We start from the raw sequence: 114,988 nt of genomic DNA, 5'->3' as shown, positions 1-114,988 counted from the left end.
CGGCACGGACGCGGTGGCGATCGCCCGCGAGGGCACCGTGCACGCCGAGGACGGCGAACGCGGGCAGCTCGTGATCGTGCGGGACGTCCGGTTCCGGTCGGTGTGCGAGCACCACCTCCTGCCGTTCACCGGGGTCGCCCACCTGGCGTACGCACCGGGCGACCGCCTGATCGGCCTCGGGACCCTGTCGCGCGTGCTCGACGCCGTCGCCTCGCGCCCGCAGTTGCAGGAGCGTCTCGGCGAGCAGGTCGCGGCGACCATCGCGGAAGGGCTCGGCGCTGCCGGGGTCCTCGTGGTGCTCGACGCGCAGCACCAGTGCGTGACCACCCGGGGTGAACGGCAGTCGAGCTCGACGACGGTGACCGTCGCGGCGACCGGCAGCCTCGCGGACGCCGCCGGGCGGGCCGAGGCGATCGCGCTGATCGGCGCCGGAGCCGGAGCCGGTGCGGGTACTGGAGCCGACCCCGAGGCGGACGCATGACGACCGCCCGAGCCGGGTCGAGCCTCCCGGCCGCCGCACCCGGCTGGGTGGTGCCCGACCTGCGCGAGCCCGTCCGCACCATCGGGCGTCGCACGTTCGACTTCGACCACCGCATCGCCGTCATGGCGATCGTCAACCGCACGCCGGACTCGTTCCACGACCGCGGCGCGACCTTCGCGCTCGACCGCGCCGTCGAGGCCGCGGTCCGTGCCGCCGAGCAGGGCGCCGACTGGGTCGACATCGGCGGCGTGAAGTTCGCCCCGGGGCCGGAACTCCCCGCCGCGGACGAGATCGACCGCGTCGTCCCCGTCGTCCGGCAGCTCGCCCAGCAGTCGGACGTGACCATCAGCGTCGACACCTTCCGACCCGAGGTCGCCGCCGCCGCGATCGAGGCCGGTGCGAGCGTCGTCAACGACACCACCGGGCTGTCCGACCCGCGGATGGCGAAGGTCGTGGCGGACTCCGACGCGACGATCGTCATCACCCACTCGCTCGCCGAACCCCGCCGCCCGCTGCCCGAGCCGCCGCGGTACGACGACGTCACGGGCTCGGTCGTCGCGTTCCTCCGGGAGCGCGTGGACCGGGCGCTCGCCGCGGGCATCCCCGACTCCCGGATCGTCGTCGACCCCGGGCACGACCTCAACAAGAACACCGTGCACACCCTCGAGCTCACCCGCCGGCTGCCCGAGGTCGTCGCGCTCGGGTACCCGGTGCTCGCGGCGGTGTCGAACAAGGACTTCGTGGGGGAGTCGCTCGGGCGTCCACGAGGGGAGCGCCTGGCCGGGTCGCTCGCGGTGGCCACGGTCAGCGCGATGCTCGGCGCGCGGATCGTCCGGATGCACGACGTGGTCGAGAGCGTCGACGCGATGCGGATGGTGGAGACGACCCTCGGGTGGCGCGAACCGGTCGAGGCGAGGCACAACACGTGAACCTCCTGCCGCCCGCGGTCGCGGAGCTGTCCGACGACGAGCTGCTCGCGCTCTACTCCGAGGGTGCGGGGTCGCCGTGGCTGCGCGTGAACTTCGTGGCGACGATCGACGGTGCTGCCTCAGCCGGGGGACTCTCCGGGTCGCTCGGCGGGCCGGACGACCTCCGCGTCTTCGACCTGCTGCGCCGGATGGCCGACGTGGTGCTCGTCGCCGCCGGGACCGTGCGTGACGAGGGCTACGGGCCGATGGTCCTGCGCGACGCCGACGTGGCCTGGCGCCGAGCACACGGGATGCCCGACCACCCGGTGTTCGCGATCGTGTCCGGGTCGCTGTCGCTCGACACGGACTCCCGGGTGTTCACGGCGGCGCCCGTCCGGCCGGTCGTGCTGACGTCGGTCACGGCTGCGCGGTCGGACCGTGGGCGGGCGCTCGCCGCGGTCGCGGACGTCGTCCCGTGCGGTGGCGTCGGTGCGCCGGACACCGTGGACCCCGTCGCGCTCCGGGACGCCCTGGTGGCGCGCGGACTCCGGACGATCCACTGCGAGGGCGGTCCGTCGTTCCTCGGCTCGCTCGTGGCGGCGGACCTCGTCGACGAGCTCACCCTGACGATCGACCCGACGCTCGAGGGTGGCGCCGCCCCCCGGATCATCCGCGGATCGTCACCGTCGCTCCGCCGCCTGCAGCCCGCGCACGTCCTCCGCGGGGCCGGCGACGTGCTCCTCACCCGGTACCTCCGCGCCCGCATCGGTTAGGGTCGGGCCCGTGATCGACATCGTGGCGTCCGGGGTCCTCTTCGACATGGACGGGACGCTCGTCGACTCGACCGCGGTGGTCGAGGCCGCCTGGACCGGGTTCGGCCGGCGGCACGACATCGACCCGCGGACGATCCTCGCGTTCTCGCACGGCCGCCAGACGATCGACACCGTGCGGCACTTCCTGCCGGACCTCGCCGAGGCCGAGCAGCACCGCATCGTCGACGAGATGATCGCGGCCGAGGTGGACAACGTCGACGGGATCCTCGAGGTCCCTGGTGCCGCCGCGTTCGTGTCCCGCCTGGTCGACGCCGGGGTGCCGGTCGCCCTCGTCACGAGTGCACCGCGGGACCTCGCCGTGAACCGCATGCGGGCTGCCGGGGTGCACGTGCCCGAGGCGCTCGTCGCCTCCGAGGACGTCGATCACGGCAAGCCGCACCCCGACGGGTACCTCCGCGGTGCCGCCCTGCTCGGGGTGGACCCGGCGGAGTGCGTCGCCTTCGAGGATGCCCCCGCCGGGCTCGAGGCCGCGATCGCCTCCGGTGCCACCACGGTGGTCGTCGGTGCGCTCGAGGCCGACGTCACCGCGGGGCTCTACCGGGTCGCGGGGTACGACGGCATCACCGTCGACGCCGAAGGAGCCGCTTTCCGCATCCGCGGCTGAGCACCGGCTCCGTCCTGCGGACACGTCCAGCGTCGCCCGGCCACCGTGGACGGTGCGGCCGGAACGACCGGGCCGCGGAAGGAGCGACCATGGCAGCCCTCGACGGCAAGAAGATCCTCGTCATCGCGACGAACTACGGGGTCGAGCAGGACGAGATCGTCGTCCCGGTCGACCAGCTGCGTGAGCGCGGTGCGACCGTGACGGTGGCGGCGCAGGAGACCGGTTCGATCCAGACCCTCGTCGGCGACAAGGACCCGGGGAAGACGGTCGATCCGGACACCACCATCGCCGGTGTCAACGCGGGGTCGTTCGACGCGCTCGTCGTCCCCGGCGGCACGATCAACGCCGACACCCTGCGCACCGACCAGCAGGCGGTCTCGCTCGTCTCGGCCTTCGTCGAGGCCGGGGCGCCCGTCGCGGCGATCTGCCACGGCCCGTGGACCCTCATCGAAGCCGGGGTCGTCTCGGGAAAGACGATCACCTCGTTCCCGTCCCTGCAGAGCGACCTGCGGAACGCGGGCGCCGAGTGGGTCGACCGAGAGGTCCAGGTCGACGGCGGGCTCATCACGTCCCGGAACCCCGACGACCTGCCGGCGTTCGTCGACGCCATCGAGTCGGCGCTCACCGCCTAGCGAGCACTCAGCCGAGCGCGACCGGGCGGGCCGTGCGGAGCACCGCGGGGCCGAGGGCGAGCACGCCGTCGGACTCCGGGTCGCACCGCACCCCCGCCCGCCCCCGCATCGCCCGGAACGCCCCCGGCGCGACCTCGTGGTCCATCCACGCGCACGGGTTCGCCGGCCGGTACCCGCGGAACCGGACGGGTTCGCCGCCGGGGCTCTGCAGGGAGAACGGTTCGCCCCGGAGCGCCTCCACGTCCGCGCCACGGAGGAAGACGTTCCGCCGGGTCGCCACCGGGTCGACGTCGACGCCCAGCTCGGCCCCGACGGCCTCGAGTGACTCGAGACCGATCACCGTCACCGAGGCGTGCACGTGCGCCCGGGACGCGAAGTAGCGGTCCCCGACGATGCCGAGCCCCGCGCGGAGTTCGACGCGGTCGCGCAGTTCGTCCGGGTCGTCCGCACGGACCGGCAGGGCGCCGTCGGCCGGCCGCCCCTCGTACCGGTGCCGCCGGGACACCAGCAGCAGCGCGATCTCGACGTCGGTCCGGTACGGCAGGTCGCCGGGGCCGGCCACGTCGTCCAGGGAGGTCACGGCACCAACGCTAGCCGTGCCTCCAGGCCGCTCGTCTCGCCCTGACGAGACCCCGTGCGCTGCGCGAGACACCGCACGTTCCCCGAGACGGCGCGTAATCCTGCGGTGTCTCGGGCGCGCGGCGGCGTCTCGCGGACTCGGCGGCGTCCGAGGCGCGACAGCACCCGCTGCCCCGTCCGATTTCCGCCAGTCGATGTCGGCGACCCGTGTCAGGCTGGACCCATGTCCACCCCCGGAACCGACGCGCTGCACGCCGAGCGCTACCGGGTCGTCGCCTCGCGCGACGCCCGGTTCGACGGCCAGTTCGTCACCGCCGTGCACTCCACCGGCATCTACTGCCGCCCGTCCTGCCCCGCCAGGACCCCCAGGGAGTCCGGCGTCACCTTCTACCGGACCAGCGCGGCGGCGCACCTGGCGGGCTTCCGTGCGTGCAAGCGCTGCCTGCCCGAGGCGACGCCGGGCAGCCCCGAGTGGGACCTGCGCGAGGACGTCGCCGGGCGGGCCATGCGCCTCGTGCTCGACGGCGTCGTCGAACGCGACGGTGTCCCGGGGCTCGCCGCCCGCGTCGGGTACTCGGAGCGACAGCTGAACCGCATCATGACCGCCGAGCTCGGCGCCGGACCGAAGGCGCTCAGCCGGGCGCACCGTGCGCAGACCGCTCGCAGTCTGCTGACGTCGTCGGACCTGCCGATCGCCGACGTCGCGTTCGCCGCGGGGTTCGCCAGCGTCCGCCAGTTCAACGACACCGTCCGCGAGGTCTTCGCCGTCACCCCGACCGAGCTCCGCGCCCGACGGGTGGTCCGGCCGTCGGAGGACGGCGCACTGCACGTGCACCTTCCGGCCCGGGCGCCGTTCGACGCGCAGGGTCTGCTCGACTGGCACGCGCTGCACGCCCTGCCGGGCCTGGAGCAGGTGGGCACGGACACCTCCGGGCGCGTCACGTCCTACGGGCGGGCGCTGGACCTGCCTGGAGGCCCGGCCTGGTTCAGCGCGTCGGCTGCGGACACGGGGACGGCCGGCTCCAGAGCCGCGGGTCGCGGCACCGGGGTCGACCTGCGGGTGCGGGTCACCGACCTCTCCGACCTGCCGACACTGGTCGCGCGGGTGCGGTCGTACTTCGACCTCGACGCCGACCCCGCCGCCGTCGACGCGGTGCTCGGGGCGGTGCCCGCACTGGCCGGCGCCGTCGAGCGCGTCCCCGGCATCCGGCTCCCGGGCGCCGTCGACCCGCACGAGATCGTGTTCCGCACCCTCATCGGCCAGCAGGTCTCCGTCGCGGCCGCCCGGACCGCGCAGAGCCGACTCGTCGCGGCGCTCGGGACGCCCGTGCCCGCAGCGGTGCTCGACGGCGGACTGCTCTTCCCTCGCGCTGCGACGATCGCCGAACGGGGGCACGAGGTCCTGCGCGGCCCGGCAGCCCGGGTCGACACCATCATCCGGGTCGCCGGTGCGCTCGCCGACGGGTCACTCGTCGTCGACGGCGGGCAGTCCCTCGACGAGCTGCGTGCCGGGCTCCTGGCGGTGAAGGGCATCGGGCCCTGGACGGCCGACTACGTGGCACTCCGGGTCCGCCACCACCCGGACGTGTTCCTCCACAGCGACCTCGCCGTGCGCAACGGTGCACAGGAACTCGGGCTGCCCGGGACGGCGCGCGAGCTCTCCCTATGGTCGGAGCAGGTGGCGCCGTGGCGGAGCTACCTGACGATGCACTGCTGGCGACCGATCATCGACCGCGCGATCGCGACGGCCGGTGCGGCACACACGACGACCGCGGCACAGTCCGCTCGGAAGGACGAACGATGACCGACGCAACGATCCAGACGCTGGACACCCCGGACGGGCCCTTCACCGTGCTCGAGGACGCACAGGGCCGGGTGCTCGCCTCGGGGTGGACCGACTCCGTGGACCGCATCCTCGGCCGACTCGCCGACAGGTACCGGCCCGAGCACATCACCGACGGCCGGGTGGCCTCTGCCGAGGCGGTCGACGCCTTCTACGGGGGTGAGGTCGAGCACGCCATGCAGGTGCCGGTGCGGCAGTTCGGCACCGAACTCTTCGCCGAGGGCTGGCGGCAGTTGCGGTTGATCCCGGCCGGGGCGGTCCTGACGTACACCGAGTTCGCGGCGGCGATGGGCCGGCCCGACGCCGTGCGGGCCGCCGCGAGCGTGTGCGCCCGGAACGCCCCGGCGTTGTTCGTGCCGTGCCACCGCGTGCTCCGGACGGACGGCACGCTCGGCGGCTTCGCGTGGGGGCTCGACGTCAAGCGGGCGCTGCTCGAACGGGAGGCGGTGGGGACGACGGCGCTGGTCTGACCCGTCGTTCTCCCCCTGGTTGCGGGTGTCGACGGGAGCGCTCCAGGCTGTCATGCTCGACACAACCGACCCGCCAGGACCAGACCCGAAGGACCCGACGCCTGCGATGCAACGCGGTCGAACCACCTTCGAGGAACCCATGGACCAGCACGTCGACCGCACGGTCGTCTCCGCCGACGGAACGGTGATCGCCGTGTCCGACGCCGGCACGGGTCCCGCGCTCGTCGTGGTGGGCGGTGCCTTCGACCACCACGGCACGCCGTACCTCACCGGCCTCGCCGACACCCTGCGCGACCGCTACCGGGTCGTCACGTACGACCGACGCGGTCGCGGGGCGAGTGGGGACACCGAACCGTGGTCGATCGACCGCGAGGTCGAGGACCTCGCCGCCGTCGTCGCCAGCGTGGACGGGCCTGTCTCGGCGCTCGGCCTGTGCGTCGGCGCGGGCGTCGTCCTGCACGGCCTCGCCGGCGGGGTCCCGCTCGACGCCGCCGTGCTCTGGGAGCCGCCGTACCGCGCGACCGTCGATCCGCACGCCGACGACGTCGTGTTCGCCGACCTCCTCGACGAGCACGTGGCGGTCGGCCGTCGCGCGCAGGCCGTCCGCGCGTTCCTCGCCCACGTCCTCGGCGTGCCGATGGGGCAGATCACCGCGCTCCGCCTGAAGGGCGCCCTCTGGCGATCACTCGTCGTCGATGCGCACGTGCTCAGTCGAGACGTCCGGGTGCTGAACGGCCTCGCGATCCCGGAGCGGGTCGCGGCAGCGGTCGGCGTCCCCGTGCTCGTCGGTGCCGGCGGCGACGGCCCGGAGTGGATGCGGCAGGCGGCCCGAGCGGTCGTGGACGCCGTCCCCGGGTCGGAGTACACCGAGGTCCCCGGACAGGGACACGTGCCCGAGCCCGAGGCGATCGGCCAGGTGCTCGACCGGTTCCTCGCCCGGACCGCGGCACGCGGCTGATCCCCGGGGCTGCGAGGATGGACGTCGTGAACGCACCACGTCTCGGACTCCTGCTCGACGTCGACGGGCCCATCGCCAGCCCCGTCTCCCGCACCATCGCGATCCCGAGCATCGTGGAGGACCTCGTGGCGCTCGCCGCGGAGGGCATCCCCGTCGTGTTCAACACCGGCCGGAGCGACGCGTTCATCCGGCAGGAGGTCGTGGGGCCGCTCCTCGCCGGGGGACTCGCGGCGGGCGGCCGGGTGCACGCCGTGTGCGAGAAGGGCGCCGTGTGGTGCTCGATCGGCCCGCAGTACGAGGGCGGCATGGGCGAAGTCACCGTCGCCGAGGACCTCGCGCTGCCCCGCGACTACGCCGACGAGATGCGCGAGCTCGTGCGCGACGAGTACGCCGACCTGGTGTTCTTCGACGAGACGAAGCGCGCGATGGTCTCGATCGAGCAGCGCGTCGAGGTGCCGAACGCGACGTACCTCGCCCGCCAGCCGGAGTTCGACGAGCGGGCGATGGCCGCGCTCCAGCGCCGGGGGCTCGGTGTCCGTCGGCTCGACGACGTCCGGCCCGACGCCGACGGCGCCGTGCAGTGGCGCATCGACCCGACGATCATCTCGACCGACGTGGAGTCGGACCGCAGCGGCAAGGACATGGGGGCCGAGCGCTCCCTCGAACTCCTCGCGCAGGACGGCGAGCTGCCGCTGGCGTGGCGCACGATGGGCGACTCCCGGAGCGACTACGCGATGGCGGACTGGCTGCACGCGCAGGGGCACGAGGTGGCGCACGTCGACGTCCGCCCGTCCGACGGGGTCCCGGCGACGCCGTACCCGGTGCTCACCGCACCCGACGGCGTGATCCACGACGACGCCGGAGCGCGGTTCCTGTCGGACTGGCGCCGGACCGCCTGAGCCGAGCCGCGCCTCCAGGCGGTCACCGGACGCGCACCCGCGCCGCAGCGTCGGACCGCACCCATCCGCGGTATTTGCGTGACGGGTTGGTACACCAGTACTCTCGCGGGGTCCGCCGCCAGCCGATGACGGGAACCACCCCATGGCACCGAAGCTCCGCATCAAGTCGATCGAGGCCTCCCTCGCTGACTCCGAGGAGAAGGGGCGCTCCCTCAAACGGTCGCTGAAGACCTTCGACATCGCGGCGATGGGCATCGCCGTCGCGGTCGGTGCCGGCATCTTCTCGGTGGGCGCGAACGCGGCCGCGAACTTCGCCGGCCCCGGCGTCATCATCTCGTTCCTGCTCGCCGCCGTCACGTGCGGCCTCGCGATCATGTGCTACGCCGAGTTCGCCTCGACGATCCCGGTCGCGGGCTCCGCGTACACGTTCACCTACGCCACCATGGGCGAGCTGCTCGCGTGGATCGTCGGCTGGGACCTCATCCTCGAGACCCTGACCGCCAGCGCCGTCATCGCGAAGTACTGGGGCATCTACCTCAGCACCGCGTTCGGCGTGTTCGGCGTCGACCTGCCCGACACGATCAAGCTCGGCCCGATCGGCTTCACGTGGGGTCCGGTGCTCATCGTCGGCATCTTCACGGTGCTGCTCGCCTTCGGCACCCGCCTGTCCAGCCGGGTGTCGGCCGTCATCACGATCATCAAGGTCGCGATCGTGGTGTTCGTCATCGTCGCCGGAGCGTTCTTCGTCAAGGCAGCGAACTTCACCCCGTTCATCCCGCCGGCGCAGCCCACGAAGGGCGCGGAGGGCAGCGTCTGGACCCAGTCGCTCGTGTCCTGGTTCACCGGGTCCGAGCCCGCGCAGTACGGCGTCTTCGGCCTGCTCGCCGCTGCGTCGCTCGTGTTCTTCGCGTTCATCGGCTTCGACGTCGTCGCGACGAGCGCCGAGGAGACCGAGAACCCGCAGAAGACCCTTCCGCGGGGCATCTTCATCGGCCTCGGCATCGTGACCCTGCTCTACGTCGGCGTGAGCGTCGTCATCACCGGCATGGTGTCGTACCAGCGCCTCGCGCAGGAGGACGCGCCGTCCCTCGCCTCGGCCTTCGACATCGTCGGTCTGCCCTGGGCGGCCGGCATCATCGCCATCGGCTCGCTCATCGGCCTGACGACGGTCGTCATGGTGCTGCTGCTCGGCCTGTCCCGCATCGTGTTCTCGATGAGCCGCGACGGGCTGCTGCCGCGCTGGTTCTCGAAGACCAACCCGAAGACGCAGACGCCCGTTCGGGTGCAGGTCGTCGCGGGTGTCGTCGTGGCGCTGCTCGCCGGCTTCACGGCGGTGGACAAGCTCGAGGGCATGATCAACATCGGCACGCTGTCGGCGTTCGTCCTGGTGTCGATCGGCATCATCGTGCTCCGTCGTTCGCGGCCGGACGCGCCACGGTCGTTCCGGGTGCCGTGGTCGCCCGTGCTGCCGATCGTGTCGGCGGTGCTGTGCTTCTGGCTGATGCTGAACCTCGAGGTCGAGACCTGGCTCCGGTTCGTCATCTGGCTCGTGGTCGGCTTCGCCATCTACTTCGGCTACAGCCGCCGGAACAGCCGGGTGGGCAAGGGCCTGCAGTAGCGGTCTGCCGCCGGCGTTCGCGTCCGGGCATTCGCGTCCGCACAACCAGAGTCGGCTCGAACCAGGGTTTCCCGCGGTTCGAGCCGACTTCGGTTGTGCGGCGGCAGAACGCGCCACGCGCCGCCACCTCGCCGGCCTACGCGCCGAGGGCGAGCGCAGCTCCGAAGCCGAGCATCACGACCGCCACGAGGCCGTCGAACACCCGCCAGGTGAGCGGCCTCGCGAACAGCGGTCTGAGCAGTCGGCCGCCGAAGCCGAGCGCGCCGAACCAGAGGCAGCTCGCGAGCACGGCGCCGATGGTCCACGGCCAGCGGTCGTCCACGCCCTGCTGGTTCGCGACGGAGCCGAGGAACACGAGCGTGTCCAGGTAGACGTGCGGGTTCGCCCACGTGAAGACGAGCATGGTCAGGACCGCCGCGCGCATGGTCGGGACGATGCCGGGAGGCGCGGTGCGGGTCCGTCCCGCCGCCGTCGTCGGGTGGGCGGTCATCGCCACTCCCGCGCTCGCTCCGGCGGGCATGCCGACGGCGGGTGCACCGTCGTCGTGCGCGTCCTGCTCGACACGCATGGCGTCGCCAGACGGCCGGAGCGCCCGCCGAGCGGCCAGCACCCCGTAGGTGAGCAGGAACGCCGCCCCGACGAACCGGATCACGACGATCGCGACCGGGAACCGCTCGACGACGACCCCGACCCCGAGCACGCCGGCGAGGATGAGCACGCCGTCGGAGACCGCGCACACCACGACCGCGGCGGTCACGACCCGGAGCCGGGCGCTGACCGCGAGCCGGAGCAGGTACGTGTTCTGCACCCCGATCGCGACGATCAGGGCGAGCCCGGTGCCGAGGCCGGAGAGCAGGGGGAGGAATGCGGTCACGGTCCGACGCTAGGCGGCAGGCGGGATGCAGTACAGCTCATGTTCCTGATGCTGCGTAAGCTGCGCTGCATGCTCCGACTCCAGCGCGAACACCTCGAGACCCTCCTCGCTGCGGTCGACCACGGCACGCTCGACGCCGCTGCCCGCGCCCTCGCGATCACCCCGTCGGCGGTGTCCCAGCGCATCAAGTCGATGGAGCAGCAGCTCGGTCGGGTCCTGCTCCAGCGGACGACCCCGGTGCGTCCCACCCCGGACGGCGAGGTCGTCCTCCGGCACGCGCGGCAGGCACAACTGCTCGACGAGGAGACCGCCCGAGCGCTCGGCGGCGGTGACTCGGTCGTGCCGACGATCCCCCTCGCGGTGAACGCGGACTCGCTCGGCACCTGGTTCCTCGACGCCCTCGCCTTGGTCCGGGCGGACACGGAGGTGGTCTTCGACCTGCACCGCGAGGACCAGGACCGCACGGCCGAGCTCCTGCGTGCCGGCACGGTGATGGGCGCCGTGACGGCCGAGGCTGACCCGGTCCAGGGCTGCTCGTCCGTGCCGCTCGGCATCGACCGCTACCGGGCGGTGGCGTCGCCCGCCTTCGTGGACCGCTACCTGGCCGGTGCCCGCACCGGGGCTGCCTCCGAACGTGGCCTGCTCGACCGGATGGACCGGGTGCCGCTCGTGGACTACGACCGGGCGGACGACCTGCAGCAGGGGTACCTGCGTCGGGTCCTCGGTCACGCACCGTCGGGTCCGCGGCACTTCGTCCCGACCTCGGCGGACTTCGCGCGGGCGGTGTCGCTCGGCTTCGGTTGGGGGATGCTGCCCGAGGCGCAGTGCCTCGACGCCCTGGCGCGGGGCGAACTCGTCGAGCTCACCCCCGGGCGGCGGGCGGACGTCGCCCTCTGGTGGCAGCGCTGGAACCTGGCGTCACCGCTGCTCGAGCGGGTGACCGACGCCGTGCGGGCCACCGCGGCCGAGCGGCTGCACCCGGTCGGTCAGGCCGTTGCGCGGTAGCGGAGGCCGTCCACGAGCAACCCCACCATGAGCTGACTCTGCGCCGGGTCCGGAGCGCCGTGGCACAGGTCGGCCACCGCGCGGAGCAGGACGGGGGCGTCCACATCGGGGCGGATGGTCCCCGCGGCGGCGGCGGAGTTGAGCAGGCCACCGAGGGCTCCGCCCAGACGGCCGATGAAGTACGCCGGGAGCGCTTCGAACGCCGGGTCGCCGGACTGGAGCGCGGCGGCCAGCCCGCGCTTCGTGGCGACGAACCCGGTGAAGCGCTGGAGCCACCGGGAGAGCGCTTCGTCCGGGGCGGACGTGGCGGCGAACTCGTCCGCGGCGTCCGCGCAGTCCTCGACCGCCTGCTGGAACACCGCCACCACGAGGTCGGACCGCTGCGGGAAGTGCCGGTACAGCGTGCCGACCCCCACCCCGGCCCGGTCGGCGATCACCTTCGCGGGCGTGTCCACACCGTCTGTCGCGAACACCGCCGTGGCGGCCTCGATCAAGGCGTCGGCGTTGCGTCGGGCGTCGGCGCGCACGGGTCCTCCTGGCAACTTGCTCTTGCGTAAACGGAAAGCCGTTCCGTATAGTTCCGGAAGGGCGTTCCACTTCGGTCCACGATACGGCACCGGGGTGCAGCACGCCATCGACAGCAGGAGGAACCGCACATGCAGTACCGCACCCTCGGCAAGACCGGCATCCAGGTCAGCCCCTTCGCGCTCGGCGCCATGATGATCGGCACCGACGGCCGCATCGGCAACGGCGACGAGCAGGACTCGATCCGCATCGTCCACCGCGCTCTCGACACCGGCATCAACCTCATCGACACCGCCGACCGCTACTCGCAGGGCGGATCGGAGACCCTCGTCGGCAAGGCCATCAAGGACCGCCGCGACGACGTCGTCCTCGCCACCAAGTTCAACGGCCCGATGGGCGACGATCCGAACCGCCGCGGGAACTCCCGGCGGTGGATCATGCGCGCGGTCGAGGACTCGCTCCGTCGCCTGCAGACCGACCACATCGACCTGTACCAGGCGCACCGCCCCGACGACACGGTCGACCTCGAGGAGACGCTGTCCGCCCTGACCGACCTCGTCCGCAGCGGCAAGGTCCGGGCGATCGGCAGCTCGGACTTCCCGGCGTCGATGCAGGTCGAGGCGCAGTGGACGTCCGAACGCCGCGGCCTCGAACGCTTCCGCACCGAGCAGCCCACCTACTCGATCCTCAACCGCGGCATCGAGCGTGAGGTCCTGCCGGTCGCACAGCGGTACGGCATGGGCACCCTCGTGTGGAGTCCGCTTGCCGGCGGCATGCTGACCGGACGCTTCCGGAAGGGGCAGGACACCGACCTGGCGCGGGCCACGATGTTCCGGCACAACCAGGACGAGCGGCGCATCGACGCCGTGGAACAGGTCGCCGTGCTGTCCGAGGAGACCGGCATCCCGATGACGCACCTCGCCATGGCGTTCGCGATCGCCCATCCCGGCGTGACCAGCGCGCTGATCGGCCCGCGGTCCATGGAGCAGCTCGACGACCTGCTCGCGGGCGCCGACGTGAGCCTGACGGACGAGGTCCTCGACCGCATCGACGCGATCGTCCCGCCGGGCACCGACGTGGGGCGGCTCGACCAGCAGTACAACCCGCCGGCGGTCCTCGACGCCACGCTCCGCCGCCGTCCCGCGGCCCAGCGTTCCGCGGCAGGGCCGTCCGACTGACCTGCCGTTCCTGCGTCCCGCGGACGTCCTGGATCCTCGTCCACCCGCCGCCGTCTAGCGTCCCTGGCATGTCCAAGCGAGCCACCACCGCCTCGGCGCTGCTCGGCGCCGTCACCATCAGCCTGCTGCTCACCGCCTGCGACCCGGGCGGCGCCCAGAACCCGAACCCGGTGGGCAAGGTGCCCGGATCCGAGGAGAAGTCGCAGTCGGCGCAGTGCGACGTGGCGTCCAGCGCGGCGGTCGACATGATCGACAAGGCGGTCGGCAGCCACGACACTGCCGAGTTCGCGAACATCCAGAAGGGCGACGGTGGCTGGTACCTCGGTGCCACCATCGTCCCCGCGGACAGCAACGACGCGAACGACGACGAGGTCACGATCTGGGCGACCACCGACGACCCGACCTCGGACGACTTCGACGGTCCGCTCTACGCCGTGAACCAGACCGCGAAGGACGCCACCGCCGACGAGTCGACCTCGGTGTCCGAAGCGCCGAGCTCGTTCAGCGCGGACTCGAAGCTCGCGAAGCAGGTCGAGAGCTGCGTCGTGGAGGCCTCCGACCGCTGACCCGGCGGCGCGTGGCGTGCTGCGGGTCGCAGTGTGCGAGGTTCCGCGCACGGTGGGACCGCGGCGGCCCCGCACGGTGTCCGGGACCTCGCACACTGCGCAGGCGCAGGCGCAGGCGCCGGCGCCGTCGCACGGTGCGAGGTCAGGTCTGGCAGCGCGGGCACCAGTAGGTGTCGCGCAGGGTGAGCTCGGAGTCGCCGAGCTCCCCGTGCCGGACCGGCGTCCCGCACCGCAGGCACGGCTTCCCCGCCCGCCCGTAGACCCAGAACCGCCGTCCGGGGCGGTCGACCCCGGTCGTCACACGGGCACTGCGGTCCCGGTTGGCCAGGATGAGCCGGCTGGCCAGGGCGATCACCCGCGCCGGGTCGTGCACCTCGGCGACCGGCCGGGTCGGCAGCACGCCCCGGAGGAAGCAGAGTTCGTTCCGGTACACGTTGCCGAGGCCGGCGAGCACCCGCTGGTCGAGGAGCGCCAGACCGATCGGGCGCTCCGGCTCCCTGGTCAGGTTCTGCAGCGCGAGGTCGGGATCCCAGTCCGGCCCGAGCAGGTCCGGGCCGAGGTACCCGACGATCTCGGACTCCTGGTCGCGTGGGACGACCTCGAGGATGCCCAGCGCGAAGCCGACCGTCGACACCCCCTCGGCGTCGAGGATCGCCCGCGCCTGGTACGCCGGTCGTCGCCACCGGTCGCCGGGGGCGTAGACGTCCCACCGCCCCTCCATCTTGAGGTGCGAGTGCACGGTCAGGTCGCCGATCCGGTGCAGGAGGTGCTTGCCACGGGGGACGACCTCGTCGACGGTGCGGCCGACGAGGTCGAGCGTCGCGAACGCCGGCACCCGGAAGTCGCTGCGGGTGAGGACCTTCCCCGCGAGCGCCGTGTGCAGCCGTCGAGCAGCGCGGAAGACGGTGTCACCCTCAGGCACGTTCGTCCTCAGGCACGGAGCCGGACCCCCTGCGGTGTCGCGGTGAACCCGGCTTCCCGAAGCGCAGCGCCGAGCGGCGACTCGAGCACGAAGGCGCCGTCCACGCGCTCGACCGAGAGCTTGCCGAGCCCGCTCCGGACCGACGCCGCGATGGAGGCAGCGGCGACCGAGAGGTCCGCCGGGTCGTCGGTGAACGTCAGCACGGACTTGCCGCCGCGCTCGACGTACACCGCGAGCTTCCCGTCGACCGTCGTCACGAGGGCGCCGGCCTTCCGACCCGGGCGGTGCCCGCGGGACTTCGTGGCGGTGTCGTCCGCCGGCTCGTCGGCACCGGACCCGTCGGCCGCGGTATCGCTCGGCCAGGGCAGTGATGCTCCGTACGGGTTCGCCGGGTCGGTCGCGGCCAGGGTGAGGGCCTCGCGCTTGCGGTCCGGGTCGGCGCGCTCGTCCTCGTCGAGGTCCCGGGCGTAGGTGCGGAGTCGGTCCACGGTCGGCCCGGTGGCGAACTGCGCCGCACCGAGCCCCTCGACGAAGTACCCGCGCCGGGCACGGCCGGATTCCTCGAACCGGGAGAGCACGCGGTAGACGCCCGCGAACCCGCCGCGGACGCCCTCGACCTGCACGGCACCGCGGGTCACGACCCCGTACCGCTCGAGCAGCTGTTCGGCGGTCGCGGCGGCGCGCACGGTGGCGTCCGACTCGGCCAGGGGCAGCAGGGACCAGCGGCCGCCGACGGACGGCGGTCCGGACTGCGTCGGCATCGTCGGGCGACGACGACCGCGGTACGCCCGGGCCCGCGGGGCGCTCGTGCTCTTCGCCTTGCCGCCGAGCATCGACCGCAGCGGGGCGAAGGTGTCGTTGGTGATCTGGCCGGCCCACACCAGGTCCCAGAGCGCGGTCGAGAGCGCCTGGTCGTCGGTGCTCCCCACGGCCTGCCCGAGCTGCCGGAAGAAGTAGGCGCCGCCGCCCGCGAGTGCGCCGAGCACGTCACGCTGGAGTTCGGTGGTCTCGTCGCCCGAGGGCTCGGCGAGGGTCGTCGCCGCCGTGTCGGCGAGGTGCAGCCGCACCCAGCCGTCGTTGCCGGGCAGGGTGCCGCCGCCGGACCAGAGGACCTCGCCCGTGGCGGTCAGTTCGTCGAGCATGCTCGGGGCGTAGTCCGTGACGCGAGCGGGCAGCACGAGGGTCTCCCACGCGCTGGCCGGCAGGGCGACCCCGGCGAGCTGGTCGATGACCTGCAGCACGCCGTCGACGCCGCGCAGTCCCCCGCGGGTACCGGGCGTGTGCACGTGCTGCCACGCCGGCAGGAACCGCGCGAGGGTGTCCGGCGACACCGGTTCGACCTCGTGCCGGAGCGCCGCGAGCGACTTCGTGCGGATGCGGCGGAGCACCTCGGCGTCGCACCACTCCGCGCCCTGGCGATCGGGACGGAACTCGCCCTCGACCACCCGCCGGTCGGCCACGAGCCGACGGAGGGTGTCCTGCACGACGGCGATGCCGAGTCCGAGGCGTGCGGCGGCGTCCTGCGCCGAGAACGGGCCGTGCGACCGGGCGTACCGGCCGATCAGGTCGCCGAGGGGATCGGCGACCGGTTCGACGAACGCCGTCGGGACGCCGATCGGCAGCGGCACCCCGAGAGCGTCCCGGAGGCGGGAGGCGTCCTCGATCACGGCCCACCGGGTGGCCCCCGCGTGCGAGAACGACAGCACGCGGCGGTCCCGCTCGAGTGCCGTGAGTGCACCCTGCACGGTCGTGGTCGCAGCCGAGCGGTCCGCATCGGCATCTGCTGGAGCCAGCCAGCTCCGGTCCACGACCTCGTCGAGGTCGAGCGCGCCGACGAGCCGGAGCACGTCGACGATCCCCTCGGCATCGCGGGCGCGGCGGTCGGGCGAGAGTCGCTGCAGGTCGCGTTCGACGGACGCGATCACCGCGGGGTCGAGCAGTTCGCGGAGCTCAGCCCGCCCGAGCAGCTCCCCGAGCAGGGTCGAGTCGAGTGACAGTGCTGCTGCCCGGCGTTCGGCGAGCGGGGTGTCGCCCTCGTACATGAACGCCGCGACGTACCCGAACAGCAGGGAGCGCGCGAACGGCGACGGCTGTTCCGTCTCGGTCTCGACCAGGCGGATGCGACGTCCGGCGATGTCGTCCGCGATGCCGAGCAGGGACGGCACGTCGTACACGTCCTGCAGGACCTCGCGCACGGTCTCGAGCACGATCGGGAACGACGGGTACTTCTGCGCGACCTCGAGCAGTTGCGATGCTCGCTGCCGCTGCTGCCAGAGCGGCGATCGCTGCCCGGGGTTCCGCCGGGGCAGCAGCAGCGCCCGGGCCGCGCACTCGCGGAACCGTGCGGCGAACAGCGCGGACGCGCCGACCTCGTCCGTCACCAGGGCCTCGAGGTCGTCGCGTTCGAACACGAACAGGTCGGCACCAGGGGGTTCGGCGTCGGTCTCGGGGATCCGGACCACGATGCCGTCGTCGGCCGCCATCGCGTCGCCGTCGATGCCGTGGCGTTCCCGGAGTCGCGCACCGACCGCCAGTGCCCACGGCGCGTGCACCTGCATGCCGTAGGGGGAGTGCAGGATGAGCCGCCAGTCGCCGAGTTCGTCGCGGAACCGTTCGATCACGAGCGTGGTGTCGTTCGGCACGTGCCCGGTCGCCGCGCGCTGGTCGCGCAGGAAGGTCAGCAGGTTGGTGACGGCGCGTTCGTCGAGCCCGCCGGCGGCGACGCGGGCACGGGCGTCCTCGTCGGATGCCCCCTCGACCTCGCGCACGAAGGCGCCGGTGGCACGACCGAGCTCGGCGGGGCGGCCGATGCCGTCGCCCTTCCAGAACGGCACCCGGCCGGGCTGGCCGAACGCCGGGCTGACGACGACCCGGTCGTGGGTGATCTCCTCGATGCGCCAGCTCGTCGCGCCGAGGGCGAAGACGTCGCCGACGCGGGACTCGTAGACCATCTCCTCGTCGAGCTCGCCGACGCGGGAGGCCTTCTCGCCGACCATGAACACGCCGAACATGCCGCGGTCGGGGATCGTGCCGCCGCTCGTGACCGCGAGCCGCTGGGCACCCGGCCGCCCGGTGAGGGTGCCGTGGACGCGGTCCCAGACCAGGCGCGGGCGGAGCTCGGCGAACTCGTCGCTCGGGTAGCGCCCGGTCACGAGGTCGAGTGTCGCCTCGAACGCGGAGCGGGGCAGGCCGCTGAACGGTGCGCTCCGCCGGACGAGTTCGAACCAGTGCTCCACGTCGACGGTGTCGATCGCGCCGGCCGCGACGGTGTGCTGGGCGAGGACGTCGAGCGGGTTCGCCGGCACCGAGATCGCCTCGATCTGTCCGGACACCATCCGTTCGACGGTGACGGCGCTGTTCACCAGGTCGGCGCGGTGCTTCGGGAACAGGACCCCGCGGGAGATCTCGCCCACCTGGTGTCCGGCGCGACCGACGCGCTGCAGGCCGCTCGCGACCGACGGCGGCGCCTCGACCTGCACGACGAGGTCGACCTCGCCCATGTCGATGCCGAGCTCGAGCGAACTCGTGGCCACCACGCAGCGCAGCCGGCCGGACTTCAGGTCGTCCTCGATGATGGCGCGTTGGTCCTTCGACACGGAGCCGTGGTGGGCGCGGGCGAGCACCGGCACGGAGGCGTCCGAACCGCCGCCACCGGTCTGTCCGGATGCGCCGATCACCTGCGCCGGCGGCCGGGCGTGTGCCGAGAGCCTGGCCGGGGACTGGGCACGCGGACCGGCGGCCGGCAGCCCGTCGTCCGCCGGGGACACCCCGGCCGGCACCAGTGCACCGTCGCCGACGGATCCGGCGGCAGCGAGGACCCGTTCCTCGTGGATCTCGTTGAGGCGCGCGGTCAGTCGTTCGGCCAACCGCCGCGAGTTCGCGAACACGATCGTCGACCGGTGCTCCTCGATGAGGTCGACCACCCGTTCCTCGACGTGGGGCCAGATCGACCCGTTCGTCGGGGACTCGGTGGCGTCGGCACCGACCGGGGGCGCTCCGAGCTCGGCCATGTCGTCGACGGGCACGACCACGCGCAGGTCGAAGGTCTTCTGGGCGGGCGGCGCGATGATCGTCACCGGTGCACGGCCCCCGAGGAACCGCGCGACTTCCTCAGCCGGACGCACCGTGGCCGACAGCCCGATGCGCTGGACGGGCTTCTCGAGCAGGTCGTCGAGTCGTTCGAGCGACACGGCGAGGTGTGCGCCGCGCTTCGTCGACGCGACCGCGTGGACCTCGTCCACGATGACGGTGTCGACGTTGACCAGGGTCTCCCGCGCCTGCGACGTGAGCATGAGGTAGAGCGACTCGGGCGTCGTGATGAGGATGTCCGGTGGCTGTCGCAGGAGCCGCTGCCGGTCGGACGACGGGGTGTCACCGCTCCGGACGCCCACCGTGACGTCCGGCGGTTCGAGCCCGAGGCGCCTGGCGGTCTGGGTGATCCCGACGAGCGGGCTGCGGAGGTTCCGCTCGACGTCGACGCCGAGTGCCTTGAGCGGGGAGACGTAGAGCACCCGGGTCCGCTGCTTGGCGGGCGGGCGGTCCGACGCGCTGATGAGCCGGTCGATGGACCACAGGAACGAGGCCAGCGTCTTGCCGGAGCCCGTCGGCGCGATCACGAGTGCGTGCTGCCCGGTGGAGATCGCGTCCCACGCCCCGGCCTGCGCTGCCGTCGGTGCGTCGAAGGCACCCCGGAACCACTCTGCGGTGGCGGGGGAGAAGCGCTCGAGCACGTCCGTCATGGTCCGTCCCATCCTGCCCGCGACCGCCGACAACCAGCCCAGTTCATGAACACGGTTGACAGAGCGATAGTTACCGATCTATCGTTAACACATCGCGATAGGAACAACACCGATCGCGAGCCAACTTCGAACACTGACCAGGAAGGACGCACCATGCGCCCCATCTCCGACAACGACGACAACCACCAGCACCCGCGCGGCCCCCGTTTCGGCGGCGCGCGGCAGCACCACGGCGCCGGCTTCCCCGGCCGCGACCGCGGTGACCACGACCACGGCGGACGCGGTGGCTTCGGCCCCGGGTTCGGTCGCGGCTTCGGCGCCGGTTTCGGTGGCCCGGGCTTCGGCGGTCCCGGATTCGGTGGGCCCGGCTTCGGCCGTGAGCGCCGCCGTCGCGGCGACGTCCGCCTCGCGATCCTCGGCCTGCTGGCCGAAGGCCCGCAGAACGGCTACGCCGTGATCAAGACCATCGCCGAGCGCACCGGCGGCGCCTGGAAGCCGAGCCCCGGCTCGGTCTACCCGACGCTCCAGCAGCTCGTCGACGAAGAACTCGTGGTCTCCACGGGCGACGGTCGCACGACCCTCTTCGAGCTCACCGACGCCGGCAAGGCCGAGGCCGAGGCGAAGGCGGACGAGATCGCAGCGGCCTTCGACGCGCCGGGTCTCCCGGACTCGTCGCGCGAGTTCATCGAGGCGCTCCGCAAGACCATGGGCGTCCTGCACATGTACCGCACCAGTGCGACGGAGGAGCAGGCGAAGGCGGCCACCGCCAAGATCGACCAGCTCCGCAAGGACCTCCTGCAGATCCTCGCCGACTGACGTCGGAAACGGCGAACGGGAGGCACGGTGCCAGCTGGCACCGTGCCTCCCGTCTGTCGCCTGGTGGCGTCGAGAGCCGTCAGTCGCCGATGAACGCGGCCACGTCCGCCAGCTCCGCCGCGGACACCGCGTGCGGCAGCCCCTCGTAGGTGCGGTCCGTCACGGCGGTGTGCGCGGCGGCCCACGCCTGCGTCCGGGCGGTGGCCTCGGCCGGGATCACCGGGTCGAGGTCGCCGTGCCCGAGGAACACCCGCGGCCGGACCTGCTCGACGGCGGTGTCGCGATCATCGGTGACGCCCGGCACGACGAACCCCGACAGGGACACCGCGAACGCGAAGCCGTCCGGTCGTGCGCGCAGCAGCTGTAACGCCATCGAGCCACCCTGCGAGAACCCGAGCAGCCCGATCCGCGGGTGGTCGGCGGCGACGGAGTCGATCCAGTCGAGCACCCCGGACACCGACTCGTCGACCGGTTCGAGCGCGGGGGAGCCCGGGGTCCCGAGCGGGTACCAGCTGAACCCCTGCCCCCACGGCATCGGCGCACGCAGCGACGCCAGGGTCCACGACGACGGCAGCGCCGGGGCGAGTCCGAGCAGGTCGCGCTCGTTCGACCCCACCCCGTGCATGGTCACGAGGAGCGGCGTGCCCGGCCGCTCGGAGGGGCCACGGGTCCACTGCACGACGTCGCGATCGATCATGTGCACGACATTAGTTGACGCATCAACCATCCCCAACCCCCGCGCCTTCCGCCGAACTCGCCGGGGCGACTGGTAGACACGGTGCATGGCCTCGCTGCGCACCCCCGACCCCGACTCCGGCTGGCTGTCCGACGAGGAGCTCGCGAACGTCCGCCGTCGACTGCCCATCTGCTACGTCGAGGCGGTCCCCGTCCGCACCGACGGCCTCGGTGTCGTCACCGAGGTGGGCGTGCTGCTCCGGGTGTCCCCGAGCGGCTCGATCGCCCGCACCCTCGTGTCCGGCCGGGTGATGTACGGGGAGTCGATCCGCACGGCGCTGTTCCGGCACCTCGAGAAGGACCTCGGCCCGATGGCGTTCCCGCAGCTGCCCTCGAGCCCGACGCCGTTCACCGTCGCGGAGTACTTCCCCCTGCCCGGCGCCTCGGTGTACACGGACGAACGGCAGCACGCGATCTCCCTGGCGTACGTCGTGCCCGTGACCGGCACGTGCGAGCCCCGGCAGGACGCCCTCGAACTGACGTGGATGAGCCCGATGGAAGCGGCGTCCGACGCCGTCGCCGACGAGATGGAGGGCGGTCGCGGGGCACTCCTGCGCGCGGGCCTCGCGTCCGTCGGTGCTCTCATGTAGCCATCTGTCGACCCGCCTCGCGCACGACGAAGCCCCCGGATCCGAATCGGACCCGGGGGCTTCGCAGCACGGTGCTGGACCGGCTTACTTGTTCTCGTTCTTGAGGCTGTCGGCCACGCCTGAAGCGGCGTCCTTGACGTTCGTGCCTGCCTGCTTGGTGTCGGCCTTGACCTGATCGGTCTTGCCTTCAGCCTTGAGGCGGTCGTTGTCCGTCACGTTCCCGACGGCTTCCTTGGCCTTGCCTGCTGCCTTCGCAGCGGCGTTCTTGACGTCTTCGATCCCAGCCATAGGCTCTCCTTCCGACAGCGGACAGTTCCCCGTCGGCCGCTTGCGCGGCATCCGGTGAAGGAGAACCTACGCGCCGGGGATCCGTCCGTGCCCAGGAGGCGTGGAGGTTGTCCCCCTGCGGGGATCAGCGCGCGGAACCGGCGGGACGGGAGGCGCGGCGCGACCCACCACGACGGTTGCCGCCCGACTCGGAACCGGCACCACGGCCGGCGGCGTAGCCGCCCTCCGAGGACCAGACCGGAGCGGACCCGCCACGGACGGTGTCGCTCGACGCGCGACGGCTGCCGCCGCTGCGGCGACCGCCGGATGCGGCAGCGGAACGCTGCCCACCGGCGGAGCCGGCCGACGCGCCGGCGCCGGCCTCGGCGGGACGACCGCCGCGACGCCCTGCACCGGAGGACCCGGAAGCCGAGCCGGTGCGCGCGGGCTGCGCCGCGCCTCCCGACCGACCACCGCGACCACGGCGACGACCGCCGCCCGCGCTGTCGGACTCGTTCGTCCGCTGCTTGGGCTGACGCTGCTGCTGTGCCGGCTGCTCCGGCGCGACGTGGCGGACCGGAGCGATCTCGCCGACGAGCTCCGCGACGGCGGGGGAGTTCGCCGTGACCTGCTGCGGCGTGACCTTGATCGCGGCCGCACGCATCATCTGCGCGACGTCGCGACGCTCGGCCGGCATCGTGACCGTCACGACGTCACCGGACGAACCGGCACGGGCGGTGCGGCCCGAACGGTGCAGGTACGCCTTGTGCTCGGTCGGCGGGTCGACGTGCACGACGAGCTCGACGTGGTCGACGTGCACACCACGGGCGGCGACGTCGGTGGCGACGAGCACGAGGGCCTCGCCGGAGGAGAACTTCGCGAGGTTCCGCTCACGGGCGCCCTGCGACAGGTTGCCCTGCAGGTCGACGGCCGGGATGCCCTGGCTGCTGAGCTGCTTCGCGAGACGCTTGGCGTGGTGCTTCGTGCGCATGAAGAGGATGCGACGACCGGTACCGCTCGCGAGCGTCCGGACGAGGTCCTTCTTCGCGTCGGCGTCGGCGACCTCGAAGAGGTGGTGGGTCATGGCCTCGACCGGGCTGGTCTCGTCGTCGACCGAGTGCATGACCGGGTTGTGCAGGAACTTCTTCACGAGCTTGTCCACGCCGTTGTCGAGCGTGGCGGAGAACAGTAGACGCTGCCCCTGCTCGGGCGTCGCCTGCATGATCTTCGTCACGCCGGGCAGGAAGCCCATGTCGGCCATGTGGTCGGCCTCGTCGAGGACGGTGACCTCGATGGCGTCGAGCTGCACGTGGCCCTGCTGCATGAGGTCGGCGAGGCGACCCGGGCAGGCGACGACCACGTCGACGCCGCCGCGGAGCGCGTCGACCTGACGGCCTTGCGAGACACCGCCGAAGATCGTCGTGGTGTTCAGGCCCATCGCCTTGGCGAGGGGTGCGAGCGTCGCGTCGATCTGCGTCGCGAGCTCACGGGTCGGGGCGAGCACCAGGGCGCGGGGGCGACCGGCGCGGCGCTTGCGGGGGTTCGCGGCGAGCCGGGCGGCGAGGGGGATCGCGAAGGCGATCGTCTTGCCGGAACCGGTGCGACCGCGACCGAGCACGTCCTTGCCCGTGAGCGAGTCGGGGAGCGTGTCGGCCTGGATCGGGAACGCGGTCTCCTTGCCCTGCTGGGCGAGGACGTCGACCATCGGCGCGGGGACGCCGAGGTCGGAGAAACGGATGTCTTCGGTGGTCATGGTGACCTTTCGAGCCGGAGGGTTCCGGCTGTGGGCGCACTTTCTCGCGAGGCAGCGCGCGGGCGGGATGCGCGCCAACGGGTGTGGCTGGCGCAGTCGCCGCAGCAGAGAAGCCTGGCACCTTCGGGAGGTGCTCGATCATCGGTCCGTGGACCGGGAGTTCGGGGGCGTCCGTACGACGCACGAGGCGATCGGCGCCTCGAGTACGTCCATCATAGCGTGCGAGGATCTGGGCGTGCGAGAACGGACGATCCTGGGCGCCGCTGCGATGGCCGTGGTGGCGGTGATCGGGCTGGCCGGGTGCGCGGCCGGGTCTGCGTCGGGGTCGTCGTCGTACGAGAACCTGCCGACCTCTGGGATCCCGGACTACCAGCTCGGCGGGGGCTACGCGCCGCCGGCCGGGGTGACGATCGTCGAGCGGGACAGCACGGACCGCCCCGCCTCCGGGAGGTACTCGATCTGCTACGTGAACGGCTTCCAGACCCAGCCCGGGGACGCCGATGCATGGCTCGACGACCACCCGTCGGCGATCCTGCGCGACGACGACGGGAAGCCGGTGTCCGACCCCGGGTGGCCGGACGAGATGCTCCTCGACACGACCACGGCGGCGGCTCGGTCCACGATCACCAAGGTCCTGACGACGTCGATCGCCCGTTGCGCCGACCGCGGGTTCGACGCGGTGGAGTTCGACAACCTCGACTCCTGGACCCGGTCGCACGGTGCGCTCACCCGTGTGGGCAACCTGGCGCTCGCTCGTGCCCTCGTGGACGTCGGGCACGCCCACGGCCTGGCGGTCGGGCAGAAGAACACCCCGCAGCTCGGGGCGTCGGGCCGGAAGAGCACGGGGTTCGACTTCGTCGTCGCCGAGGAGTGCGTGGAGTACCAGGAGTGCTCGGCCTACACGAACGCCTACGGCGGGCACGTCATCGACGTCGAGTACTCGGACAACACCGGCCGGTCGTGGTCGTCGGTGTGCGCGGACGACGACCGTCCGGCGATGACCATCCTGCGCGACCGGGACCTCGTGACGCCGTCCCACTCGGACTACGTCTTCGAGCACTGCTGACGGGCGTCCGCGGGGCCGAGTCTCGGCCGCTCGGCAGGTGTCAGGCGGGCCAGGCGTCCCGCAGGGCCGTCGCTGCCTGGTCGGCGGAGAGCCCCGCGGCGCGGGCAGCGGCGGCGAGTGCCCGCGCGGCATCGGTGACCGGTTCCGGCACGGCCGCCGGGCGGATCACCCGGGTGCCGGCACCGCGTGCGGTGTGCACGAGCCCGGACTCCTCGAGCAGCTGGTAGGCCTTCGCGACCGTCCCCGCCGCGAGACCGAGCTCGTCGGCCAGCCCCCGGACGCTCGGCAGGCGTTCCCCGTCGACGAGGTAGCCCGCAGTGATCTGCGCGGCGATCTGCGACCGCACCTGTTCGAACGGGGGGACACGCCCTCCGGCGTCGATCGCGACGAGACCCGACATGCGCTCCACCCTAGAAGTCGTACTGCTCGCCGACGGGGACCGGCACCGCGACGGTGTTGCCCGGAGGCGCGAGCGGGCACGCCCACGCCGGGTCGTACGCGCACGACGGGTTGTACGCGAAGTTGAAGTCGAGCACGAGCTCGCCGTCGTCGCCTCCGAGGTCGGCGCCCTTGATCGTGTCCAGCAGGTAGCGGCCGCCACCGTACGTCCCGCGGGCCTTGCCGGCGCTGGCGTCCTTGACCGGGACGAAGACGCCGCCCGCGTAGCCGCCGTGCGACCACACGTCGAGCGTGCCGACGCCCGGCAGGACCACGACGCCGAGGCGGTCGAAGTGCACGATGCCGTCCGTTCCGGTCTCGACGTCCATCGTCAGTGGCTCGGCCGACTCGACGCGGGCGCGGAAGCGCCAGGCGGGGTCGTAGTCCGGGACGGGCAGGGACTCGAAGTCGCGGGCGTCCTCGTCGAGGAGCGGGCTCGCGGGGTGCTCACCGAACATCGCGTCACGGGTCTCGCGCCACATCGCGTGCGCGGTCTCCGGATCGGCGGTCGCCCGGACACGGCGGTACAGGTCGAAGGTCATCCGCCGCCAGTCCACGGTGGCGAGCGTGCTGTGCACGCGGTCGTCGGTTGCCGGCTCATGCGTCTGGCTCACGGTGCGAGCGTACGCCCGTTGCGCGTCGGCCGGGAGGCGCGTGGTGCGCCCGACGGTCAGGCCGCGGCCCGACGGGGTCGCCGCCACTGCGGTGCGAGCTGCCGCATCCGGAGCGCGCGCCACTGCCAGATGACCCACATCCCCGGCCAGAGCAGGAGGCCGAGCACGCTCGGGCGCATCCGGTAGGTGAGCCGATCGACCAGCATCGTCCTGCCGTCGGGCGTCGGTCGGACGGCCATCCGGTGCTGCATGGTCATGCGTCCGAAGAGGCCGCTCGTACCGCCACCGTTGTCGCGTTGCACGGGCACGCCCTCGACCTCGTACAGGTCGATGTCCACGTGCGTGTCGCCGCTCGGCACGAGTCCGAACGCGCTCGCGGTGATCGGGTGCGGCTGACCGGGGGCCCATCGGACGGGGAAGCCCTGCGGGTCGCGGGACCGGTAGACGAGGAACGGCTTCGTGACCGCCACCATCACCGCCGGGGAGAGCAGGGCGTCGCGTACGGCCTCGACCGGCGCGTCGAGGATGATCCGGAGGCCCACGTGCATGAGCCGACGCTACCGACGCGGCCCTGAGCGCGCCGCAGACATCTGCAGCGTTCTACATGTGAAATGCCACGTGCGAAGATGGGGATCATGCGAACGAACCGAACCGTGGTGCCCCTGCTCGTCCTGCCCCTCACCCTCGCCGTCCTGGTCGGCTGCGCCGCGGCGAGTCCACCGGAGACGACCGCACACGACGCCGGTGCTGCGTGGGCGTACGAGGGTGAGGGTGCCCCGGAGCACTGGGGCGACCTCGTGGGCGAGTACCGAGCCTGTGCCTCCGGGGAACAGCAGTCGCCGATCGACCTGCCGGAACCGCGGGGTGGCGCGGCGCTCGACCTCGTCGGGTCCGGACCGGTGCGTGGCATCACCGCCGACAACGGCCACACCGTGCAGTTCACGGCGGACGACGGTGCGACGACGGCCATCGCGGGCGCGGACCTCGACCTCGTGCAGGTGCACTTCCACGCCGGGTCCGAGCACACCACGGCGGGGGAGGCCTCAGCCGCCGAGTTCCACTTCGTGCACGTCGACGAGCGCGGTGCCCTCACCGTCGTCGGCGTCCTCGCCGAGCGCGGCGCGCACAACCCGGCGTTCGACGACCTGGTTGCCGGTGCGACGGCGGGCGCCGGCCGGGCGAGCACCGTCGACGTCGAGGCGATGCTCCCGGCAGAGCGGTCCTTCGCGACCTACCAGGGCTCCCTCACGACACCGCCCTGCACCGAGGGGGTGCGCTGGATCGTCCTCGAGCGTGCGGTCGAACTCGGCGCGGACCAGGTCGCCGACCTCGAGGCCGCGCACATCGGGAACGCCCGCCCGGTCCAGCCACTGGGCGACCGCACCGTCCGCCACGCACTCTGACCGCGCGGTCCGGCCGCCGTCGGGTCAGGCGTGCCGGGCCGAACGGCGGCGGGAGCCCTCGGCGCGGTCGTGCTGCCGCAGGCGCTCGGCCAGCGAGAGCCGCACGGTCGGCCACTCGGACGCGATGATCGAGAACACCACGGTGTCGCGGAGGGTGCCGTCCCGACCGACCGAGTGGTTCCGCAGCACGCCGTCCTGCTTGGCGCCGAGTGCTGCGATCGCCGTGCGGGACTGCGTGTTGTGCCAGTGCGTCCGGAACTCGACCGCGATGCACTGCCAGACGTCGAACGCGTGCGAGAGCATGAGCAGCTTCGCCTCGGTGTTGATGCCCGATCGCTGCGAGGACTTCGACAGGAAGGTCGCCCCGATCTCCACGCGCCGGTTCGCGGTGTCCGGGTGCAGGAAGGTCGTCGAACCCACCACCCGGCCGGTCGGGCGGTCGCGCACCGCGAACGGCACCATCCGCCCGGCGGCCTGCTCGGCGAGACGACGGTCGATCTCGTCGTCGACCTGCGCCGGGGCGGGGATCGAGGTGTACCAGGTGCGCCAGAGATCGCCGTCCGCGACCGCCGCCCGCAGGTCGTCCGCGTGCTCGGACCCGAGGGGCTCGAGCGTCACACGGTCGCCGGTCAGGGTGGGTGCGGGGGCGATCTCCATGGCATGGAATCCTACGGTCGCCGACCACGGCGAAGTCCCGACGAAGGTCCACCTGTGGAAAAGGTCAGGGTGCTCCCGGCGGCTATCGTGGCTCGGGTGGCAGCACGCACGCAGCAGCGGTACCAGGTCCGTTTCGCATGGGGGAGCGGTGGCGCGGCGCGCATCGCGACCGACGTCCACCTGATCGTCTGGATCGACGTCCTGCCGGCGACGGCAGCGGGGGCGGTGCACGGCGACCGCGAGCGCCAGCGGGCGCTCCGCGCCGTCACCGCGCAGCTGCCGGACGGTCCGGAGGTGGTGCTCGGCCACCTCGGCAACGCGAGCGCGATCGCGGAACGGGTGACGCGCCTCCAGGCCGAACGCGGTGACCGCTGTGTCGTCGCGATCGTCGCCGCCGGACGCCACCACGCACCCGGCGACGACGCGGCGGAGGCCGCGGGTGAAGCGGCCGACGTGCCGGACGCACCCGACTTCGCGGTCGAGGACCTCCTGGCTGCCGGCGCGGTCGTCGACGCGCTCGCCGCGGTCGGCATCGACCACACCTCGCCAGAGGCGGCGGCGGCCTGTGCCGCGTACACGGGACTGCGTCGGGCGGTGAAGCACCTCGTCAGCGCCTCCGAGGCCGCCGCGGCGCTCGGGCCCGAAGCGGTCCACGCGGCGCTCGCCGACGGTGGCGAACTCGTCACCCTGCGGGAATCGACCGGGCGCGCGTAGCGTTCCGGTCGTCACCCGCAGAGCGAAGGAGCACGCCATGAAGGCAGTCGTCGGAGACACCGTGATCGCCGAGGCCCCGCAGGAGGACCTCATCCAGATCGAGGGCAACTGGTACTTCCCGCCGTCGAGCGTGAAGTCCGAGCTGTTCACCGAGAGCCCCACCCAGTACCACTGCCCGTGGAAGGGCGACACCCAGTACTTCACGGTGAACGTCGACGGGCAGGCGCTCCAGGACCGTGCGTGGTCGTACCCGACGCCGATCCCCTCGTCGTTCGACCGCGTCGGCAAGGACTACTCGGGCTACGTCGCGTTCTGGAAGGACGTCAAGGTCGTCGAGTAGTCGGCGCGCGGCCCGCGGCCCGTCAGGTCGTCGCGCCGCTGCACAACCAAAGTCGGCTCGAACCGCGGAATCGCGTGGTTCGAGCCGACTTCGGTTGTGCGCCGGCAAAGCGCACCGCGTCGCGGCGCCGCGCGCGCCGCGCCGAGCCCCGCTCAGCCGGCCAGCGTCAGCGCGATGAGCGCGACGTTGAGCGCGACGATCACCAGCGCGATGACCCCCGCCACCACGCGGGTGGTCATCGCGTTGACGTCCGCCCCCATCACGCTCCGGCGTGAGGTGTAGACGACGAGCGGCACGATCGCGAACGCGATCCCGAAGCTCAGCACGACCTGGCTCACCACGAGCAGCATCGTCGCGTCGGCGTTGACCGCGAGCAGGACGATCGCCGGCACCAGCGTGACGAGCCGCCGCAGGATCAGGGGCACCCGCACGTGCAGGAGTCCGTGCATGATCTCCGCGCCGGCCATGCACCCGACCGAGGTGGAGGCGAGCCCAGACGCCAGGAGCCCCACCGCGAACAGCACGCCGACGACCGGCCCCACGTTGGCCGCGATCGCCTGCTGCGCCCCCGGGATCGAGTCCGTGCCGGAGACCCCGGGCAGCGTCGCGGCGGCGAGCACGAGCATGCAGATGTTCACGCCTCCGGCCACGACGAGCGCGAGCCCGACGTCCCACCGGGTCGCGACGAGCACCCTGCGGCGTTCCGGTCCGGCCGGGACGTCGCCGTGGCGGTCCCGGGCGAGCGCCGAGTGCAGGTAGACGGCGTGCGGCATGACGGTCGCGCCGAGCATCGACGCCGCGAGCATCACCGACTCGGAGCCCTGGAAGCGCGGGACGAGCCCGGCGACGAGTTCGCCCGGGGACACCTGCGCGAACAGCAGCCCGGCGCAGAACCCGATGGTCAGGATCGCCAGCATCGCGGTGACGACGGCCTCGAACGTCCTGGTGCTCCGTCGGCTGTGCAGGGCGAGGATGAGCATCGACACGACACCCGTGATGACGCCCCCGGCGACGAGCGGTACCCCGAACAGCAGGTGCAGGGCGAGTGCGCCGCCGATGACCTCGGCGACGTCGGTCGCCGCCGCCACGATCTCGGCCTGGGCCCAGAACAGCAACCGCGGTGTGCGCCGCATCCGCAGCCCGAGGTGCTCCGGCAGGGACTTCCCGGTGACGACGCCGAGCTTCGCGGAGAGGTACTGCACGACGACGGCGCTGGCGTTCGCGGCGACGAGGACCCAGAGCAGCAGGTAGCCGTACTTCGCCCCGGCCGTGAGGTTCGCGGCGACGTTGCCCGGGTCGACGTAGGCGATCGCGGCGACGAACGCGGGACCGAGCAGCGTGAGGCTCGCACCACGCCGGCGCGGGGTCGCGGGGTCGCGGGTGGTGGGCGGGGTCGCCGTGTCGGTCATGCCGTCCAGCATGCCAGAGAATTCGGCGTGCCGAATCCTTGAGTTCGGTGGTTGAAATCAGGCCGATGCGCGACGTGCCCGGTGCGCCCGCACCTTCGCCCGGTTCCCGCAGCGCTGCATCGAGCACCACCGGCGCGTGCCACCGCGTGAGGAGTCGTAGAACACCAGTCCGCAGTCCTCCGCCGAGCAGCGGCTCAGGCGGGTGGGCTGCCCGTCCGCAGCGACGTCGTCGAAGCCGACCTCGGTGAACAGGGACACCGCGTCACGCGCGACGCTCGACAGCGCCTGCGCGAGCCGCACCCGGTTCGCCCCCGCACGACGCCGGCCACCGGGCAGGCTCGGCGGCACGTCCGGCAGTGCGGCGAACAGGTTGACGGTGTCGATGTCGTCGGGTGCGGGGCGGGTGCGCCCGGTGCCGGCACGCAGTCCCGCCGCCACCGCGGTGCGCTCGGCAGCGGTGGACGCCGGACCGGGTGCGGCGGCGACGGCCAGCCGGGCGATCGCGGCGCGGAGGGCGCGGGCGTCCTGCAGCTCCCGCGCGGTGGCACCGACGTCGATCGGCTCGGTGTGGTCGGTCAGCCACTCGTCCAGGTCGGCCGGGGTCATCAGCAGCTCCCCGAGCTGGGCACGTGGCCGTCGTCCGTCCGGGTCGTCGGCGAACCCGCCGGTGTGCGCGAAGTCGAGGGCGATCCGTCCCGCGTCGAAGAACCAGGTGGAACCGGCGTCAGTCCGGATGTGCTGCCCCGTGTGCATCCGCCCAGGCTAACGGGTTACCGGCGCGCCTCCGAGCGGTCCGGCCGTCATGCGGTAGCTCGACGCTCCGTCTCGTCGCGTCGGCGCCACGTGATCAGGTTGCGAGCGTCGAACCGTCTCGAACACGCGGCGCACGCCAACGGCCGCGTCGGCGTGCGGTAGCGGAAGTGTTCGTGACCGGCCGGGCAGGTGCCGATCCACGGCGCGAGTTCGCTCGCCACCGGGCCGTCGTACAGCCGCGAACCGGTGTACCCGAGCGCCGCCGCCGTCCGTCGCCAGCGCTGCCCGTGCCCCGCGCGGGGACCCGCCAGCGCGTGCGCGATCTCGTGCAGCAGCACCTGGTCGACGTCGTCCTCGGAGAACCGCACGGCCAGGTGCCGGCTCACCGTGATGCGCCTCCGGGCGAAGTCGCACTGCCCGGCGCGGGTCTTGGCGTGGTCGAAGGCGAACGACCAGCTCCCGGCCCCGAGGTGCGCCGCCATGAGGTGTTCGGCCCGGGCCCGGACCGCCTCGAGCGTCGTCACCGCAGGTCGTCGTCGGGGTCGCCCCGTCCGGCCTGGCCCTTCTGCGCGGCCCGTGCGGCGATGCGACCCCAGAGGTCGTCGGCCTCCGTCCGGGCTGCGTCCGGGGCGCCGAGCACGCGGCGGCGGATCGGCGGGACCTGCTTCACCGGTTCGGCGACGCGGGTCTGCGGCTCGTCCTCCTCGGACCGACGGGCAGCGACCTCACGAGCGGTGCGGGGCTTGTCCTCCGACGGTGCGGGCTGCGCCACGGAGGCGCGGAGGGCGGCCTCCACCGCGGTCCGCAGTGCCTCGGTGCGCTCCGACGGAGCACCGGCCTGGCGGAACGCCTGGTAGGCACGGGAGAGGGCCGAGCGGGCTTCCTCGAACCGGGACAGCTCGAACAACGACCAGCCCTCGAGCTCGGCGGCGGCGCCCTCGAGCTCCGGCCACTCCTCGGTCCGTGCCGTGTCGCGCGCCATGGCGGACTCGGTGGCGGCCCGCTCGTACCGGCCGAGGTCGTGCAGCACGTGCGCCCGACGGATGCGCGCGGAGACCTTGTCCGAGCGCTCGCCGGTGAACATCGTCAACCGGAAGACCTCCTCCGCGATCACGAGCGACTCGTCCAGTCGCCCCAGCAGGCGGAGGAGTTCGGCACGTTCGGCGAGGGCCTCGGTGCTGCGGCTCTGCCCGAGGTCGCGCAGGCGCTGCTGGATCGCGTCGGCGTCGACGGCGGGGCGCAGGCTGATCGGGGCGAAGGTGCTGCCCGGGCTCACACCGGCCGTCACGGGCGCCGCATGACGCGGTTCCCGGGCGCGGTCGAGGCGGTCGGGCTGCTGACGGTCGTCGGGCGGGAGGGACATCGGTTCGAGGGTAACCACGCCGACCCGAGAGTGCGCGGTGCCACGCGTGCCGGACGCGGAACGGCCCGCCGTGCTGGTGCACGACGGGCCGTTCGGATCTGCTCGGTCGTCAGCTCGCGCCGCTCACCGCTGCGGCTGCGGCGACACCGATGTAGGTGCCGAACGTGGCGATCGTCGCGACTACCGCGAGGATGATCGCGAACACGCCCCACCCGCGCCCACGCTTCGTGGCGATGGCGATGATGCCCTGAACGAGTGCCCAGAGGCCGAGGATGGCGGCGATACCGGCGATCACACCACCGACGCCGATCTGCGACACCACGTTCGGGTCGTTCATGAGCTGCTGCTGGAGCTGACCCTGGTCCGGCGTGGAGCCGTCGGTCGGGACGAGGTCGGAGAGCGCACTGCTGTTCGCCAGCGCGGAGCCCATCACGTAGCCGCCAATGACACCGATCACCAGGGATGCGAGTCCGAGGATGAACGCCACGACCCCGACCGTCTTCTTCTTGCGCTTCGGCTCCTCGTAGCCCTGCCACGAGGGCGCCCCGGCACTCGCCGGCGCAGCCGCCGCCGCGTACGGCTGCTGGCCGTACTGCTGCTGCTGCTGCCCGTACTGCGGCTGCGCGTCGTCCGGTCGGCCGTACTGGCCCTGCTGCTCGGAGTACTCGGTCGAGCCGTACCGCGGGGCCTCGCCCTGCGCGGCCTGCTCGCCGTACTGCGGCGTCGAGGTCGGCGCCGGGTCCACCCGCTCGCCGTACCGCGGTGCGTCGCTCGCGGGCGCTGCGCCGGCGGCGGGCTGCTGCGGGGCGTCGCCCCAGCTCGGCACCTGGCCGTCGCCGGTCCGGTCCTCGTTGCTCCGGTCGTCGTTCGTCATCGGGTGTCCCCTCGCTCGGTCGCGCACCTGCGCGGTCGTTCAGGACCATCCTGGCAGTCACGTCCTCAGCGTGCCCACCGAACATCGGCCTGGAGGCACGGCGCACGGCCGCCACGCGCCTCCCCTCCGCCAGGTGGTTGCGTCCGCAACGGGCGACAACGCCGATGTCGGACGACATCGCGCCTGTCGTCGCCCAGCGCGCGCAACTGTTGCGCACGCGCGGTTGCGACGAGTCCGGTGTCGTACGACGCCGGGATTGTCGTTCCGAGTCGGAGCCCCACCCGCTGCCGTCAGCCGCCGAAGACGCTCCGGTTCGGCTCCGGCGACGCCACCGCCGTCTGGTCCGTCACGATCGGCGCCCCGGCGATGAACGACCGCAGCTCGGCCCCGTGCACGACCTTCGCCGGCATCGGGTCCGACGAGTACCGCCGAGGCATGTCCGCCACGGGCAGGTCCGTGGGGGACCCGAGCAGCACGATGTTCCCGAACCGTCGCCCCTTGAGCATCCCGGTGTCCGCGACCGCCGCCACCGACGGCAGCACGGCCTGGAGCGTCGAGGCCTGCCCGCGCGCGAACGCCAACCCGGCGCCGTCGGCCACGTTCACGGCGACGATCCCGGTCGGCGACAGGAACTCTGCCACCTCGCGGTAGAACTCGATGCTCGTCACGTGCGCCGGGATCTGCGAGCCGCCGAACACGTCGACGACGGCGAGGTCGACGGTGCCGCGGAGCCCGGCGGGGAGCTTCCCCAGGACCTCCCGCGCGTCGCCGTACCGCACCCGGATCGAGGCACCCCGCGGGAACGGCAGCGCATCGCGCACGTGGTCGACGAGGTCCCGCTCGAGCTCGATCACCTGCTGCCGCGAACCCGGACGGGTCACCGCGACGTACCGGGGGAGCGTGAGGGCTCCCGCACCGAGGTGCAGCGCCGTGACCGGCCCGTCCGGCAGCAGGTCGATGGCGTGCCCGATCCGCCGGATGTACTCGAACGCCAGGTGCGTCGGGTCGTCCAGGTCGACGTGCGACTGCGGGGTGCCGTCCACCACGAGCGTGAACGAGCCCGGTCGGTGCCGGTCCGGCTCGACGACCGCGTACCCCGCACCGATCCGGAACCCGTCGAACGCATCAGCCATGGCACCAATCGAACACCACCGCGATCACCACCCGCGTCCCCACCCCTGGTTGGTGTGCCCACGGAAGCCGTCGAACGAGGCTGGTGTCACCGGTCGGGACAGCCCCGCCGGACCTCGTCGAAAGGCACACACCATGTCGGTCCAGCTCGTCGCGAACATCCTCATCGGGGTCGCGCTCGTCGTGTTCCTCGGCTACCGCCAGGCGACCTGGCAGTACCTCGACCCGACCCGGATCTGGCGGACGCCGCTCGTCATGGCGATCGTCGGTGTCGTCATCCTCGCCCAGACGAAGGCCACGGTGACCACCACCGACGTCGTGTTCCTCGGCATCGAGGCGCTCATCACCGTCGGGGTCGGCCTGACCATGGGTCGCATCACGCGCTTCCGCACGGTCGCCACCCCGGACAGCAAGGGCCGCACGATCCAGTCCCGTACCGGCTGGCTCGGTGCCGCCCTGTGGATCGTCCTCCTCCTCGTCCGCATCGGCCTCGACGTGCTCGGCGGCCACCTCGGCGCCCACCTGCTCACCTCGACCGGCACGATCCTGCTCGTCCTCGCGCTGAACCGCGCAGCCCGCGCACTCGTCATCGACCAGCGCATCCCCGTGGCGACCGGCAGACGCGCGGCATGATGGTCCGGTGACCCTGCTGTCCAGCCGTGACGAGGCCGACATCCCCGGAGGTCGGCCTCGTTCGAGCGCCGCCTGGGGGCTCAACGCGCTCGGCATCGCGATCGTGGCGTTCTTCTTCGTCCGGAACGGCGTCCTGCTGGGCCTGCCGGTCTGGGTGTGGGTGCTCGGCTCGGTGGCGCTCGCCGGCTGGGTGCTGCGGGAGTTCGGTCGGTCGCCGCGCCTCGTCGCGACGGCGGGTGTCGTGATGGTCGCCGCCGGGTCCGTCACCGTGGTGCCGACGGACTCGCTGATGATCGTCCCCGTGATCGTCGGCATCGTCCTGATCGGGGCGCACCTGCGCGTGCCGGTCTGGGCCGCCTCGGTCACGGCGCTCGCCGCGATCGTGGTGGTCGCCGTCACCGCGACGGTGGAGCACGCGTCGCTCCAGTTCGTCCTCGGCACCAGCGGCGGCATGCTGCTCGGCGTCCTCATCGGCTTCAGCCGCCGGCAGTTCCGGGTCGCCGCCGAGCGGGCGCGCGAGGCCGAGCGGGAGCAGCAGCGCGCGCAGCTCCTCGCCGATCGTTCCCGGGCGGCGCGGGACATCCACGACGTCCTCGCACACTCCCTCGGCGGCCTCGTGCTGCAGCTCGACGCGGTGGAGGCCCTCCTCGAAGCGGGCAGGGTCGAGGACGCGACGACGCGTGCCGGCGAGGCCCGCACCCTCGCGGCGGACGGGCTCGCCGAGGCGCGGCGTGCGGTCCGCGCGCTCCGCGAGGACGCGGACACGGACGCCGAACCGGCCACGTCGACGACCGCACCCGACACGACCGAGCCGAGCCGTGCCTCCAGGCCGACCACCGACCCCGGGGCGGGCCTGACGGCCCTCGTCGACGCGCACCGCTCGTTCGGCGGCGAGGTCGTGACGCAGGGTGACGAGACGCTCGCCGACCTGGACGCGGCCCACCGTGCCGCCGTGGTGCAGGTCGTCCGGGAGGCACTGAGCAACGCGCGCAGGCACGCTCCCGGCCGCCCCGTGTCCCTGTCCGTCATCCGGGACGGCGACGCCGTGGACGTCGTCATCGCGAACCCGCTCGCCCGCGGCGGCCACGGCCTGCTCGGGATGCGCGAACGCTTCCAGGAACTCGGCAGCAGCGCCACCGTCGAGGCGGAGCGTTCGGACGACGAGTTCGTCGTGGCGATGCACCTGCCCGTCGACCCCGTCGCCGCGGACGGGGAACAGTCGTGACCATCCGCGTGCTCGTCGTCGACGACCAGGCCATCGTGCGCGACGGCCTGGTGACGGTGCTGTCCCTCATGCCGGACCTCGAGGTCGTCGGCGAGGCCGCTGACGGCGCCGCGGCCGTCACGGCCGTCGACCGCGACGTGCCGGACGTGGTGCTGATGGACCTCCGGATGCCCGTGGTGGACGGGCCGACCGCGACCGCGCAGATCACCGCGGCGCACCCGCACGTGGCCGTCCTGGTGCTGACGACCTACGCCGACGACGAATCGATCGTCACCGCGCTCCGTGCGGGCGCCCGGGGCTACCTGACGAAGGACGCCGGTCGCGCGGAGATCGCGACGGCGATCCGTGCCGTGGCCTCCGGGCAGTCCACCTTCGACGCGACCGTCGGTGCTCGGCTCGTGGCGCAGCTCGCGGGTGGTACGGCACCAGCACCCGCAGCACCGGTCGGGCTCCGGACGCGGTTCCCGGACCTCACCCCGCGCGAGTCCGACGTCCTCGAGCGCATCGCCGAGGGCCGGTCGAACCCGGAGATCGCCGCCGAGCTGTTCCTGACGGTGCCGACCGTGAAGTCGTACGTGAACCAGGTCTTCACGAAGCTCGGTGTCCGGACCCGGGCCGAGGCGGTCGCCCTCGTCCTGCGCTCGTAGCGGGGCGTCACCGGCTGCGCGGTGTGCGCGGTCGAACACGCGCAGTTGAATGCGTACACATGTACGGCCAGCGGACGCCAAGGCTCACCCCCTATCGTTCACCGGGTCGTCACCTCGGTGCGTCGAACCGCGCAGTGCCCCACACCTCGCGGTTCCGCACCTCGACCGTGACCGCGGCGCGCCCGTCCGGCACCCCCCACTGCCGGCTCCGTGCGCGTGCCGTCGGCGTGCGCCGGGCCTCCCCGCTCTCCTGCGCGCCGCCCGTGGCCCCGCCCTGCGCGCCGGCCATTGAGAACATTGTGTGCGCTATGTAAAATACGAGTGCAGCACACGCACCGGACCACGAATCCGCAGGAGCCCGTAGCCATGACCGACACCATGAGCGTCCCGACGTACCGACTCGTCACCGCGACCCGCACCGCCCGGCCGACGTCGGCGCCCGCGCAGACCGACCACGACAATGCGCCCACCTGGATGCGCGCGGTCGGCGGAGTCCTGCTGGTCGGCGGCCTCGCACTCGTGGCAGCGGTCCTCGGGTGGCCGGGCGAGGCACCAGAAGCGGCGCTCGTCGTACCCGGGCTCGTCGGCGTCGCGGTCGGCTTCCTGCTCCTGCTCGCCCGCACCGGCTTCACCGTGACGGACACCCACGTCGTCCTGCACTTCCGGCCGTTGCCCGCGCGACGGATCGCCCGCCGGCGCATCGTCGACGTGCGGCTCGCCGAGGCGGATGCCTCAACGTACGGCGGGATCGGGCTCCGGCTCGGTCGTGGCGTGCGGGCGCTCATCCTCACGCCGGGGCGCGGGATCGAGATCACCGACGACCGCGGGCGCGTGACGTTCGTGCGGGTCCGGCGGCCCGAGAAGGCGCTCGGAGCGCTGCGCTGACGGACGCCACGGGCGGTGCCGACGGCCGCGCTTCGTGCCGCCGGTGCAGGGAATACCGGGTCGGTCCACGGGCTTATACACGGCACTGACGAATTCGGTCAAGCCAGGACTGGACATCGCGCACGGACGCGACCTATGATGACAGTTCGCGCTCCCTGGCATCCGTGTCGTCATATTGCGGTCGACGCCCGCCCTGGTGAAGCCGGACCCGTATATGTCGGCGGGTACCGCTCACCCAGATCATCGCACATGTGTCCTCGCTCACGCGGCGGCCCGTGATCGCGTGTCTTCGAGGGGTGCGCTCAAGCGTCAATCCACTCACCTACGTGCTGCTCGTCAGTACCGGCCCGACGGGGCCTACCGGAGGTCAAACCCTTGGCTGCTGCGCCCAACGCATCCACCAACCCCAAGAACGGTCGCAACCACTCGCGACTCTCGTTCGCCAAGATCACGGACACCCTCACGGTTCCTGATCTGCTCGCACTCCAGACGGAGAGCTTCGACTGGCTCGTCGGCAACGACGTCTGGAAGGCCCGCCTCGCCGAAGGGCAGGAGCAGGGTCGCACCGACCTCGCACTGCACTCCGGGCTCGAGGAGATCTTCGAGGAGATCTCCCCGATCGAGGACCTCGGCGAGACCATGCAGCTCGGCTTCACGTCGCCCGAGCTCGAGGACCCGAAGTACTCGATCGACGAGTGCAAGGAGCGTGGCAAGACCTACGCCGCTCCGCTCTACGTCAACGCCGAGTTCATGAACCACATGACCGGTGAGATCAAGACGCAGACCGTGTTCATGGGCGACTTCCCGCTCATGACCGAGCGCGGCACGTTCATCATCAACGGCACCGAGCGTGTCGTGGTCTCGCAGCTCGTCCGCTCCCCGGGCGTGTACTTCGAGCGTCAGCAGGAGAAGACGTCCGACAAGGACATCTACTCCGCTCGCGTGATCCCGTCGCGTGGTGCCTGGCTCGAGTTCGAGATCGACAAGCGCGACCAGGTGGGCGTGCGCATCGACCGCAAGCGCAAGCAGTCGGTCACCGTGTTCCTCAAGGCGCTCGGCATGACGAGCGAAGAGATCATGGACGAGTTCCAGGGCTTCGCCTCGATCGAGTCGACCCTCGAGAAGGACGCCATCCTCACCAAGGAAGAGGCGCTCAAGGACATCTACCGCAAGCTGCGTCCGGGCGAGCAGGTCGCTGCCGAGGCCGCGCGTGCGCTCCTCGACAACTTCTACTTCAACCCGAAGCGCTACGACCTCGCGAAGGTCGGCCGCTACAAGGTCAACCGCAAGCTCGGCATCGACGCGCCGCTCAGCGACTCGGTCCTGACCGTGCAGGACATCGTCCGCACGATCAAGTACCTGGTCTCGCTGCACGCCGAGAAGACCACCCTCGACGGCGTCCGCGACGGCGAGCCGGTGCAGCTGCGCCTCGACGTGGACGACATCGACCACTTCGGCAACCGTCGCATCCGCGCCGTCGGCGAGCTCATCCAGAACCAGGTCCGCACGGGTCTGTCCCGCATGGAGCGCGTCGTCCGCGAGCGCATGACCACGCAGGACATCGAGGCGATCACGCCGCAGACGCTCATCAACGTGCGTCCGGTCGTCGCCGCGATCAAGGAGTTCTTCGGAACGTCCCAGCTGTCGCAGTTCATGGACCAGAACAACCCGCTCGCGGGCCTGACGCACAAGCGTCGTCTCTCGGCCCTCGGCCCGGGTGGTCTGTCCCGTGAGCGCGCCGGCGTCGAGGTCCGTGACGTCCACCCGTCGCACTACGGCCGCATGTGCCCGATCGAGACCCCGGAAGGCCCGAACATCGGCCTGATCGGTTCGCTCGCGTCGTTCGGTCGGATCAACTCCTTCGGCTTCATCGAGACGCCGTACCGCCGCGTCGTGAACGGTCAGGTCACCACGACCATCGACTACCTCACGGCTTCGGAAGAGGACGACTTCGTCGTCGCGCAGGCGAACGCCCCGCTCACCGACTCCTTCCACTTCCAGGACGACAAGGTGCTCGTCCGGAAGAAGGGCGGCGAGGTCGAGCTCGTCGGCAAGGACGAGGTCGACTACATGGACGTCTCCCCGCGCCAGATGGTGTCGGTCGCGACGTCGCTCATCCCGTTCCTCGAGCACGACGACGCGAACCGCGCCCTCATGGGTGCGAACATGCAGCGTCAGGCAGTGCCGCTGCTCCGTTCCGAGTCGCCGCTCGTCGGTACCGGTATGGAGGGCTACACCGCCATCGACGCCGGCGACGTCGTCACCGCCGACAAGGCCGGTGTCGTCTCCGAGGTCTCGGCCGACGCCGTGACCCTGCAGCTCGACGAGGGCGGCACGCAGACCTACTACCTGCGCAAGTTCGACCGCTCGAACCAGGGCACGAGCTACAACCACCGCGTGGTCGTCTCGGCCGGTGAGCGCGTGGAGCAGGGCGAGGTCATCGCCGACGGCCCCGCGACGGAGAACGGCGAGCTCGCGCTCGGCAAGAACCTCCTCGTCGCGTTCATGCCGTGGGAGGGCTACAACTACGAGGACGCGATGATCCTGTCGCAGAACCTCGTGAAGGACGACACCCTCTCCTCGATCCACATCGAGGAGTACGAGGTCGACGCCCGCGACACGAAGCTCGGCAAGGAGGAGATCACCCGCGACCTCCCGAACGTCAGCCCGGACCTCCTGGCCGACCTCGACGAGCGCGGCATCATCCGCATCGGTGCCGAGGTCCGCCCCGGCGACATCCTGGTCGGCAAGGTCACGCCGAAGGGCGAGACCGAGCTCTCCGCTGAAGAGCGCCTCCTCCGTGCCATCTTCAACGAGAAGTCGCGCGAAGTCCGCGACACCTCGCTCAAGGTGCCCCACGGTGAAGAGGGCACGATCATCGGCGTCAAGGTGTTCGACTCGCAGGACGGCGACGACGAGCTCGGCTCGGGCGTCAACCAGCGCGTGGTCGTCTACATCGCCCAGAAGCGCAAGATCACCGCGGGTGACAAGCTCGCCGGTCGTCACGGCAACAAGGGCGTCATCTCGACGATCCTGCCGGTGGAGGACATGCCGTTCCTCGCCGACGGCACCCCGGTCGACATCGTGCTCAACCCGCTCGGCGTCCCCGGCCGCATGAACTTCGGCCAGGTCCTCGAGATCCACCTCGGGTGGCTCGCGAAGCAGGGCTGGAACGTCGAGGGCATCCAGGAGTGGGCTTCGGCTCTCCCCGAGGCCGCCCACAGCGCGGAGCCCGGCACGAAGGTCGCCACCCCGGTGTTCGACGGTGCGTACGAGCGTGAGATCGAGGGCCTCCTCGACAGCACCCTCCCGAACCGCGACGGCGAGCGCCTGATCGGTTCGTCCGGCAAGGCGCAGCTCTTCGACGGTCGCTCCGGCGAGCCGTTCCCGGAGCCCGTCTCGGTCGGCTACATGTACATCCTCAAGCTGCACCACCTGGTCGACGACAAGATCCACGCCCGTTCGACCGGTCCTTACTCGATGATCACGCAGCAGCCGCTGGGTGGTAAGGCGCAGTTCGGTGGACAGCGGTTCGGTGAGATGGAGGTGTGGGCACTCGAGGCGTACGGCGCCGCCTACGCCCTCCAGGAGCTCCTGACGATCAAGTCCGACGACATCCTCGGCCGCGTGAAGGTCTACGAGGCGATCGTCAAGGGCGAGAACATCCAGGAGCCGGGTATCCCGGAGTCGTTCAAGGTCCTCATGAAGGAGATGCAGTCGCTCTGCCTGAACGTCGAGGTCCTCTCGGCCGACGGCCAGGCGGTCAGCCTCCGCGACACGGACGACGAGGTCTTCCGTGCCGCTGAAGAGCTCGGCATCAACATCTCCTCGCGGTTCGAGTCGTCGTCCGTCGACGACATCTGATCCCGCCCGTACTCGTAACGAATCCAGCTAGAGAGAAGAACATTGCTCGAAGCAACTTCATTTGACGCACTGCGGATCGGCCTCGCCACGGCCGAGGACATCCGCCAGTGGTCGTACGGCGAGGTCAAGAAGCCGGAGACCATCAACTACCGCACCCTCAAGCCCGAAAAGGACGGTCTGTTCGGCGAGCAGATCTTCGGTCCGTCCCGCGACTGGGAGTGCGCCTGCGGCAAGTACAAGCGTGTCCGGTTCAAGGGCATCGTCTGCGAGCGCTGCGGCGTCGAGGTCACCAAGTCCTCGGTCCGTCGTGAGCGCATGGGCCACATCGAGCTCGCCGCGCCCGTCACGCACATCTGGTACTTCAAGGGCGTCCCGTCGCGCCTCGGGTACCTCCTCGACATGGCGCCGAAGGACCTCGAGAAGGTCATCTACTTCGCGGCGTACATGATCATCGACATCGATGAAGAGGGCCGCCACGCGGACATGCCGGGTCTCGAGAACGAGATGCGCCTCGAGATCAAGAACCTCGAGGGTCAGCGCGACTCGATCATCGCCGACCGCCTCAAGAAGCTCGAGGACGACCTCGCAGCGCTCGAGGAAGAGGGCGCCAAGGCCGACGTCAAGCGCCGCACCAAGGACACCGCCGAGAAGGAGATGTCCCAGGTCCGCAAGTCGTTCGACGAGGACATCACCCGCCTCGAGCGCGTGTGGGAGGACTTCCGCAACCTCAAGGTGGGCGACCTCAAGCCCGAGGACGCCGTCTTCCACGAGCTCCAGGACCGCTTCGGGATCTACTTCGACGCCTACATGGGCGCCGAGGCGATCAAGCTGCGGCTCGAGGCGTTCGACCTGGCCGCCGAGGCCGAGGCGCTGCGCCTGCAGATCGCCGAGGGCAAGGGCCAGAAGAAGATCCGCGCGATCAAGCGTCTGCGCGTCGTCAGCTCCTTCCTCGCCACCGGCAACTCGCCGGCCGCGATGGTGCTCGACGTCGTGCCGGTCATCCCGCCGGAGCTCCGCCCGATGGTGCAGCTCGACGGTGGCCGCTTCGCCACGTCGGACCTCAACGACCTCTACCGTCGTGTGATCAACCGCAACAACCGTCTCCGCCGCCTGCTCGACCTCGGTGCCCCCGAGATCATCGTGAACAACGAGAAGCGCATGCTGCAGGAAGCGGTCGACGCGCTGTTCGACAACGGTCGTCGTGGACGTCCGGTCACGGGTACCGGCAACCGCGCCCTGAAGTCCCTGAGCGACATGCTCAAGGGCAAGCAGGGTCGTTTCCGCCAGAACCTGCTCGGCAAGCGCGTCGACTACTCGGGCCGTTCGGTCATCATCGTCGGCCCGCAGCTGAAGCTGCACCAGTGCGGTCTGCCCAAGCAGATGGCGCTGGAGCTCTTCAAGCCGTTCGTCATCAAGCGCCTCATCGACCTGTCGCACGCGCAGAACATCAAGTCGGCGAAGCGCATGGTCGAGCGTTCGCGTCCGCAGGTGTGGGACGTGCTCGAGGAGATCATCCGCGAGCGCCCCGTGCTGCTGAACCGTGCGCCGACGCTGCACCGTCTGGGCATCCAGGCGTTCGAGCCGCAGCTCGTCGAGGGCAAGGCCATCCAGCTCCACCCGCTCGTGTGTGCTGCGTTCAACGCGGACTTCGACGGTGACCAGATGGCCGTGCACCTGCCGCTGTCGGTGGAGGCCCAGGCCGAGGCCCGCATCCTGATGCTCGCCTCGAACAACATCCTGAAGCCGTCCGACGGCCGCCCGGTGACCCTGCCCGCACAGGACATGATCATCGGTCTGCACCACCTCACGACCGTCCGCGAGGGCGCCGTGGGTGAGGGCCGTGCGTTCTCCTCCGTCGCCGAGGCGATCCTCGCGAAGGACCAGGGCACGCTGCACCTCAACGCGCTGGTGAAGATCCGCATGTCCGACGTGTGGTTCGCCGAGGGCGAGGCACCGGAGGGCTACGTGCAGGGCGAGCCCGTCCTGCTCGAGACGACCCTCGGTCGTGCGCTCTTCAACGAGACCCTCCCGGCGAACTACCCGTTCGTCCAGAAGGTCACCGACAAGGGCGTGCTCTCCGCGATCGTCAACGACCTCGCCGAGCGCTACTCCAAGACCGAGACGGCCGCCGCGCTGGACCGGATCAAGGACGCCGGCTTCTACTGGGGCACGCGCTCCGGTGTGACCGTCGCCCTCTCGGACGTCGTGACGCCTCCTCGCAAGAAGGAGATCATCGCGGGCTACGAGGTCCAGGCGGCCAAGGTGCAGGGCGAGTTCGACAAGGGTCTGATCACCGACGCCGAGCGTCGCGCCGACCTGATCAAGATCTGGACGGAAGCCACGAACGAGATCGCGCAGGAGATGCGCGACAACTTCCCCGTCGACAACACCATCAACCGCATGGTGTCGTCGGGTGCTCGTGGTAACTGGCTCCAGGTCCGCAACATCGCCGGTATGCGTGGTCTGGTGAACAACCCGAAGGGCGAGATCATCGCCCGCCCGATCATCAACTCGTACCGCGAGGGCCTGACCGTGGCGGAGTACTTCATCGCCACGCACGGTGCTCGCAAGGGTCTTGCCGACACCGCGCTCCGGACCGCGGACTCCGGGTACCTCACCCGTCGTCTGGTGGACGTCTCGCAGGACGTCATCATCCGCGAGGACGACTGCGGCACGACGCGGGGCCTCGAGCTCCCGATCGCGACCGTGGGTGCCGACGGCAAGCTGGTCCGCGACCCGCGCGTCGAGAACACCGTGTACTCCCGCACCCTGGCCACCCCGGCCGTGGACGCGAAGGGCACGGTCGTCGCCGAGGCCGGTGAGGACGTCGGTGACGTCCTGATCGACAAGCTGCTGGCAGCCGGTGTCGAGAGCATCAAGGTGCGCTCGGTCCTGACCTGCGAGTCGGCCGTCGGTGTCTGCGCGAAGTGCTACGGCCGTTCGCTCGCCACGGGCAACCTCGTCGACATCGGCGAGGCGGTCGGCATCATCGCCGCCCAGTCCATCGGTGAGCCGGGTACCCAGCTGACGATGCGTACCTTCCACACGGGTGGTTCGGCCTCGGCCGACGACATCACCCAGGGTCTGCCGCGTGTCACCGAGCTGTTCGAGGCGCGTACCCCCAAGGGCGCGTCCCCGATCGCCGAGGCCCCCGGCCGCGCGACGATCGAGGACACCGACAAGGGCCGTCGCATCATCCTGACGCCGGACAACGGCGACGAGCCGTTCATCTACCCGGTGCTCAAGCGTGCGACGCTCCTCATCGAGGACGGCCAGCACGTCGAGCTCGGCGAGCAGTTCATCGCCGGCACCGTCGACCCGAAGGAAGTCCTTCGCGTCAAGGGTGTCCGTGAGGTCCAGAAGCACCTCGTCAACGGTGTGCAGGACGTGTACGGCTCGCAGGGCGTGCCGATCCACGACAAGCACATCGAGGTCATCGTGCGGCAGATGCTCCGCAAGGTCACCGTCGTCGACCACGGCGACACCGACCTGCTCCCGGGTGAGCTCGTTGACCGTTCGCGGTACAACATGCTCAACCGTGCGGCGCTGCAGGAGGGTCGCAAGACCGCTTCCGCTCGCCAGGAGGTCATGGGCATCACCAAGGCGTCCCTCGCGACCGAGTCGTGGCTGTCCGCCGCTTCCTTCCAGGAGACCACCCGCGTGCTCACGCAGGCGGCCATGGAGGGCAAGCAGGACCACCTCGTCGGCCTCAAGGAGAACGTCATCATCGGTAAGCTCATCCCCGCCGGGACGGGCCTCAGCCGGTACCGCGACGTGGACGTGAACGCGACGGAGGAAGCGAAGGCGGAGCGGTACCCGAACCGCATCTTCGCGGACGACTCGTCGTTCTCGGACGCCGACCTGAGCTTCGTCGACTTCGACAGCTTCTCGTCGGACGACTTCACGCCGGGCACCTACAACTGAGCCTGAGCTCCACCGGAACGGCCCCCGCATCCTCGGATGCGGGGGCCGTTCCCGTTGCGGCTCGCGTTCGCGACCGACAGGCGGCCTGGAGGCACGGTGCGGGCCGGCACCGTGCCTCCAGGCCGTCTGCGGGTGCGTCTAGAGCGCGCGGTCCGCGCCGTTGTCGCGGCCGGATCCTCGACCGGTCTCGTCGACCAGGGAGAACAGGCTGAGGACGTTCCCGTCAGGGTCGCGGACGTCGAACCAGTCGACGGCGCCGTCGACGCACTCGACGGGGCCGATGTCGATACCGAGCGCACCGATCCGGGCGTGCTGGGCGGTGACGTCGTCGACGCCGAAGCGGACGCTGACCGGGTTCTCCTCGGCGTTCTCGTCCTCGTAGAGCTGGATCCAGATGCCGCCGACCTCGTACTCGGCGATGCCGTCGTCGGGCTCGAGGTCCGGTTCGGCGCGTTCGAACACGGCGCCGTACCAGAGGCAGGACGCTTCGATGTCGGTGACGGGCAGCCCCACGGTCACGCTCGTGATGTCCATGACTCATCATGTCCCGCGGTGGGCGTGCACGTCGAGCAGTTTCTGCCCTGGCAGGCTGGGGGCATGGCGACGCTGCGCGAACGGATCACGGCCCCTGCCCACCTCGAGCACCCGGTGCCGGTCGGCGGGTTGACGTTCCGGGCCGGGTCACGGGACGACCTCGCCGCGGTGCACGCCCTCGCGGTGGCGGCCGCGGCGGTGGACGACCCGCACGCTCGTCCCTCCACAGCCGACTTCGAGCGGACGTTGTCCACCGAGGGGCTCGACGTCGCCCGGGACACCCTCGTCGGCGTCGATGCTGAGGGGCATGTGCAGGCGTACGGCATCGTCATCGACGTCCCCTCCCGGGTCACCGCCGCGCGGGTGGTGCTCGACGGGACCGTGCACCCCGGGTTCCGCGGGCGGGGGATCGGCCGACGGGTGCTCGCGTGGCAGGTCGGCCGCGCACGCCAGCGGCTCGCGGCGCTCGACGTCGACCTGCCCGCCACGATCGAGATCGGTGCCCCGCAGGGGGCCGGGTCGCTCCGGCTCGCGGCGCGGTCCGGGTTCGAACCGACCCGGAACTGGATCGACATGCAGGTCGTCCTCGGCGAGAGCGACGGCGACGCCACGGACGTGCCGGCGCTGCCGGACGGCCACGTCGTCCGGGCAGCGACCCCGGACGACATCGAGCCGCTGCGGCACGCCAAGAACGACTCCTTCCGCGACCACTGGGGCTCGCAGCCGATGGTCGAGTCCGACTGGCACGGCTTCCTCACCGCGAGCAAGAGTCGGCTCGACCTGTCGCGCGTGGTGCTCGACGCCGACCGGGCGATCGTGGCGTTCGCGATCGTCGAGGTGGACCCGGACGGCTTCGCGGCGCGCGGTCGCTCGTACGGGTACGTGCACTGGGTCGGGGTCGTCCGTGCTGCCCGGGGCCGGGGCCTCGCGCCCATCGTTCTCGACGCCTCGTTGCGGGCGATCCGGGCGGACGGCCTGTCCGCCGCGGTGCTGCACGTCGACGCCGAGAACCCGAGCGGTGCCGGGCGCATCTACGAGCGCCTCGGCTTCGTCGCGGGCGACGTGCACGTCACCGCGTCGACGGCCCTCTGACGAGGGTCGATACCCGCGGGTACCCCTGCACTGGGGCCACGGAACACCCCCTCGCCCCCTCGTTGTGGGACTGCGGTGGCCGTTCGGCGCGGACGTAGCGTGGTCGGGCGTCGAACCCCTGCGGCGCTCGTCCCCACGTCCAGCGCGCGACCCGAAGGAGGCTCGGAGGCACATGGCCACACTGTCCGAGATCCTCATCCTCAACGGAGCCCTGCCGATCGAGCACCTCGACTCGATGACCGGCGACGAGGAGATCGACGACCGCTCGATCCGGTCGCTGGTCGACCAGGGGCTGGTGAGCGAGGCGCAGTACATCACCGCCCGCGCCGCGTCGAACAACTCCAAGACCGTCCCGCTGACCGACTACCCGGTCGACGGCACCGCGGTGTCGATGCTGCCCGCGGCGCTCTGCCGTCGCCACGGCGTGCTCGGCGTCGGGTTCGAGGGCGAGACCCTCGTCCTCGCGATGGTGAACCCGACGAACGTCCTCGCGATCGACGACGCACGCACCGCCTCCGGTCGCCCGGTGAAGCCCCTGCAGGTCGACGAACGCGACCTCGCCGCGGCGCTCGACCGCTACCTCCGTGCCGACGACGAACTGAACGACCTCACGTCGTCCCTCGAGGAAGAGGCGTCGGCCCAGGCGCAGCAGCAGGTCGACCTGACCGACGGCGCCCTCGACGACGTCCCGATCGTCCGCTTCGTGAACCTGCTCGTGTCGCAGGCGATCCAGGACCACGCGTCGGACATCCACATCGAGCCCGGTGAGCACGAGGTCCGCGTCCGCTACCGCATCGACGGCGTGCTGCACGAGATGGCCCCGGCGCCCAAGAACATCCAGAACGGTGTCATCAGCCGCCTGAAGATCATGAGCGACATCGACATCGCCGAGCGTCGGAAGCCGCAGGACGGCCGCATGTCGGTGCGCCACGGCGGTCGGCAGATCGACCTCCGCGTCGCGACCCTCCCCACCGTGTGGGGCGAGAAGGTCGTCATGCGGATCCTCGACAACACGAACACGTCGATGTCCCTGAAGGACCTCAACCTGCTCGAGCAGAACTTCCAGGCGTACCAGCGCTCCTACTCGAAGCCGTACGGGATGATCCTCGTCACCGGCCCGACCGGCTCCGGCAAGTCGACGACCCTGTACACGACGCTCAACGCGGTCGCCCGCCCGGAGATCAACGTCATCACGGTGGAGGACCCGGTCGAGTACCGGATGGCCGGCATCAACCAGGTGCAGGTCAACCCGAAGGCCGGTCTGACCTTCGCGTCCGCCCTCCGCTCGATCCTCCGCTCCGACCCCGACGTCGTGCTCCTCGGCGAGATCCGCGACCACGAGACCGCGCAGATCGCGATCGAGGCCTCCCTCACCGGCCACCTGGTGCTCTCGACCCTGCACACGAACGACGCCCCCTCGGCGATCACCCGCCTGACGGAGATGGACATCGAGCCGTTCCTCGTCGGGTCCGCGCTCGACTCCGTCGTCGCCCAGCGGCTCGCCCGCCGGCTCTGCGACCGCTGCAAGGCCCCGGCGCAGTACACGCCCGCGCAGCTCGTCGCGCTCGGCTTCGTCGCCACCGAGGACACCGCCGTCCCCGAGTTCTTCGGCCCCGTCGGATGCGCGGTCTGCTCGAACACCGGGTACCGCGGCCGCATCGCCCTGCACGAGGTCATGACCGTGACCGAGGAGATCGAGCGCCTCGCCGTCTCCCGTGCGTCCAGCGCCGAGATCAGCCGCGTCGCCCAGGCGCAGGGCATGCTCACCCTCCGTCAGGACGGGTGGGAGAAGGTCAAGCTCGGCATGACGAGCATCGACGAGATCCTGCGCGTGGTCGCGTAGGCGTGGGAGTGGAACGATGACTGACTCCGTCTACGACATCTCCGTGCCCGGGGACGAACCCGTCGCCGGCTGGCACCCCGGACGCCCCGGCACCGAGGTCGGCGGCCGTCGTGCCGCGCGGCTCGCGGCAGCCGCCGCGCAGCAGCCCACCTCACCCGACCTGGAGGCACGGGTCGCGCCCGCCCCGTCGGTCCCGGTCCACGACCTGTCCAGTGACACGGCCGCGTGGCCGGCCCCGACCGGTGAGATCGCGTCGTGGCCGGCGCCCGCGGGCGACCCCGTCGCCGTGCCGGTGGCGCAGCCGCACGCCGCGCCCGCCACACCACCCGCAGCCGTCCCGCCGTCGACCGCGTCCTACGGGTACGCCGACGCCGTGACCCAGCACCTGCCGGTCGTGCCCGCGGAACCGACCACGGTCCTCCAGGCAGTCCACGCCCCGACCACCTACGCGCCCGCACCCGACGGGCAGGCCGAGATCAACTTCACCCGGCACGCGCGCGAGGTCGCCGACCCCGACCTCATCACCGCGCTCGCGCAGGTCGTCTACCAGGGCGCCTCCGACCTCCACCTCACCGCGGACGCCGCACCCACGGTGCGCGTCGACGGGTCGCTCCGGCCCGCCGTCCCCGGCGGCCCGTGGGCACGCAACAAGGTGATCGCCGCCCTGAAGACCCTGCTGTCCGTCGAGCAGGCCGGTCAGTTCGACCACGAGCAGGAACTCGACTTCGCGTACTCGCTGTCGCCCGAGTACCGCTTCCGCGTGAACTACTACCAGCAGCGCGGCAACTGGGGCGCGGCGTTCCGCATCATCCCCACGAAGATCAAGACCCTCAAGCAGCTCGGCATCCCCGACCACGTGGGGGAGTTCGCCAAGCTGCCGCGCGGGCTCGTGCTCGTCACCGGGCCCACCGGCTCCGGCAAGTCGACCACCCTCGCCGCACTCATCGACCTCGTCAACGAGACCCGGGCGGACCACATCGTGACGGTCGAGGACCCGATCGAGTTCATGCACGACCACAAGAAGGCGATCATCAACCAGCGCGAGGTCGGGGCGGACACGCACTCCTTCGCCGCCGCCCTCAAGCACGTGCTCCGCCAGGACCCCGACGTCATCCTCATCGGCGAGCTCCGCGACCTCGAGACCATCTCCGTCGCCCTCACCGCCGCCGAGACCGGTCACCTCGTGTTCGCCACCCTGCACACGCAGAGCGCCCCCGGCACCATCGACCGCGTCATCGACGTCTTCCCGCCGCACCAGCAGGGACAGATCCGGACGCAGCTCGCCTCCACCCTCGAAGGCGTCGTCTGCCAGACCCTCGTGCCGAAGGCCAACGGCTCCGGCCGCGTCGTCGCCACCGAGATCATGAAGACCACCCCGGCCATCGGGAACCTCGTACGCGAGGGCAAGACCTACCAGATCACCTCCGCCATGCAGGCCGGGCGTGACATGGGCATGCACACGATGGACCAGGACCTCGCCGAACTCGTCAACGTCGGCACCATCACGCGGAAGGCCGCGATGGAGAAGGTGCACGACCTCGAGGGCTTCGACCGGCTCGTGCAGCGCGTCGAGTCCCCGTCGGACTCCTCCGCCGCCGCCATCGCCGCATCCGAGATCGACTTCGGCGACAAGTACTCAGGAGGCCACTGATGTCGCTCGCCTACGACTACCGGGGGCGCGACGGCGCCGGCAAGCTCGTGAAGGGGCGCCTCGACGCGTCCTCCGAGGGTGCGGTCGTCCAGCGGCTCCGGGGGATGGGTGTCTCGCCGATCGCCATCACCGAGGCGAAGGCCGGTACGGGGCTGCAGCGCGACATCGTGGTTCCGGGGTTCGCGCCCTCGGTCAAGTTGAAGGACCTGGCGATCATGTCCCGGCAGGCTTCCACGATGCTCGCTTCGGGGCTGTCCCTCCTCCGGGCGCTCTCGATCCTCGCGGACCAGACCGAGTCGAAGCTCCTCAGGGAAATCCTCGGCAAGGTGCGCGACGACGTGGAGCGCGGTGTGTCCTTCTCCGACGCGGTCGCCAAGTACCCCGTCGAGTTCCCCCCGATCATGATCAACATGATCCGGGCCGGCGAGACGGGCGGGTTCCTGGACCAGGCGATGGACTCGATCGCCACGAACTTCGAGAAGGAGCACAAGCTCCGGACGACGATCAAGTCAGCGATGACCTACCCCGTGGTCGTGCTCGTCATGTCACTCGTGAGCGTGCTCGTGATGCTCGTGTTCATCGTCCCGATCTTCCAGGACATGTTCGAGAGCCTCGGCGGGAAGTTGCCCTTGCCGACGATGATCCTCGTCTACATGTCCCACTCGATGGTGTTCGTCCTCCCCGCGCTCGCTATCGGGGCGATCGCGTTCAGTGTCTGGTGGCGGACGAACAAGAACTCGGATCGAGTACGCGGCGCACTCGACCCGATCAAGCTGCGGCTGCCAGTGTTCGGTCAGCTGAACAAGAAGATCGTCATCGCGCGGTTCGCCCGCAACTTCGCCAACATGATCGGCGCTGGCGTCCCGATTCTCCAGGCGTTGAAGATCGTCGGTGAGGTATCGAACAACTTCGTCGTTGAAAAGGCAGTCGATCGCGTCGCTGAATCAGTGCGAAAAGGATCGTCTATTGCGGAACCGCTCGCGACCGAGTCGGTCTTCCCACAAATGGTCTCCCAGATGATCGCAGTCGGCGAAGATGCTGGATCGATGGAATTGATGTTGGAGAAGATCGCAATCTTCTACGACAATGAGGTCGAGGCGACGACCGAATCCCTCACTTCGCTGATCGAGCCGTTGCTCATTGCCTTCCTCGGTGTCGTGGTGGGTGGGATGATCATCGCCCTCTACCTGCCGATCTTCCAGATCACCTCCCTGATCCACTGAGCCGAGCTTCCCGAGACGAACACCCCCGCCGTCCCTCTCGCGGGGGTGTTTTCGGCTTTCGTGCCCCCGTTAATGGGGGCATTTTGCTCCCCGCTCACCCCCCGTTCTCGGGATTATGCCGAGAATCTGCCCTCAATACTCTTGTCCACGGCGGCAGAGCACAGCCCCGAAACAATCTCCATCGACATTCCCGAAAGAGTGGAAAATCATGTACGCAGCTCTCATGGGCAAGCTGAACGCTCGCCGCAAGGGTCTCCTCGAAGAGGACGAGAAGGGCTTCACGCTCATCGAGCTCCTCGTTGTCGTGATCATCATCGGCATCCTTGCCGCGATCGCGATCCCGGTGTACCTCAACGTCCAGAACAACGCGAAGGACTCGGCCGTCCAGTCCGACGTCACGAACGCGAAGACCGCGGCCGTGTCGGCGCTGACCTCGCTCGGGACGTTCGACGCGGCCGGCACGATCACCCTGTCGACCGCATCGGTCCTCGCCGGGCCGATCAGCTCCACGTCGTCGCAGACCTGGACGCAGGCCGGCGCAACCGTGTCGGGCAACACGAACACCCTGACGGTCAAGGTTGCCTCCGACAAGACGTCCTTCTGCGTCTCTGGTACCCGTACGGGTGGCGCCACTTTCTTCGCCACGGACAACGGTTCGGGCACCACGAAGGTCGACTCCACCCACCCGCTGCCCAGCACCTGCTGACCATCGCTGACCTGACGACGCCTGCAGCGGCTCCTCGCTGCAGGCGTCGTCCCGCATACCGCTCCCGAGCGTGGGAGGAGGAACCGTGATCTGCATCAGCCGCAAGCTGCGCGAGCGTCTCGCCGGCGACGAGGGCCTCAGCATCGTCGAGGTCATGGTCGCGATGGTCGTCTTCGCGATCATCGCCGTCGGCATCGCCGGCGGGATCACGAGTTCCCTCGTCCTCTCCGGCGTCAGCAAGTCCCGTGTCGCCGCCACGAATCTCGCCCAACAGGCGATCGACACCGCGCGGACGACCAAGGACGTCTTCTCGCTGCGCAACGCGACGAACGCGCCGGTCTCGGTCGGGGGCGTCGCGTACACGGTCAGTCGGACCGCGAACTGGATCTCGGCGACCGGCGAAGACGTCACCTGCGGCGCCGGCACCGGTGCCCTCGCCTACAAGCGTGTCACCGTCAAGGTCGCTTGGACGGACGGCAAGCGCGCTGCGCAGTCAGTGTCGATGGACACCCTGGTCGCGCCGACGTCGACGGTCAGCGACGAGGACAACGGCACCGTCGTGGTCGTCGTGTCCAACGCGCTCGGGATCGGTAACCCGGGAGTGACGGTGACCGTGACACCCGGCACCACCCCCAACGGGGCAACGACACTCTCCGCGCAACCAGGCGTCACCGACTCCGACGGGTGTGCGTACGCGACGAACGTCACGCCGGGGAACTACACCGTCAAGGTCGTGTCGTCCGACGGACGCGACCCGGTGCAGGCCACGTCCACGACCAAGTCCCTCACCGTCGTGCAGGGTCAGACGGCAAGCCAGACCTTCACGTACGACACGGCGGCCACGTACAACCTGCAGTTCCCGTCGGACACCACGAACCCGATCACGCTGCCCCGCTCGCTCTCCGCAGTCCTCCGGCACACCGGCACACCGGACGTGTCGATGGGGACCGCCACGTCGATGAAGGCCTTCCCTTTCAAGGAGGGGTACTGGGCGGTGCCGGGTACCTACAGCGCGACGTGCACGAACGGCGATCCGGGCGCGTGGTCGACCCCGAACGGCACGGCTGTCTCCGCGCCGCAGATCCCGGTCCAGGTGCTCGCCGGCGCGTCGCAACCGGCCGTGCCGGTCCCCATGGGCGTCTTCGCGGTGAAGTTGTCGAGTGCGCTGGACAACGCCGTCGTCGCGACCACGGTGACCGCCGGCGGAAACGGTGACCCGGGATGTGCGACGACGACGACGTACGTGTTCGCCGGACTGAGCAATACCGCGCGTCTCGCGCTCCCGTACGGCACGTACACCCTCACGGAGGGCATCGGTGTCGGGAGTGCGGTCACACTGACGCTGGGGGCGACACCAACGGTGACCGCGACGACGGGCGTCGTGCCGAACGGCAACCGCGTCATGCTCGACCCTCGACGGGTGCCGAGCTCGTGAGCGCCGTCCGCAGGTTCGTCCGGGACGATCGAGGCATGACGCTCGTCGAGCTCATGGTCGCGATGATCCTCACCGCCATCGTGCTCGCCGCCGCTGCGGGGTTCATGGTCTCCGCGCAGAAGGCATCAGTCCTGTCCCGGGCGGTGAACTCGAACTCGCGTGAAGCATCGAACGCCATGGACGAGATGGGCCGGATGCTCCGTGCGGCGACGAACAACCCGCTGTCCAGCTCCGCTGCGGGCGCCACCGGCTCAGCTGCTGCGACCTACCAGGTCGGCGTGCAGTACGCGAGCTCGACGTCGGTCCGCTTCTTCGCCTACGTGCACCTCTCCTACGTCGCGGGGACTTCTCTCCCTGAGCAGCCGGTCGAGGTGCAGTTCACCGTGGACTCCGCCGGTCGGCTCGTCGAGCAGAAATGGGCGGGTGTCGCGGACTCCACGGGTAACTACTGGACGTTCCCGATCAGCGCTTCAGCAAGTCTTCCCACTGCTCCCTCAGCCACGCGCACGATGACGACGAGCGCAGTGAACCAGGTGACGTTCACCTACCTCGACGCCCTCGGCAACACGGTGTCCACAGCTTCGGGAGCTGCATCGGACGCAGACCTCGCGAAGATCACCAGCGTCCGTGTCACCCTCCTCGTCGGCACCGGTAGCGGCGCTCGAGCGGGGAATGTCTCCGTCACGAACACGATCGCCATGCCCAACCTCGGGGGGAACTGATGCTCCGCTTCTTGCGTGCCCTCCGTGGCGCTCGTCGTCTCCGTGACGACGAGCAGGGAGTAGCCCTCGCGACAGTCGTCGGGATCGGTGCCGTCGTCACGATCCTCGTCGCGACGATGGTCGCGGTCTCGTCGAGCGGCATCACCAAGTCGAACACCAACCGTGACTGGGCCAACGCCATCTCCGCGGCGTACGCCGGACTCGCGAACTACCAGTTCCACATGTCCGCGGACCAGACCTACTGGAACTACGGCAGCTCGTCGACGTTCGGGGGCTCGTCCCGCTTCACCGGCACGAACAGCAACGATGCCTTCACCGGGTGGGTAGGGGTCCCGAACGCGACCGGGACCGTACCGAGTGCGACGAACGCCCCGGCCGGTGCCGAGTTCTACCGGTACGAGGTGGACAACCGTCGGTACGTGGACCAAGGGATCGTCAAGCTCCGTGTGACGGGCAAGAGCGGCGCGACGACGCGAAGCCTCGTCGCGAGCGTCAAGAGCGACGGCTTCTCCAACTACCTCTACTGGACGGACTTCGAGTCGAGCGATCCGACGTTCAACAGCGGGTGCACGAGCGCGTACGTCATCGATCAACGATCGGGCTCGAGCTACTGCCAGCAGGTCACGTTCGCGCCGAACGACGAGCTGTTCGGGCCGGTGCGGTCGAACGACACGATCAACATCTGCGGGTCCACCTTCCACTCGACGGTGCAGTCGCCCCAGCCCGTCACGCACAATTGCGATTCCCGCATCTACGGCTCCGGCAACATGAACGGCTCGTACGACCTCGGTTCGCCGACGATCGCGCCGACACTCACGCCGCCCACGACGATCCAGACCATGCTCGACCAGGTCGATCCCACGAAGACCGACACCCCTGGTTGCCTCTACACCGGACCGACGAAGATCACCTTCAACAGCGGCGGGACCGTCACGGTCGTCTCGCCGCAGACCATCGCGACCAACGTCGTCCAGGCGACGCTCGCCGCGAGCACTCCGGCGAACTGCGGCGCGGTCTCCGGCCTTCGATCCACGAGCGGGTCGACCTTCACTCCGACGGCCGGCACGGTGATGTACGTTCAGAATCCTCCTGCGCGACGCTCCGGGTCGACCCAGGACCCCAACTACTGGTACTCGTCGAACTCCGCGGCGCCGTCGTGCTCGAGCGGGAGTGCATCGACGGGTGGGAACGGTGTCGGCTTCCCGTACGCCGGCGAGAAGGCCCCGAGTTACACGTACGGGACGCGGCCGACCACGACCATCCCGGCCTACTCGTGCCAGGCCGGCGACCTGTTCGTCAAGGGCACGGTGAGCAAGTCGCTCACGGTGGCGGCCGAGAACTTCGCGTACGTCACCGGCGACCTCACCTACGCGAGTCCGCGGCAGGCCTCGACTGTCCTCGGACTCATCGGTGAGGAGGCAGTCTGGGTGTGGAACCCGGTCGATTCGTCCCGCAACCTGATCAAGTCCAGTGGCGTCCCGATCACCGGTGTCGACCGGGAGATCGACGCGGCTCTCCTCTCCAACGACGGCCAGTTCGGTGTCCAGAACTACGACCAGGGGAACAATCGCGGGACGCTGACCGTGGTCGGCTCGATCGCGCAGAAGTACCGCGGTGCGGTCGCCGTCGCGAGCTCCGGTTCGTACAGCGGCTACGCAAAGAGTTACAAGTACGACTCGAGCCTGGCATCGTTCACACCGCCAGCCTTCCCCACGCCGATCGCGACGACGTTCAAGGTAGCGAGTCAGATCGAGGTCCCCGCAGCGTTCGCTGCGAACGGGACCTGCATCAGGAGCGGGAGCGCGTGCCGATGACCATCCTCCCGCTCCCGTTCGTCGCCGTCCTCGCGACGGTGCTCGGACTCGTCGTCGGATCGTTCTTGAACGTCGTGGTCTACCGCGTTCCTGCAGGCGTCTCCGTTGCGAGTCCGGCCAGTGCGTGCCCGGCCTGCGGGACTCCGATCCGCCGCCGTGACAACGTGCCTGTCCTCTCCTGGCTGATCCTGCGCGGGCGCTGCCGGGACTGTTCAGAGCCGATCTCCTCGAGGTACCCACTCGTCGAACTCGCCACCGCGCTGCTGTTCTGTGCGGTTGCGGCGGCGCTGTGGACGATCGGCGGGACGCCAACCGGCACGACGCTGCTCACCATCGCATTGCTGTACTTCATGGCCATCAGCGTGGCTCTGGCGCTCATCGACCTCGACACGCACCGGCTGCCCAACGTCATCGTCCTGCCCGCCTACCTGGTGCTCGGGGCTCTGCTCACCGGGGCATCTGCGGCCACGGGCGACTGGGGCGCGTTGCTTCGAGGCGTCCTCGGGATGCTGGTCCTGGGCGGGACGTACCTCATGCTCGCCGTAGCCGTACCCGACGGGATGGGATTCGGTGACGTGAAGCTCGCCGGCGTCCTCGGCCTCGTGCTCGCGTACCTCGGATGGGGATCACTCGCAGTGGGTGCTTTCGCTGCGTTCCTCCTCGGCGGTACGTTCGCCGTCGCACTGGTCCTCGCCCGACGAGCACGCCGTGGAAACGGGATCCCGTTCGGTCCGTGGATGCTGCTCGGAGCGTGGTGCGGACTCTTGTTCGGCGATGCCGTGTGGCACGCGTACCTGGCCCTCATCGGCCTCTCCTGATCCAGACCAAGCCCTCAGCAACCCAGATCGGAATCCCTCATGGCCAAGAGCATCGTCGGTGTCGACATCGGTTCGACGTCGATCCGTGCCGTCGAGGTCGTCGGCGCCGCCGGGGCCACGCCGACGATCCTGCGGATCGCCGAAGGCGCCCTGCCCGAGGGCGCGGCGAGCCGTGGCGAGGTCATCGAGCCGAACACGGTGGCCAACGCGCTCAAGAGCATGTGGTCGCGCGCGCGGTTCCGGTCGAAGGACGTCATCCTCGGGATGGGGAACCAGCGCGTGCTCTCGCGAGACCTCACGGTGCCGCTCGCGCCCCTGGCGCAGATCCGCGAATCACTGCCCTTCCAGGTACAGGACATGCTGCCGGTGCCGGTGGGAGACGCGCTGCTCGACTTCTACCCAACGTCCCAGGGGCACTCCGACGCGGGTCCGGTCGTCAACGGGCTCCTGATCGCTGCGGTCAAGGACGCTGTGCTCGCCAACGTGAAAGCCGTCGAGCTCGCCGGCCTCAACCCCGCGGGGGTCGACCTGATCCCGTTCGCACTCTCGCGGGTCCTGGTCACCCGTGCTGCCCGCACGGGCCTCGTCGCCCTGGTCGAGATGGGCGCGGAGACGACGAGCGTCGTGATCGTCGCGGATGGCGTGCCGCAGTTCGTCCGCATCATCCCGTCCGGTGGGGCGGACGTCACGAGGGCGCTCGCGAACCGGTTCGAGATCGGGACGGAGCAGGCTGAGATGGTCAAGATCCACCTCGGTTTCGGCGGAGCGGCGCAGACGCAGGACGACGAGCGCGCGGTCGCGGTGATCCGAGAGGTCGCGTCCGAGCTCGTGACGAGCGTTCGCAACACGGTCAACTACTACGCGAACACGCATGCCGAGGCTCGGGTCCGGGAAGTCGTGCTCACCGGTGGTGGGAGTCGCATGCGCGGGCTCGCGGAGACCGTCGGCGAAGCGCTCCGCGTGCCGGTGGTGCTCGGTGATCCGTTCGCGGGCGTCGCCTTCTCGAAGTCCATCACCGAGGACGCTGTCCGCAACCACGGTTCAGCACTCACCGTCGCGTACGGGTTGACCGCTGGGAGCAAGGCAGCATGACACGGGAGATCGAAGCCCCTCGCATCGGACGAGGCGCTCGGAACCGGAAGGCTGAAACCGTGCGCACGCCGGTCGCGAAGCAGGCACGCTCGGCGCCGTCGTCAGCGGCTCCTGTCGTCACCGGCATGGAGCCTCGTGTCGACCTCCTGCCGCAAGAGGTCTACGCGAACCGTCGAGCGAGAGCTCTCGTCAGACGGGCCTGGCTTGGTGTGGGAGTCCTCGCACTCGTCACCGCACTCGGCGTCGGTGCAGCGGTGCTGGACCAGGCCCACGCGCAGTCCGAGCTCGACCTGACCCGCTCGGAGTCGACGACGCTGCTCCAGCAGCAGCTCCGGTACAAGGACGTCCGCACCGTCGAGGGCGACACTCGACTGCTGCAGGCGGCTCAGACCGTCGGTGGCTCCACGGAGATCGACTGGTCCGACTACCTGACCAAGGTCCAGGCATCGCTCCCGTCGACGGTGACGATCGGCACGCTGTCGGTGTCGTCCGCCAACCCGACCGAGGCGTTCGACCAGGCGCAGGGCCCTCTCCGCGGTCAGCGCATCGCCACCATCACGTTCTCGGCGAACTCCGCCACCTTCCCGTCCGTTCCCCAGTGGCTGCAGTCAGTGAAGGGGCTGCCCGGGTTCGTGGACGCCAACGCGGACTCCGTCACGTTGTCGAGTGATTCGGCGGGCTACACCGTCGACATGACGATCCACGTCGGCGTCGAGGCGTACGACGGCAAGTACGCGCCCAAGGAGAAGTGACGATGGCCAAGACACGCATCTACCTGCTTGCCGCCGCGCTCGCCGCGCTGGTCGTCCTCGCGGCCGGCTTCTTCCTCGGCGTGCAGCCGCAGCTCGCAGCCGCATCGGCGAGCGACAGCGAACGCTCGTCAATCGAGACGACCAACGCTCAGTACCGCAAGGAACTCGACCGGCTCGCCGAGCGTGCCCGGTCACTGCCGTCGATGAAGGCAACGCTCGCGCGGCTGCAGAAGTCGATCCCGGCATCCGCGGAGACTCCGCAGTTCCTCGATCAGCTCAACGCGACGTCGACGGCAACCGGGGTGACGATCTCCGCGATGACGATAGGCGACCCCACCAGCTACCAGCCGCCCGCAACCGCGGTCGCGCCGACCGAGTCCACGCCGACCGACACCGCATCCGCGTCCCCGTCGGCCTCTCCGTCAGCTGAGGCGACGAGCGCTCCGAGTGTCGAGCCCTCGACTCCGGCGGCGCCGGCACCGGCGACGAGCCCGCTGGTCACGTCGGCCAACTTCGCCGTCATCCCCGTGAGCGTCGACGTGAAGGGCACCTACGACCAAGCACTCGCGTTCACGAAGGGCGTCCAGAGCGGGGGCCGTCTCTTCCTCGTCGACGCAATTTCGTCGACCCCTGCGGGATCCGATGACGACGGCACGACGAGCGGGCAGCAGACCTGGACGCTCGGTGGTTCGATCTACGTCCTGACCACCGCCTCCGAGGGCTGACGGACCCGTCCGGAACCCCCTCCCGAACAGGGCGCACCCCGCCACGCCGCACCCTCTTCCGCGACGCCTGTCGGTGTGCTTACGATGCTCCTGACACCGCACTCGCGGCTGCTCATCCCCCTCTCGAACGGCCGCTCGAAATGGCCGTTCCTCGTCGTGCCCGGAGTCGCGCGTGTTGGCTGGAATCGTGGAATTCCTCGGCTGGTTCGGAGCCGTAACCGTCCTTGCTGGTTACCTGCTGTTCTCGATGGGCAAGCTCCCGAACGGCCCGGTCTACCAGCTCTTCAACCTCGTCGGTGGCCTCGCCGTCGCGATCAACGTCGCGGCGCACCACGCCGTCCCGTCGACCATCGTGAACGGCATCTGGGCGATCGTCGCCGTGGTCGTCCTGGTGAAGATGGCGAAGGCCCGTCGCGCCGCGAAGCGGGGCGCCCCGGCGGCGACCGAGATCCCGGTGCGGCACACCGAGCCGGCGGCGACCACGGCGGTCCTGCCGGTCATCGGGCCGGCGCTGCGCGACCACGAGGCGGACGCGACGGAGCAGTCCGGAGCCGAGCCGCGCCTCCAGGCCGAACCGACGGCCACGACCGCCGCGACGGACGCGCCCACCGCCGCCGCCCCGATGACCGAGTCCATCCCGGTGATCACGGCCACGATCGCCCTCGCGCTCGTCGCAGCAGCCCAGGAGCAGCACGCACAGCAGGAGCACGCACAGCAGGAGCAGCACGCACAACAGGAGCAGGCCGGCCGGCACGAGCACGCCTGACCCTCCCGGCGGTACGATCACCGCATGTCCCGGTGGTTGATCGCGACGATGACGTCGATCCTCTTCATCGCGCTCGTGATCGCGGTGACGGGCTTCGAGGCGCTGCTCGCCGACGTCGAGATCATCTCCCAGCCCGACGCCACCCCGTACCTCGGTCCCGCGATGGTGCTGGCCGGTGCGGTGGTCGTCTTCCTGGCCACCGCGGCCGGCGCCCGGGAGGGCAACCCCGGCGTCACCGGCCTCGTCGCCGCTGCGACGGTGTACCTCGTGATGCTCGGCGTCGGAGCGGTCGGGTACGCCCTGGTCCGCAGTGACCTCACCGAGTTGGTGGTGTTCCCGGCGGGCTACGCCCTCGGCCCGTTCGTGGTCGGGTCGGTGGTCGTGGCGCTCCTCAGCGTCGTCGGCGGGATCGCGACGTCGCGCCACCAGTCGCGTGCGGAGCGGGTCACGACGACCGGCGGCGATGACGGTGCCCGACGGTAGGATTCCGGCAGCACCACAGGACGACGGGGGACCGATGACCGACCAGCACCAGGCCGACGGATGGGGTTCCGTCCCGAACGTCGACGAGATCAGCGGCGAGCACGGGGCGCCCCGGCAGACGGTGACCCCCGTACCGGCGCGACCGCGCCGGAAGCTCGGACGCGGCCCCCTCATCGGCATCATCGCCGGTGGCGCCGCCGTCGTGCTGTTGGCCGTCGCCGGCGTGGTCGGGTACTCGGTCGGGACGTCGACGCACTCGGCGGACCGCCCGGTGCGCGCGTTCCTCGACGACCTCTCGGCCGGCAAGGTCGAGGACGCCCTGAAGACCGCGGGCATCGACCACGACAAGGGCGACGTGCTCCTGACCGACGCGGCGTACGCCAAGGCCAAGGGGCGCGTCACGGGGTACCGGATCGCCGCCACCCGCGACGACGGCGACACCGCGACGGTGACCGCGTACCTGCGGCAGGGCGGCCGCGACGTCTCGTCGACCTTCACGCTCGACAAGACGGGCACCGACTGGGGCGTCTTCCCGGTCTGGGAGCTCGAGGCCCCGAAGCTCGGCGCGGTCGACGTCAGTGTGCGTGGTCCGGCCGGCGCGAAGGTGCTGGTCGGCGGGCAGGGCGTGACCACGTCGAAGGACGGCACGGCCACCCTGACGGCGCTCCCCGGCACGTACGACGTCGCGGTCGACGGCGGCAAGTGGTACTCGGCCGACGCGACGACGGCGACGGTGGCCGGCTTCGGCGGGACGGCGTCCTCGCCGGTGTCGATGACGACGAAGCTCACCGCAGCGGGTGAGCAGTCCGCGAAGGACGCGGTGAACGCCTGGGTCGACGGCTGCATCGCCTCGACGGACGCGGCGCCGAAGGGCTGCAGCTTCTACGCCTACGGCGAGGACTCCGCGTACACCTACACGAACCAGAAGTGGACGCTCGACACCCGCCCGGCGGTCTCGGTCGGCGGCTGGTTGTCGAACGGCTGGCTGGTCACCACGACGACGTACGGACGGGCGACCTTCACCGCGGACATCTCCGGCGCCGGTGGCGTGGGCACGGCGTCCGCGGGTCCGATGAACGTCAACGCGAGCGGCTACATCACGGGCTTCACCGACGCCGGTGCGACCTTCCGGTCGGCCATCGGCAACGGCTCCTCCGACACCGGTTCGTGACCCGTCTCGCCTCCGTCGCCCGGTCGGCACCAGCCTGGAGGCACGGCGCGCGCCCGCAACGCGGGCGCTCCTCCGACGCGGCGCGGCTCCACCGCCCGGTGCGGGACGACGTGCCGGGCGGGCCCCGGCGTCGCGCCCCGCGCAGCGCGACCACCCCGATCCGGCGTGTTCGCCCACGGCGGTCCGGACGGGCCTCCAGGGCGACGCGCCCGGATTGATTTCGCGAGGTTACGCGGGTAGGCTCTTCCGGGTGTGCGCCCTCGTGCGCGCCCGAAAAATCCGGCTCGACCAACGGTCGACCGGACTCCGTCCCCCATCGTCGTCCGCCGTCAGGCGGCAATCAGCGTGGGACGAGGAAGCCGGCGGACCGCGTCGGCCAGAGAACACGAGCAGGACCAGGAGAACAGTTGCCTACTATTCAGCAGCTCGTTCGCAAGGGTCGTTCGCCGAAGGTCACCAAGACCAAGGCGCCCGCCCTGAAGGCGAACCCCCAGCAGCGTGGTGTGTGCACCCGCGTCTACACCACCACCCCGAAGAAGCCGAACTCGGCACTGCGCAAGGTCGCTCGTGTGAAGCTCTCGAACGGTACCGAGGTCACGGCCTACATCCCCGGTGAGGGCCACAACCTCCAGGAGCACTCGATGGTGCTCGTGCGCGGCGGTCGTGTGAAGGACCTCCCCGGTGTCCGCTACAAGATCATCCGCGGCGCGCTCGACACGCAGGCCGTGAAGAACCGTAAGCAGGCGCGTAGCCGCTACGGCGCGAAGAAGGGTTGAGCCAATGCCTCGTAAGGGTCCCGCCCCCAAGCGTCCCGTCGTCGCAGACCCGGTCTACGGCGCACCGATCGTCTCCCAGCTCGTGAACAAGATCCTGCTGGACGGCAAGAAGGGCCTCGCCGAGCGCATCGTCTACGACGCACTCGAAGGCGTTTCCGCCAAGAACCAGCAGGACGCAGTCGCGACGCTCAAGAAGGCGCTCGACAACGTCCGTCCGACCCTCGAGGTCCGCAGCCGCCGCGTCGGTGGCTCGACCTACCAGGTCCCGGTCGAGGTCAAGCCGCACCGCGCGAACACCCTCGCGCTCCGCTGGCTCACCTCGTACGCCAAGGCCCGTCGCGAGAAGACGATGACCGAGCGTCTCATGAACGAGATCCTCGACGCGTCGAACGGTCTCGGTGCCGCGGTCAAGCGCCGTGAGGACACCCACAAGATGGCCGAGTCGAACAAGGCCTTCGCCCACTACCGCTGGTAGTCCCGGCACCGTCCGGGCGCCGGTGGTCATGAACCGCTGGCGCCCCGGACGGCCGCCAACCTCTCCTACAACTCTTCCGGAGGAACCCTGTGGCACAGGACGTGCTCACCGACCTGAACAAGGTCCGCAACATCGGCATCATGGCGCACATCGATGCCGGCAAGACCACGACGACCGAGCGCATCCTGTTCTACACGGGCATCACGCACAAGATCGGTGAGGTCCACGACGGCGCTGCGACGATGGACTGGATGGCGCAGGAGCAGGAGCGCGGCATCACGATCACGTCGGCCGCGACGACCTGCTTCTGGGACAACAACCAGATCAACATCATCGACACCCCCGGTCACGTGGACTTCACGGTCGAGGTGGAGCGTTCGCTCCGCGTCCTCGACGGTGCCGTCGCCGTCTTCGACGGCAAGGAGGGCGTCGAGCCCCAGTCCGAGACCGTCTGGCGTCAGGCCGACAAGTACAACGTCCCGCGCATCTGCTTCGTCAACAAGATGGACAAGCTCGGCGCCGACTTCTACTTCACCGTCGACACGATCATCAACCGTCTCGGTGCGGAGCCGCTCGTGCTCCAGCTCCCGATCGGTGCCGAGAACGACTTCGTCGGCATCATCGACCTCATCGAGATGCACGCCAAGGTCTGGCCGGGCGACGCAAAGGGTGACGTCACCATGGGCGCCCAGTACGAGGTCCAGGAGATCCCCGCGGACCTCCAGGCCCGTGCCGAGGAGTACCGCGCGAAGCTGATCGAGCGCGTCGCCGAGACCGACGACGCCCTGCTCGAGAAGTTCTTCGGTGGCGAGGAACTGACCAAGGACGAGATCAAGGGCGCGATCCGCAAGCTCACGATCGCTTCCGAGGTCTACCCCGTCCTCTGTGGTTCCGCGTTCAAGAACCGCGGTGTCCAGCCGATGCTCGACGCCGTCATCGACTACCTCCCGTCGCCGCTCGACGTCCCGCCGATGATCGGCCACGACGTCAAGGACGAGGAGAAGGAGATCATCCGCAAGCCGGATGCCTCCGAGCCGTTCTCGGCCCTCGCGTTCAAGGTCGCGGTGCACCCGTTCTTCGGTCGCCTCACCTACGTCCGCGTGTACTCCGGCTCGATCGAGTCCGGTGCGCAGGTCATCAACTCGACCAAGGGCAAGAAGGAGCGCATCGGCAAGATCTTCCAGATGCACTCCAACAAGGAGAACCCGGTCGACAACGTGACCGCCGGCCACATCTACGCGGTCATCGGTCTCAAGGACACCACCACCGGTGACACCCTGTGCGACCCGTCCAACCAGGTCGTCCTCGAGTCGATGACGTTCCCGGAGCCGGTGATCGAGGTCGCCATCGAGCCGAACACGAAGGCTGACCAGGAGAAGCTCTCCACGGCCATCCAGAAGCTCGCCGAAGAGGACCCGACGTTCCGCGTCGAGCTCAACGCCGAGACCGGCCAGACCACGATCAAGGGCATGGGCGAGCTCCACCTCGACATCCTGGTCGACCGCATGAAGCGTGAGTTCAAGGTCGAGGCGTCGGTCGGCAAGCCCCAGGTGGCCTACCGCGAGACGCTGACCAAGGTCGTCGAGCGCTACGACTACACCCACAAGAAGCAGACCGGTGGATCCGGTCAGTTCGCGAAGGTGCAGATCGCGCTCGAGCCGATGGAGGTCACGGCCGAGAAGGTCTACGAGTTCGAGAACGCCGTCACGGGTGGTCGCGTGCCGCGCGAGTACATCCCGTCGGTCGACGCCGGTATCCAGGACGCCATGCAGGTCGGCATCCTCGCCGGGTACCCGACGGTCGGCGTGAAGGCCATCCTCAAGGACGGCGCGGCGCACGACGTCGACTCGTCCGAGATGGCGTTCAAGATCGCCGGTTCCATCGCCTACAAGGAAGCCGCCCGCAAGGCCGGCCCCGCCATCCTCGAGCCGATCATGGCCGTCGAGGTGCGTACTCCCGAGGAGTACATGGGCGACGTCATCGGTGACCTCAACTCCCGTCGTGGCCAGATCGCCTCGATGGAGGACGCTTCCGGCGTCAAGGTGGTCCGCGCGAGCGTGCCGCTGTCCGAGATGTTCGGCTACGTCGGCGACCTGCGGTCGAAGACCTCTGGTCGTGCCGTCTACTCGATGACCTTCGAGACCTACAGCCAGGTCCCGGCCAAGGTCGCCGAGGAGATCATCGCGAAGAACGCGGGGGAGTAGCGCTCCAGCGCTTCTCCACAGGCGGGGGCGCCCGGCGACGGGCCCCTCGCCACCAAGTAAAGTAAAGACACACACCGCGCACCAACGGTCCCGAGCCCATCCAGGGCCGGCCGGGGGTGTCGCTTCCGAGTCCTGAGGAGGACCCCAGTGGCCAAGGCCAAGTTCGAGCGCACCAAGCCGCACGTCAACATCGGAACCATCGGTCACGTCGACCACGGCAAGACGACGCTCACGGCGGCGATCACCAAGGTTCTGCACGACCAGTACCCGGACCTCAACGAGGCCCGTGACTTCGCGCAGATCGACAGCGCTCCCGAGGAGCGCGACCGCGGTATCACGATCAACATCTCCCACGTGGAGTACCAGACCGAGAAGCGTCACTACGCGCACGTCGACGCCCCCGGTCACGCTGACTACGTGAAGAACATGATCACGGGTGCGGCGCAGATGGACGGCGCGATCCTCGTGGTCGCCGCCACCGACGGCCCGATGCCCCAGACGCGTGAGCACGTGCTGCTCGCCCGCCAGGTCGGCGTCCCCTACATCGTCGTCGCGCTGAACAAGTCCGACATGGTGGACGACGAGGAGATCTTGGAGCTCGTCGAGCTCGAGGTCCGCGAGCTCCTCGGCTCGCAGGAGTTCGACGAGGACGCCCCCGTCGTGCAGGTCTCGGCGCTCAAGGCGCTCGAGGGCGACGAGAAGTGGGTCAAGTCCGTCCAGGACCTGATGGCCGCCGTCGACGAGAACGTCCCGGACCCGGTGCGCGCCACCGACCAGCCGTTCCTCATGCCGATCGAGGACGTCTTCACGATCACCGGTCGTGGCACCGTCGTCACCGGTCGCGTCGAGCGTGGCACGCTCGACCTCAACTCCGAGGTCGAGATCGTCGGCATCCGCCCGACGCAGAAGACCACGGTCACGGGCATCGAGATGTTCCGCAAGCTGCTCGACAAGGCCGAGGCTGGTGACAACACCGGTCTGCTCATCCGTGGCCTCAAGCGCGAGGACGTGGAGCGCGGCCAGGTCGTCGTCAAGCCCGGTTCGGTCACGCCGCACACGGACTTCAAGGCGAACGCGTACATCCTGACCAAGGACGAGGGTGGGCGTCACAACCCGTTCTACGCGAACTACCGCCCGCAGTTCTACTTCCGCACCACGGACGTCACCGGCGTCATCACGCTGCCCGAGGGCACCGAGATGGTCATGCCCGGCGACACCGTCTCCATGACCGTCGAGCTCATCCAGCCGATCGCCATGGAGCCGGGCCTCCGCTTCGCCATCCGTGAGGGTGGTCGTACGGTCGGCGCCGGTACGGTCGAGGAGATCACCAAGTAACTCCGGTTACCTGCTGAAGCGGGGTCGGGCCTTCGGGCTCGGCCCCGCTTTCGTGTCCCCCGGAGCCGGCGTTTGCTCACAGTTCGCCTGCGTTCCGCGGACAACGAGCGCTCCCGCGGGCACGATGTGGGCCAAGCGGTCGGGAGGTCCGGCCATCGAGCGGTCGGTTCGCCCGGCCGGACAGGGAGGCAGCATGGCCGGCTTCGACGACATCCAGAAGAACGTGTCCGCCAAGGCGCAGGAAGTGACCGACAAGGCGAAGGCCTTCGTCGACGAGAACCGCGACAAGATCGAGGAGGCCGTCAAGAGCGACAAGGCCGAAGAGGTCTCCGACAAGATCATCCACGGCCTCGCGGACGGCATCAAGAAGGTCACGGGCGGCAAGTTCGACGAGCAGATCGACAAGACCGCGCAGAACCTCGACGACAAGATCGGGAACAACGGCAGCGATCCCGTCTGAGCCAAACGCTCCGACGACGCCCGTCCGGCACCGCGCCGGGCGGGCGTCGTCGTGCCTGACGGACCCGGGTGTCGCCCACTCGGGGGGCGTCCTCGCAAAGGGGGGCACCCGTGTACCCCACACTGGGTGCAGCGGCGGTTTCCCGCAACTGGATACCGTGGAGTCGCGAGGCCGGACCGGCCCGCGTGGTGACCCGAACACCGCCGCAGCACGCACCCAGGGACCCTGCCCGCACGGTGCTGCTCCGCTGCGCTGCGCTCGGCGTCGCCCGACGACGACCCGAGAGCACTCCCGATGCGTTCTGCCCTGTTCCCTGCACGCCCGCGCGCCATCGCAATGGCGGTGGTGGTGAGTCTCCTCGCCGCGTTGCTGTCCGTGTTCGCGGTCGCCGCGCCGACGAGCGCCGCCGGATCGCTCGTGTCGGTCTCCGTCAAGGCGGACGGTTCGGTGCTGAACGGTGCACCGGCCGGCGTGACGATCACGGCGAAGAACACCACGGCCGCGGGGAGTGGTACTGCGCTGTACAACCTCGGGTACACCTACAAGCTCCCGGTCGGGGTGACGTACGTCCCGAACTCCGCGGGCACGCAGACCGGGGAACCCGTCATCACGACGCTGACCACCGCGCAGGGCGGCGGAACGCTCCTCGTGTGGTCGAACGTCTCCGACCTGGTCGCCGGGGACCAGAAGTCGATCTCGTTCTCCGTCCAGTCCGCTGATGCGTCCTGGCCGGTCGGCACGGCCTTCACCGCCGACGCGCAGGTCGCAGCGAGCACGGACGCGCGCACCCTCCCGACCTACGGCGCCACGGGGACGCCTACGGCCGGGACCGGGATCAACGCCGCTGCCGCGACCTCGAACGCCACGACGGTGTCGGCGCTGAGCATCACGAAGGCCGAGCCGAGCCCGGAGAACGAGCTCGTCCGGGGCGTGCACGACCACCCGACCGTCTACACGCTGACGGTGAAGAACACGGCGCAGGCGCCCACCACTGGCGTCCTGGTGACCGACTACCTGCCCGCCGGACTCGAGTTCCTGCAGTGCGGCGCGATCGACAACACCACCTCGGGCGCGGAGTACGCGGGAGCCCCGTCCCTCACAGCGGCCACCGCGGCGAAGGCCACCGGCACCTGGGACGCGACGGTCTGCCGCACGCCGCAGAGCGTCGAGACGGTGAACACCGTCGCGGGCCAGGGCTCGTCGGTCTACACGAAGGTCGTCTGGAACGTCGGTGACCTCGCCAAGGGGGCGACCGTCACGATCAAGTACCTGGCCGCCGTCCCGCTGCGCGAGAACACGATGTCGTTCGCCGGCCAGCCGGGTCAGCCCTCGACGAGCTCCACCGCTCCGGCCGCCGCGTCGCTGCAGCAGGCGGCCGACCTCGACAACAACAACGGCGCGTCGACCCGGCAGAACACCGCCGACACCACCTCGAACGGCCACGGCCTCACCAACCTCGTCGACGCGCAGGGCACGTACACCGGTTCGGTCGGCGGTGGGGCGACCTCCGCGCAGAAGGCGAACGCCTCGCTGACGGTGGAGGCGATGGACCTCGCGGTCGCCAAGAGCGTCTCCCCGACCTCGTTCGCGGCGGGCAAGCTGGCGACGTACTCGCTCCTCATCCGCACCAGTGAGTACGAGTCCTCCGCCGGCATCACCCTGACCGACACGCTGCCCGACGGCCTGTGCCCGGCGTTCCCCGCCGGCACTCCGACGACCGGCACCCTGCCGGCGGACTGCGACCCGGCGAAGAACGCCGCGCTGGACCAGCAGATGACCGGTGCCACGATCGACTCGGTCGCCTACTCCGCCGCGGACGGCACCTTCACGGTCCGGTTCCACATCGCGGACCAGGCGACGAACGCGGCGCCGACCGTGACGTACAAGGCGCTCATGCGTCAGAGCTACTCCGTGGCGGGCAGCGCTGGGCCGACGGCCGCGGGCGACGACTTCACGAACAAGGTCGCCATCGTCGGGACCTCGACCGGTGTGCACGGTGACTCCGGGACGCAGCAGGTCGTCGACGACTCGAAGGCGACGATCACCTCGGACAGCCCGCAGATCGCGAAGTCGGTCCTCCCGCGCAGCACCACCTCGCCGGTGACCAGCGCGGCCGACTGCGCCGCCTCGACCGGGACGTACTCGTCGGCGACGCCCGCCGACCCGTTCACCGTCAACGACCTCGTCTGCTTCCGCCTGCAGGTCGCGTTCCCCGCCGGCGTGCAGAGCCGCAACGCGACCGTGACGGACATGCTCCCCGTGGGCACCACGGCGTCCGCGGCCCAGTGGGTCGAGGGCACCGACTGGGCCTACGGTTCCGAGAGCACCGTCCCGGCCGCGCAGGTGAAGCTCACCGGTTCGAGCACGTCGATGGCGTCGTTCTCGATCGGGTCCTCCGCGACCGGCGGCACCTACGTCGACGGTGACACCGCCGGTGCGACCGTCGTCCTGTACGTCGCCGCCCGGATCGCGAAGGCCGGTTCCAGCACGACGGTTCCGGACATCACCGCGAACCTCATGAAGTTCGCCCAGCAGAACACCGCCGGCTCCGTGACCAGCCTGCGGTCCTCCGCGAACTACAAGGTCGCCGGGGTCGCCTCCGCCGCCCTCGCGAAGAGCATCGTGCAGACGGGTGCGGACGCGGCCAGCCTCAAGGCGAACGTGAACCCGGCGAACACGACCGAGGGCCAGCTGCTGCAGTACAAGGTCAGCGTCACGAACCCGGCCGGCACCGGTGGCGGGTACCCGATCAGCAACGTCTCGGTCTGGGACGCCTTGCCCGCAGGGATCGTCTGCAGCGCGGTCGACGCATCCGCCAGCGGTGGCACCTGCACCGACACAGCACCGACGGGAGCGTCATCGACGTTCTCGAAGCGTTCCTTCATCGTGTGGACGGGCGTCGGCCCGATCGCGTCCGGCGCGACCACCGACCTGCTCTACACGATGCAGGTCCCGGCCCAGTCGTTCGCCGGCACCGCCTACAAGAACTCCGCCTCGGTCGTGCGCTTCGACACCACGGCCGACACCGGGACCGCGCAGACCTGGGTGCCCGCACCCGTCGCCGGCACGAGCGCGCACGCGTCCGGTGCGACCGGATCGCAGCTCGCCGCCGTCAGCGCGGACGCGCAGCGCCAGGTGACGATCACGCCCGTCGTCGTCGCCAAGAACGGTGGCACCGACGGCGGCGCGACGAACCGATCCGGCCTGAACGCCGTGCCGGGGCAGCCGCTCAAGTACACCTACTCGGTGACCGTGAAGGCCGGCACGAGCGTCGGTACCGCGTCACTGGTGGACCCGCTGGCCTCGGTCACCGGGCTGCAGACCACGAGTGCCACGACGTGGACGCTGGGCATGCCCGGGACCGCGAACGCGGCGACGCGCGGCATGACCGACGGCGACACGACCGTCACCTACGGCGGCCAGGACTTCACGTTCACCGGCGGTGCCACGACCAACACGAACGGGGGTGGCGCGCTCGTCTTCCCGAGCGTGTTCAACAACACCACCACGGCTGACGTGACCTTCACCGTCACGGTCTCCGGGCTCGCGGTGTCCGCCGGCACCGGTGCGTACCCGAAGTCGGACGGCACGACGTTCTCGTCGGCGACGATCACGAACACCGCGACGTTCCGCAGCACCGACCCGGTCACCGGGACGACGGTCGCGCCGACGTCGCAGGTCAAGGTCGCGGTGACCGCACCGAACCTCTCCATCACGAAGACCGACGACCGGAACGGTGCCGTCGTCTCCGGCCAGGACGTCGTGACGTGGACGCTCACCGCGACGAACAAGTCGACCACGACCGACGCGCGCAGTGTCCTCGTCGCGGACTGCTTCCCGTCGTCGCTGCAGTTCACCGGCTCGTCGCGAACGGAGGTGACCCCGACCCAGGCACAACGCGATGCGCTCGGCACGTGCGGCACCGACCGCACCCTGCACGCGTGGAACGTCGGCACGCTGGCCCCCGGCGCCTCGGCCACCGTCACGGTGACCGGCACCCTTGCCGACAAGGCCCCTGCCGGCACCAGCTACGCGAACACCGCGAAGGTCGTCGGCTCGAGCCTCGACACCGACTACGCGACGGCCGGCGCGACCTACGTCCAGACCGCCAGCGCCGACGACACCATCACGGTGGCGTCCCCGTCCGTCTCGAAGCAGCTCACCGCGCCCACCTGGTCGGACACCGACGGTTCCGCCGGCACCCCGGCCACGACGAACCCGGCAAACGGCACGGCGCTGCCGGTCCGCCCGGGTGACGCGGCGACCTACCAGGTGACGGCGACGATCCCCGCGAACGTGGCGGTCTTCGACGCCCGCCTCACGGACACGCTGCCCGCCGGTCTGACCGTCGACGGCACCCTGACCGCGACGACGTCGGACAGCACCGTCACCGCGACGGGCGCCGTCGACGCTGGGACGCGCACCGTGACAGTGTCCGTCAGCGACATCGCGACGGGGCGGCCGCAGGCCGTGGTCGTGACCGTGTCGATCCCGGTCCGCCTGTCCACGAGCGCCACCGCGGGCACGGCCCTGTCGAACACGGCCACCTTCGCGTGGGACAAGACCGCGAAGGGGACGGCTCCGACCGACGGCTCGGCGACCTCGAACCCGGCGAACGCCTCGGTCGTGGCACCGTCGCTGTCGATCGGCAAGACCGCGACGGTGCTCGGGACCACGAGCACCGCCCTCGACGTCGAGCCCGGCCAGTCCGTCCGCTACACCGTCACCGTGACGAACGCCAAGGGCGCGTCGCCGGCGTACGACACGACCGTCACCGACTGCGTGCCCGCGGGCGTCGTGGTCGACGGCGCATCGATCTCCGACGGCGGTTCCCTGCGCACCGGTTCCGGGGACTGCGGCGGCGGCGTGATCACCTGGCCGTCGACCACCGTCGGTGGAGCCGGCGCATCCGTGCAGCACACGTACTCCGCGACGCTCGCGGAGGACGTCTCGCTGAGCGGCGCGCCGCTCGTGAACACCGCCTCCACCGGTGAGTACCGCAGTCTGGCGACCGGCGGCGCGACCTACGACGCCGTGCAGGCGAAGGCCACCGTCACCCCGGCGTTCCCGAAGGTCGCCGTCGCGAAGTCGAACGACACCCTCGGCGGCCTGTCCTACGTCGGCGTCGCCTCGGACTTCTCGGTGACCTTCACCAACACCGGCAGCGCCGCGACCAACGTCGCCGCGAAGGACGTCCTGCCGGCGAACTGGCAGTACGTCGCCGGCAGCGCCACGCTCGCCCGTGACGGCGGAGCCGCCGCCCGGGTGGCCGACCCCACGACGGACGGCAGCACCCTCACCTGGTCGAGCCTCGGCCAGCTCGGGGCGAACGCCACGATGACCCTGCACTACCGGGCGACCCCGACCGCCGACGCGGCCACGACGCCCGGCGCCGGTACCGCGATCGCGCACACCAACCACGTCACGGCGACCGTCACGGACGCCTCGGGTGGCACCGCGTACGACGGCGGCGACGGTTCGTTCGTCTCCTACCCCGGTGGTGGTGACGACGCGACGGCCACGGCCCGGATCGCAGCGGCCGACCTCGCCCTGACGAAGACGGCCACGACCGCGAAGGTCGTCGCCGGTGCCACCACCGCGAAGGCCTGGACCATCACGGTGACCAACACGGGCGACGACGCCGCCCACGGCACCACCGTCGTCGACGCCCCGACCGGCCTGCCCACGGGGGCGACCCTGGCCTTCACGGGCAGCGGCTGGACCTGCACCCCGACCGACGGCACGTGGTCGTGCGTCAACGGTGCCACCGTCGCGAAGGGCGCCTCGTTCCCCGAGCTCGACGTCGCGCTGACCCTGCCGGCGAACGCGCCGCTGACGGCGATCCGCAACACCGCCACGATCCACCAGGGCACGGGCCAGACCTTCGACCCGAAGGCCGGGAACGACAGCGACACCGCGAGCGTGACCCCGGTCGCCATCGCCGACCTCGCGATCACGAAGACCGGCCCGTCCGAGGAGGCCCAGGCCGGACGGACGATCTCGTGGAACCTGTCCGTCCAGAACCGTCAGGACACCACCGTGGAGAGCGTCTCGGACGCACGCGGCACGGTGACCGTCACGGACACGCTGCCCGACACCGTGACGCTCGTCAGCGCCACCTCGACCGACGCCGCGTGGACCTGTGACACGGACGACGACACCGTGACCTGCACCCGCGACGGCCTCGCGAACGGCACCACCGCCGGCGCGATCACCGTCACCGCGACCGTGCACTCGGACGTCACCGCGGCGCAGTCGATCGTGAACACCGCAGCGGTCGCGGTCGACTCCTCGAAGACGACCGACCCCACGACGTCGAACGACGACTCGAAGGCGACCACCGCGGTGGACGACACCACGTCGCTGACCATCGACAAGGCCTTCGGGTCCGAGGCGCTGGTCGCCGGCGACCCGGCGGACTGGACCGTCACGGTGACGAACACCGGGACGGCCGACGCCCGCACGGTGCAGGTGACGGACACGCTCGAGTCGGGCACGCGCCTCCGGTCCGACACCTTCGTCGACAAGGGGACCGACACCGTCACGCAGACCGACGGCGCCTGGACCTGCACGGCCCCGGCCGCCGACGGCACCGACGTGACCTGCGTGCTCGGCGGCACCCTCGCCGCCGGGAAGAGCACGACGTTCACCATCACCGTGACGACCCCGTCGTCCTTCACCGGCACCCTGGTGAACACCGCCGTGGTGACGGCCGACAACGCCGCGACCGCCCAGGACCAGGCACGGAGCGACGCCTCCCAGACGGCCGGGCTCTCGGTGACGAAGACCGCCGACGTCGAGACGGTCGACGCCGGGAAGGACGTCACCTACACGATCACGGTCGCGAACCCGAAGGGCCCGTCCGACCTGCCGGCCGGCGACGACCGGACGCCGAGCGTCCGGGTGCAGGACACCCTGCCCGCCGGCGTGGAGTTCCGCGGCCTGTCCCCGGAGACCGAGCAGCACTGGACCCTCGAGTCGAACGCGGACGGCGTCCTGACGCTGTCCAGTACCGACGGCATCGCGGCGGGGGCCACCGACCCGAACACGATCGTCCTGACCGTGCACGTGCCGGCCTCCTTCCGGGGCTCGTCGATCGTGAACACCGCGACGGCCTCGCCCATCACGGCGTCCGGTCCGGTCGTGCACGACGAGGCGACCGTCGACGTCACCACGCACGCCGACCTGTCGATCACCAAGCAGCGCACGAGCGCCCCGAGCGCCGACGCCGGCACGGACGTCACGTACGACGTCACCGTGACGAACGACGGCCCCTCGGACGCGCAGGACGTCTCCTGGACCGACACCCCGGCCGCGGGCATGACGATCCGGAAGGTGACGACCGACGCTGCCTGGGAGCAGGGCGCCGACGCGCGCACCTGGACGACCGGCAACCTGGCGAGCGGTGCCACCGCCGTGTTCCACGTGACGGCCTCGATCGCATCAGGCACCCCGGCCGGCACGCTCCGCAACACCGCGACCGTGTCGAGCGCGACGCCCGACACGGACCCGGCGAACGACACCGCCGGCGACGACGTCACGGTGACGACGCACGCGGCCCTCGGCCTGACGAAGACCCCGGTCGCGAAGGTGGGCTCGACCACGGCCGCCAAGCGGGTCACCGCGGGTGCGGAGCAGGTCTGGCTCCTGCAGGTCCGCAACGAGGGACCGTCCGACGAGCAGCCCACCACGGTCGTCACCGACCAGCTGCCCGAGGGCCTGACGTTCACCGGCGCCTCGAGCGACGGCGCCGTGTGGACCTGCGACGGCGTCACCGACCCGACCCTCGTCACGTGCTCCCTCCCGACGACGATCGTCGCCGGGACGGACGCCCCCGGCCTGTGGATCACCACGAAGGTCGCGTCCGGCTCCACCGCCGGCACGATCGAGAACCGCGCGGTCATCACCGGGCAGGGCACCAACCCGCCGGTCGGCACGAACGACCAGCCGGTGACGAGCCCGCTCGACGTCGACGAGGTGGCGAACGTGGCGATCACGATCGGCCACGACGGCACCGCGGTCATCGGCGAGGACCTGCCGGAGACGATCCAGGTCCGGAACGCCGGGCTGTCCGACGCCGACGGCGTCACGGCGACGTACACGCTGCCGAAGGGGCTGACGTACGTCTCGACCGAGGCCGACCCCGCGTGGACGGTCACCGGTGTGGTGCACGCCGCCGACGGATCGACCACGGTGTCGTTCGCCCTGGCGGGGACGCTGCCGGCCGGTTCGCTCGCGCCGGTCATCACGGTGCGCCAGACCCCGACGGCCGCCGCCTACCCTGGCGTGCAGCCGAGCGCGACCGTCGCGACGACCACGACCGAGACGACGCTCGCCGACAACGAGGCGGCCGACGAGCTCGCGGTCGACCCCGCGTCCAGCCTGTCGGTCACGAAGACCCACACGGGTCAGGTCGTCCGCGGCCAGACCGTCGGTTACACCATCACGGTGCGCAACGACGGCCTCACCGAGGACCCGGGCCCCGTGGTCGTCACCGACCGCCTGCCCGCCGGCCTCACCCTGGTGAGCGTGAACGACGCGAAGGCTGCGACGTGCACCACCGGGCAGACCGTCACCTGCACGCTGACGGGTCCGCTCGCGGTCGACGGCGAGGTCGCGTTCCAGGTCACGGCGAAGGTCGCGACCGACGCCCCTGACCGCATCACGAACGTCGCCACGGTGGAGTCGCCGACGACGCAGGTGGTGCCGATCGCCGGCTCCGCCAGCCCGACGGACCCGATGCGCGCCAGCGACCCTGCCCCGGTGCGCGACGCGCCGAAGCCGGCGGGCGAGCTCGCCTTCACGGGTGCGGCCGGACTCGGGATCGGTGCGCTGATCGCGCTCCTCGCGATGGCAGCCGGTGGCGTCCTGCTGGTGACGCGCCGACGTCGCCGAGCGTGACCACCTGACGGACTGGAGGCACGGTGCCAGCTGGCACCGTGCCTCCAGTCCGTCGCCGGGCCGGGTCACAGGCGGCAGCGAGTTGCATCGAGGACGTGACACGTCTCCGCCGCTCCGCGACCAACGGTCGCGGCTACCACCGCGTCCGCAGCGGCCGTGGGTTCTCGTACCGCGACCCGGACGGCAACACCGTCACCGACGCCGCGGTCCGGCAGCGTCTCGAGGACCTCGTCATCCCGCCCGCGTGGGACGACGTCTGGATCTCGCCGTACGACAACGGCCACGTCCTCGCCACCGGGATCGACGGTGCCGGACGGCGGCAGTACATGTACCACCCGTCCTGGCGCGAGCGCATGGACCGGATCAAGTACGACCGCGCCCTCGCACTCGCCGAGTCCCTGCCGGTCGCGCGACGCGGGGTCACCATGGATCTCCGACGCCCGGAACCCGACCGGCAGCGTGCCCTCGCGGCGGCCTTCCGGATGCTCGACCAGGGTTCCCTGCGGGTCGGGTCGGAGCGGTACGCCACCGAGCACGGCAGCCGCGGCCTGTCCACCCTGCTGTGCGCGCACGCACACGTCTCCGGCGACGACATCGAGCTCGACTTCCCGGGCAAGAGCGGCCAGGAGTGGTCGTCGTCGATCCACGACCCCGACCTCGCGACGGTCATCGCGGGCATGAAGCGGCGGGGTCCGAACGCCCGGTTGCTCTCGTTCCGTGAGCGCCGCGGCGCCGAGTGGGAGCCGCTGTCCGCCGAGGACATCAACGCGTACGTGAAGGAGCGCGCGGGGGACGAGTTCACCGCGAAGGACTTCCGGACGCTGCACGGCACGGTGGCCGCCGCCGTCGACCTGGCGTCCACGGGGCCGCAGGCCTCCCAGGCGAAGCGGCGGAAGGCCGTCTCGCACGCCGTCAAGGTCGCGAGCGAGGAACTCGGCAACACCCCGACGGTGTGCCGGCAGAGCTACATCGACCCGCGCCTGCTCGACGCCTACGACCACGGCGAGACCATCGACCCCGCCCGCACGCACGCGGCCGAGTCCGAGGTCCGCGCACTGCTCTACCGACAGTGACCGGGAAGGGGCCGGGATGACGTACCGTTGGACCTCGTGCCCGATCACCCCCACCCGGGCACGGAAGGACCCCCACCAGTCGTGACTGACGAGTGCATCCACGGATTCCCCACCGAGCTCTGCGACATCTGCGCCCCGCGCCAGCGCGAGGCAGCGGAGACCCCCACCCCGACCCCGCGCCGTACCCGGATCACCACCTCGCTCCGGAGCGTCCCCGGCCAGGCCGCCGCACCCGCGTCCTCGCTGCGGTCGCCGGTCCCCGACCTGCCCGAGGCGCGTGACTTCGCGTCGCTGCGGGCCCACCACGTCACCCACGTGGACAACCTCGACGACATCGTCGGCTCCGGGGCGATCCTCGCGTCGGACGCCGTGACGCCGGTCGTCGACGTCGCCTCCGCCTCCGCCCGTGCGGCGCGGGCCGAGGCCACTGCCCCGGACGGATCCCCGGTCGCCGGTCACGTGCCGTTCACGCTCTCCCCGGACGCCACCCGCTGGGACGAGCTCCGCACCGGCGCCGAGGGCGAGCGCTGGTCCGACGCGGCGCGCCGGACCCGGGCGACGGAGTACATCATGCTCGTCGTGCCCGTGTCGGCCTTCGGCGCGTCGGTGATCGTCGCCGACCAGGACGCCGACGCCGAGGACGTGCGCTTCGCCGTCGGTCCCGAGGCCGCGACGAACCTCATCCGCCGCACGGACTTCACCGACCCGGAGATGCACGAGCTCGAGCTGCTCGCCGGGCCGAGCGTGCCGTTCTCCGCCGTCGCCGTGATCGGCGTGCCGAACGACCGCGTCCGGCAGACCGTCAAGGCCGTCCTGCAGGACCACGGCGGACATGCTCCCCGGGTGGCCGTCTTCCCGCCGTGGTTCGTCCCGCCGGTGGTCGCCGAGTAGGGTCCGCACCGACCTCCCGCACATGCCCTCCTGACCCGCTCCGGAGGGCATGCTGCGTGTCGGGGCCGACCCGAGCCTCCAGGCCGCCGATCCCCGCGGATCCGGGGAAGCGGGCCGATCCCGACACGCCCGTGAATCGCGACACGCCCGGGTTGCACGGATGCCGTGCCTATGCGAGACTTGTCCGGTTCCGAATTCCGCGTGCGTCCGCGTGCGCAGGATCACTGCTCTGGCAGTGCACAACCCCCTTGTTCAGCAGGGCTGGGTTGGGCCGCAGGCAGCAGAACACGATCGACTCCCTCGAATGCGCCCGGCCACTGCTGTGTCCGGACGTGGGGGAAGCGACATGCCCACGCTGGACGGCCCATGTCGCCCCGCGCGGTTGACAGGAGAACAGCGGTCATCCCCAGCGGATGCGGCCGGTTGGTTCAGGAAAACAGCCAAGTCGTGCAGGAATGCACGGTGACGGCGGCGTCAGGCGGCCCGAGGGTGCGCGGCGCAGAGAGGACAAGAGACACATGGCGGGACAGAAGATCCGCATCCGGCTCAAGTCGTACGACCACGAGGTCATCGACACGTCGGCCCGGAAGATCGTCGACACGGTGACCCGTGCCGGTGCGACCGTGGTCGGCCCGGTGCCGCTCCCCACCGAGAAGAACGTGGTCACCGTGATCCGTTCTCCCCACAAGTACAAGGACTCGCGCGAGCACTTCGAGAAGCGCACGCACAAGCGGGTCATCGACATCGTCGACCCGACGCCGAAGGCCGTCGACTCGCTCATGCGACTCGACCTCCCGGCCGACGTCAACATCGAGATCAAGCTGTAAGGGGGCTGCACTGATGGCGAATTCAACCAAGACCGTCAAGGGCCTCCTCGGCAAGAAGCTCGGGATGACCCAGGTGTGGGACGAGAACAACAAGTTCATCCCCGTCACCGTGATCGAGGTCGGCCCGAACGTGGTCACCCAGATCCGCAACGTCGAGCGCGACGGCTACGAGGCGATCCAGATCGCCGCCGGCGCCATCGACCCGCGCAAGGTGAACAAGCCGGCCGCCGGTCACTTCGAGGCCGCCGGGGTCACCCCGCGTCGGACCCTCACGGAGATCCGCACCAACGACTCCGCTGAGTACACGCTCGGCCAGGAGCTCACCGTCGACACCTTCGAGGCCGGCCAGAAGGTCGACGTCGTCGGCACGTCCAAGGGCAAGGGCTTCGCCGGTGTCATGAAGCGCCACGGCTTCGCCGGTGTGTCCGCTTCGCACGGTGCGCACCGCAACCACCGCAAGCCCGGCTCGATCGGTGCTTCGTCGACCCCGTCGCGTGTCTTCAAGGGCATGCGAATGGCTGGTCGCATGGGTGGCGAGCGCGTGACCGTCCTCAACCTCACGGTGCACGCCGTCGACGCCGAGAAGGGTCTGCTGCTCGTCAAGGGCGCCGTCCCCGGTGCTCGCGGCCGCTCCGTCTTCGTCCGCACCGCCGTGAAGGGTAAGTGATCATGGCCACCACGACCGCAACCACGATCGACGTCCTCGACCCATCGGGTACCAAGTCCGGCACCGTCGAGCTCCCCGCTGAGCTCTTCGACGTCGAGACCAACGTCCCGCTGATCCACCAGGTCGTCACCGCGCAGCTCGCCGCCGCGCGTCAGGGCACCCACAAGACCAAGAACCGCGGCGAAGTCCGCGGTGCCGGTCGCAAGCCGTTCAAGCAGAAGGGCACCGGCCGCTCCCGTCAGGGTTCGGTCCGCGCTCCGGAGCACACCGGCGGTGGCGTCGTCCACGGACCGACCCCGCGCGACTACTCGCAGCGCACCCCGAAGAAGATGATCGCCGCTGCTCTGCTCGGCTCGCTCTCGGACCGCGCCCGCGGTGGCCGCATCGCCGCTGTGGAGGGCTTCGTCACGGCCGAGGTGCCGTCGACCAAGACCGCCCGCACGCTCCTCGAGAAGGTCGCGCCCGTCAAGCACGTGCTCATCGTGCTCGAGCAGGACGACGAGCTCACGCTCAAGTCGATCCGCAACCTGCCGAACGTCCACGCGCTCTCGTACGGCCAGCTCAACGCCTACGACGTGCTCAAGGCCGACGCGCTCGTCTTCAGCAAGAGCGCACTCGACGCCTTCATCGCGTCGAAGACCGCGAAGGAGATCTCCGCATGAGCGGCTTCAACAAGGACCCGCGCGACATCATCATCTCGCCGGTCGTCTCGGAGAAGAGCTACGGCCTGATCGACCAGGGCAAGTACACGTTCATCGTGGACCCCCGTTCGAACAAGACCGAGATCAAGCTCGCCATCGAGAAGATCTTCGACGTCAAGGTCGCGAGCATCAACACGCTGAACCGTCCGGGCAAGACCCGTCGCACGCGTTTCGGCCTGGGCAAGCGCAAGGACACCAAGCGCGCCATCGTGACGCTCAAGTCCGGTTCGATCGACATCTTCACGGCTGTCGGCTGAGGACCAGAGGGATAAATCATGGCTATTCGTAACTACAAGCCGACGACCCCCGGTCGTCGCGGCTCGTCGGTCGCCGACTTCGCTGAGATCACCCGTTCGACGCCGGAGAAGTCGCTGCTTCGTCCGCTGCCGAAGACCGGTGGACGCAACAGCTCCGGCCGCATCACCACCCGTCACATCGGTGGTGGCCACAAGCGCCAGTACCGCGTGATCGACTTCCGTCGTCACGACAAGGACGGCGTGGACGCCAAGGTCGCGCACATCGAGTACGACCCGAACCGCACGGCGCGCATCGCGCTCCTGCACTACGTGGACGGCACGAAGCGCTACATCATCGCGCCGAACAAGCTCAAGCAGGGCGACGTCATCGAGCAGGGTGCCGGCGCGGACATCAAGCCGGGCAACAACCTGCCGCTGCGCAACATCCCCGTGGGTACCGTCGTGCACGCGATCGAGCTCCGCCCCGGTGGCGGCGCCAAGCTCGCTCGTTCGGCCGGCGCCTCGGTGCGTCTCGTCGCCAAGGACGGCCCCTACGCGCAGCTCCGTCTGCCGTCAGGCGAGGTCCGCAACGTCGACGCCCGCTGCCGCGCCACGATCGGCGAGGTCGGCAACGCCGAGCAGTCGAACATCAACTGGGGCAAGGCCGGCCGCATGCGCTGGAAGGGCGTCCGCCCGACCGTTCGTGGTGTCGCGATGAACCCGGTCGACCACCCGCACGGTGGTGGCGAGGGCAAGACCTCCGGTGGCCGTCACCCGGTCAGCCCGTGGGGTCAGGCCGAGGGTCGCACGCGCAAGCCGAACAAGCCGAGCGACAAGCTCATCGTCCGTCGCCGTAACGCCGGCAAGAAGCGCAAGTAGGAGTTCAGAAGATGCCACGCAGTCTGAAGAAGGGCCCCTTCGTCGACGAGCACCTGCTCCGCAAGGTCGTCACGCAGAACGAGGCCAACACCAAGAACGTGATCCGCACCTGGTCGCGTCGCTCGATGATCATCCCGAACATGCTCGGGCACACGATCGCCGTGCACGACGGCCGCAAGCACATCCCGGTGTTCGTCACCGAGTCGATGGTCGGTCACAAGCTCGGCGAGTTCGCGCCGACCCGCACCTTCCGTGGTCACGTGAAGGACGACAAGAAGGGCCGTCGCCGCTAACGCGGCGACGCAGAGGAGGAACGAAATGGTGGAGTCGATCGCACGCGTGCGACACATCCGCGTCACGCCTCAGAAGGCCCGTCGCGTCATCGAGCTGATCCGCGGCAAGCAGGCCCACGAGGCGCTCGCCATCCTGAAGTTCGCCCCCCAGGGCGCTTCGGAGCCCGTGTACAAGCTGGTCGCCTCGGCGATCGCGAACGCCCGGGTGAAGGCGGACTCGACGAACAGCTTCCTCGACGAGCGCGACCTCTACGTGAGCCGCGTCTTCGTCGACGAAGGTACGACCCTGAAGCGGTTCCAGCCGCGCGCCCAGGGCCGCGCCTTCCGCATCAACAAGCGCACCAGCCACATCACGGTCGTCCTCGCGACGCCGGATGAGGTCGAGGCTGCCGCGACGAGCAAGAAGGCGAGCAAGTAATGGGCCAGAAGGTCAACCCGTACGGCTTCCGTCTCGGGATCACGACGGACCACGTCTCGCACTGGTTCACCGACAGCACGAAGCCGGGTCAGCGGTACGCCGACTACGTGGCCGAGGACATCAAGGTGCGCGAGTACCTGAAGAAGACCCTCGACCGCGCCGGCGTCGCCCGCATCGAGCTCGAGCGCACCCGTGACCGTGTCCGCGTGGACATCCACACTGCGCGTCCGGGCATCGTCATCGGTCGCCGTGGCGCCGAGGCGGAGCGCGTCCGTGGCGAGCTCGAGAAGCTCACCAAGAAGCAGATCCAGCTCAACATCCTCGAGGTCAAGAACCCCGAGACCGAGGCCCAGCTCGTCGCGCAGGGCATCGCCGAGCAGCTCTCCGCTCGTGTCGCGTTCCGTCGCGCCATGCGCAAGGGCCTGCAGGGTGCACAGCGCGCCGGTGCCAAGGGTGTCCGCATCCAGGTGTCCGGCCGTCTCGGCGGCGCTGAGATGTCGCGCTCGGAGTTCTACCGCGAGGGCCGCGTGCCCCTGCACACGCTCCGCGCGAACATCGACTACGGCTTCTACGAGGCCCGGACCACGTTCGGCCGCATCGGCGTGAAGGTCTGGATCTACAAGGGCGACATCACGAACAAGGAGCTCGCTCGCGAGCAGGCGAACCAGCGTTCGTCGCGCCCCGAGCGTCGTGGCGGCCCCCGTGGCGAGCGCGGCGACCGCCGTGGCGGCGACCGCGGTGGACGTCAGCAGCAGGCTCCGCAGGACGCGCCGGCCGGCGCAGGAGTTGAGGCGTAACCATGCTTATTCCCCGTCGAGTCAAGCACCGCAAGCAGCACCACCCGAAGCGTTCGGGCCAGGCCACCGGTGGCACCAAGGTGTCGTTCGGTGACTTCGGTATCCAGGCCCTCACGCCCGCTTACGTGACCAACCGTCAGATCGAGTCCGCTCGTATCGCCATGACGCGTCACATCAAGCGTGGCGGCAAGGTGTGGATCAACATCTACCCGGACCGTCCGCTCACGAAGAAGCCCGCCGAGACCCGCATGGGTTCCGGTAAGGGTTCCCCCGAGTGGTGGGTCGCCAACGTCAAGCCGGGTCGTGTGCTCTTCGAGCTCTCCGGCGTCAGCGAGGACATCGCCCGTGAGGCGCTGACCCGTGCAATCCACAAGCTGCCCCTCAAGGCACGCATCATCAAGCGCGAGGAGGGCGACGCATAATGGCGATCGGTTCCAAGGAGCTCCGTCCGACGGAGCTCGACACGTTCGAGAACGAGCGTCTTGCTGACGAACTGAAGAAGGCCAAGGAGGAACTCTTCAACCTCCGCTTCCAGTCGGCCACCGGCCAGCTGGAGAGCCACGGTCGTCTCCGTGCCGTCAAGCGCGACATCGCACGCATCTACACCGTCCTCCGCGAGCGCGAGCTCGGCATCCGTGCCACTCCCGCGCCCGTCGAGACCGCCACCAAGGCCAAGAAGACGACCAAGAAGGCTGAGAAGCCGGCTGAGTCGACCGAGGCCGAGACCGCCGAGGAGAAGTAATGGCGAACGAAGAGAAGACCTCCGCCGCCTCCGCTCGCGGCTACCGCAAGACGCGTCGTGGCTACGTCACGAGCGACAAGATGGACAAGACCATCGTGGTCGAGGTCGAGGACCGCGTGAAGCACGCGCTCTACGGCAAGATCATCCGTCGCACGTCCAAGGTGAAGGCCCACGACGAGCTCGGCACCGCTGGTGTCGGCGACCTCGTCGTGATCAGCGAGACCCGTCCCCTCAGCGCTTCCAAGCGCTGGCGCCTGGTCGAGATCCTCGAGAAGGCCAAGTAGGCCCCGGCCTGCTTCGGAATAGGAGACAGCAGTGATTCAGCAGGAATCCCGCCTCAAGGTCGCCGACAACACGGGTGCCAAGGAGATCTTGACCATCCGCGTGCTCGGTGGCTCGGGTCGTCGCTACGCCGGTCTCGGTGACGTCATCGTCGCCACGGTGAAGGACGCCATCCCCGGCGGCAACGTGAAGAAGGGTGACGTCGTCAAGGCGGTCATCGTTCGCACCAAGAAGGAGACCCGTCGTCAGGACGGCTCCTACATCAAGTTCGACGAGAACGCGGCAGTGATCCTCAAGGCTGACGGCGACCCGCGCGGCACGCGCATCTTCGGTCCGGTCGGTCGCGAGCTCCGTGACAAGAAGTTCATGAAGATCATCTCGCTCGCGCCGGAGGTGCTGTAAGCCATGGCGAACATCAAGAAGGGTGACCTGGTCCAGGTCATCACGGGTGCCAAGCAGGAGCGCGGCGGTGACCGTGGCAAGCAGGGCAAGGTCATCGAGGTCCTCAAGGACAAGAACCGTGTCGTCGTCGAGGGCGTGAACTTCGTCACGAAGCACGTCCGCGTCGGCCAGACGCAGCGCGGCTCGAAGACCGGCGGCATCGAGCAGCACGAGGCTCCGATCCACGTGTCGAACGTCGCCATCGTCGACCCGAAGACCAAGAAGCCGACCCGCGTCGGTTTCCGCAACGAAGAGGTGGAGAAGGACGGCGTCAAGAAGACCGTCCGCGTCCGCTACGCCAAGAAGTCGGGTGAGAAGCTCTGATGACCGACACGACTGCCGCGCCGGCGACCAAGGTCGAGCCGCGCCTCAAGCAGAAGTACAAGAACGAGATCAAGGCTGCCCTCACCGAGCAGTTCGGGTACGCGAACGTCAACCAGGTCCCCGGCCTGGTCAAGGTCGTCGTGAACACCGGCGTCGGCGAGGCCGCTCGCGACTCGAAGATCATCGAGGGGGCCATCAAGGACCTCACGGCGATCACGGGTCAGAAGCCCCAGGTCACGAAGGCCCGCAAGTCCATCGCGCAGTTCAAGCTGCGTGAGGGCCAGGCCATCGGCGCGCACGTCACCCTCCGCGGTGACCGCGCGTGGGAGTTCATCGACCGTCTCGTCACCCTCGCACTGCCCCGCATCCGCGACTTCCGCGGCCTCAGCGACAAGCAGTTCGACGGCAACGGCAACTACACGTTCGGTCTCACGGAGCAGTCCGTGTTCCACGAGATCGACCAGGACCGCATCGACCGCGTGCGTGGCTTCGACATCACCGTCGTGACCACCGCGAAGTCGGACGACGAGGGCCGCGCGCTGCTCCGCCAGCTCGGGTTCCCGTTCCGTTCTGCCGAGCAGACGGTCTAAGATACTTCGGGCGGTGCGGGCCGGAGGATTCACGTCCTCCGGCCCGCACGCACGAACACACCGATCCAGGGGAATCGCCCCGGGATCACCCGATCGCTCAGGTCGGCATTCGTGGAACGGGTGTCGAAACCAGGCGAAGAATGGACGACCATCATGACGATGACCGATCCGGTCGCAGACATGCTGACCAGATTGCGGAACGCGAACTCGGCGCACCACGACGCCGTCTCGCTTCCCAGCTCCAAGCTGAAGAAGAACATCGCTGAGATCCTCAAGCGCGAGGGCTACATCAGCGAGTGGAAGATCGAGGACGCCCGCGTCGGCGAGACCCTCACGATCGACCTGAAGTACGGCCCCGAGCGCGAGCGCTCGATCGCCGGCATCAAGCGCGTCTCGAAGCCCGGTCTCCGGGTGTACGCGAAGTCGACGGAGATCCCCCAGGTCCTCGGTGGCCTCGGCGTGGCGATCCTCTCGACCTCGTCGGGACTGCTCACCGACCGCGAAGCCGAGCAGAAGGGCGTGGGTGGGGAAGTCCTCGCCTACGTGTGGTGATCGACAATGTCTCGAATCGGACGTCTTCCCATTGACATCCCCGCTGGCGTGACCGTCTCCATCGACGGCCAGAACGTCGCGGTCAAGGGCCCGAAGGGCGAGCTCGCGCTCGTCGTCGCGGAGCCCATCCAGGCCAAGGTCGAGGAGAACCAGGTCCTCGTCACCCGTCCGGACGACGAGCGCAGCTCGCGTGCGCTGCACGGCCTGACCCGTACCCTCATCGCGAACAACATCGTCGGTGTCACCCAGGGCTACTCCAAGGGCCTCGAGGTCGTCGGCACCGGTTACCGCGTGCAGGCGAAGGGCAACAACGTCGAGTTCGCGCTCGGCTACTCCCACCCGATCACGGTCGAGCCGCCCGCGGGCATCAGCTTCGCCGTCGAGGGCAACAACAAGCTGACCGTCAACGGCATCGACAAGCAGTCCGTCGGCGAGGTCGCTGCAAACATCCGCAAGCTGCGCAAGCCCGAGCCCTACAAGGGCAAGGGTGTTCGCTACGCCGGCGAGATCGTGCGCCGCAAGGCCGGAAAGTCAGGTAAGTGATCATGGGTCTCCTCAAGACACGAGGCAAGAGCAAGTCGGCCGCCAAGGCGCGCCGTCACAACCGTCTCCGCAAGAAGATCACCGGCACCGAGGCCCGTCCGCGTCTCGCTGTCACCCGTTCGGCGCGTCACGTGTTCGTCCAGGTCATCGACGACGCCAAGGGCCACACGCTGGCCAGCGCGTCGACGATGGAGGCCGACCTCCGTACGTTCGACGGCGACAAGACGGCCAAGGCCCGTCGCGTCGGCGAACTCCTCGCCGAGCGCGCGAAGGCCGCTGGCGTCGAGGCCGTGGTCTTCGACCGCGGTGGTAGCAAGTACGCCGGTCGCGTCGCCGCGATCGCCGATGGTGCCCGTGAAGGAGGGCTGAACCTGTGAGCGACATCGCGAACACGAACGAAGACGCCAACGTCGAGTCGACCGAGGTCGAGTCGACCGAGGCCGTCGAGTCCACCGCGACCGCCGAGGCCGACACGAGCGCCAAGGCCCCCGCGGCCAAGGAGCCCGAGGTTCCGGTCGTCGAGCGTCCCGTCGAGACCGCAGCGGGTTCGGCATCGAACAACCGCGACTCCGCCGACAACCGTGGCCGCCGTGGTGGCGGGCGCGACCGTCAGCAGGGTGGCGGCCGTGGCAACGACCGCAACGGGCGGGGTGGCGACAGCCAGTTCCTCGAGCGCGTCGTGACCATCAACCGCGTCTCCAAGGTCGTCAAGGGTGGTCGTCGCTTCAGCTTCACCGCGCTCGTCGTCGTCGGTGACGGCAACGGTCTCGTGGGCGTCGGCTACGGCAAGGCCCGCGAGGTCCCGACCGCCATCTCGAAGGGTGTCGAGGAAGCGAAGAAGAACTTCTTCCGCGTCCCGCGCGTCGGCAACACCATCCCGCACCCCGTGCAGGGTGAGGCCGCTGCCGGTGTCGTGCTCCTCCGTCCGGCCGCTGCCGGTACCGGTGTCATCGCCGGTGGTCCGGTCCGCGCCGTCCTCGAGTGCGCCGGCATCCACGACGTCCTGAGCAAGTCGCTCGGCTCGTCGAACACCATCAACATCGTGCACGCGACCGTCGAGGCGCTGCAGCAGCTCGAGGAGCCCCGCGCGGTCGCAAGCCGCCGCGGTCTCCCCGTCGACCGGGTCGTCCCGGACCGTCTGCTCCAGGCCGAGGCCGCTGCTCTGCGTGCCGCGTCCGAGAAGGCAGGTGCGTGATGGCGATGCTGAAGATCACGCAGACGAAGTCCGTTATCAGCGAGAAGCAGTACCAGCGCGACACGCTCCGCAGCCTGGGTCTCAAGCGCATCGGCCGTACGGTCCTGCGTGAGGACAACGCCCAGAACCGCGGGTACGTCGCGACGGTCGCGCACCTCGTGAAGGTCGAGGAGGTCGACGCATGAGCGACGAGAAGAACGAGCGCGTGCAGGTCCTGAAGCTGCACCACCTTCGTCCCGCCGAGGGTGCCAAGAAGGCTCGCACCCGCGTCGGCCGCGGTGAGGGCTCCAAGGGCAAGACCGCCGGCCGTGGTACCAAGGGCCAGAAGGCTCGTTACCAGGTCAAGGTCGGGTTCGAGGGTGGGCAGATGCCGCTGCACATGCGCACCCCGAAGCTCCGCGGGTTCAAGAACCCGTTCCGCGTCGAGTACCAGGTCGTGAACCTGGACAAGATCGCGGAGCTCTACCCCAACGGTGGCGACGTCACCGTCGCGGACCTGGTCGCCAAGGGCGCCGTCCGCAAGAACGAGAAGGTCAAGGTTCTCGGTCAGGGTGACATCAGCGTGAAGCTCACGGTCTCGGTCGACAAGGTCTCGGCGTCCGCCGCCGAGAAGATCGCGGCTGCTGGCGGCACCGTCTCCCAGTAACCCCGTCGGCGGCCCGTGCGTTTGCGCACGGGCCGCCGTTACGGTTTCCTTGACAGTGGTCGGCGTCCGCCGACCAGGTCGGTCCTGCCGACCACACCGGTGACGGTCCCTCGAGGGCCGCCGGTCCCAGAAGTTCGGAGTCCTCGTGTTCAGAGCGGTCGCGCGCATCATGCGCACCCCCGATCTTCGCAAGAAGATCGGCTTCACCCTCGCGATCATCGCGCTGTTCCGCCTGGGGTCGTACATCCCCGCGCCGTTCGTCGACTACGCCTCCGTGCAGACCTGTCTCGCCAGCGCTTCGTCGCAGCAGGGTCTCTACGACCTGATCAACCTGTTCTCGGGTGGCGCGCTGCTGAAGCTCTCGGTCTTCGCGCTCGGGATCATGCCGTACATCACGTCGTCGATCATCGTGCAGCTCCTGCGCGTGGTCATCCCGCACTTCGACGCCCTCTACAAGGAGGGGCAGACCGGTCAGGCCAAGCTGACGCAGTACACGCGCTACCTCACCATCGCGCTGGGCGTGCTGCAGTCCACCACCCTGATCACGGTCGCCCGCTCCGGTGCCCTCTTCGGCACGAACGCGTCGTCCTCCTGCTCGTCGATCATCTCGAACGACAGCTGGTACGCGATCATGCTCATGGTCGTCACGCTGACCGCCGGTACCGGCCTCATCATGTGGATGGGCGAGCTCGTCACCGAGCGCGGCATCGGCAACGGCATGTCGCTCCTGATCTTCACGTCGATCGCGGCGCAGTTCCCGTCGGCGCTCTGGGCCATCGAGCAGTCGAACGGCTTCGAGGTCTTCCTGTTCGTCATCCTCGTCGGGCTGGTCATCATGATGGCCGTCGTGTTCGTCGAGCAGTCCCAGCGACGCATCCCCGTCCAGTACGCCAAGCGCATGGTCGGTCGTCGCACGTACGGCGGCAACAACACGTACATCCCGATCAAGGTCAACATGGCCGGTGTCGTGCCCGTCATCTTCGCCTCGTCGCTGCTCTACCTGCCGGCCCTGGTCGCGCAGTTCAACCAGCCGTCGGACGGCAAGGAGCCGGCCGCCTGGGTGACGTGGATCCAGAACAACCTGACCTCGGGTGACAACTGGTTCTACATGGCCCTGTACTTCCTGCTCATCGTCGGGTTCACGTACTTCTACGTCGCGATCACCTTCAACCCCGAAGAGGTCGCCGACAACATGAAGAAGTACGGCGGCTTCATCCCGGGCATCCGGGCCGGTCGACCCACGGCCGAGTACCTCGACTACGTTCTCACCCGGGTGACGTTGCCCGGCTCCCTGTACCTCGGTCTCATCGCACTGATCCCGCTGGGCGCACTGGCGTTCTTCGGTGCGAACCAGAACTTCCCGTTCGGCGGCGCGAGCATCCTCATCATCGTGGGTGTCGGCCTCGAGACCGTGAAGCAGATCGACTCGCAGCTGCAGCAGCGTCACTACGAAGGGCTTCTCCGTTGAGCGCACGTCTCATCATCGTCGGACCTCCCGGAGCCGGGAAGGGCACCCAGGCCGGTCGCATCGCCGAGGCGTTCGGGATCCCCGCCGTCTCGACGGGTGACATCTTCCGCAAGAACGTGGCAGAGGGCACCCCGCTCGGTGTGCAGGCCAAGGCGATCATGGACGCGGGCGACTACGTCCCGGACTCCCTGACGAACGAGCTCGTCAAGTCGCGCCTGAACGAGGCCGACGCCGAGGGCGGGTTCCTCCTCGACGGCTACCCCCGCACGGTCGGGCAGGTCGAGTACCTCGACGCGCTGCTCGCCGAGCAGGGCACGGGCATCGACGCCGTCATCCAGCTCGTCGCCGACCAGGACGAGCTCGTCGGCCGGCTGCTGAAGCGTGCGGAGGAACAGGGCCGCAGCGACGACAACGAAGAGACGATCCGTCGTCGCCAGCAGGTGTACACGGAGCAGACCGCCCCGATCGTCGCCGCGTACGGCGAGCGTGGCCTCGTGGTCGACGTCGACGGCCTCGGTGGCATCGACGAGGTCGGGGACCGGATCCAGGCGGCGCTGTCGTCGCGTGGGCTGACCGCGGGCGTCTGACCCCGCGTGGTCCGGTTCCGCAAGCCCTCGATCTACAAGACCCCCGACGAGCTCCGCGCCATGGTGCGCCCGGGGCTGCTGACCGAGGCCGCCCTGACGGCGGTCCGCGACGCGGTCCGTCCGGGCACCACGACGGGTGAGCTCGACGCGATCGCCGAGGCGGTCATCCGTGACGGCGGGGGCATCCCCAACTTCCAGCTGGTGCCGGGCTACCGGCACACGCTCTGCGTGTCGGTGAACGACGAGATCGTGCACGGCATCCCCGGCGACCGGGTGCTGCAGCCCGGCGACATCGTGTCCGTGGACGCGGGTGCCGAGGTCGACGGGTGGAACGGGGACAGCGCGTTCACCGTGGTCGTGCCAGGTGGCGACGCCGGGGTCACAGCGGCTCGGCAGACGCTCTGCGACACGACCGAGCGTGCGCTCTGGCACGGCATCGCCGCGTTGGCGCACGCCAGGAACCTGCACGAGGTCGGCGCCGTCATCGAGGACGCCATCGACGAGACGGGCGCCTGGGGCATCGTCGAGGACTACACCGGTCACGGCATCGGCCGGTCCATGCACGAGGACCCGCCGGTCTTCAACTACCGCGTCCGTGGTGCGGGTCCGGCGATCCGTCCGGGGCTCGTGGTCGCGATCGAGCCGATGGTCACCGCGGGCACCATCGACAGCTCTACGGACGACGACGACTGGACCGTCCGCACGCTCGACGGTTCGGACGCCGCGCACTGGGAGCACAGCATCGCGGTCCACGCGGACGGCATCTGGGTCCTGACCGCCGCCGACGGCGGCGCTGCCGGCCTGGCCCCGCTGGGTGTGACGCCGGTCCCGATCCCGTAGGTCGCGCCTCCAGGCGGGTGCGGCGTTCGCGCCTGCCGGCCTGGAGGCACGGTGCGACCCCGCCACGCGCCTCCCGTCCGCCGTCTGCGCACGTCCACGACGTCTGCTCGCCGTGGACCGCGAGCACCTGTCGTCGGCGTGCGCACCCGCGCGCAGCGCGCGCGAGCCGGCTCAGTTGTTGCCGACGGAGCAGGTCTCCTCGGAGGCGCTCTGCCCGGTGATCGACGAGGGCAGCGGCGTCGACGAGGCGGTCGCCGTGCTCGTGGCCGCCCCCGTGCTCGTGCCCGACGAGGACCCGCTCGACCCGGTCGAGGTGCCCGTCGACGGGGCCGTGGTCGCCGTGCCGCTCGCGGTGCCGGACTCCTCGGACGCCCGGCCCGTGCTGGAGTCGGTCAACGAGGTCTTCTGGTCGTTCTGCAGCGCCACGTTGAGGGTGTGCGCCGCGTCCTGGTCGACGATGACGCGCGCACTGTCGGCGGGGTCGTCCGCGACGGGGTACTGCACGAAGAGCATGTTCGCGGTGCTCATGCCGCGGAGTGCGCCGGCGAGTCCGACGAGGGTGCGTGCCTGCGCGAGGCCGTCCGACAGGGTCATGTTCGACAGCGCGGCACCGGCGAGCTTGTAGAGGGTGATCGGGTTCGACAGGGTGCCGTCCGAGGTCACCTTCCGCAGGAGCGCCGACAGGAACACCTGCTGGGAGCTGATGCGGGCGAGGTCGCTGCCGTCGCCGACGCCGTGCCGGGTGCGGAGGAACGCGAGTGCGTCCGATCCCTCGAGGTTGTGGGACCCCGCGGTGAGGTGCAGGCCTGTGTACGTGTCGTTGATCGGTTCTGCCACGCAGACGTCGACGCCGCCGAGCGCGTTCGACATCTCGATGACGCCGTCGAAGGTGATGAGGCCGGCGTAGGGGATGCTCAGCCCGGTGAGGTTCTCGACGGTGTCGACCACGCACGAGACGCCGCCGTTCCCGAGTGCCGTGTTGAACTGCGCGGAGGTCGCGGCCGGGTACGTCGTCCCGGTCTCGGGGTTCGTGCACGCCGGGATCGGCACCATCAGGTCGCGCGGGAAGCTGATCGCCGTGAGCTGCTGGTGGTCCTGGGAGATGTGGATGAGCATCGTGACGTCGTTGCGGGCGCCCTCGACGTCGTCGGCCGAGTCGAACTGCCCCACCCGGGTGTCGCTGCCGATGAGCAGGATGTTCGCGCCGCCCTTGATGGCCGTGATGTCGGCGGTCTGCGCGGTGCTCTGGTCGTCGGTGCTGAGCTTGACGGTCGACGGTGCACTGGCGAGCTGTGCGCCCGCGATGGCGGCGACGCTCGTGCCGCTCACCAGGACGACCGCGAGGGCCGAGGCGACGATCGAGGCGAGCGTCGTCCACCCGCGGCGGCGGGGGAGCCGTCCGTGGCGGGCGAGCGGGCGTCGAGTGGCGTCGGGCACGTGGTCTCCGTTCGGTGGTCCGGCGCGATCGGGCGGCGCGGACGAGGCTGCGCAGGTCACGCTAGGGTCCGGTGACATGCGGCGGCCCGGAGGCTGCCGACAAACCACTGTGGAACGCTCAGGCACGTCTGTGAAGCCCCAGACGTGGGGACTTCGCGGCCTCCACTTGGCAATCCTGGGTTTACCACATAAGATCGATCTTTGGTGTGCCATGCCTTCTTGGCGTGGCGCCCGACCCGCAGACCGGCTCGGGGATCACACCGGTAATCCAACCAAGCGACAGTGAGGCTATGGCCAAGAAAGACGGCGTCATCGAGATCGAGGGCTCGGTGCTCGAAGCTCTGCCCAACGCGATGTTCCGCGTTGAGCTGACCAACGGACACAAGGTCCTCGCGCACATCTCCGGGAAGATGCGCCAGCACTACATCCGGATCCTCCCCGAGGACCGCGTGATCGTGGAGCTGAGCCCGTACGACCTGACCCGCGGCCGGATCGTCTACCGCTACAAGTGATCCGCGAGCTGGAAAGGAACGGCTCGGCAACCCTGCCGGGCACGAAGCCAGCGAGCACGAGGAAACAACAATGAAGGTCAACCCCAGCGTCAAGCCCATCTGCGAGCACTGCCGTGTCATTCGCCGCAAGGGCCGCGTCATGGTGATCTGCAAGAGCAACCCGCGTCACAAGCAGCGCCAGGGCTAGTCCCGGCTGCCTGATGCGGATCGCCCTCGGGCGGCCTGCGCAGGAACCACAACTCAACATCGAACGCAGTACCAAGAACCGCGCGAGCGGGGACACCTCGGGTCGGAGGCCCGAGCACCGGTACTGCTCCACACCTCCATCGACAACAGGAGCAGCCATCACATGGCACGTCTAGCAGGCGTCGACATCCCGCGCGAGAAGCGCGTGGAGATCGCACTCACGTACATCTACGGCGTCGGCCGTACCCGCGCGGTCCAGGCACTCGCCGAGACCGGTATCTCCGGTGACATCCGCGTCAAGGACCTGACCGACGACCAGCTCGTCGCCCTCCGTGACTTCATCGAGGGCAACTTCAAGGTGGAGGGTGACCTCCGCCGTGAGGTCGCAGCCGACATCCGCCGCAAGGTCGAGATCGGTAGCTACGAGGGTCTTCGCCACCGTCGTGGTCTCCCGGTGCGCGGTCAGCGCACCAAGACCAACGCGCGTACCCGCAAGGGACCGAAGCGCACCGTGGCAGGCAAGAAGAAGGCTCGATAGGAGACCCCGATGGCTACCCCCAAGACTGCCGCGCGCAAGCCGCGCCGCAAGGAGAAGAAGAACGTCGCCGTGGGCCAGGCCCACATCAAGAGCACGTTCAACAACACGATCGTCAGCATCACCGACCCGTCGGGTGCCGTCCTCAGCTGGGCGTCCTCGGGTGCCGTGGGCTTCAAGGGTTCGCGCAAGTCGACGCCGTTCGCGGCGCAGCTCGCCGCCGAGTCCGCTGCGCGTCAGGCGCAGGAGCACGGCGTCAAGAAGGTCGACGTCTTCGTGAAGGGTCCGGGCTCGGGCCGCGAGACCGCGATCCGCTCCCTCCAGGCCGCTGGCCTCGAGGTCGGCTCGATCAACGACGTCACGCCGCAGGCGCACAACGGGTGCCGCCCGCCCAAGCGCCGTCGCGTCTGACGCGAGGAGCAACCGGCCGCGCCCTGCTCGTCCCCTGACGGGGTCGGGCAGGGCCTGCGGCCATTCCTGGTCGTTCGATCGCGCAGGTCATGCCGTCCTGGCAAGCGCGTGCGCGTGATCACAACTCAACAGACCCGTCGGGGCCCGGCCGGCCCCGTCGTACCGCCGAGTGTCATATAGCGGACACTCCGCCGAAAGGAATCCCACAGTGCTCATTGCACAGCGCCCCACCCTGACCGAGGAATCGATCTCCGAGTTCCGCTCGCGCTTCGTCATCGAGCCGCTCGAGCCGGGCTTCGGTTACACCCTCGGCAACTCGCTGCGCCGCACGCTCCTCTCCTCGATCCCCGGCGCGGCTGTCACCAGCATCCGCATCGACGGCGTCCTCCACGAGTTCAGCACCGTTCCCGGTGTCAAGGAAGACGTCACCGAGATCATCCTCAACATCAAGAGCCTGGTCGTCTCCAGCGAGCACGACGAGCCCATCACGGCGTACCTGCGCAAGCAGGGTGCCGGTCAGGTCACCGCCGCGGACATCTCCGCGCCGGCCGGCGTCGAGATCCACAACCCGGACCTCGTCATCGCGACCCTGAACGACACCGCGCGCTTCGAGCTCGAGCTGACGATCGAGCGTGGCCGTGGCTACGTGTCGGCGACGCAGAACCGTTCGGAGTTCAGCGAGGCCGGTCAGATCCCGATCGACTCGATCTACTCGCCGGTCCTGAAGGTCACCTACCGCGTCGAGGCGACGCGTGCCGGTGAGCGCACGGACTTCGACCGCCTGGTCGTCGACGTCGAGTCGAAGCCGGCCATCACGCCGCGCGACGCCATCGCGTCGGCCGGTCGGACGCTCGTCGAGCTGTTCGGGCTCGCCCGTGAGCTCAACACGGCGGCCGAGGGCATCGAGATCGGCCCCGCGCCGGTCGACGCCGTGCTCTCGAACGAGCTGCAGACCCCGATCGAGGACCTCGACCTGTCGGTCCGCAGCTACAACTGCCTCAAGCGGGAGGGCATCAACACGGTGTCCGAGCTCGTCGCCCTGTCGGAGACGCAGCTCATGAACATCCGCAACTTCGGTCAGAAGTCGGTGGACGAGGTCAAGGACAAGCTCACCGAGCTCGGCCTGTCCCTCAAGGACACCGTCCCCGGATTCGACGGCGCCCACTTCTACAGCGGGTACGACGAGGACGAGTCCAACAACTGACCTCGCGCTCACGCGCACGCGCGCCGCTGACGCAGCGCGCAACACTTTCACCACTGGAGAACTGACATGCCGAAGCCCACCAAGGGCCCCCGCCTCGGTGGCGGCCCCGCCCACGAGCGCCTGCTCCTGAGCAACCTCGCCAACGCCCTCTTCACGCACGGTCGCATCACGACCACCGAGACGAAGGCCAAGCGCCTCCGTCCCGTCGCCGAGCGTCTCATCACGTTCGCGAAGCGTGGCGACCTGCACGCGCGTCGTCGCGTGATCAGCATCCTGCGCGACAAGTCCGTCGTGCACACGCTGTTCACCGAGATCGCTCCGCAGGTCGAGGAGCGTCCGGGTGGCTACACCCGCATCACGAAGCTCGGTTTCCGCAAGGGCGACAACGCTCCCCTCGCGTCGATCGAGCTCGTCCTCGAGCCGCTCTCGAGCACGCCGGCCCCCGTCTCGCGCAAGTCGGCTCCGGCCGCCGCCGCGCCGGTCGAGGAGCCCGCAGCCGACGAGACCGCTGACGAGACGAGCACCGAGGAGGCCCCGGTCGAGGAGACCGAGACCACCGAGGAGTCCGCTCCCGTCGCCGAGGAGGCCGACACCGAGGCTGCGGCCGAGGTCGAGGAAGACGCCGCCGAGAAGTCGGACGACGCCAAGTAACCTCAGCACCATCACCAGGAAGCCCCCGCAACGTGCGTTGCGGGGGCTTCCTCGTGTCCTGGGGGCGACCGGAAGGCGGCCTGGAAACGCGGTGCGGGCCCGCCACGCGCCTCCAGGCCGACGGCGGCGCAGGCCGCAGAACGCGGCTCGGCCCCGTCTCCCAACCAGGACCGGCGTAGCGTGACCGGCCGACACGACGAGAGGAAGCAATGCCGTTCGAGCACGTGGCGGGGTTGGGTACCCGCCTCTGGCGGTGGAGCCGCACCTCCGGCACGCAGCCGCGTCTGCTGCACGCGGCCAAGGCCGCAGCCGCCGCGGTGATCGCGTGGTTCATCGCACGGCACGTCCCCGGCGTCGCGGCGGAGTACCCGTACTACGCCCCGCTGGGCGCCGTCGTGGCGATGCAGACGACGGTCTTCGCGGGCATCCGGAGCGGGGTGCAGACGCTGGTCGGGATCGCGCTCGGCATCGTCATCGCCGGGTTCACGATGTGGGTCGGCGACCCGGGGTTCCTCGCCGTCGCGCTGGCCGTGGGCATCGGGGTGCTCGTCGGCGGGTTCCGGGTGCTCGGGGAGGGCAGCTCGTGGGTGTCCACCGCGGCGCTGTTCGTCCTGCTCGTCGGAGGAGCACACGCCGAGGGGTACTCGCTCGGGTACCTCGTGCAGATGGCCGTCGGCGTCGTGGTCGGCCTCCTCGTGAACTTCCTCGTGTTCCCGCCGCTGCACTTCTGGGACGCCGAGCACCGCATCGACGCGGTCAACGGGGTCCTCGCCGACCACCTCGACGGACTCGCCGGGGTGCTCGAGGACGGGACGCGCGACGAGAAGGCGTGGGACCGGCAGCAGGACCGGCTCGATCGGGCGATCGCCGACGTGCGGTCCCGGGTGTCGATCGCGCACGAGAGTCGACGGCTGAATCCGCGTGGGGCCCTCCGCGGATCGCGCGCCCGGCTCGCGAAGGACGGTGCGCGCTTCCGTGCCCTGGAGCGGGTGGCCTGGTACACGACGGACCTCACCGAGCTCGTGGCCCGGTCCGGACCGGTGTCCGAGGGCCTCGGGCGTCCGGACCCGGCGTTCGCGGAGCCGCTGTCGAAGGCGATGCGGCAGCTGGCGTGCATGATCCGGGGCGAGTGCCCTGAGGAAGCGGGTGACGACGCGATCGCCGAGGTCGAACGAGCGCTCGACGCGTCGCGGGAGAACCCGTCGCACGTCGCGGTCACCTCGGCCGCGCTCGTCGCGCTCCGGGGGATCGTCGAGTCCGAGCGGCGTGCCACCGCGGACCTGGACACGCGGACGGGGCCGTCGGCGTTCGGGGCGCCACGCGGCTGACCCTCGACTTCATAACACCGCGGTTATAGAGTTGCGGTGTGCACGCCTTCGACGTCCTCGGTGACCCCGTCCGACGCCGGCTCACGGAACTCCTCGCCGAGGGGGACCGGACGGCCGGTGCGCTGACCGACGTCATCGGGGCGGAGTTCGGCATCTCCCAGCCCGCGGTCTCCCGGCACCTGCGCGTCCTGCGCGACGCCGGGTTCGCCACGGCGGCACCACGGGGGACCGCACGCGTCTACCGACTGGAACCCCGCGCCGTCGAGGAACTCGACCACGCCGTCGAACGGTACCGCGCCCTCTGGCGGCAGCGGCTCGACGCCCTCACGACCGAGATCACCCGGGGTCGTCGTGCTCCGGGCACACCGACCGACGTCCACCCCGAGGAGCACTGACATGCGCACCACCGACGGCACCGTCGAGGCCTCGCCCTCCGGCGGGTACCTCATCCGCTTCGCCCAGACCTACCCGACGACCGCCGAGGACCTCTGGGACGCCGTCACCGACCCCGAACGGCTCTCGCGCTGGATGGCCCCGTACGAAGGGGAGTTCCGGGTCGGCGGCCGTTGGCTCGCGCGGTACGACGACGGCACGGTCTTCACCGAGGGGACGGTCACGGCGTGCGAGGCCCCGCGCACGTTCACGACCACCTGGCACGCCAGCGAGGAGCAGGAGACGACGATCACCGTCACGGTCGAGCCCGTGGCGGACGGCGCGGCACTCCGACTCGAGCACGACGGCGTCGGCGGGCGGGACTACGCGCCGGGGTGGCACACGTACCTCGAGCTCCTCGAACTCGACCTCGCAGGGGACCTCGGCGGCATCGCGGCGTTCGACTGGGACGCGCGGTACGCCGAGCTGCGGGCGCGCTACCGCGGCGAGTGACCGCGGCGGGCGATCAGGAGCCGAACGAGGACGCGACCCACCGCGCGATGGCGCCGCTCGCGTCCGGGGCGGCTCGGCGGAACAGCACGTAGTGGGTCCAGTCGCCGTCCTGCACGACGTCCACCGTGCAGGCGTCGTCGTCGCAGGTGCGCCAGGCGGCATCCCGCGCACCGAGCCCGTCGACGTCCAGGCGCTCGGCGCGCGCCACGGTGCCGGCCGCGAGCCGTCGCTGGACGATCCACCCGGCGTCGGGGACCTGCGCGAAGAGTGCGTCCGCGGTCGGGTACGACCCGGCGGTGCCGATGAAGACGCACGAGGCGCCGCCCACGCGGTTCCGGGCGAAGTCGTCGGCCTCGGGGGCGGTGCTGCTGTTGACGAACGGTCCGACCGCGAGTTCGGTGGCGGTGACGGCGTTCACGTTCCCCGCGTCACACGTCGTGATGGAGCCGTCGTCCGTCGAGGTCTCGTCGGACGCCGTGCCGAGCGGCGATCCCGAGACCTGTCGGACCACTGCGGACAGGAGCGCGTCGAACGCCGGCTGCGCCTGTTCGGCGGTGGCATCGGCGTCGTCCTGCAGCCGAGTCGAGGCGAGGTGCACCCAGGCGCTGCCCGCGAGCACGTCGGCCGTGCAGTACACCCGCGCGGAGTCGCTCGCCCCGCAGGCGGTCGGTGTCCCGCCGCCGTTGTACTCGGTGTGCTCGGCGAGGGCGGCTCGGGCGTCCGGCAGCACGCTGAGACGAACGCCCTCGAACAGGGCCTCCCCGGTGCGCCCCGGCACGTGGTCGTCGAGCGGTGCGACGCCGTTCGACCGGTCGCAGACGATCCCGCCGGCACCGGGGACGAACGCTTCGGACCCGGCGATGTGCGCCGAGTCGGTCAGGGTGTCCACGGCGCGCAGCCCGGGCACGAGGGCCGCGACGAGGTCGTCCGGCAACGCCGTCGAGCAGGCGAGGCGCCCGGTCGTGTCCGGGGTGGGACCGAAGTCCACCGTCGTCGCGGCGTCGGTCGGAGCCGGCGTGCCGGTCGGTGCAGTCGAGGCGCTGACCTCGGCGGTCGGAGTGCTCGGCACCGAGCAGCCGGTGATGACGATGATCGACGCGAGGGCGACGGCAGCCCCCACGACCCCCCGGGTGAACGTGTGCATCCCCACAGGCTAGGTGGCGGGTGCGCTCCGCGGCGCTCGGGAGCCATCACGATCCGACAACGCTCGACCTAGACTCGGGACGTGCCCGTCCTGACTCGTGTCGCCGTCCTCGGAGCGGTCGAGGTCGAGGACCAGCAGGGGCGTCCGAGCGCCGTGCCGGGAGCCCTCGCACGCTCGTTCCTCGTCGCGCTGGTGCTCGCGCGTGGACACGCCGTGACGACCGAGGCGCTCATCGACGAGCTCTGGGGGGACGACCAGCCACGCGGTGCGCGTGCGGCGCTGCAGACCCTCGTCTCCCGGCTCCGGCGCAGCACCGCCGACGGCGTCGTCGTCTCGACCAGCACCGGGTACGCACTCGGGGTCGACCCGGGCTCGGTCGACCTCACGGCGGCCGAGCACGCGGCGTCCAGCGACGACGTCGCGACGGTCCGGGCAGCGCTCGACGCGTGGCGGGGCGACCCCGGAGCGGACGTCGACGGGGACCTCGGTGCGGCGCTCGCCGACCGCGCCGTCGCTGCTCGCCGCGCGCTCCGACGCCGGCTCGGCGAACTCCTCCTCGACCGCGGGGACGCGGGCGAAGCGGTTGCGCTGTGGCTCGCCGAGTCCGAGGCGAACCCGTTCGACGAGGTCGCGGTCGCCGGGTGCATGCGCGCCCTCGTCGCGGCTGGTCGCACCGCCGAGGCGCTCGCCGCGTTCGCGACGCACCGGGACCGCCTCGCCGACGAACTCGGTGCGGATCCCTCGGCCGACCTGGTGCGGCTGAACGCCGAACTGCTCCGCCGGTCCGCCGCCGACTCCGGTCGCGCTCGCCGGGTGGGGCTGCGGGCCGCGCCGAACACGCTGGTCGGACGACAGGAGGACCTCGCCGCCGTGACGGACCTCCTGTCCCGCAACCGGCTGGTCACGATCCTCGGTGCGGGTGGGCTGGGCAAGACCCGCCTCGCGCAGGCGGTCGCCGCCGAGGTGCCGCCGACCACCGGCGTCGTGGTGTTCGAGCTCGCGCCGATCGCCACCGCCGAGGACGTCGTCCCCGCGCTCGGCGCCCTGCTCGGGGTGGCCGAGTTCCGCTCGGCCCGGGCATTGCGGGACGTCGTCGTCGCCGACCTGCGGGTGCGTGTCGGCCGGGCGCTCGGGGAGGCCCCGACGGTCCTGGTCCTCGACAACTGCGAGCACCTCGTCGGCGACGTCGCCGGCTTCGCCGCGGACCTGCTCGCGAGCATCCCGGACCTCCGGATCCTCACGACCTCGCGCGCCCCGCTCGCGATCGCCGGCGAGGTCGTGGCGCCCCTCGCGCCCCTGCCGGTCGAGGCCGACGGCGCCGCGGTCCGACTCTTCACTGAGCGCGCCCGGGCCGCCAGACCCGGTGCCGTGCTGCCCGTCGACACCGTCCGCCGCATCTGCACGCGGCTGGACGGGTCGCCCCTCGCGATCGAGCTGGCCGCCGCGCGGATCCGGGGGATGAGCATCGACGAGATCGAGCGCCGGCTCGACGACCGGTTCGCCCTGCTCCGGGGCGGCGACCGGAGCGCACCGGAACGGCACCGCACGCTCCAGGCGGTCATCGAGTGGAGCTGGCGCCTGCTCGACGCCGGTGCGCAGGACCTCCTGACGCGTCTGGCGCTGTTCCCGGACGGCCTGGCGGTCGACGCCGTCGAGTCCGTGGCAGCTCAGGACCGACGCGACGATGCGCTCGACGACCTCGCCGAACTCGTCGAGCAGTCGCTCGTGCAGCTCGTCGAGGTCGAGGGGGAGCCGGTCCGCTACCGCCTGCTCGAGACCGTCCGCGAGTTCGGCGCCGCACGGCTCGACGAGCGCGGCGCGACCGAGGCCGTGCGCACGGCGATGATCCGCTGGGGGCGGGACTTCGCCGCAGCCCGGAACCTCTTCACGCTCACCGGCCCGGAGCAGCTCGGTCGCTTCCGCGAGGTCCAGCGGGAGGCCGACAACCTCGTGACCCTGCTCCGCTGGAGCCTCCGCGCCGACGACGCCTCGGCGACCGCGCACGTGTTCGCCGCGCTCGGCGCCTACTGGACGCTCCGGGGCGCGCACGGCGAGGTCACGGCGATCGCGTCGGACGTGGTCGCGGTGCTGCGCTCGGCGCCGCCCGCTGCCGAGGACGTCGCCGCGGTGCACGTCGGACTCGTCGTCGCCGGGGCGTCCTCGGTGTTCGACGACCGCCGGACCGCCGCGTGGGCGATCTCCACGCTCCGACGGCTCCGTCGCGCCGGGACGACGGGCTTCCCGGTGCTCGACGCGCAGGCCGCCCTGCTCCTGACCCTCGGGCGCCCGGCAGCGGGCACCGCACTGCTCGAGCGGCTCCGCGACGACCCCGACGAGGGCGTGGCCGGCACCGCCAACATGCTGAGCGCGCCCTTCGCCGAGAACGACGGCGAGTTCGAGGCCGCGCTCCGGTACGCCACCCGGGCGCAGACGCTCGCGGAGCGCACCGCCGACGCGTGGACGATCGGCACCGTCGCCGTCACCATGACCCAGCTCCTCGCCCAGACGGGCCGGTACGCGGACGCCCTCGCGAACGCGGGGAGCGCGCGGGAACAGCTCGAGCGCTTCGGCGCCGAGGACGACCTGTACGAGATCGGCTGGACCGTCGGACTGTGCTCGGCCGCCACCGGAGCCGTGGACACCGCCCGGTCGATCGCCGCCGAGCTGCAGCACCGACCGGTCGCGGGGCGTGGCGGCTTCGACGGCGACCGCTCCCAGATCGGGGTGCTCGCGGTCGCGATCGGGGCGGAGTGCCTCCGGTTCGAGGGCGACCTCGACGGCGCCGCTGCGCAGTACACGGCCGCGTGGGACTGGGTCCTGCCGCACCGGAAGGCGACGCCGCACTGGACCGTGATGGCGGGCGCGGCACGGATCGCGGCGGTCGACGAGGCGGCGCTGCGCGCGGCCGACGGAGCCGCACCGTGCCTCCAGGCCGACGAACGCGCGGTCGCTCGCCGCATCCGGAACGCCGCGCTCGTGATGATCCGCGTGCACCCGTGGTGGCTCGACCTGCCCGTGCTCGGCACGACGCTCGCGGGACTCGCCGTGGCGGCGGCGCGCAGCGGCCGCCCGGCAGCGGCTGCTCGGTGCTGGGGTACCGCGATGCGCTTCGGCACCCGGCAGGACTTCGCGGTGCTGGCCCACGCACGGCTCCGGCCGCTCCTCGTCGACGCGGTCGGCGAGGGGCCGGTCGCGGACGCCGAGACGGCCTCGGCCGGATGGGACCGGACCGAGGCCGTCGCGCAGGCGAGGCTGCTGCTCGAGGAGCTCCGCTACGCCTTCCGCATGTAGGCGCGGACCGTCAGCGGAGCGAAGACCGCGACGACCACGGCGGCACCGAGCAGGCTGATCCAGAGGTCGCCGGTGACGGCGCCGTGGTTGATCAGCTCACGGACGGCGGTGATGAGGTGGGAGATCGGGTTGACCTCGGTGAACCAGCGCAGCCAGCCGGGCAGGGTGTCGGTCGGGACGAACGCGTTCGACAGGAACGTCAGCGGGAACAGCACCAGGTTCGCGATGCCCGAGACGCTCGACGCGGTGCGGGCGATCACGCCGAAGTAGGCGAAGATCCAGCTGATCGACCAGGCGACCACGATCACGAGCACGCCGGCCAGCACGACCGCCGCCGCACCGCCCTCGGGACGGAGACCCATGATGATGCCGACCGTGAACGTGATGGCGGTGGCGATCGCGTAGCGGACGGTGTCGGCGAGCAGCGCACCGGCGAGCGGGGCGATGCGGGCGATCGGGAGCGACTTGAAGCGGTCGAACACGCCCTTGTCCATGTCCTCGCGGAGCTGGACGCCGGTCACGATCGACGACGTGATGTTCGTCTGGACGAGGATGCCGGGGATGATCACGGGCAGGTAGCTGCCGATGTCGCCGGCGATCGCGCCGCCGAAGATGTACGTGAACATCACGGTGAAGACGATCGGCATGAGCGTCACGTCGAACAGCTGCTCCGGCGTGCGTCGGACCTTCACCAGGCCGCGGTACGCCATCGTGAAGGACTGCCGGATCGTGGCGCCGAGTCCCGTCGCTCCGATCCCCGGGCGGGGCGTGACGCGAGGGCTGGTGGTGGGTGCGATGGTGGTCATGCGAGGCTCGATTCGAGGTCGGCGTCGGCGGAGGCGTCGGTGGTGGCCGGCGCACCCGTGATGGTCAGGAAGACCTCGTCGAGCGTCGGCTTCTGCACGCTCATCTCGGCGAGGGAGATGCCGGCCTCGCGGAACGACACGAGCAGGTCGGTCACGCGGTCCGGGTCGGACATCGGCGCGGTGAGGCGCGAGCCCTCGGGGCTCGCCACCGCGTCGACACCAAGGGTGTTCCGGACGATCGCGCGCGCGGCGTCGAGCCGGAGGGCGTCGGTCAACCGGAGCTGGAGCGAGCTCGAGCCGATGGAGGCCTTCAGCTCGTCACCCGTGCCCTCGGCGACCACGCGGCCGTGGTCGATCACGGCGATGCGGTCGGCGAGCTGGTCTGCCTCGTCGAGGTACTGCGTCGTCAGCAGGACCGTCGAACCGGTCGCGACGAGCTCCCGGATCGTGTCCCACATCTGCGCACGGGTGCGGGGGTCGAGGCCCGTCGTCGGCTCGTCGAGGAAGATGAGCGGCGGCTGCGCGATGAGGCTCGCAGCCAGGTCGAGCCGCCGGCGCATGCCGCCGGAGAAGTTCTTCAGAGGGCGGGTCGCGGCCTCGGTCAGGCCGAAGCGCTCGAGGAGCTCGACCGACTTCCGCTTCGACTCGGCACGGCTGAGCCCGAGCAGCCGCGAGAAGATGACGAGGTTCTCGGTCGCGCTGAGCGTCTCGTCGACGCTCGCGTACTGACCGGTGACGCCGATCAGGGAGCGGACGAGCTGTGCCTCGCGCCGGACGTCGTGGCCGAAGACGCGGGCCTCGCCGGCGTCCGCCTTGAGCAGGGTCGCGAGCATCGAGATGGTGGTGGTCTTGCCGGCGCCGTTGGGGCCGAGCACGCCGTAGACCGTGCCGGCCTCCACGCGGAGGTCGACACCGTCCACTGCGCGGTTCGTCCCGAAGGTCTTCACGAGGCCGGTGGCCTCGACCGCGAGCGGTGTGGTGGTCATTCGCGCAGGTCCTTTCGTGGTGACTCGACGTGGTTCGTCGATGTCGAGGACGATGGTGCCGCGGGCCGCTCACGCGGCACTGACGTTGCGCTGACGTCGTCGGCCGGGGCGCGTGAGAGCGCTCGGACCGGCGGCGCAGGCTGGGTCGGGCCCGGCGGTGCTGACCGGGTCGGCACGACCGGAGTGCGCTCGCGCCACGGAATCGCGTGGTGCTGGGCGGGTTCGGTTGTGCGGACGTGCGGCGGCCGACGGACTGGAGGCGCGGCGCACCGCCGGTACGGTGGTCGCGTGGACGAGACGGCTGGCTCCCAGAGCGGTGCTGCAGTTGGTGACACCCGCTTGCGGCTGGACATCGCGTACGACGGCGCCGCGTTCTCCGGGTGGGCGCGGCAACCTGGACTCCGCACCGTCCAGGGTGCGCTCGAGTCGGCGCTCGCCACCGTCTTCACCCGCTGGGGCGAACCCCCGCTGCTCACCGTCGCCGGCCGCACCGACGCCGGGGTGCACGCCACCGGACAGGTCGCCCACGTCGACCTGTCCCCGTCGCAGTGGGAGGCCCTCGGCGCCAAGCGCTCGCCGCTCGAGTCCCTCGTGAAACGCCTCAACGGCATCGCCGCACCGGAGGGGGACGTCGTCGTCACCCGGGCCTCGGTCGCACCGGACGGGTTCGACGCCCGGTTCTCCCCGCTCTGGCGGCGCTACTCGTACCGGATCGCGGACGCCGACGCCCCGCGCGATCCACGTCGACGGGGGCACACCGTGTGGCACCCGACGCGACTGGACCCGGCGGCGATGGAGCGCGGGGCGCTGCGGTTGCTGGGGCTGCACGACTTCGCGACCTTCTGCAAGCCGCGCGAGGGCGCGACCACGATCCGGACGCTGCAGGAGTTCCGCTGGGACCGCGAGCCGGACGGCGTGCTGGTGGCGCGCCTCCAGGCAGACGCCTTCTGCCACTCCATGGTGCGCGCGATGGTGGGGGCGACCATCGCCGTCGGCGAGGGACGGTTCGGAGCCGACCGGCTCGAGGAGCTGCGTGTCGCCGAGACCCGGACCAGCGAGTTCAAGGTCGCGCCCGCGAAGGGCCTGACGCTGACCGAGGTCGGGTACCCGGCGGACGAGGAGCTCGCCGCCCGGGCGACGCAGACGCGTGCGCGACGCGGAGCGTCCGACGGCGACGGTAGCGTCGGGGGATGACCTCCCGCGAACCCCGCTCCGTCGTGTCCGTCGCACCCGGGGTGGTGTTCGTCGAGGGACCCGTCTCGAACTGGGCCGTCCTGGCCGAGGAGGACGGCGTCGCCCTGATCGACGCCGGCTACCCGGCCGACACCGACCTCGTGCTCGACACCGTGCGGTACGCGGGACACGACCTCGACGACCTGCGCCGCGTGTACGTCACGCACGGGCACGTCGACCACGTCGGCGGGATCCCCGGCATCCTGGCGCGGTACCCCCACGTCGAGGTGCTCGCGCACGCCGACGAGCTCGACAACGTCCGGGGGCCGTCACGGCAGCAGGTGACGCCGGCGGAGATCGGCGGGCGGCTGGCATCTCCGCGGGTGCTGCGGTGGTTGACGCGGGCGATCCGGTCCGACGCCCTCCGTCCCACCGCGGTGCCGTCCGCTCGAGCGTTCACCGCGGCGGACTTCGACGGGAGGGCCGTCACGCCGTTCCCCGCCGACGGGCACACCGCCGGGTCGACCGCGTACCTGCTGCCCGCCGCCAACGCGATCGTGACCGGGGACGCGGTCGTGAGCCACCACGACACACAGCCCGCGTCGTGGTCGCCGCGGCCGCGGATGATCACGCCGTTCTTCACCGCCGACCAGGACCGCGCGCTGGAGTCCGCGCATGCCCTGCCGATCCCGGAGATCCTGCTCCCGGGGCACGGGCCGGCGGTGCACCGGGTCGGGTCGGCCTGGCTGCCGATCGGTTCCTGACGGCCTCGGAACGGCCCGAGTCTCGTCCCGCCGCCGAGCGTGACGGCGCCCGGCCGCCGCCCCCGAGCGGGGGTGGAACGGATCGTTCACCAGCCGGAAACCTGAGGGCCCCTGCAGGTCGGTAGCGTGCGAGCATGCACAGATCCGTCGGGCGCACTCTGCTGTGCGCCACCGCTGCCGCCGCGCTCGTCGCCGCACCACTCGTCTCCGTCTCCACTGCCAGCGCGAACCCCGCCGGCACCGGCCTCGTCATCGAGGAGGCCTACCTCAAGGGCGGCAGTGCGAACCAGCCGTTCACGAACAAGTTCGTCGAACTCGGCAACCCCACCGACACCGCCGTCAGCGTCGACGGCTGGTCGGTGCAGTACCGCGCCGCCACGAGCTCCGGTGCCCCCGCGGTGGGCAGGCTCAGCGGCTCCGTCCCCGCGCACGGCACCTACCTCGTGCAGATGGGGTCGAACGGCGCGAACGGTCAGGCGCTCCCTGAGCCCGACGCCGTCACCGGCCTGAACCCCTCCGGCTCGACGGGCACCCTCGTGCTCGCCGACCAGGCGACCGCGCTGTCGCTGCCCGCCGGCGCGGTCACCACGGGCACACCGGGTGTCGTCGACCTGCTCGGGTACGGCACCTCGAACACGTTCGAGACCGCGGTCGCCACGGCAGGCACCGCGAACTCGGTCCCGGACGCGCTGACCCGCCAGGGCACGACCGACACCGACTCGAACGCCGCGGACTTCACGGTCACGTCGTCGGTCACGCCGGAGAACGCGGCGGGCGAGACCACGCAGCCGACCGACCCCACTGACCCGACCGACCCCACCGATCCGGCCGACCCCGGGACACCGGCCGAGCAGGTCACCATCGCGCAGCTGCAGGGCACCGGCGACGCCTCCCCGTACGTCGGCAAGACCGTCCGCACCGACGGCGTCGTCACGGCGGTCTACGCCACGGGCGGCTTCAACGGCTACACGGTCCAGACCGCCGGCACCGGCGGGGCGCTCGACCTGGCGGAGCACACCGCCTCGGACGCCGTGTTCGTCTACTCGGCAGCCACCGCGGCGAGCGTCGAGGTCGGCGACGCGGTCCGGCTCACCGGCACCGTGTCCGAGTTCAACGGCCTCACCGAGCTGACGGTCCCGTCGGCCGCGGGCCTGGAGCAGCTGCCGAAGGACGGCGTCGTGCAGCCGGTCCCGGCCACGATCACCCTCCCGCGGACGGACGCGCAGCGCGAGTCGCTCGAGAGCATGCTCGTCGCCCCGCAGGGCGACTACACGGTCGCCGACAACTACACGACGAACCAGTACGGCGAGGTCGTGCTGGCGAGCGGGAAGCAGCGCCTCCTCCAGCCCACCGAGGTCGCCCGGCCGGGCAGCGCCGAAGCGGCCGCGGTGACCGCCGACAACGCGGCGCGCACGGTCACGCTCGACGACGGTGCGAGCACGAACTTCCTCAGTGCCGCGAACCAGTCGATCCCGGTGTCCTGGCTCACCCAGGGGCCGGTGACCGTCGGTGCCGCCGCGACGTTCCGCAAGCCGGTCGTCCTCGACTACCGCAACGACGCGTGGAAGTTCCAGCCCACCGCGCCGATCACCGGTGCGACCCCGGCGGCGGACCTGCCGACGGCGTTCTCGAACGTGCGGACCACCGCGCCGGAGAACGTCGGCGGCGACGTCCGGCTCGCCGGGTTCAACGTCCTGAACTACTTCCCGACGACCGGCGACCAGCTCACCGGCTGCACGTACTACACGGACCGTGACGGCGACCCCGTGACGGTGCGCGGTGGCTGCGACGCCCGCGGTGCGGCGAACGCGGACGACCTCGCCCGGCAGCAGGTGAAGATCGTCAAGGCGATCAACGGCCTCGGGGCCGACGTCGTCTCCCTCGAGGAGATCGAGAACTCCGCACGCTTCGGCAAGGACCGCGACGCAGCCGTCGCCACCCTCGTCGCCGCGCTCAACACGGCCACCGGCAAGGACACCTGGGCGTACGCGAAGTCCCCGGCGAAGACCCCGGCGAGCGAGGACGTCATCCGCCTGGCGCTCATCTACAAGAAGGACCGCGTGCAGCCCGTCGGCGGCTCGACGATCCTCGACTCCACCGCGTTCGCCAACGCCCGACAGCCGCTCGCCCAGGCGTTCGCGCCCGCGGCGCAGAAGCCGGGCAAGGGGTCGCAGAAGCCGAGCGCGAAGGACACCTTCCTCGTCATCGCGAACCACTTCAAGTCGAAGGGGTCGGGCGAGGGCGCTGACGCGGACCAGGGCGACGGGCAGGGCGCGTCGAACGCCTCCCGCGTCGCGCAGGCGAAGGCGCTCGTGTCCTTCTCGACCGCTCAGCAGCGGCAGGCCGGCACCGACAAGGTGTTCATGCTCGGCGACTTCAACGCCTACAGCCAGGAGGACCCGGTGAAGGTCCTCGACGACGCCGGCTACACCGACCTCGGCCCGACGAAGGACGCCACCGAGTGGTCCTACGTGTTCGACGGGCTGAGCGGCTCGCTCGACCACGTGTTCGCCTCGAAGGCCGCACTCCGGACCGTCACCGGCGTGGACATCTGGAACATCAACTCGGTCGAGTCGGTCGGCCTGGAGTACAGCCGGTACGACTACAACGTCACGGACCTGTACCGCGACGACGTGTACCGCGCGAGCGACCACGACCCGATCCTGGTCGGCATCGACCTGCCCGGCGTCGGCGACCCGGGACAGGGGAACCCGGGCCACGGCGGTCCCGGGCACGGCGGTCACCCGGTGGCGGACGCGCTCGCGGCGCTCGCCGCGTTGATCGCGTGGTTGCGGAGCCTGTTCGGCTGACGGACGTCATCGTGACGGACTGGAGGCGCGGTGCCAGCCGGCACCGCGCCTCCAGTCCGTCCTGTCGTGCGTTCGACAACGCGAGCCGCGTCGGGTAGGCTCTCACCTTGGTCTGCGCGCTCTGTGCGCCGGACAGTCAGATGAGCCCTCCACCGGGCCGTTCACACGGGTTCTCCTGCGTGAACACCCACCGGAGCGGGATTCACGGACTCCTCACCTCGACACGAAAGCAGCACCACTGTGACTCGTACGTTCTCCCCGAAGCCGGCAGACGTCCAGCACGACTGGATCGTCATCGACGCGACCGACGTCGTCCTCGGCCGCCTCGCCACCCACGCCGCGGCGCTCCTGCGCGGCAAGCACAAGGCCACCTTCGCCCAGCACATGGACATGGGTGACTACGTCATCATCGTGAACGCCGACAAGGTCGCCCTGACCGGTTCGAAGCTCGCGAAGAAGGTCTACTACCGCCACTCCGGCTACCCGGGCGGCCTCACGGCGACCTCCTACCCGGAGATGCTCGAGAAGCACCCGACCCGCGCCGTCGAGAAGGCGATCCGCGGCATGCTCCCGAAGAACACCCTCGGTCGCGAGCAGCTCAAGAAGCTGAAGGTCTACGCCGGCGCGGAGCACCCGCACTCGGCGCAGCAGCCCAAGGCGTACACCTTCGACCAGGTCGCACAGTAGTTCCGGCCACGACGACTTCCAAGGACTAGGTAAAACTCATGGCTCAGATCGCTGACTCCCTCGACCAGACCCCGGAGAGCTTCACCACGGAGAGCGCACCCGCCGCTGCCGAGGCTGCTCCCCGTCAGATCCTCAACGTCTCGGGCGGTGCCGTCGGGCGCCGCAAGGAGGCCATCGCGCGCGTCCGTCTCGTGCCGGGCTCCGGCTCGTTCACGGTGAACGGCCGCACGCTCGAGGACTACTTCCCGAACAAGCTGCACCAGCAGCTCATCAACGACCCGTTCAAGGTGCTCGAGCTCCTCGGCGCCTACGACGTCGTCGCCCGCATCACCGGTGGTGGCCCCTCGGGTCAGGCTGGTGCGCTCCGTCTCGCCATCGCTCGTTCGCTGAACGAGATCGACCGCGAGAACAACCGCGCCACCCTGAAGAAGGCCGGCTTCCTCACCCGTGACGCCCGCGTCATCGAGCGCAAGAAGGCCGGTCTCAAGAAGGCCCGCAAGGCTTCGCAGTTCTCGAAGCGCTAGTCGTCACCGGCTGAAGATCGCAATGCCGCGTCTGTTCGGTACCGACGGGGTTCGTGGTCTCGCCAACGGCGAGCTGACGGCCGCGCTCGCACTGGGTCTTGCCCAGGCGAGCGCGGCCGTTCTCACACACGGACACCATGCGGACGCCCGCCGGGCGTCCGGTCGACCGCGCCCTCGCGCGGTCCTGGCGCGCGATCCGCGCGTCTCCGGCGAGTTCCTCGGCGCCGCTGTCGCGGCCGGGCTCGCCTCCGCCGGCGTCGACGTCCTCGACGCCGGGGTCATCCCCACCCCCGCCGCGGCGTTCCTCGTCGCGGACATCGACGCCGACTTCGGCGTGATGATCTCCGCGTCGCACAACCCCGCGCCGGACAACGGGATCAAGTTCTTCGCAGCGGGCGGCCGCAAGCTCCCCGACGAGGTCGAGGACCGCATCGAGGCGGCCATGCACGACCACTCCGCGCCCACCCCCACGGGCGCCGAGGTCGGTCGCATCACCCGCTTCGCCGACGCCGAGGACCGCTACGTCGTCCACCTGCTCGGTACGCTGCCGCACCGGCTCGACGGCCTGCACGTCGTGCTCGACTGCGCGAACGGTGCCGCCGCCGGTGTCTCGCCCGAGGTCTTCGTGAACGCCGGGGCGAAGGTCACGCTGATCGGGGCCGACCCGGACGGCATGAACATCAACGACGGTGTCGGGTCCACCCACATCGACAACCTCGCCCGTGCGGTCCTGTCGCACGGCGCGGACGTCGGCATCGCGCACGACGGCGACGCGGACCGCTGCCTCGCGGTCGACGCCGCCGGCAACGCGATCGACGGCGACCAGATCATGGCGATCCTCGCGCTGTCGCTCAAGGAGCGCGGACACCTCGTGTCGGACACGCTCGTCGCGACGGTCATGTCGAACCTCGGACTGATCCGGGCGATGGCGGACGCCGGCATCACGGTGGAGCAGACCGCCGTGGGCGACCGCTACGTCCTCGAGAAGATGAACGAGGGCGGGTTCTCGCTCGGCGGCGAGCAGTCCGGCCACGTGATCTTCAACGAGTTCGCGACGACGGGTGACGGCATTCTCACGGGGCTGCACCTGGTCGCCGAGATGGCGCGGACGGGCAGGTCGCTGCAGGAGCTCGCCTCGTGCATGACGGTCTTCCCGCAGGTGCTCCTCAACGTGCGCGGCGTCGATCGGCACGGGCTCGCCGACCAGGGCGTGCAGGACGCTGTCGCTGCCGCCTCCGCCTCGCTCGGGGACACCGGCCGCGTGCTGCTGCGTCCGTCGGGCACCGAGCCGGTCGTCCGCGTGATGGTCGAGGCCGCCTCGCAGGAGGACGCCCAGCGCATCGCCGACGAGCTCGCCGCCGTGGTGCAGGAGCGTCTGGCGCTCGACGCGGCGTAGGCGCCGCCGGCTCGCACAACCACAGTCCGTCTGAACCGCGCGATCGTGCGGTTCGGACGGACTTTGGTTGTGCGGGACCGGTTCGAACCGACGCCGACCCCGGCCCGAACCGACCCGGCCCGACCCCGGCCGCTCAGATCTTGCGGAGCAGCACCGACGACACCTTGTGGTCCGCCGCCTTCTTCAGCACGAGGGTCGCCCGGGAGCGCGTCGGCAGCACGTTCTCGATGAGGTTCGGCTCGTTGATGGCCCGCCACACCTGGGTCGCCGTGTCGATCGCGTCCTCGCGGGAGAGCGACGCGAACCGGTGGAAGAACGAGTCCGGGCTGGCGAACGCCTCTTCCTGCAGGGCGAGGAACCGGTCGACGTACCAGGCCTCGATGTCCTTCGTCTTCGCGTCGACGTAGATCGTGAAGTCGAACAGGTCGGACAGTGCGAGTCGCCCGTGCACCGGCGGCGCGAGCACGTTGAGGCCCTCGACGATGAGGACGTCCGGCTGTCGCACGACGATCTCGGCGTCCGGCACGATGTCGTAGACGAGGTGCGAGTAGTACGGCGCCCGGACCTCGGTCGCGCCGCTCTTCACCTGGCTGACGAACCGCAGCAGCGAGCGGCGGTCGTAGGACTCCGGGAAGCCCTTGCGGTCCATGATCCCGCGGCGTTCGAGTTCGGCGTTCGGGTACAGGAACCCGTCGGTCGTCACGAGTTCCACGCGCGGGGTGTCCGGCCAGCGCTTCGTCAGTTCGCGGAGCAGACGTGCGACGGTGGACTTGCCGACCGCGACCGACCCGGCGACACCGATCACGAACGGGGTGCGTCCGGCGCGTTCCCCGAGGAAGCGGCTCGTCTCGGCGTGCAGGTTCCTGGCACCGGCCGCGTACAGCGTCAGGAGGCGCGACAGCGGGAGGTAGACCTCCTGCACCTCCTGCATGTCCAGCCGGTCGCCGAGCCCGCGCAGCTGCACGATCTCGGTCTCGGTGAGGGAGAGGTGCTCCTTCGGAGCGAGCTGCGACCACTCCGCGCGCGGGATCTCCACGAAGGGGGTCGGGTGCGCGACGGTGGTCTCCGGGATCGGCATGGGAACGAGCGTACAGACGGGAGGCCCGGATCACGTGAGCCGACCGGCTCACGTGATCCGGGCCTCCCGTCCAGTGCTCGGTGCGCGTCCGCAGGACGGCGCGGGTCAGGCGGGCAGTGCCGCCTCGATCGCGGCGATGACCTGCGGCGCGTCCGGCTTCGTGGTGGGGCGGAAGCGCGTGACGGTGCCGTCCGGTGCGACCAGGAACTTCTCGAAGTTCCACGTGACGCGGCCGGCCTTGCCGTCGGCGTCCGGCGTCTCCTTGAGGGCCTGGTAGAGCGGGTGGGCGCCCTTGCCGTTGACCTTGACCTTCTCGGACATCGGGAAGGTCACGCCCCACGTGGTGGAGCAGTACTCGTCGATCGCCTCTGATGTGCCGAGTTCCTGCAGGAACTGGTTGCTCGGGAACCCCAGGACCGTGAAGCCCCGAGGGCCGTACTCCTTCTGGAGCGCCTCGAGCTGCTCGTACTGCGGGGCGAGGCCGCACCGCGAGGCGACGTTCACCACGAGCACCGCCTTGTCCGCGTAGGCCCCGAACGTGGTGTCCTCGCCGTGCAGTGTCGTGATCGCGATGTCATCGAACCGTCCCATGTCCCAAACGTTATCCCCAGCCCTGCTGCTTCGCAGGGTGGGCGCCCAGGCAGACCGTAGGATCGATGCCATGTGTGGAATCGTCGGCTACGTCGGCAGCAACAGCAGCCAGGACGTGCTCCTCGGTGGTCTCCGTCGGCTCGAGTACCGCGGCTACGACTCGGCGGGCATCGCCGTCGTGGACGGGTCGCACGAGCTGGCATCGGCGAAGAAGGCGGGCAAGCTCCAGGCCCTCGTCGACGAGCTCGAGTCGCACCCGATCTCGGACGGCGGCACGGGCATCGGTCACACCCGCTGGGCGACCCACGGCGGGCCGACCGACGGCAACGCGCACCCGCACCTGGCGGACGGCGGCAAGCTCGCCCTCATCCACAACGGCATCATCGAGAACTTCTCCGAGCTCCGCGCCGAGCTGCAGGCCGAGGGCGTCGAGTTCCTCAGCGAGACCGACTCCGAGGTCGCCGCGCACCTCGTCGCACGGTCCTTCCGTGAGACCGGCGACCTGACCGGCGCCATGCAGCAGGCCGTGCAGCGGCTCGAGGGTGCGTTCACGCTCCTCGTCGTGCACGCCGACCAGCCGGGTGTCGTCGTCGGTGCCCGCCGCAACTCCCCGCTCGTGGTCGGCCTCGGTGACGGCGAGAACTTCATGGGCTCGGACGTCGCCGCGTTCGTCGCGTACACGCAGCGTGCGCTCGCCATCGGGCAGGACGAGATCGCCACGATCCGCCCCGACGGCGTCGACGTCATCCACTTCGACGGCACCCCCGCGACGCCGTCCGAGTTCGAGGTGAACTGGGACGCCTCCGCCGCCGACAAGGGCGGCTGGAGCTCCTTCATGGCGAAGGAGATCAGCGAAGAGCCCGAGGCCGTCGCGAAGACGATCC

The 114,988-nt window shown here is 70.5% G+C and carries 113 protein-coding genes (2 of these 113 cut by a window edge); 88 read left to right on the top strand and 25 right to left on the bottom strand.

What is annotated here, in order from left to right:
• The 5 genes from folE to CRP27_RS14385 all read left to right on the top strand — a co-directional run.
• Positions 1-481, top strand: the 3' portion of a protein-coding gene (gene folE / locus CRP27_RS14405; RefSeq protein ID WP_097181307.1) for a GTP cyclohydrolase I. It extends 131 nt beyond the left edge of the window; 481 of the gene's 612 nt are visible here — the last part of the coding sequence; its start codon lies beyond the left edge, outside the window; it ends in the stop codon at positions 479-481.
• Positions 478-1,410, top strand: coding sequence for a dihydropteroate synthase (gene folP, locus CRP27_RS14400; RefSeq protein ID WP_097181306.1), 933 nt, complete (start codon positions 478-480; stop codon positions 1,408-1,410). Before folE ends, folP begins: the two co-directional genes overlap by 4 nt.
• A complete protein-coding gene (locus tag CRP27_RS14395; protein ID WP_097181305.1) occupies positions 1,407-2,162 on the top strand; it encodes a pyrimidine reductase family protein in 756 nt (251 codons plus the stop codon). The genes folP and CRP27_RS14395 overlap by 4 nt, the downstream gene beginning before the upstream one ends.
• A 10-nt stretch (positions 2,163-2,172) precedes the next feature.
• Positions 2,173-2,826: an HAD-IA family hydrolase gene (locus tag CRP27_RS14390; protein ID WP_097181304.1), complete on the top strand. Its 654-nt coding sequence runs from the start codon at positions 2,173-2,175 to the stop codon at positions 2,824-2,826.
• Positions 2,827-2,915: 89 nt separating this feature from the next.
• Positions 2,916-3,458, top strand: coding sequence for a type 1 glutamine amidotransferase domain-containing protein (locus CRP27_RS14385; protein WP_097181303.1), 543 nt, complete (start codon positions 2,916-2,918; stop codon positions 3,456-3,458).
• A 7-nt stretch (positions 3,459-3,465) separates the two neighbouring features.
• Here the strand turns inward: CRP27_RS14385 and CRP27_RS14380 are convergent, their stop codons facing one another.
• The gene (locus tag CRP27_RS14380; protein ID WP_255257599.1) at positions 3,466-4,038 is read right to left on the bottom strand and encodes a molybdenum cofactor biosysynthesis protein; all 573 of its coding nucleotides are present in this window, start codon (positions 4,036-4,038) and stop codon (positions 3,466-3,468) included.
• Between the two features lie 222 nt (positions 4,039-4,260).
• On the opposite strand from CRP27_RS14380, the gene CRP27_RS14375 reads away from it, so the two are divergent.
• The 5 genes from CRP27_RS14375 to CRP27_RS14355 all read left to right on the top strand — a co-directional run bounded on the left by CRP27_RS14375 (position 4,261) and on the right by CRP27_RS14355 (position 9,825).
• On the top strand, positions 4,261-5,841 hold the full coding sequence (locus CRP27_RS14375) for a DNA-3-methyladenine glycosylase 2 family protein (protein ID WP_097181302.1): 1,581 nt from the start codon (positions 4,261-4,263) through the stop codon (positions 5,839-5,841).
• Entirely contained in the window at positions 5,838-6,350 is a 513-nt protein-coding gene (locus CRP27_RS14370; RefSeq protein ID WP_097181301.1) for a methylated-DNA--[protein]-cysteine S-methyltransferase, read from the top strand. Before CRP27_RS14375 ends, CRP27_RS14370 begins: the two co-directional genes overlap by 4 nt.
• Positions 6,351-6,489: 139 nt before the next feature.
• A complete protein-coding gene (locus tag CRP27_RS14365; protein ID WP_141399777.1) occupies positions 6,490-7,308 on the top strand; it encodes an alpha/beta fold hydrolase in 819 nt (272 codons plus the stop codon).
• Positions 7,309-7,334: 26 nt separating this feature from the next.
• Positions 7,335-8,207: a hypothetical protein gene (locus CRP27_RS14360; protein WP_255257598.1), complete on the top strand. Its 873-nt coding sequence runs from the start codon at positions 7,335-7,337 to the stop codon at positions 8,205-8,207.
• Positions 8,208-8,349: 142 nt separating this feature from the next.
• Positions 8,350-9,825 carry an APC family permease gene (locus tag CRP27_RS14355; RefSeq protein ID WP_097181298.1) on the top strand — a complete coding sequence of 492 codons (1,476 nt, stop codon included), beginning with the start codon at positions 8,350-8,352 and terminating at the stop codon, positions 9,823-9,825.
• Positions 9,826-9,961: 136 nt separating this feature from the next.
• On the opposite strand, the gene CRP27_RS14350 is transcribed toward CRP27_RS14355, so the two are convergent.
• The gene (locus tag CRP27_RS14350) at positions 9,962-10,699 is read right to left on the bottom strand and encodes a LysE/ArgO family amino acid transporter (RefSeq protein ID WP_097181297.1); all 738 of its coding nucleotides are present in this window, start codon (positions 10,697-10,699) and stop codon (positions 9,962-9,964) included.
• Between the two features lie 69 nt (positions 10,700-10,768).
• Between CRP27_RS14350 and CRP27_RS14345 the strand changes: the two genes are divergently transcribed.
• Entirely contained in the window at positions 10,769-11,704 is a 936-nt protein-coding gene (locus CRP27_RS14345; RefSeq protein WP_097181560.1) for a LysR family transcriptional regulator ArgP, read from the top strand.
• On the opposite strand, the gene CRP27_RS14340 is transcribed toward CRP27_RS14345, so the two are convergent.
• Complete coding sequence (locus tag CRP27_RS14340; RefSeq protein WP_255257597.1) at positions 11,686-12,231, bottom strand: TetR/AcrR family transcriptional regulator; 546 nt, start codon at positions 12,229-12,231, stop codon at positions 11,686-11,688. The genes CRP27_RS14345 and CRP27_RS14340 overlap by 19 nt on opposite strands.
• A 129-nt stretch (positions 12,232-12,360) precedes the next feature.
• On the opposite strand from CRP27_RS14340, the gene CRP27_RS14335 reads away from it, so the two are divergent.
• On the top strand, positions 12,361-13,407 hold the full coding sequence (locus CRP27_RS14335) for an aldo/keto reductase (protein WP_097181296.1): 1,047 nt from the start codon (positions 12,361-12,363) through the stop codon (positions 13,405-13,407).
• A 68-nt stretch (positions 13,408-13,475) separates the two neighbouring features.
• Positions 13,476-13,973, top strand: a complete 498-nt coding sequence (locus CRP27_RS14330; protein WP_097181295.1) for a hypothetical protein — start codon at positions 13,476-13,478, stop codon at positions 13,971-13,973.
• Between the two features lie 142 nt (positions 13,974-14,115).
• Here CRP27_RS14330 and CRP27_RS14325 read toward each other — a convergent pair whose 3' ends face one another.
• Complete coding sequence (locus CRP27_RS14325) at positions 14,116-14,895, bottom strand: Fpg/Nei family DNA glycosylase (protein WP_097181294.1); 780 nt, start codon at positions 14,893-14,895, stop codon at positions 14,116-14,118.
• Positions 14,896-14,903: 8 nt separating this feature from the next.
• Entirely contained in the window at positions 14,904-19,634 is a 4,731-nt protein-coding gene (locus CRP27_RS14320; RefSeq protein ID WP_097181293.1) for an ATP-dependent helicase, read from the bottom strand.
• Between the two features lie 153 nt (positions 19,635-19,787).
• Between CRP27_RS14320 and CRP27_RS14315 the strand changes: the two genes are divergently transcribed.
• Positions 19,788-20,450 carry a PadR family transcriptional regulator gene (locus tag CRP27_RS14315; RefSeq protein WP_097181292.1) on the top strand — a complete coding sequence of 221 codons (663 nt, stop codon included), beginning with the start codon at positions 19,788-19,790 and terminating at the stop codon, positions 20,448-20,450.
• 79 nt (positions 20,451-20,529) lie between these two features.
• Here the strand turns inward: CRP27_RS14315 and CRP27_RS14310 are convergent, their stop codons facing one another.
• Positions 20,530-21,147, bottom strand: a complete 618-nt coding sequence (locus tag CRP27_RS14310) for an alpha/beta hydrolase (protein WP_176505619.1) — start codon at positions 21,145-21,147, stop codon at positions 20,530-20,532.
• A gap of 85 nt (positions 21,148-21,232) precedes the next feature.
• Between CRP27_RS14310 and CRP27_RS14305 the strand changes: the two genes are divergently transcribed.
• Positions 21,233-21,775: an NUDIX hydrolase family protein gene (locus tag CRP27_RS14305; RefSeq protein WP_079237421.1), complete on the top strand. Its 543-nt coding sequence runs from the start codon at positions 21,233-21,235 to the stop codon at positions 21,773-21,775.
• Between the two features lie 84 nt (positions 21,776-21,859).
• Here the strand turns inward: CRP27_RS14305 and CRP27_RS14300 are convergent, their stop codons facing one another.
• Both CRP27_RS14300 and CRP27_RS14295 read right to left on the bottom strand, forming a co-directional pair.
• A complete protein-coding gene (locus CRP27_RS14300) occupies positions 21,860-22,063 on the bottom strand; it encodes a CsbD family protein (RefSeq protein ID WP_097181291.1) in 204 nt (67 codons plus the stop codon).
• A gap of 124 nt (positions 22,064-22,187) precedes the next feature.
• Complete coding sequence (locus CRP27_RS14295; protein WP_097181290.1) at positions 22,188-23,795, bottom strand: DEAD/DEAH box helicase; 1,608 nt, start codon at positions 23,793-23,795, stop codon at positions 22,188-22,190.
• 235 nt (positions 23,796-24,030) lie between these two features.
• Here CRP27_RS14295 and CRP27_RS14290 point away from each other — a divergent pair, with 235 nt between their 5' ends.
• Complete coding sequence (locus CRP27_RS14290; RefSeq protein WP_097181557.1) at positions 24,031-24,861, top strand: endo alpha-1,4 polygalactosaminidase; 831 nt, start codon at positions 24,031-24,033, stop codon at positions 24,859-24,861.
• Between the two features lie 40 nt (positions 24,862-24,901).
• Here the strand turns inward: CRP27_RS14290 and CRP27_RS14285 are convergent, their stop codons facing one another.
• The 3 genes from CRP27_RS14285 to CRP27_RS14275 form a co-directional block, all read right to left on the bottom strand.
• Entirely contained in the window at positions 24,902-25,261 is a 360-nt protein-coding gene (locus CRP27_RS14285; RefSeq protein ID WP_176505618.1) for a GntR family transcriptional regulator, read from the bottom strand.
• A gap of 10 nt (positions 25,262-25,271) precedes the next feature.
• Positions 25,272-25,841 carry a DUF1684 domain-containing protein gene (locus tag CRP27_RS14280; RefSeq protein WP_097181556.1) on the bottom strand — a complete coding sequence of 190 codons (570 nt, stop codon included), beginning with the start codon at positions 25,839-25,841 and terminating at the stop codon, positions 25,272-25,274.
• A 128-nt stretch (positions 25,842-25,969) separates the two neighbouring features.
• Entirely contained in the window at positions 25,970-26,461 is a 492-nt protein-coding gene (locus tag CRP27_RS14275) for a hypothetical protein (RefSeq protein WP_097181288.1), read from the bottom strand.
• A gap of 87 nt (positions 26,462-26,548) precedes the next feature.
• On the opposite strand from CRP27_RS14275, the gene CRP27_RS14270 reads away from it, so the two are divergent.
• A complete protein-coding gene (locus tag CRP27_RS14270; RefSeq protein ID WP_176505617.1) occupies positions 26,549-27,316 on the top strand; it encodes a carbonic anhydrase in 768 nt (255 codons plus the stop codon).
• 24 nt (positions 27,317-27,340) lie between these two features.
• Here CRP27_RS14270 and CRP27_RS14265 read toward each other — a convergent pair whose 3' ends face one another.
• Positions 27,341-27,973 carry a GNAT family N-acetyltransferase gene (locus tag CRP27_RS14265; protein WP_079237416.1) on the bottom strand — a complete coding sequence of 211 codons (633 nt, stop codon included), beginning with the start codon at positions 27,971-27,973 and terminating at the stop codon, positions 27,341-27,343.
• Between the two features lie 96 nt (positions 27,974-28,069).
• Here CRP27_RS14265 and CRP27_RS14260 point away from each other — a divergent pair, with 96 nt between their 5' ends.
• Both CRP27_RS14260 and CRP27_RS14255 read left to right on the top strand, forming a co-directional pair.
• Positions 28,070-28,687, top strand: coding sequence for a 2-phosphosulfolactate phosphatase (locus tag CRP27_RS14260; protein ID WP_255257596.1), 618 nt, complete (start codon positions 28,070-28,072; stop codon positions 28,685-28,687).
• Positions 28,688-28,724: 37 nt separating this feature from the next.
• Positions 28,725-29,027 carry a DUF427 domain-containing protein gene (locus CRP27_RS14255; protein WP_079237414.1) on the top strand — a complete coding sequence of 101 codons (303 nt, stop codon included), beginning with the start codon at positions 28,725-28,727 and terminating at the stop codon, positions 29,025-29,027.
• Between the two features lie 152 nt (positions 29,028-29,179).
• Here CRP27_RS14255 and CRP27_RS14250 read toward each other — a convergent pair whose 3' ends face one another.
• From CRP27_RS14250 to CRP27_RS14225, 6 genes are all read right to left on the bottom strand, one after another.
• Positions 29,180-30,436: an Nramp family divalent metal transporter gene (locus CRP27_RS14250; protein ID WP_097181555.1), complete on the bottom strand. Its 1,257-nt coding sequence runs from the start codon at positions 30,434-30,436 to the stop codon at positions 29,180-29,182.
• A gap of 57 nt (positions 30,437-30,493) precedes the next feature.
• Entirely contained in the window at positions 30,494-31,189 is a 696-nt protein-coding gene (locus CRP27_RS14245; protein WP_097181285.1) for a CGNR zinc finger domain-containing protein, read from the bottom strand.
• Positions 31,190-31,236: 47 nt separating this feature from the next.
• Positions 31,237-31,713, bottom strand: coding sequence for a SprT-like domain-containing protein (locus tag CRP27_RS14240; protein ID WP_097181284.1), 477 nt, complete (start codon positions 31,711-31,713; stop codon positions 31,237-31,239).
• Positions 31,710-32,552, bottom strand: coding sequence for a hypothetical protein (locus CRP27_RS14235; RefSeq protein ID WP_097181283.1), 843 nt, complete (start codon positions 32,550-32,552; stop codon positions 31,710-31,712). The genes CRP27_RS14240 and CRP27_RS14235 overlap by 4 nt, the downstream gene beginning before the upstream one ends.
• 109 nt (positions 32,553-32,661) lie before the next feature.
• The gene (locus CRP27_RS14230; RefSeq protein WP_097181282.1) at positions 32,662-33,426 is read right to left on the bottom strand and encodes a DUF4064 domain-containing protein; all 765 of its coding nucleotides are present in this window, start codon (positions 33,424-33,426) and stop codon (positions 32,662-32,664) included.
• 290 nt (positions 33,427-33,716) lie between these two features.
• Complete coding sequence (locus tag CRP27_RS14225; RefSeq protein WP_079237409.1) at positions 33,717-34,559, bottom strand: spermidine synthase; 843 nt, start codon at positions 34,557-34,559, stop codon at positions 33,717-33,719.
• Between the two features lie 133 nt (positions 34,560-34,692).
• Between CRP27_RS14225 and CRP27_RS14220 the strand changes: the two genes are divergently transcribed.
• The 6 genes from CRP27_RS14220 to rpoC all read left to right on the top strand — a co-directional run bounded on the left by CRP27_RS14220 (position 34,693) and on the right by rpoC (position 45,735).
• Complete coding sequence (locus CRP27_RS14220) at positions 34,693-35,190, top strand: hypothetical protein (RefSeq protein ID WP_097181281.1); 498 nt, start codon at positions 34,693-34,695, stop codon at positions 35,188-35,190.
• 7 nt (positions 35,191-35,197) lie between these two features.
• The gene (locus CRP27_RS14215; protein WP_097181280.1) at positions 35,198-36,415 is read left to right on the top strand and encodes a sensor histidine kinase; all 1,218 of its coding nucleotides are present in this window, start codon (positions 35,198-35,200) and stop codon (positions 36,413-36,415) included.
• The gene (locus CRP27_RS14210) at positions 36,412-37,062 is read left to right on the top strand and encodes a response regulator transcription factor (RefSeq protein WP_097181279.1); all 651 of its coding nucleotides are present in this window, start codon (positions 36,412-36,414) and stop codon (positions 37,060-37,062) included. The genes CRP27_RS14215 and CRP27_RS14210 overlap by 4 nt, the downstream gene beginning before the upstream one ends.
• Before the next feature lie 366 nt (positions 37,063-37,428).
• Complete coding sequence (locus CRP27_RS14200) at positions 37,429-37,947, top strand: hypothetical protein (protein WP_097181277.1); 519 nt, start codon at positions 37,429-37,431, stop codon at positions 37,945-37,947.
• Positions 37,948-38,322: 375 nt separating this feature from the next.
• A complete protein-coding gene (rpoB, locus tag CRP27_RS14195; RefSeq protein WP_079237403.1) occupies positions 38,323-41,811 on the top strand; it encodes a DNA-directed RNA polymerase subunit beta in 3,489 nt (1,162 codons plus the stop codon).
• A 42-nt stretch (positions 41,812-41,853) separates the two neighbouring features.
• Positions 41,854-45,735 (top strand): DNA-directed RNA polymerase subunit beta', encoded by a 3,882-nt coding sequence (gene rpoC / locus CRP27_RS14190; protein WP_097181276.1) that lies wholly within the window; start codon positions 41,854-41,856, stop codon positions 45,733-45,735.
• Between the two features lie 138 nt (positions 45,736-45,873).
• On the opposite strand, the gene CRP27_RS14185 is transcribed toward rpoC, so the two are convergent.
• Complete coding sequence (locus CRP27_RS14185; protein ID WP_079237401.1) at positions 45,874-46,269, bottom strand: VOC family protein; 396 nt, start codon at positions 46,267-46,269, stop codon at positions 45,874-45,876.
• 63 nt (positions 46,270-46,332) lie between these two features.
• Here CRP27_RS14185 and CRP27_RS14180 point away from each other — a divergent pair, with 63 nt between their 5' ends.
• From CRP27_RS14180 to map, 46 genes are all read left to right on the top strand, one after another.
• A complete protein-coding gene (locus tag CRP27_RS14180; protein ID WP_097181275.1) occupies positions 46,333-47,361 on the top strand; it encodes a GNAT family N-acetyltransferase in 1,029 nt (342 codons plus the stop codon).
• A 172-nt stretch (positions 47,362-47,533) separates the two neighbouring features.
• Entirely contained in the window at positions 47,534-49,204 is a 1,671-nt protein-coding gene (locus tag CRP27_RS14175) for a GspE/PulE family protein (RefSeq protein ID WP_097181274.1), read from the top strand.
• Positions 49,205-49,220: 16 nt separating this feature from the next.
• Positions 49,221-50,855 (top strand): type IV pilus twitching motility protein PilT, encoded by a 1,635-nt coding sequence (locus CRP27_RS14170; protein WP_097181273.1) that lies wholly within the window; start codon positions 49,221-49,223, stop codon positions 50,853-50,855.
• Entirely contained in the window at positions 50,855-52,078 is a 1,224-nt protein-coding gene (locus tag CRP27_RS14165) for a type II secretion system F family protein (RefSeq protein WP_097181272.1), read from the top strand. Before CRP27_RS14170 ends, CRP27_RS14165 begins: the two co-directional genes overlap by 1 nt.
• A gap of 208 nt (positions 52,079-52,286) precedes the next feature.
• Positions 52,287-52,784: a prepilin-type N-terminal cleavage/methylation domain-containing protein gene (locus tag CRP27_RS18600; RefSeq protein WP_097181271.1), complete on the top strand. Its 498-nt coding sequence runs from the start codon at positions 52,287-52,289 to the stop codon at positions 52,782-52,784.
• Positions 52,785-52,869: 85 nt separating this feature from the next.
• Positions 52,870-54,219: a type II secretion system protein gene (locus CRP27_RS18280; RefSeq protein ID WP_176505615.1), complete on the top strand. Its 1,350-nt coding sequence runs from the start codon at positions 52,870-52,872 to the stop codon at positions 54,217-54,219.
• Complete coding sequence (locus tag CRP27_RS14155) at positions 54,216-54,941, top strand: type II secretion system protein J (protein ID WP_369680020.1); 726 nt, start codon at positions 54,216-54,218, stop codon at positions 54,939-54,941. The genes CRP27_RS18280 and CRP27_RS14155 overlap by 4 nt, the downstream gene beginning before the upstream one ends.
• Entirely contained in the window at positions 54,941-56,755 is a 1,815-nt protein-coding gene (locus CRP27_RS14150) for a hypothetical protein (protein WP_097181269.1), read from the top strand. Before CRP27_RS14155 ends, CRP27_RS14150 begins: the two co-directional genes overlap by 1 nt.
• Complete coding sequence (locus CRP27_RS14145) at positions 56,752-57,573, top strand: A24 family peptidase (RefSeq protein WP_097181554.1); 822 nt, start codon at positions 56,752-56,754, stop codon at positions 57,571-57,573. The genes CRP27_RS14150 and CRP27_RS14145 overlap by 4 nt, the downstream gene beginning before the upstream one ends.
• Positions 57,574-57,612: 39 nt before the next feature.
• A complete protein-coding gene (gene pilM / locus CRP27_RS14140; RefSeq protein WP_097181268.1) occupies positions 57,613-58,665 on the top strand; it encodes a type IV pilus assembly protein PilM in 1,053 nt (350 codons plus the stop codon).
• 59 nt (positions 58,666-58,724) lie between these two features.
• Positions 58,725-59,417, top strand: a complete 693-nt coding sequence (locus CRP27_RS14135) for a hypothetical protein (protein WP_141399776.1) — start codon at positions 58,725-58,727, stop codon at positions 59,415-59,417.
• Positions 59,418-59,419: 2 nt separating this feature from the next.
• Complete coding sequence (locus CRP27_RS14130) at positions 59,420-60,142, top strand: hypothetical protein (RefSeq protein ID WP_097181266.1); 723 nt, start codon at positions 59,420-59,422, stop codon at positions 60,140-60,142.
• Positions 60,143-60,329: 187 nt separating this feature from the next.
• Positions 60,330-60,908, top strand: coding sequence for a hypothetical protein (locus CRP27_RS14125; protein ID WP_141399775.1), 579 nt, complete (start codon positions 60,330-60,332; stop codon positions 60,906-60,908).
• A gap of 24 nt (positions 60,909-60,932) precedes the next feature.
• The gene (locus CRP27_RS14120; RefSeq protein ID WP_097181264.1) at positions 60,933-61,391 is read left to right on the top strand and encodes a DUF6121 family protein; all 459 of its coding nucleotides are present in this window, start codon (positions 60,933-60,935) and stop codon (positions 61,389-61,391) included.
• Positions 61,392-61,425: 34 nt separating this feature from the next.
• Entirely contained in the window at positions 61,426-62,562 is a 1,137-nt protein-coding gene (locus tag CRP27_RS14115; RefSeq protein ID WP_097181263.1) for a hypothetical protein, read from the top strand.
• Positions 62,563-62,969: 407 nt separating this feature from the next.
• A complete protein-coding gene (gene rpsL, locus CRP27_RS14110; RefSeq protein ID WP_071292552.1) occupies positions 62,970-63,338 on the top strand; it encodes a 30S ribosomal protein S12 in 369 nt (122 codons plus the stop codon).
• A 4-nt stretch (positions 63,339-63,342) separates the two neighbouring features.
• A complete protein-coding gene (gene rpsG / locus CRP27_RS14105) occupies positions 63,343-63,813 on the top strand; it encodes a 30S ribosomal protein S7 (protein WP_058728452.1) in 471 nt (156 codons plus the stop codon).
• An 89-nt stretch (positions 63,814-63,902) separates the two neighbouring features.
• Positions 63,903-66,017 (top strand): elongation factor G, encoded by a 2,115-nt coding sequence (gene fusA, locus CRP27_RS14100; protein WP_097181262.1) that lies wholly within the window; start codon positions 63,903-63,905, stop codon positions 66,015-66,017.
• Positions 66,018-66,164: 147 nt separating this feature from the next.
• A complete protein-coding gene (tuf, locus tag CRP27_RS14095; protein WP_079237384.1) occupies positions 66,165-67,352 on the top strand; it encodes an elongation factor Tu in 1,188 nt (395 codons plus the stop codon).
• Positions 67,353-67,545: 193 nt separating this feature from the next.
• A complete protein-coding gene (locus CRP27_RS14090) occupies positions 67,546-67,812 on the top strand; it encodes an Rv0909 family putative TA system antitoxin (RefSeq protein ID WP_097181261.1) in 267 nt (88 codons plus the stop codon).
• A gap of 348 nt (positions 67,813-68,160) precedes the next feature.
• The gene (locus CRP27_RS14085; RefSeq protein ID WP_176505613.1) at positions 68,161-76,713 is read left to right on the top strand and encodes an isopeptide-forming domain-containing fimbrial protein; all 8,553 of its coding nucleotides are present in this window, start codon (positions 68,161-68,163) and stop codon (positions 76,711-76,713) included.
• Positions 76,714-76,808: 95 nt separating this feature from the next.
• On the top strand, positions 76,809-77,786 hold the full coding sequence (locus CRP27_RS14080; RefSeq protein WP_097181259.1) for a DNA topoisomerase IB: 978 nt from the start codon (positions 76,809-76,811) through the stop codon (positions 77,784-77,786).
• 81 nt (positions 77,787-77,867) lie between these two features.
• Entirely contained in the window at positions 77,868-78,677 is an 810-nt protein-coding gene (locus CRP27_RS14075) for a DarT ssDNA thymidine ADP-ribosyltransferase family protein (RefSeq protein WP_176505612.1), read from the top strand.
• A gap of 518 nt (positions 78,678-79,195) precedes the next feature.
• A complete protein-coding gene (rpsJ, locus tag CRP27_RS14070) occupies positions 79,196-79,504 on the top strand; it encodes a 30S ribosomal protein S10 (protein ID WP_022903286.1) in 309 nt (102 codons plus the stop codon).
• Between the two features lie 13 nt (positions 79,505-79,517).
• On the top strand, positions 79,518-80,171 hold the full coding sequence (gene rplC, locus CRP27_RS14065) for a 50S ribosomal protein L3 (RefSeq protein WP_022903285.1): 654 nt from the start codon (positions 79,518-79,520) through the stop codon (positions 80,169-80,171).
• A gap of 2 nt (positions 80,172-80,173) precedes the next feature.
• Positions 80,174-80,833 carry a 50S ribosomal protein L4 gene (gene rplD, locus CRP27_RS14060; protein ID WP_097181257.1) on the top strand — a complete coding sequence of 220 codons (660 nt, stop codon included), beginning with the start codon at positions 80,174-80,176 and terminating at the stop codon, positions 80,831-80,833.
• Positions 80,830-81,129: a 50S ribosomal protein L23 gene (gene rplW / locus CRP27_RS14055; protein ID WP_097181256.1), complete on the top strand. Its 300-nt coding sequence runs from the start codon at positions 80,830-80,832 to the stop codon at positions 81,127-81,129. Before rplD ends, rplW begins: the two co-directional genes overlap by 4 nt.
• An 18-nt stretch (positions 81,130-81,147) precedes the next feature.
• Complete coding sequence (gene rplB, locus CRP27_RS14050; protein WP_092091221.1) at positions 81,148-81,987, top strand: 50S ribosomal protein L2; 840 nt, start codon at positions 81,148-81,150, stop codon at positions 81,985-81,987.
• Positions 81,988-81,998: 11 nt separating this feature from the next.
• Positions 81,999-82,280 (top strand): 30S ribosomal protein S19, encoded by a 282-nt coding sequence (gene rpsS, locus CRP27_RS14045; RefSeq protein ID WP_022906343.1) that lies wholly within the window; start codon positions 81,999-82,001, stop codon positions 82,278-82,280.
• Between the two features lie 25 nt (positions 82,281-82,305).
• The gene (rplV, locus tag CRP27_RS14040; RefSeq protein WP_022906344.1) at positions 82,306-82,698 is read left to right on the top strand and encodes a 50S ribosomal protein L22; all 393 of its coding nucleotides are present in this window, start codon (positions 82,306-82,308) and stop codon (positions 82,696-82,698) included.
• On the top strand, positions 82,698-83,495 hold the full coding sequence (gene rpsC / locus CRP27_RS14035; RefSeq protein WP_022906345.1) for a 30S ribosomal protein S3: 798 nt from the start codon (positions 82,698-82,700) through the stop codon (positions 83,493-83,495). Before rplV ends, rpsC begins: the two co-directional genes overlap by 1 nt.
• 2 nt (positions 83,496-83,497) lie before the next feature.
• Complete coding sequence (gene rplP, locus CRP27_RS14030) at positions 83,498-83,917, top strand: 50S ribosomal protein L16 (protein WP_066657030.1); 420 nt, start codon at positions 83,498-83,500, stop codon at positions 83,915-83,917.
• Complete coding sequence (gene rpmC, locus CRP27_RS14025) at positions 83,917-84,237, top strand: 50S ribosomal protein L29 (protein WP_071292542.1); 321 nt, start codon at positions 83,917-83,919, stop codon at positions 84,235-84,237. The genes rplP and rpmC overlap by 1 nt, the downstream gene beginning before the upstream one ends.
• Positions 84,237-84,521, top strand: a complete 285-nt coding sequence (gene rpsQ, locus CRP27_RS14020) for a 30S ribosomal protein S17 (RefSeq protein WP_022906348.1) — start codon at positions 84,237-84,239, stop codon at positions 84,519-84,521. Before rpmC ends, rpsQ begins: the two co-directional genes overlap by 1 nt.
• 31 nt (positions 84,522-84,552) lie before the next feature.
• On the top strand, positions 84,553-84,921 hold the full coding sequence (gene rplN, locus CRP27_RS14015; RefSeq protein ID WP_017885523.1) for a 50S ribosomal protein L14: 369 nt from the start codon (positions 84,553-84,555) through the stop codon (positions 84,919-84,921).
• Positions 84,922-84,924: 3 nt separating this feature from the next.
• Complete coding sequence (gene rplX, locus CRP27_RS14010) at positions 84,925-85,284, top strand: 50S ribosomal protein L24 (protein ID WP_022906349.1); 360 nt, start codon at positions 84,925-84,927, stop codon at positions 85,282-85,284.
• Complete coding sequence (gene rplE, locus CRP27_RS14005) at positions 85,284-85,874, top strand: 50S ribosomal protein L5 (protein WP_022906350.1); 591 nt, start codon at positions 85,284-85,286, stop codon at positions 85,872-85,874. The genes rplX and rplE overlap by 1 nt, the downstream gene beginning before the upstream one ends.
• 153 nt (positions 85,875-86,027) lie before the next feature.
• Complete coding sequence (rpsH, locus tag CRP27_RS14000; protein WP_022906351.1) at positions 86,028-86,426, top strand: 30S ribosomal protein S8; 399 nt, start codon at positions 86,028-86,030, stop codon at positions 86,424-86,426.
• A gap of 6 nt (positions 86,427-86,432) precedes the next feature.
• Positions 86,433-86,969 (top strand): 50S ribosomal protein L6, encoded by a 537-nt coding sequence (rplF, locus tag CRP27_RS13995; RefSeq protein ID WP_031261772.1) that lies wholly within the window; start codon positions 86,433-86,435, stop codon positions 86,967-86,969.
• Positions 86,970-86,971: 2 nt separating this feature from the next.
• The gene (rplR, locus tag CRP27_RS13990; protein WP_031261773.1) at positions 86,972-87,346 is read left to right on the top strand and encodes a 50S ribosomal protein L18; all 375 of its coding nucleotides are present in this window, start codon (positions 86,972-86,974) and stop codon (positions 87,344-87,346) included.
• A complete protein-coding gene (gene rpsE / locus CRP27_RS13985) occupies positions 87,343-88,164 on the top strand; it encodes a 30S ribosomal protein S5 (protein ID WP_097181255.1) in 822 nt (273 codons plus the stop codon). Before rplR ends, rpsE begins: the two co-directional genes overlap by 4 nt.
• Positions 88,164-88,349, top strand: coding sequence for a 50S ribosomal protein L30 (rpmD, locus tag CRP27_RS13980; RefSeq protein ID WP_022906355.1), 186 nt, complete (start codon positions 88,164-88,166; stop codon positions 88,347-88,349). The genes rpsE and rpmD overlap by 1 nt, the downstream gene beginning before the upstream one ends.
• A complete protein-coding gene (rplO, locus tag CRP27_RS13975; protein ID WP_022906356.1) occupies positions 88,346-88,810 on the top strand; it encodes a 50S ribosomal protein L15 in 465 nt (154 codons plus the stop codon). Before rpmD ends, rplO begins: the two co-directional genes overlap by 4 nt.
• Before the next feature lie 145 nt (positions 88,811-88,955).
• Complete coding sequence (gene secY, locus CRP27_RS13970) at positions 88,956-90,278, top strand: preprotein translocase subunit SecY (protein WP_079237374.1); 1,323 nt, start codon at positions 88,956-88,958, stop codon at positions 90,276-90,278.
• Positions 90,275-90,865: an adenylate kinase gene (locus tag CRP27_RS13965; RefSeq protein ID WP_097181254.1), complete on the top strand. Its 591-nt coding sequence runs from the start codon at positions 90,275-90,277 to the stop codon at positions 90,863-90,865. The genes secY and CRP27_RS13965 overlap by 4 nt, the downstream gene beginning before the upstream one ends.
• 6 nt (positions 90,866-90,871) lie before the next feature.
• Positions 90,872-91,705 carry a type I methionyl aminopeptidase gene (gene map, locus CRP27_RS13960; RefSeq protein WP_097181253.1) on the top strand — a complete coding sequence of 278 codons (834 nt, stop codon included), beginning with the start codon at positions 90,872-90,874 and terminating at the stop codon, positions 91,703-91,705.
• A gap of 171 nt (positions 91,706-91,876) precedes the next feature.
• Here the strand turns inward: map and CRP27_RS13955 are convergent, their stop codons facing one another.
• Positions 91,877-93,142: an LCP family protein gene (locus CRP27_RS13955; RefSeq protein ID WP_176505611.1), complete on the bottom strand. Its 1,266-nt coding sequence runs from the start codon at positions 93,140-93,142 to the stop codon at positions 91,877-91,879.
• A gap of 290 nt (positions 93,143-93,432) precedes the next feature.
• Between CRP27_RS13955 and infA the strand changes: the two genes are divergently transcribed.
• From infA to CRP27_RS13910, 9 genes are all read left to right on the top strand, one after another.
• Complete coding sequence (infA, locus tag CRP27_RS13950) at positions 93,433-93,654, top strand: translation initiation factor IF-1 (protein ID WP_017885509.1); 222 nt, start codon at positions 93,433-93,435, stop codon at positions 93,652-93,654.
• 70 nt (positions 93,655-93,724) lie between these two features.
• Positions 93,725-93,841 carry a 50S ribosomal protein L36 gene (gene rpmJ / locus CRP27_RS13945; RefSeq protein ID WP_022903266.1) on the top strand — a complete coding sequence of 39 codons (117 nt, stop codon included), beginning with the start codon at positions 93,725-93,727 and terminating at the stop codon, positions 93,839-93,841.
• Positions 93,842-94,003: 162 nt separating this feature from the next.
• A complete protein-coding gene (gene rpsM / locus CRP27_RS13940; RefSeq protein ID WP_058728274.1) occupies positions 94,004-94,378 on the top strand; it encodes a 30S ribosomal protein S13 in 375 nt (124 codons plus the stop codon).
• A gap of 9 nt (positions 94,379-94,387) precedes the next feature.
• Positions 94,388-94,786 (top strand): 30S ribosomal protein S11, encoded by a 399-nt coding sequence (gene rpsK, locus CRP27_RS13935; protein WP_017885507.1) that lies wholly within the window; start codon positions 94,388-94,390, stop codon positions 94,784-94,786.
• Positions 94,787-94,994: 208 nt separating this feature from the next.
• A complete protein-coding gene (locus CRP27_RS13930) occupies positions 94,995-95,990 on the top strand; it encodes a DNA-directed RNA polymerase subunit alpha (protein ID WP_079237370.1) in 996 nt (331 codons plus the stop codon).
• Positions 95,991-96,056: 66 nt separating this feature from the next.
• Positions 96,057-96,641, top strand: coding sequence for a 50S ribosomal protein L17 (gene rplQ, locus CRP27_RS13925; protein WP_097181251.1), 585 nt, complete (start codon positions 96,057-96,059; stop codon positions 96,639-96,641).
• A gap of 209 nt (positions 96,642-96,850) precedes the next feature.
• Positions 96,851-97,969, top strand: coding sequence for an aromatic acid exporter family protein (locus CRP27_RS13920; RefSeq protein WP_097181250.1), 1,119 nt, complete (start codon positions 96,851-96,853; stop codon positions 97,967-97,969).
• A 38-nt stretch (positions 97,970-98,007) separates the two neighbouring features.
• The gene (locus CRP27_RS13915) at positions 98,008-98,364 is read left to right on the top strand and encodes a helix-turn-helix transcriptional regulator (protein ID WP_097181249.1); all 357 of its coding nucleotides are present in this window, start codon (positions 98,008-98,010) and stop codon (positions 98,362-98,364) included.
• Position 98,365: 1 nt separating this feature from the next.
• Complete coding sequence (locus CRP27_RS13910) at positions 98,366-98,854, top strand: SRPBCC family protein (protein WP_097181248.1); 489 nt, start codon at positions 98,366-98,368, stop codon at positions 98,852-98,854.
• Between the two features lie 13 nt (positions 98,855-98,867).
• On the opposite strand, the gene CRP27_RS13905 is transcribed toward CRP27_RS13910, so the two are convergent.
• Positions 98,868-99,998 carry a hypothetical protein gene (locus CRP27_RS13905; protein WP_141399773.1) on the bottom strand — a complete coding sequence of 377 codons (1,131 nt, stop codon included), beginning with the start codon at positions 99,996-99,998 and terminating at the stop codon, positions 98,868-98,870.
• 81 nt (positions 99,999-100,079) lie between these two features.
• Here CRP27_RS13905 and CRP27_RS13900 point away from each other — a divergent pair, with 81 nt between their 5' ends.
• Positions 100,080-103,289 (top strand): BTAD domain-containing putative transcriptional regulator, encoded by a 3,210-nt coding sequence (locus CRP27_RS13900; RefSeq protein ID WP_097181246.1) that lies wholly within the window; start codon positions 100,080-100,082, stop codon positions 103,287-103,289.
• Here CRP27_RS13900 and CRP27_RS13895 read toward each other — a convergent pair.
• The gene (locus CRP27_RS13895; protein WP_097181245.1) at positions 103,271-104,095 is read right to left on the bottom strand and encodes an ABC transporter permease; all 825 of its coding nucleotides are present in this window, start codon (positions 104,093-104,095) and stop codon (positions 103,271-103,273) included. The genes CRP27_RS13900 and CRP27_RS13895 overlap by 19 nt on opposite strands.
• Entirely contained in the window at positions 104,092-105,081 is a 990-nt protein-coding gene (locus CRP27_RS13890) for an ATP-binding cassette domain-containing protein (RefSeq protein WP_097181244.1), read from the bottom strand. The genes CRP27_RS13895 and CRP27_RS13890 overlap by 4 nt, the downstream gene beginning before the upstream one ends.
• A 288-nt stretch (positions 105,082-105,369) precedes the next feature.
• On the opposite strand from CRP27_RS13890, the gene truA reads away from it, so the two are divergent.
• The 6 genes from truA (at position 105,370) to glmM (ending at position 112,435) form a co-directional block, all read left to right on the top strand.
• Positions 105,370-106,275: a tRNA pseudouridine(38-40) synthase TruA gene (gene truA / locus CRP27_RS13885; protein ID WP_097181243.1), complete on the top strand. Its 906-nt coding sequence runs from the start codon at positions 105,370-105,372 to the stop codon at positions 106,273-106,275.
• Positions 106,272-107,018, top strand: coding sequence for an MBL fold metallo-hydrolase (locus CRP27_RS13880; protein ID WP_097181242.1), 747 nt, complete (start codon positions 106,272-106,274; stop codon positions 107,016-107,018). Before truA ends, CRP27_RS13880 begins: the two co-directional genes overlap by 4 nt.
• A 134-nt stretch (positions 107,019-107,152) precedes the next feature.
• Positions 107,153-109,828: an ExeM/NucH family extracellular endonuclease gene (locus tag CRP27_RS13875; protein WP_097181241.1), complete on the top strand. Its 2,676-nt coding sequence runs from the start codon at positions 107,153-107,155 to the stop codon at positions 109,826-109,828.
• A 240-nt stretch (positions 109,829-110,068) separates the two neighbouring features.
• The gene (gene rplM / locus CRP27_RS13870; protein ID WP_022906970.1) at positions 110,069-110,515 is read left to right on the top strand and encodes a 50S ribosomal protein L13; all 447 of its coding nucleotides are present in this window, start codon (positions 110,069-110,071) and stop codon (positions 110,513-110,515) included.
• A gap of 38 nt (positions 110,516-110,553) precedes the next feature.
• Complete coding sequence (gene rpsI, locus CRP27_RS13865; protein ID WP_079237360.1) at positions 110,554-111,039, top strand: 30S ribosomal protein S9; 486 nt, start codon at positions 110,554-110,556, stop codon at positions 111,037-111,039.
• Positions 111,040-111,061: 22 nt separating this feature from the next.
• The gene (gene glmM, locus CRP27_RS13860; protein WP_097181240.1) at positions 111,062-112,435 is read left to right on the top strand and encodes a phosphoglucosamine mutase; all 1,374 of its coding nucleotides are present in this window, start codon (positions 111,062-111,064) and stop codon (positions 112,433-112,435) included.
• 133 nt (positions 112,436-112,568) lie between these two features.
• On the opposite strand, the gene coaA is transcribed toward glmM, so the two are convergent.
• On the bottom strand, positions 112,569-113,513 hold the full coding sequence (gene coaA, locus CRP27_RS13855; RefSeq protein WP_097181239.1) for a type I pantothenate kinase: 945 nt from the start codon (positions 113,511-113,513) through the stop codon (positions 112,569-112,571).
• A 105-nt stretch (positions 113,514-113,618) separates the two neighbouring features.
• On the bottom strand, positions 113,619-114,104 hold the full coding sequence (locus CRP27_RS13850) for a glutathione peroxidase (protein ID WP_097181238.1): 486 nt from the start codon (positions 114,102-114,104) through the stop codon (positions 113,619-113,621).
• A gap of 70 nt (positions 114,105-114,174) precedes the next feature.
• On the opposite strand from CRP27_RS13850, the gene glmS reads away from it, so the two are divergent.
• Positions 114,175-114,988: the 5' portion of a glutamine--fructose-6-phosphate transaminase (isomerizing) gene (gene glmS, locus CRP27_RS13845; protein WP_097181237.1), read on the top strand. It continues 1,034 nt past the right edge of the window; 814 of the gene's 1,848 nt are visible here — the first part of the coding sequence; it begins with the start codon at positions 114,175-114,177; the stop codon falls past the right edge of the window.

It is taken from the genome of Curtobacterium sp. 314Chir4.1 (assembly GCF_900215175.1).
GTDB lineage: Bacteria > Actinomycetota > Actinomycetes > Actinomycetales > Microbacteriaceae > Curtobacterium > Curtobacterium pusillum_A.
This window is presented reverse-complemented; position numbering and strand designations above follow the sequence as displayed.

Coding starts and splice junctions, on each gene's coding strand:
- CRP27_RS14115 (WP_097181263.1), top strand. CDS start 61,426: ATGACCGACCAGCACCAGGCCGACGGATGGGGTTCCGTCCCGAACGTC.
- CRP27_RS13875 (WP_097181241.1), top strand. CDS start 107,153: ATGCACAGATCCGTCGGGCGCACTCTGCTGTGCGCCACCGCTGCCGCC.
- CRP27_RS14365 (WP_141399777.1), top strand. CDS start 6,490: ATGGACCAGCACGTCGACCGCACGGTCGTCTCCGCCGACGGAACGGTG.
- CRP27_RS14295 (WP_097181290.1), bottom strand. CDS start 23,795: ATGACCACCGAAGACATCCGTTTCTCCGACCTCGGCGTCCCCGCGCCG.
- rplC (WP_022903285.1), top strand. CDS start 79,518: ATGGCGAATTCAACCAAGACCGTCAAGGGCCTCCTCGGCAAGAAGCTC.
- CRP27_RS14245 (WP_097181285.1), bottom strand. CDS start 31,189: ATGCACACGGGGCAGCACATCCGGACTGACGCCGGTTCCACCTGGTTC.
- CRP27_RS14320 (WP_097181293.1), bottom strand. CDS start 19,634: ATGACGGACGTGCTCGAGCGCTTCTCCCCCGCCACCGCAGAGTGGTTC.
- CRP27_RS14375 (WP_097181302.1), top strand. CDS start 4,261: ATGTCCACCCCCGGAACCGACGCGCTGCACGCCGAGCGCTACCGGGTC.
- glmM (WP_097181240.1), top strand. CDS start 111,062: ATGCCGCGTCTGTTCGGTACCGACGGGGTTCGTGGTCTCGCCAACGGC.
- rpmC (WP_071292542.1), top strand. CDS start 83,917: ATGGCGATCGGTTCCAAGGAGCTCCGTCCGACGGAGCTCGACACGTTC.
- rpsM (WP_058728274.1), top strand. CDS start 94,004: ATGGCACGTCTAGCAGGCGTCGACATCCCGCGCGAGAAGCGCGTGGAG.
- rpsK (WP_017885507.1), top strand. CDS start 94,388: ATGGCTACCCCCAAGACTGCCGCGCGCAAGCCGCGCCGCAAGGAGAAG.
- CRP27_RS14175 (WP_097181274.1), top strand. CDS start 47,534: ATGGCCACACTGTCCGAGATCCTCATCCTCAACGGAGCCCTGCCGATC.
- CRP27_RS14200 (WP_097181277.1), top strand. CDS start 37,429: ATGACCGACACCATGAGCGTCCCGACGTACCGACTCGTCACCGCGACC.
- infA (WP_017885509.1), top strand. CDS start 93,433: ATGGCCAAGAAAGACGGCGTCATCGAGATCGAGGGCTCGGTGCTCGAA.
- rpmJ (WP_022903266.1), top strand. CDS start 93,725: ATGAAGGTCAACCCCAGCGTCAAGCCCATCTGCGAGCACTGCCGTGTC.
- CRP27_RS14250 (WP_097181555.1), bottom strand. CDS start 30,436: ATGACCGACACGGCGACCCCGCCCACCACCCGCGACCCCGCGACCCCG.
- CRP27_RS13895 (WP_097181245.1), bottom strand. CDS start 104,095: ATGACCACCATCGCACCCACCACCAGCCCTCGCGTCACGCCCCGCCCG.
- rpmD (WP_022906355.1), top strand. CDS start 88,164: ATGGCGATGCTGAAGATCACGCAGACGAAGTCCGTTATCAGCGAGAAG.
- CRP27_RS14130 (WP_097181266.1), top strand. CDS start 59,420: ATGGCCAAGACACGCATCTACCTGCTTGCCGCCGCGCTCGCCGCGCTG.
- CRP27_RS18600 (WP_097181271.1), top strand. CDS start 52,287: ATGTACGCAGCTCTCATGGGCAAGCTGAACGCTCGCCGCAAGGGTCTC.
- rplB (WP_092091221.1), top strand. CDS start 81,148: ATGGCTATTCGTAACTACAAGCCGACGACCCCCGGTCGTCGCGGCTCG.
- CRP27_RS14185 (WP_079237401.1), bottom strand. CDS start 46,269: ATGGACATCACGAGCGTGACCGTGGGGCTGCCCGTCACCGACATCGAA.
- rplV (WP_022906344.1), top strand. CDS start 82,306: ATGGTGGAGTCGATCGCACGCGTGCGACACATCCGCGTCACGCCTCAG.
- CRP27_RS14385 (WP_097181303.1), top strand. CDS start 2,916: ATGGCAGCCCTCGACGGCAAGAAGATCCTCGTCATCGCGACGAACTAC.
- rpsQ (WP_022906348.1), top strand. CDS start 84,237: ATGGCGAACGAAGAGAAGACCTCCGCCGCCTCCGCTCGCGGCTACCGC.
- CRP27_RS14285 (WP_176505618.1), bottom strand. CDS start 25,261: ATGTCGGGTCTCGTCGCGATCGACGCCGGAGGGCGTGTCCCCCCGTTC.
- rpsJ (WP_022903286.1), top strand. CDS start 79,196: ATGGCGGGACAGAAGATCCGCATCCGGCTCAAGTCGTACGACCACGAG.
- CRP27_RS14235 (WP_097181283.1), bottom strand. CDS start 32,552: ATGTCCCTCCCGCCCGACGACCGTCAGCAGCCCGACCGCCTCGACCGC.
- rplQ (WP_097181251.1), top strand. CDS start 96,057: ATGCCGAAGCCCACCAAGGGCCCCCGCCTCGGTGGCGGCCCCGCCCAC.
- rpsC (WP_022906345.1), top strand. CDS start 82,698: ATGGGCCAGAAGGTCAACCCGTACGGCTTCCGTCTCGGGATCACGACG.
- pilM (WP_097181268.1), top strand. CDS start 57,613: ATGGCCAAGAGCATCGTCGGTGTCGACATCGGTTCGACGTCGATCCGT.
- CRP27_RS14265 (WP_079237416.1), bottom strand. CDS start 27,973: ATGGAGATCGCCCCCGCACCCACCCTGACCGGCGACCGTGTGACGCTC.
- rplD (WP_097181257.1), top strand. CDS start 80,174: ATGGCCACCACGACCGCAACCACGATCGACGTCCTCGACCCATCGGGT.
- CRP27_RS14280 (WP_097181556.1), bottom strand. CDS start 25,841: ATGACCTTCGACCTGTACCGCCGTGTCCGGGCGACCGCCGATCCGGAG.
- CRP27_RS13910 (WP_097181248.1), top strand. CDS start 98,366: ATGCGCACCACCGACGGCACCGTCGAGGCCTCGCCCTCCGGCGGGTAC.
- CRP27_RS14150 (WP_097181269.1), top strand. CDS start 54,941: ATGCTCCGCTTCTTGCGTGCCCTCCGTGGCGCTCGTCGTCTCCGTGAC.
- CRP27_RS14370 (WP_097181301.1), top strand. CDS start 5,838: ATGACCGACGCAACGATCCAGACGCTGGACACCCCGGACGGGCCCTTC.
- CRP27_RS14255 (WP_079237414.1), top strand. CDS start 28,725: ATGAAGGCAGTCGTCGGAGACACCGTGATCGCCGAGGCCCCGCAGGAG.
- rplX (WP_022906349.1), top strand. CDS start 84,925: ATGGCGAACATCAAGAAGGGTGACCTGGTCCAGGTCATCACGGGTGCC.
- CRP27_RS14170 (WP_097181273.1), top strand. CDS start 49,221: ATGACTGACTCCGTCTACGACATCTCCGTGCCCGGGGACGAACCCGTC.
- rplP (WP_066657030.1), top strand. CDS start 83,498: ATGCTTATTCCCCGTCGAGTCAAGCACCGCAAGCAGCACCACCCGAAG.
- rplO (WP_022906356.1), top strand. CDS start 88,346: ATGAGCGACGAGAAGAACGAGCGCGTGCAGGTCCTGAAGCTGCACCAC.
- CRP27_RS13850 (WP_097181238.1), bottom strand. CDS start 114,104: ATGGGACGGTTCGATGACATCGCGATCACGACACTGCACGGCGAGGAC.
- CRP27_RS14145 (WP_097181554.1), top strand. CDS start 56,752: ATGACCATCCTCCCGCTCCCGTTCGTCGCCGTCCTCGCGACGGTGCTC.
- rpsS (WP_022906343.1), top strand. CDS start 81,999: ATGCCACGCAGTCTGAAGAAGGGCCCCTTCGTCGACGAGCACCTGCTC.
- CRP27_RS14165 (WP_097181272.1), top strand. CDS start 50,855: ATGTCGCTCGCCTACGACTACCGGGGGCGCGACGGCGCCGGCAAGCTC.
- CRP27_RS14220 (WP_097181281.1), top strand. CDS start 34,693: ATGTCGGTCCAGCTCGTCGCGAACATCCTCATCGGGGTCGCGCTCGTC.
- CRP27_RS14305 (WP_079237421.1), top strand. CDS start 21,233: ATGGCCTCGCTGCGCACCCCCGACCCCGACTCCGGCTGGCTGTCCGAC.
- CRP27_RS14345 (WP_097181560.1), top strand. CDS start 10,769: ATGCTCCGACTCCAGCGCGAACACCTCGAGACCCTCCTCGCTGCGGTC.
- CRP27_RS14300 (WP_097181291.1), bottom strand. CDS start 22,063: ATGGCTGGGATCGAAGACGTCAAGAACGCCGCTGCGAAGGCAGCAGGC.
- CRP27_RS14225 (WP_079237409.1), bottom strand. CDS start 34,559: ATGGCTGATGCGTTCGACGGGTTCCGGATCGGTGCGGGGTACGCGGTC.
- CRP27_RS13920 (WP_097181250.1), top strand. CDS start 96,851: ATGCCGTTCGAGCACGTGGCGGGGTTGGGTACCCGCCTCTGGCGGTGG.
- CRP27_RS14315 (WP_097181292.1), top strand. CDS start 19,788: ATGCGCCCCATCTCCGACAACGACGACAACCACCAGCACCCGCGCGGC.
- CRP27_RS14090 (WP_097181261.1), top strand. CDS start 67,546: ATGGCCGGCTTCGACGACATCCAGAAGAACGTGTCCGCCAAGGCGCAG.
- rplF (WP_031261772.1), top strand. CDS start 86,433: ATGTCTCGAATCGGACGTCTTCCCATTGACATCCCCGCTGGCGTGACC.
- rplE (WP_022906350.1), top strand. CDS start 85,284: ATGACCGACACGACTGCCGCGCCGGCGACCAAGGTCGAGCCGCGCCTC.
- folP (WP_097181306.1), top strand. CDS start 478: ATGACGACCGCCCGAGCCGGGTCGAGCCTCCCGGCCGCCGCACCCGGC.
- coaA (WP_097181239.1), bottom strand. CDS start 113,513: ATGCCGATCCCGGAGACCACCGTCGCGCACCCGACCCCCTTCGTGGAG.
- rpsH (WP_022906351.1), top strand. CDS start 86,028: ATGACGATGACCGATCCGGTCGCAGACATGCTGACCAGATTGCGGAAC.
- CRP27_RS13880 (WP_097181242.1), top strand. CDS start 106,272: ATGACCTCCCGCGAACCCCGCTCCGTCGTGTCCGTCGCACCCGGGGTG.
- CRP27_RS14120 (WP_097181264.1), top strand. CDS start 60,933: ATGTCCCGGTGGTTGATCGCGACGATGACGTCGATCCTCTTCATCGCG.
- CRP27_RS13905 (WP_141399773.1), bottom strand. CDS start 99,998: ATGCACACGTTCACCCGGGGGGTCGTGGGGGCTGCCGTCGCCCTCGCG.
- CRP27_RS14330 (WP_097181295.1), top strand. CDS start 13,476: ATGTCCAAGCGAGCCACCACCGCCTCGGCGCTGCTCGGCGCCGTCACC.
- rpsG (WP_058728452.1), top strand. CDS start 63,343: ATGCCTCGTAAGGGTCCCGCCCCCAAGCGTCCCGTCGTCGCAGACCCG.
- rplW (WP_097181256.1), top strand. CDS start 80,830: ATGAGCGGCTTCAACAAGGACCCGCGCGACATCATCATCTCGCCGGTC.
- CRP27_RS13890 (WP_097181244.1), bottom strand. CDS start 105,081: ATGACCACCACACCGCTCGCGGTCGAGGCCACCGGCCTCGTGAAGACC.
- CRP27_RS14335 (WP_097181296.1), top strand. CDS start 12,361: ATGCAGTACCGCACCCTCGGCAAGACCGGCATCCAGGTCAGCCCCTTC.
- CRP27_RS14270 (WP_176505617.1), top strand. CDS start 26,549: ATGCGAACGAACCGAACCGTGGTGCCCCTGCTCGTCCTGCCCCTCACC.
- CRP27_RS14310 (WP_176505619.1), bottom strand. CDS start 21,147: ATGATCGATCGCGACGTCGTGCAGTGGACCCGTGGCCCCTCCGAGCGG.
- CRP27_RS14230 (WP_097181282.1), bottom strand. CDS start 33,426: ATGACGAACGACGACCGGAGCAACGAGGACCGGACCGGCGACGGCCAG.
- CRP27_RS14355 (WP_097181298.1), top strand. CDS start 8,350: ATGGCACCGAAGCTCCGCATCAAGTCGATCGAGGCCTCCCTCGCTGAC.
- rpsI (WP_079237360.1), top strand. CDS start 110,554: ATGGCTCAGATCGCTGACTCCCTCGACCAGACCCCGGAGAGCTTCACC.
- rplR (WP_031261773.1), top strand. CDS start 86,972: ATGGGTCTCCTCAAGACACGAGGCAAGAGCAAGTCGGCCGCCAAGGCG.
- CRP27_RS14180 (WP_097181275.1), top strand. CDS start 46,333: ATGGCGACGCTGCGCGAACGGATCACGGCCCCTGCCCACCTCGAGCAC.
- CRP27_RS14275 (WP_097181288.1), bottom strand. CDS start 26,461: ATGCACGTGGGCCTCCGGATCATCCTCGACGCGCCGGTCGAGGCCGTA.